117 protein-coding genes, 1 tRNA gene, 3 pseudogenes and 6 riboswitches are annotated in these 115,343 nt (G+C 37.6%); of the genes and pseudogenes, 31 read left to right on the top strand and 90 right to left on the bottom strand.

Annotated features, from left to right (window positions below; genetic code table 11):
• Window positions 1–89 precede the first annotated feature (89 nt).
• A riboswitch (Lysine riboswitch) is annotated at window positions 90–269 on the top strand.
• A gap of 114 nt (window positions 270–383) precedes the next feature.
• Together dapA and J2R98_RS08640 are read left to right on the top strand one after the other, a co-directional pair.
• Complete coding sequence (gene dapA, locus J2R98_RS08645; protein WP_307068057.1) at window positions 384–1,274, top strand: 4-hydroxy-tetrahydrodipicolinate synthase; 891 nt, start codon at window positions 384–386, stop codon at window positions 1,272–1,274.
• 147 nt (window positions 1,275–1,421) lie between these two features.
• Window positions 1,422–4,622, top strand: a complete 3,201-nt coding sequence (locus J2R98_RS08640) for a DEAD/DEAH box helicase (protein WP_307068056.1) — start codon at window positions 1,422–1,424, stop codon at window positions 4,620–4,622.
• A 38-nt stretch (window positions 4,623–4,660) separates the two neighbouring features.
• Here J2R98_RS08640 and J2R98_RS08635 read toward each other — a convergent pair whose 3' ends face one another.
• The 9 genes from J2R98_RS08635 to tenA all read right to left on the bottom strand — a co-directional run bounded on the left by J2R98_RS08635 (window position 4,661) and on the right by tenA (window position 12,087).
• Window positions 4,661–5,854 (bottom strand): YncE family protein, encoded by a 1,194-nt coding sequence (locus J2R98_RS08635; RefSeq protein ID WP_307068054.1) that lies wholly within the window; start codon window positions 5,852–5,854, stop codon window positions 4,661–4,663.
• A gap of 294 nt (window positions 5,855–6,148) precedes the next feature.
• Window positions 6,149–6,802: a thiamine phosphate synthase gene (gene thiE / locus J2R98_RS08630; protein ID WP_307068052.1), complete on the bottom strand. Its 654-nt coding sequence runs from the start codon at window positions 6,800–6,802 to the stop codon at window positions 6,149–6,151.
• The gene (gene thiD, locus J2R98_RS08625; protein WP_307068051.1) at window positions 6,799–7,605 is read right to left on the bottom strand and encodes a bifunctional hydroxymethylpyrimidine kinase/phosphomethylpyrimidine kinase; all 807 of its coding nucleotides are present in this window, start codon (window positions 7,603–7,605) and stop codon (window positions 6,799–6,801) included. The genes thiE and thiD overlap by 4 nt, the downstream gene beginning before the upstream one ends.
• Window positions 7,606–7,620: 15 nt before the next feature.
• Window positions 7,621–8,640: a thiazole biosynthesis adenylyltransferase ThiF gene (locus J2R98_RS08620; RefSeq protein WP_307068049.1), complete on the bottom strand. Its 1,020-nt coding sequence runs from the start codon at window positions 8,638–8,640 to the stop codon at window positions 7,621–7,623.
• A gap of 17 nt (window positions 8,641–8,657) precedes the next feature.
• A complete protein-coding gene (gene thiS / locus J2R98_RS08615) occupies window positions 8,658–8,861 on the bottom strand; it encodes a sulfur carrier protein ThiS (protein WP_307068047.1) in 204 nt (67 codons plus the stop codon).
• Window positions 8,845–9,459 carry a thiamine phosphate synthase gene (locus J2R98_RS08610; protein ID WP_307068046.1) on the bottom strand — a complete coding sequence of 205 codons (615 nt, stop codon included), beginning with the start codon at window positions 9,457–9,459 and terminating at the stop codon, window positions 8,845–8,847. Before J2R98_RS08610 ends, thiS begins: the two co-directional genes overlap by 17 nt.
• A complete protein-coding gene (gene thiH, locus J2R98_RS08605; protein ID WP_307068044.1) occupies window positions 9,460–10,563 on the bottom strand; it encodes a 2-iminoacetate synthase ThiH in 1,104 nt (367 codons plus the stop codon). It abuts the gene before it with no gap.
• Between the two features lie 16 nt (window positions 10,564–10,579).
• Window positions 10,580–11,350, bottom strand: coding sequence for a thiazole synthase (locus J2R98_RS08600; RefSeq protein ID WP_307068042.1), 771 nt, complete (start codon window positions 11,348–11,350; stop codon window positions 10,580–10,582).
• Window positions 11,351–11,403: 53 nt separating this feature from the next.
• On the bottom strand, window positions 11,404–12,087 hold the full coding sequence (gene tenA, locus J2R98_RS08595; RefSeq protein WP_307068040.1) for a thiaminase II: 684 nt from the start codon (window positions 12,085–12,087) through the stop codon (window positions 11,404–11,406).
• A 142-nt stretch (window positions 12,088–12,229) separates the two neighbouring features.
• Window positions 12,230–12,332: riboswitch (TPP riboswitch) on the bottom strand.
• 114 nt (window positions 12,333–12,446) lie between these two features.
• On the opposite strand from tenA, the gene J2R98_RS08590 reads away from it, so the two are divergent.
• A complete protein-coding gene (locus tag J2R98_RS08590) occupies window positions 12,447–12,887 on the top strand; it encodes an NUDIX hydrolase (protein ID WP_307068038.1) in 441 nt (146 codons plus the stop codon).
• An 11-nt stretch (window positions 12,888–12,898) separates the two neighbouring features.
• Window positions 12,899–13,336, top strand: coding sequence for a DUF4181 domain-containing protein (locus tag J2R98_RS08585; RefSeq protein WP_307068036.1), 438 nt, complete (start codon window positions 12,899–12,901; stop codon window positions 13,334–13,336).
• 42 nt (window positions 13,337–13,378) lie between these two features.
• Here the strand turns inward: J2R98_RS08585 and J2R98_RS08580 are convergent, their stop codons facing one another.
• Window positions 13,379–14,836 (bottom strand): protein adenylyltransferase SelO, encoded by a 1,458-nt coding sequence (locus tag J2R98_RS08580; protein WP_307068034.1) that lies wholly within the window; start codon window positions 14,834–14,836, stop codon window positions 13,379–13,381.
• Between the two features lie 308 nt (window positions 14,837–15,144).
• On the opposite strand from J2R98_RS08580, the gene sda reads away from it, so the two are divergent.
• Window positions 15,145–15,291: a sporulation histidine kinase inhibitor Sda gene (sda, locus tag J2R98_RS08575; RefSeq protein ID WP_307068032.1), complete on the top strand. Its 147-nt coding sequence runs from the start codon at window positions 15,145–15,147 to the stop codon at window positions 15,289–15,291.
• Window positions 15,292–15,461: 170 nt separating this feature from the next.
• Here sda and J2R98_RS08570 read toward each other — a convergent pair whose 3' ends face one another.
• From J2R98_RS08570 to J2R98_RS08540, 7 genes are all read right to left on the bottom strand, one after another.
• The gene (locus tag J2R98_RS08570) at window positions 15,462–16,079 is read right to left on the bottom strand and encodes a hypothetical protein (protein ID WP_307068030.1); all 618 of its coding nucleotides are present in this window, start codon (window positions 16,077–16,079) and stop codon (window positions 15,462–15,464) included.
• A 337-nt stretch (window positions 16,080–16,416) separates the two neighbouring features.
• Window positions 16,417–16,860 carry an 8-oxo-dGTP diphosphatase gene (locus J2R98_RS08565; protein WP_307068028.1) on the bottom strand — a complete coding sequence of 148 codons (444 nt, stop codon included), beginning with the start codon at window positions 16,858–16,860 and terminating at the stop codon, window positions 16,417–16,419.
• Between the two features lie 65 nt (window positions 16,861–16,925).
• Window positions 16,926–17,447: a tubby C-terminal domain-like protein gene (locus J2R98_RS08560; protein WP_307068027.1), complete on the bottom strand. Its 522-nt coding sequence runs from the start codon at window positions 17,445–17,447 to the stop codon at window positions 16,926–16,928.
• Window positions 17,448–17,462: 15 nt separating this feature from the next.
• Window positions 17,463–18,557 carry an ABC transporter permease gene (locus J2R98_RS08555; RefSeq protein ID WP_307068024.1) on the bottom strand — a complete coding sequence of 365 codons (1,095 nt, stop codon included), beginning with the start codon at window positions 18,555–18,557 and terminating at the stop codon, window positions 17,463–17,465.
• A gap of 4 nt (window positions 18,558–18,561) precedes the next feature.
• The gene (locus tag J2R98_RS08550; RefSeq protein ID WP_307068022.1) at window positions 18,562–19,266 is read right to left on the bottom strand and encodes an ABC transporter ATP-binding protein; all 705 of its coding nucleotides are present in this window, start codon (window positions 19,264–19,266) and stop codon (window positions 18,562–18,564) included.
• A 312-nt stretch (window positions 19,267–19,578) separates the two neighbouring features.
• A complete protein-coding gene (locus tag J2R98_RS08545) occupies window positions 19,579–20,040 on the bottom strand; it encodes an acyl-CoA thioesterase (RefSeq protein ID WP_307068236.1) in 462 nt (153 codons plus the stop codon).
• A 119-nt stretch (window positions 20,041–20,159) separates the two neighbouring features.
• Window positions 20,160–20,335: riboswitch (cobalamin riboswitch) on the bottom strand.
• 188 nt (window positions 20,336–20,523) lie between these two features.
• Window positions 20,524–20,916, bottom strand: a complete 393-nt coding sequence (locus tag J2R98_RS08540) for an S-Ena type endospore appendage (protein WP_307068020.1) — start codon at window positions 20,914–20,916, stop codon at window positions 20,524–20,526.
• Window positions 20,917–21,117: 201 nt separating this feature from the next.
• On the opposite strand from J2R98_RS08540, the gene J2R98_RS14520 reads away from it, so the two are divergent.
• A complete protein-coding gene (locus J2R98_RS14520) occupies window positions 21,118–21,564 on the top strand; it encodes a CotY/CotZ family spore coat protein (RefSeq protein ID WP_370871954.1) in 447 nt (148 codons plus the stop codon).
• 229 nt (window positions 21,565–21,793) lie between these two features.
• Here the strand turns inward: J2R98_RS14520 and J2R98_RS08535 are convergent, their stop codons facing one another.
• Window positions 21,794–22,231: a small multi-drug export protein gene (locus J2R98_RS08535; RefSeq protein WP_307068018.1), complete on the bottom strand. Its 438-nt coding sequence runs from the start codon at window positions 22,229–22,231 to the stop codon at window positions 21,794–21,796.
• A gap of 108 nt (window positions 22,232–22,339) precedes the next feature.
• On the opposite strand from J2R98_RS08535, the gene J2R98_RS08530 reads away from it, so the two are divergent.
• Window positions 22,340–22,930: a TetR/AcrR family transcriptional regulator gene (locus J2R98_RS08530; RefSeq protein ID WP_307068015.1), complete on the top strand. Its 591-nt coding sequence runs from the start codon at window positions 22,340–22,342 to the stop codon at window positions 22,928–22,930.
• 33 nt (window positions 22,931–22,963) lie between these two features.
• Here J2R98_RS08530 and J2R98_RS08525 read toward each other — a convergent pair whose 3' ends face one another.
• The 8 genes from J2R98_RS08525 to J2R98_RS08490 all read right to left on the bottom strand — a co-directional run bounded on the left by J2R98_RS08525 (window position 22,964) and on the right by J2R98_RS08490 (window position 27,812).
• Window positions 22,964–23,590 (bottom strand): class I SAM-dependent methyltransferase, encoded by a 627-nt coding sequence (locus J2R98_RS08525; protein ID WP_307068013.1) that lies wholly within the window; start codon window positions 23,588–23,590, stop codon window positions 22,964–22,966.
• A gap of 27 nt (window positions 23,591–23,617) precedes the next feature.
• Window positions 23,618–23,950, bottom strand: coding sequence for a DUF3147 family protein (locus J2R98_RS08520; protein WP_307068011.1), 333 nt, complete (start codon window positions 23,948–23,950; stop codon window positions 23,618–23,620).
• Window positions 23,938–24,363, bottom strand: coding sequence for a MarR family winged helix-turn-helix transcriptional regulator (locus tag J2R98_RS08515; protein WP_307068009.1), 426 nt, complete (start codon window positions 24,361–24,363; stop codon window positions 23,938–23,940). Before J2R98_RS08515 ends, J2R98_RS08520 begins: the two co-directional genes overlap by 13 nt.
• A 231-nt stretch (window positions 24,364–24,594) precedes the next feature.
• Complete coding sequence (locus tag J2R98_RS08510; RefSeq protein WP_307068000.1) at window positions 24,595–25,122, bottom strand: isochorismatase family protein; 528 nt, start codon at window positions 25,120–25,122, stop codon at window positions 24,595–24,597.
• Between the two features lies 1 nt (window position 25,123).
• Window positions 25,124–26,353: an MFS transporter gene (locus tag J2R98_RS08505; protein WP_307067999.1), complete on the bottom strand. Its 1,230-nt coding sequence runs from the start codon at window positions 26,351–26,353 to the stop codon at window positions 25,124–25,126.
• A gap of 16 nt (window positions 26,354–26,369) precedes the next feature.
• Entirely contained in the window at window positions 26,370–26,900 is a 531-nt protein-coding gene (locus J2R98_RS08500; protein WP_307067998.1) for a GNAT family N-acetyltransferase, read from the bottom strand.
• A gap of 21 nt (window positions 26,901–26,921) precedes the next feature.
• Window positions 26,922–27,278 (bottom strand): NUDIX hydrolase, encoded by a 357-nt coding sequence (locus tag J2R98_RS08495; protein ID WP_307067995.1) that lies wholly within the window; start codon window positions 27,276–27,278, stop codon window positions 26,922–26,924.
• Between the two features lie 129 nt (window positions 27,279–27,407).
• Window positions 27,408–27,812: a VOC family protein gene (locus tag J2R98_RS08490; protein ID WP_307067993.1), complete on the bottom strand. Its 405-nt coding sequence runs from the start codon at window positions 27,810–27,812 to the stop codon at window positions 27,408–27,410.
• Between the two features lie 227 nt (window positions 27,813–28,039).
• On the opposite strand from J2R98_RS08490, the gene J2R98_RS08485 reads away from it, so the two are divergent.
• Entirely contained in the window at window positions 28,040–28,408 is a 369-nt protein-coding gene (locus J2R98_RS08485; protein ID WP_307067992.1) for a DUF4181 domain-containing protein, read from the top strand.
• A 38-nt stretch (window positions 28,409–28,446) separates the two neighbouring features.
• Entirely contained in the window at window positions 28,447–29,271 is an 825-nt protein-coding gene (locus J2R98_RS08480) for a CPBP family intramembrane glutamic endopeptidase (RefSeq protein WP_307067990.1), read from the top strand.
• 55 nt (window positions 29,272–29,326) lie between these two features.
• On the opposite strand, the gene J2R98_RS08475 is transcribed toward J2R98_RS08480, so the two are convergent.
• From J2R98_RS08475 to J2R98_RS08450, 6 genes and pseudogenes are all read right to left on the bottom strand, one after another.
• The gene (locus J2R98_RS08475; protein ID WP_307067988.1) at window positions 29,327–30,073 is read right to left on the bottom strand and encodes a class I SAM-dependent methyltransferase; all 747 of its coding nucleotides are present in this window, start codon (window positions 30,071–30,073) and stop codon (window positions 29,327–29,329) included.
• Window positions 30,074–30,148: 75 nt separating this feature from the next.
• Window positions 30,149–30,457, bottom strand: coding sequence for a hypothetical protein (locus J2R98_RS08470; protein ID WP_307067986.1), 309 nt, complete (start codon window positions 30,455–30,457; stop codon window positions 30,149–30,151).
• Between the two features lie 79 nt (window positions 30,458–30,536).
• Window positions 30,537–31,247, bottom strand: coding sequence for a GNAT family N-acetyltransferase (locus J2R98_RS08465; protein ID WP_307067985.1), 711 nt, complete (start codon window positions 31,245–31,247; stop codon window positions 30,537–30,539).
• A 103-nt stretch (window positions 31,248–31,350) separates the two neighbouring features.
• Window positions 31,351–31,965 (bottom strand): annotated as a pseudogene (gene wrbA, locus J2R98_RS08460) (NAD(P)H:quinone oxidoreductase).
• Between the two features lie 232 nt (window positions 31,966–32,197).
• Window positions 32,198–32,947 (bottom strand): SDR family NAD(P)-dependent oxidoreductase, encoded by a 750-nt coding sequence (locus J2R98_RS08455; protein ID WP_307067983.1) that lies wholly within the window; start codon window positions 32,945–32,947, stop codon window positions 32,198–32,200.
• Between the two features lie 120 nt (window positions 32,948–33,067).
• Window positions 33,068–34,066: a tRNA dihydrouridine synthase gene (locus J2R98_RS08450; protein ID WP_307067981.1), complete on the bottom strand. Its 999-nt coding sequence runs from the start codon at window positions 34,064–34,066 to the stop codon at window positions 33,068–33,070.
• 269 nt (window positions 34,067–34,335) lie between these two features.
• On the opposite strand from J2R98_RS08450, the gene J2R98_RS08445 reads away from it, so the two are divergent.
• The 5 genes from J2R98_RS08445 (at window position 34,336) to J2R98_RS08425 (ending at window position 38,262) form a co-directional block, all read left to right on the top strand.
• Window positions 34,336–34,620 carry a GyrI-like domain-containing protein gene (locus J2R98_RS08445; protein ID WP_307067979.1) on the top strand — a complete coding sequence of 95 codons (285 nt, stop codon included), beginning with the start codon at window positions 34,336–34,338 and terminating at the stop codon, window positions 34,618–34,620.
• A gap of 83 nt (window positions 34,621–34,703) precedes the next feature.
• Entirely contained in the window at window positions 34,704–35,108 is a 405-nt protein-coding gene (locus tag J2R98_RS08440) for a VOC family protein (RefSeq protein ID WP_307067977.1), read from the top strand.
• 708 nt (window positions 35,109–35,816) lie between these two features.
• Window positions 35,817–36,704 carry a transporter substrate-binding domain-containing protein gene (locus J2R98_RS08435; RefSeq protein ID WP_307067975.1) on the top strand — a complete coding sequence of 296 codons (888 nt, stop codon included), beginning with the start codon at window positions 35,817–35,819 and terminating at the stop codon, window positions 36,702–36,704.
• A gap of 98 nt (window positions 36,705–36,802) precedes the next feature.
• Window positions 36,803–37,504 carry an amino acid ABC transporter permease gene (locus J2R98_RS08430; protein WP_307067974.1) on the top strand — a complete coding sequence of 234 codons (702 nt, stop codon included), beginning with the start codon at window positions 36,803–36,805 and terminating at the stop codon, window positions 37,502–37,504.
• A 17-nt stretch (window positions 37,505–37,521) separates the two neighbouring features.
• A complete protein-coding gene (locus J2R98_RS08425) occupies window positions 37,522–38,262 on the top strand; it encodes an amino acid ABC transporter ATP-binding protein (protein ID WP_307067972.1) in 741 nt (246 codons plus the stop codon).
• A 163-nt stretch (window positions 38,263–38,425) separates the two neighbouring features.
• On the opposite strand, the pseudogene J2R98_RS14515 reads toward J2R98_RS08425, so the two are convergent.
• The 9 genes and pseudogenes from J2R98_RS14515 to J2R98_RS08385 all read right to left on the bottom strand — a co-directional run.
• Window positions 38,426–38,586, bottom strand: a pseudogene (locus tag J2R98_RS14515) (IS256 family transposase); the annotation flags it as partial.
• 137 nt (window positions 38,587–38,723) lie between these two features.
• Window positions 38,724–40,100, bottom strand: coding sequence for a 23S rRNA (uracil(1939)-C(5))-methyltransferase RlmD (gene rlmD, locus J2R98_RS08420; RefSeq protein WP_307067969.1), 1,377 nt, complete (start codon window positions 40,098–40,100; stop codon window positions 38,724–38,726).
• 417 nt (window positions 40,101–40,517) lie between these two features.
• Window positions 40,518–41,405 carry a diacylglycerol kinase gene (locus J2R98_RS08415; protein ID WP_307067967.1) on the bottom strand — a complete coding sequence of 296 codons (888 nt, stop codon included), beginning with the start codon at window positions 41,403–41,405 and terminating at the stop codon, window positions 40,518–40,520.
• Window positions 41,406–41,476: 71 nt separating this feature from the next.
• Complete coding sequence (locus J2R98_RS08410; RefSeq protein WP_307067965.1) at window positions 41,477–41,845, bottom strand: VOC family protein; 369 nt, start codon at window positions 41,843–41,845, stop codon at window positions 41,477–41,479.
• 32 nt (window positions 41,846–41,877) lie between these two features.
• A complete protein-coding gene (gene gatB, locus J2R98_RS08405; protein ID WP_307067964.1) occupies window positions 41,878–43,308 on the bottom strand; it encodes an Asp-tRNA(Asn)/Glu-tRNA(Gln) amidotransferase subunit GatB in 1,431 nt (476 codons plus the stop codon).
• Entirely contained in the window at window positions 43,308–44,783 is a 1,476-nt protein-coding gene (gene gatA / locus J2R98_RS08400; protein ID WP_307067962.1) for an Asp-tRNA(Asn)/Glu-tRNA(Gln) amidotransferase subunit GatA, read from the bottom strand. Before gatA ends, gatB begins: the two co-directional genes overlap by 1 nt.
• Before the next feature lie 15 nt (window positions 44,784–44,798).
• Window positions 44,799–45,092 (bottom strand): Asp-tRNA(Asn)/Glu-tRNA(Gln) amidotransferase subunit GatC, encoded by a 294-nt coding sequence (gene gatC, locus J2R98_RS08395; RefSeq protein WP_017185509.1) that lies wholly within the window; start codon window positions 45,090–45,092, stop codon window positions 44,799–44,801.
• Window positions 45,093–45,613: 521 nt separating this feature from the next.
• Entirely contained in the window at window positions 45,614–46,957 is a 1,344-nt protein-coding gene (locus tag J2R98_RS08390) for a TldD/PmbA family protein (protein ID WP_307067960.1), read from the bottom strand.
• Window position 46,958: 1 nt separating this feature from the next.
• Window positions 46,959–48,350 (bottom strand): TldD/PmbA family protein, encoded by a 1,392-nt coding sequence (locus tag J2R98_RS08385; protein ID WP_307067958.1) that lies wholly within the window; start codon window positions 48,348–48,350, stop codon window positions 46,959–46,961.
• A 196-nt stretch (window positions 48,351–48,546) separates the two neighbouring features.
• Here J2R98_RS08385 and pepF point away from each other — a divergent pair, with 196 nt between their 5' ends.
• Window positions 48,547–50,358, top strand: coding sequence for an oligoendopeptidase F (gene pepF / locus J2R98_RS08380; protein WP_307067957.1), 1,812 nt, complete (start codon window positions 48,547–48,549; stop codon window positions 50,356–50,358).
• Window positions 50,359–50,433: 75 nt separating this feature from the next.
• On the opposite strand, the gene J2R98_RS08375 is transcribed toward pepF, so the two are convergent.
• The gene (locus tag J2R98_RS08375; protein ID WP_307067955.1) at window positions 50,434–50,736 is read right to left on the bottom strand and encodes a hypothetical protein; all 303 of its coding nucleotides are present in this window, start codon (window positions 50,734–50,736) and stop codon (window positions 50,434–50,436) included.
• 26 nt (window positions 50,737–50,762) lie between these two features.
• Entirely contained in the window at window positions 50,763–51,113 is a 351-nt protein-coding gene (locus J2R98_RS08370) for a hypothetical protein (protein WP_307067953.1), read from the bottom strand.
• Between the two features lie 530 nt (window positions 51,114–51,643).
• On the opposite strand from J2R98_RS08370, the gene J2R98_RS08365 reads away from it, so the two are divergent.
• Window positions 51,644–52,525 carry a helix-turn-helix domain-containing protein gene (locus J2R98_RS08365; RefSeq protein ID WP_307067951.1) on the top strand — a complete coding sequence of 294 codons (882 nt, stop codon included), beginning with the start codon at window positions 51,644–51,646 and terminating at the stop codon, window positions 52,523–52,525.
• A gap of 122 nt (window positions 52,526–52,647) precedes the next feature.
• Here J2R98_RS08365 and J2R98_RS08360 read toward each other — a convergent pair whose 3' ends face one another.
• Entirely contained in the window at window positions 52,648–53,523 is an 876-nt protein-coding gene (locus tag J2R98_RS08360; protein ID WP_307067950.1) for a helix-turn-helix domain-containing protein, read from the bottom strand.
• Between the two features lie 87 nt (window positions 53,524–53,610).
• Here J2R98_RS08360 and J2R98_RS08355 point away from each other — a divergent pair, with 87 nt between their 5' ends.
• A complete protein-coding gene (locus J2R98_RS08355; RefSeq protein ID WP_307067947.1) occupies window positions 53,611–54,975 on the top strand; it encodes an amidohydrolase family protein in 1,365 nt (454 codons plus the stop codon).
• A gap of 38 nt (window positions 54,976–55,013) precedes the next feature.
• Here the strand turns inward: J2R98_RS08355 and J2R98_RS08350 are convergent.
• Window positions 55,014–55,403: pseudogene (locus tag J2R98_RS08350) on the bottom strand (RDD family protein); the annotation flags it as partial.
• Window positions 55,404–55,452: 49 nt separating this feature from the next.
• Window positions 55,453–56,391 carry a TraB/GumN family protein gene (locus J2R98_RS08345; RefSeq protein WP_307067945.1) on the bottom strand — a complete coding sequence of 313 codons (939 nt, stop codon included), beginning with the start codon at window positions 56,389–56,391 and terminating at the stop codon, window positions 55,453–55,455.
• A 99-nt stretch (window positions 56,392–56,490) separates the two neighbouring features.
• Here J2R98_RS08345 and J2R98_RS08340 point away from each other — a divergent pair, with 99 nt between their 5' ends.
• The gene (locus tag J2R98_RS08340) at window positions 56,491–57,159 is read left to right on the top strand and encodes a Dph6-related ATP pyrophosphatase (protein ID WP_307067943.1); all 669 of its coding nucleotides are present in this window, start codon (window positions 56,491–56,493) and stop codon (window positions 57,157–57,159) included.
• A gap of 124 nt (window positions 57,160–57,283) precedes the next feature.
• Here J2R98_RS08340 and J2R98_RS08335 read toward each other — a convergent pair whose 3' ends face one another.
• Together J2R98_RS08335 and J2R98_RS08330 are read right to left on the bottom strand one after the other, a co-directional pair.
• Window positions 57,284–58,396 (bottom strand): NAD(P)/FAD-dependent oxidoreductase, encoded by a 1,113-nt coding sequence (locus J2R98_RS08335; protein ID WP_307067942.1) that lies wholly within the window; start codon window positions 58,394–58,396, stop codon window positions 57,284–57,286.
• Between the two features lie 15 nt (window positions 58,397–58,411).
• Window positions 58,412–58,864 carry a DUF2269 family protein gene (locus J2R98_RS08330; protein ID WP_307067940.1) on the bottom strand — a complete coding sequence of 151 codons (453 nt, stop codon included), beginning with the start codon at window positions 58,862–58,864 and terminating at the stop codon, window positions 58,412–58,414.
• A gap of 98 nt (window positions 58,865–58,962) precedes the next feature.
• Here J2R98_RS08330 and J2R98_RS08325 point away from each other — a divergent pair, with 98 nt between their 5' ends.
• Window positions 58,963–59,322, top strand: a complete 360-nt coding sequence (locus tag J2R98_RS08325; RefSeq protein WP_307067938.1) for an SLAP domain-containing protein — start codon at window positions 58,963–58,965, stop codon at window positions 59,320–59,322.
• Between the two features lie 252 nt (window positions 59,323–59,574).
• Here J2R98_RS08325 and pruA read toward each other — a convergent pair whose 3' ends face one another.
• From pruA to pcrB, 5 genes are all read right to left on the bottom strand, one after another.
• Window positions 59,575–61,122 (bottom strand): L-glutamate gamma-semialdehyde dehydrogenase, encoded by a 1,548-nt coding sequence (gene pruA, locus J2R98_RS08320; RefSeq protein ID WP_307067935.1) that lies wholly within the window; start codon window positions 61,120–61,122, stop codon window positions 59,575–59,577.
• A gap of 148 nt (window positions 61,123–61,270) precedes the next feature.
• On the bottom strand, window positions 61,271–62,524 hold the full coding sequence (locus J2R98_RS08315) for a CamS family sex pheromone protein (RefSeq protein ID WP_307067933.1): 1,254 nt from the start codon (window positions 62,522–62,524) through the stop codon (window positions 61,271–61,273).
• Between the two features lie 12 nt (window positions 62,525–62,536).
• Entirely contained in the window at window positions 62,537–64,537 is a 2,001-nt protein-coding gene (ligA, locus tag J2R98_RS08310; protein ID WP_307067930.1) for an NAD-dependent DNA ligase LigA, read from the bottom strand.
• A gap of 16 nt (window positions 64,538–64,553) precedes the next feature.
• A complete protein-coding gene (gene pcrA, locus J2R98_RS08305) occupies window positions 64,554–66,788 on the bottom strand; it encodes a DNA helicase PcrA (RefSeq protein WP_307067928.1) in 2,235 nt (744 codons plus the stop codon).
• A 15-nt stretch (window positions 66,789–66,803) separates the two neighbouring features.
• Complete coding sequence (pcrB, locus tag J2R98_RS08300) at window positions 66,804–67,496, bottom strand: heptaprenylglyceryl phosphate synthase (RefSeq protein ID WP_307068234.1); 693 nt, start codon at window positions 67,494–67,496, stop codon at window positions 66,804–66,806.
• 405 nt (window positions 67,497–67,901) lie between these two features.
• Between pcrB and J2R98_RS08295 the strand changes: the two genes are divergently transcribed.
• Window positions 67,902–69,284, top strand: coding sequence for a glycine--tRNA ligase (locus J2R98_RS08295; RefSeq protein ID WP_307067926.1), 1,383 nt, complete (start codon window positions 67,902–67,904; stop codon window positions 69,282–69,284).
• A 47-nt stretch (window positions 69,285–69,331) separates the two neighbouring features.
• Here the strand turns inward: J2R98_RS08295 and mgtE are convergent, their stop codons facing one another.
• The gene (mgtE, locus tag J2R98_RS08290; RefSeq protein ID WP_307067923.1) at window positions 69,332–70,699 is read right to left on the bottom strand and encodes a magnesium transporter; all 1,368 of its coding nucleotides are present in this window, start codon (window positions 70,697–70,699) and stop codon (window positions 69,332–69,334) included.
• 255 nt (window positions 70,700–70,954) lie between these two features.
• Window positions 70,955–71,121: riboswitch (M-box (ykoK) riboswitch) on the bottom strand.
• Window positions 71,122–71,274: 153 nt separating this feature from the next.
• Between mgtE and J2R98_RS08285 the strand changes: the two genes are divergently transcribed.
• Together J2R98_RS08285 and crcB are read left to right on the top strand one after the other, a co-directional pair.
• The gene (locus J2R98_RS08285; protein ID WP_307067921.1) at window positions 71,275–71,667 is read left to right on the top strand and encodes a fluoride efflux transporter FluC; all 393 of its coding nucleotides are present in this window, start codon (window positions 71,275–71,277) and stop codon (window positions 71,665–71,667) included.
• Window positions 71,664–72,044, top strand: coding sequence for a fluoride efflux transporter CrcB (gene crcB / locus J2R98_RS08280; protein WP_307067919.1), 381 nt, complete (start codon window positions 71,664–71,666; stop codon window positions 72,042–72,044). Before J2R98_RS08285 ends, crcB begins: the two co-directional genes overlap by 4 nt.
• Before the next feature lie 412 nt (window positions 72,045–72,456).
• Here crcB and J2R98_RS08275 read toward each other — a convergent pair whose 3' ends face one another.
• From J2R98_RS08275 to J2R98_RS08265, 3 genes are read right to left on the bottom strand one after another with little or no spacing between them, the layout of a single operon-like run.
• On the bottom strand, window positions 72,457–72,765 hold the full coding sequence (locus J2R98_RS08275; RefSeq protein ID WP_307067917.1) for a YerC/YecD family TrpR-related protein: 309 nt from the start codon (window positions 72,763–72,765) through the stop codon (window positions 72,457–72,459).
• Between the two features lie 17 nt (window positions 72,766–72,782).
• Window positions 72,783–73,847, bottom strand: a complete 1,065-nt coding sequence (locus J2R98_RS08270) for a DUF3048 domain-containing protein (RefSeq protein WP_307067915.1) — start codon at window positions 73,845–73,847, stop codon at window positions 72,783–72,785.
• A gap of 36 nt (window positions 73,848–73,883) precedes the next feature.
• Window positions 73,884–75,632, bottom strand: coding sequence for an adenine deaminase C-terminal domain-containing protein (locus J2R98_RS08265; protein ID WP_307067913.1), 1,749 nt, complete (start codon window positions 75,630–75,632; stop codon window positions 73,884–73,886).
• An 81-nt stretch (window positions 75,633–75,713) separates the two neighbouring features.
• On the opposite strand from J2R98_RS08265, the gene J2R98_RS08260 reads away from it, so the two are divergent.
• Window positions 75,714–76,085, top strand: a complete 372-nt coding sequence (locus J2R98_RS08260; RefSeq protein WP_307067911.1) for a YgaP family membrane protein — start codon at window positions 75,714–75,716, stop codon at window positions 76,083–76,085.
• A 337-nt stretch (window positions 76,086–76,422) separates the two neighbouring features.
• Here the strand turns inward: J2R98_RS08260 and J2R98_RS08255 are convergent, their stop codons facing one another.
• Window positions 76,423–76,611 carry an NETI motif-containing protein gene (locus tag J2R98_RS08255; RefSeq protein ID WP_307067909.1) on the bottom strand — a complete coding sequence of 63 codons (189 nt, stop codon included), beginning with the start codon at window positions 76,609–76,611 and terminating at the stop codon, window positions 76,423–76,425.
• Window positions 76,583–77,149, bottom strand: a complete 567-nt coding sequence (locus tag J2R98_RS08250; RefSeq protein WP_307067907.1) for a DUF2179 domain-containing protein — start codon at window positions 77,147–77,149, stop codon at window positions 76,583–76,585. The genes J2R98_RS08255 and J2R98_RS08250 overlap by 29 nt, the downstream gene beginning before the upstream one ends.
• A gap of 90 nt (window positions 77,150–77,239) precedes the next feature.
• On the opposite strand from J2R98_RS08250, the gene J2R98_RS08245 reads away from it, so the two are divergent.
• Window positions 77,240–77,680 (top strand): Hsp20/alpha crystallin family protein, encoded by a 441-nt coding sequence (locus J2R98_RS08245; protein ID WP_307067906.1) that lies wholly within the window; start codon window positions 77,240–77,242, stop codon window positions 77,678–77,680.
• A 1-nt stretch (window position 77,681) separates the two neighbouring features.
• On the opposite strand, the gene J2R98_RS08240 is transcribed toward J2R98_RS08245, so the two are convergent.
• The 11 genes from J2R98_RS08240 to betA all read right to left on the bottom strand — a co-directional run bounded on the left by J2R98_RS08240 (window position 77,682) and on the right by betA (window position 92,192).
• Entirely contained in the window at window positions 77,682–79,019 is a 1,338-nt protein-coding gene (locus tag J2R98_RS08240) for an NCS2 family permease (protein ID WP_146816870.1), read from the bottom strand.
• A 145-nt stretch (window positions 79,020–79,164) separates the two neighbouring features.
• A riboswitch (purine riboswitch) is annotated at window positions 79,165–79,267 on the bottom strand.
• 44 nt (window positions 79,268–79,311) lie between these two features.
• Entirely contained in the window at window positions 79,312–81,558 is a 2,247-nt protein-coding gene (locus J2R98_RS08235) for a transglutaminase TgpA family protein (RefSeq protein ID WP_307067903.1), read from the bottom strand.
• Complete coding sequence (locus J2R98_RS08230) at window positions 81,558–82,823, bottom strand: DUF58 domain-containing protein (protein WP_307067900.1); 1,266 nt, start codon at window positions 82,821–82,823, stop codon at window positions 81,558–81,560. Before J2R98_RS08230 ends, J2R98_RS08235 begins: the two co-directional genes overlap by 1 nt.
• Window positions 82,824–83,783 carry an AAA family ATPase gene (locus tag J2R98_RS08225; RefSeq protein ID WP_307068232.1) on the bottom strand — a complete coding sequence of 320 codons (960 nt, stop codon included), beginning with the start codon at window positions 83,781–83,783 and terminating at the stop codon, window positions 82,824–82,826.
• A gap of 119 nt (window positions 83,784–83,902) precedes the next feature.
• Complete coding sequence (locus J2R98_RS08220) at window positions 83,903–84,040, bottom strand: hypothetical protein (protein ID WP_307067898.1); 138 nt, start codon at window positions 84,038–84,040, stop codon at window positions 83,903–83,905.
• 130 nt (window positions 84,041–84,170) lie between these two features.
• Window positions 84,171–84,362, bottom strand: coding sequence for a DUF378 domain-containing protein (locus tag J2R98_RS08215; protein WP_307067896.1), 192 nt, complete (start codon window positions 84,360–84,362; stop codon window positions 84,171–84,173).
• A 168-nt stretch (window positions 84,363–84,530) separates the two neighbouring features.
• On the bottom strand, window positions 84,531–86,003 hold the full coding sequence (gene rlmD / locus J2R98_RS08210) for a 23S rRNA (uracil(1939)-C(5))-methyltransferase RlmD (protein WP_307067894.1): 1,473 nt from the start codon (window positions 86,001–86,003) through the stop codon (window positions 84,531–84,533).
• A gap of 77 nt (window positions 86,004–86,080) precedes the next feature.
• On the bottom strand, window positions 86,081–87,604 hold the full coding sequence (locus J2R98_RS08205) for a SulP family inorganic anion transporter (RefSeq protein ID WP_307067892.1): 1,524 nt from the start codon (window positions 87,602–87,604) through the stop codon (window positions 86,081–86,083).
• A gap of 19 nt (window positions 87,605–87,623) precedes the next feature.
• Window positions 87,624–88,211 (bottom strand): xanthine phosphoribosyltransferase, encoded by a 588-nt coding sequence (locus J2R98_RS08200; protein WP_307067890.1) that lies wholly within the window; start codon window positions 88,209–88,211, stop codon window positions 87,624–87,626.
• Between the two features lie 164 nt (window positions 88,212–88,375).
• Window positions 88,376–88,477, bottom strand: a riboswitch (purine riboswitch).
• Between the two features lie 457 nt (window positions 88,478–88,934).
• A complete protein-coding gene (gene betB, locus J2R98_RS08195; RefSeq protein ID WP_307067889.1) occupies window positions 88,935–90,407 on the bottom strand; it encodes a betaine-aldehyde dehydrogenase in 1,473 nt (490 codons plus the stop codon).
• A 99-nt stretch (window positions 90,408–90,506) separates the two neighbouring features.
• Entirely contained in the window at window positions 90,507–92,192 is a 1,686-nt protein-coding gene (gene betA / locus J2R98_RS08190; RefSeq protein WP_307067888.1) for a choline dehydrogenase, read from the bottom strand.
• A 599-nt stretch (window positions 92,193–92,791) separates the two neighbouring features.
• Between betA and recQ the strand changes: the two genes are divergently transcribed.
• Complete coding sequence (gene recQ, locus J2R98_RS08185; RefSeq protein ID WP_307067887.1) at window positions 92,792–94,945, top strand: DNA helicase RecQ; 2,154 nt, start codon at window positions 92,792–92,794, stop codon at window positions 94,943–94,945.
• A gap of 219 nt (window positions 94,946–95,164) precedes the next feature.
• On the opposite strand, the gene J2R98_RS08180 is transcribed toward recQ, so the two are convergent.
• Both J2R98_RS08180 and J2R98_RS08175 read right to left on the bottom strand, forming a co-directional pair.
• Window positions 95,165–95,749 carry a CBO0543 family protein gene (locus tag J2R98_RS08180; RefSeq protein WP_307067885.1) on the bottom strand — a complete coding sequence of 195 codons (585 nt, stop codon included), beginning with the start codon at window positions 95,747–95,749 and terminating at the stop codon, window positions 95,165–95,167.
• A gap of 814 nt (window positions 95,750–96,563) precedes the next feature.
• Complete coding sequence (locus J2R98_RS08175; protein ID WP_307067884.1) at window positions 96,564–96,818, bottom strand: hypothetical protein; 255 nt, start codon at window positions 96,816–96,818, stop codon at window positions 96,564–96,566.
• Between the two features lie 118 nt (window positions 96,819–96,936).
• On the opposite strand from J2R98_RS08175, the gene J2R98_RS08170 reads away from it, so the two are divergent.
• Window positions 96,937–97,116 (top strand): hypothetical protein, encoded by a 180-nt coding sequence (locus J2R98_RS08170; RefSeq protein ID WP_307067882.1) that lies wholly within the window; start codon window positions 96,937–96,939, stop codon window positions 97,114–97,116.
• 60 nt (window positions 97,117–97,176) lie between these two features.
• Here the strand turns inward: J2R98_RS08170 and J2R98_RS08165 are convergent, their stop codons facing one another.
• The 3 genes from J2R98_RS08165 to J2R98_RS08155 form a co-directional block, all read right to left on the bottom strand.
• Complete coding sequence (locus J2R98_RS08165) at window positions 97,177–97,560, bottom strand: hypothetical protein (protein WP_307067880.1); 384 nt, start codon at window positions 97,558–97,560, stop codon at window positions 97,177–97,179.
• Between the two features lie 148 nt (window positions 97,561–97,708).
• Window positions 97,709–98,086, bottom strand: coding sequence for a hypothetical protein (locus tag J2R98_RS08160; protein ID WP_307067879.1), 378 nt, complete (start codon window positions 98,084–98,086; stop codon window positions 97,709–97,711).
• Between the two features lie 276 nt (window positions 98,087–98,362).
• Entirely contained in the window at window positions 98,363–98,791 is a 429-nt protein-coding gene (locus tag J2R98_RS08155; RefSeq protein ID WP_307067878.1) for a hypothetical protein, read from the bottom strand.
• Window positions 98,792–98,928: 137 nt separating this feature from the next.
• Here J2R98_RS08155 and J2R98_RS08150 point away from each other — a divergent pair, with 137 nt between their 5' ends.
• Entirely contained in the window at window positions 98,929–99,156 is a 228-nt protein-coding gene (locus J2R98_RS08150; protein WP_307067876.1) for a hypothetical protein, read from the top strand.
• A 27-nt stretch (window positions 99,157–99,183) separates the two neighbouring features.
• Here J2R98_RS08150 and J2R98_RS08145 read toward each other — a convergent pair whose 3' ends face one another.
• The 6 genes from J2R98_RS08145 to groES form a co-directional block, all read right to left on the bottom strand.
• Window positions 99,184–99,555, bottom strand: coding sequence for a DUF3221 domain-containing protein (locus J2R98_RS08145; protein WP_307067874.1), 372 nt, complete (start codon window positions 99,553–99,555; stop codon window positions 99,184–99,186).
• A gap of 173 nt (window positions 99,556–99,728) precedes the next feature.
• Window positions 99,729–99,974, bottom strand: coding sequence for a hypothetical protein (locus J2R98_RS08140; protein WP_307067872.1), 246 nt, complete (start codon window positions 99,972–99,974; stop codon window positions 99,729–99,731).
• A gap of 59 nt (window positions 99,975–100,033) precedes the next feature.
• A complete protein-coding gene (locus J2R98_RS08135; protein WP_307067869.1) occupies window positions 100,034–100,564 on the bottom strand; it encodes a DinB family protein in 531 nt (176 codons plus the stop codon).
• Between the two features lie 164 nt (window positions 100,565–100,728).
• Window positions 100,729–100,902, bottom strand: a complete 174-nt coding sequence (locus J2R98_RS08130; RefSeq protein WP_307067867.1) for a hypothetical protein — start codon at window positions 100,900–100,902, stop codon at window positions 100,729–100,731.
• Between the two features lie 449 nt (window positions 100,903–101,351).
• A complete protein-coding gene (gene groL, locus J2R98_RS08125) occupies window positions 101,352–102,983 on the bottom strand; it encodes a chaperonin GroEL (RefSeq protein ID WP_307067865.1) in 1,632 nt (543 codons plus the stop codon).
• Window positions 102,984–103,028: 45 nt separating this feature from the next.
• Window positions 103,029–103,313 (bottom strand): co-chaperone GroES, encoded by a 285-nt coding sequence (gene groES, locus J2R98_RS08120; RefSeq protein WP_307067864.1) that lies wholly within the window; start codon window positions 103,311–103,313, stop codon window positions 103,029–103,031.
• 207 nt (window positions 103,314–103,520) lie between these two features.
• Here groES and J2R98_RS08115 point away from each other — a divergent pair, with 207 nt between their 5' ends.
• The 3 genes from J2R98_RS08115 to J2R98_RS08105 all read left to right on the top strand — a co-directional run bounded on the left by J2R98_RS08115 (window position 103,521) and on the right by J2R98_RS08105 (window position 106,032).
• Window positions 103,521–104,231 carry a CPBP family intramembrane glutamic endopeptidase gene (locus J2R98_RS08115; RefSeq protein WP_307067861.1) on the top strand — a complete coding sequence of 237 codons (711 nt, stop codon included), beginning with the start codon at window positions 103,521–103,523 and terminating at the stop codon, window positions 104,229–104,231.
• A gap of 3 nt (window positions 104,232–104,234) precedes the next feature.
• The gene (locus J2R98_RS08110; RefSeq protein ID WP_146816927.1) at window positions 104,235–104,435 is read left to right on the top strand and encodes a YdiK family protein; all 201 of its coding nucleotides are present in this window, start codon (window positions 104,235–104,237) and stop codon (window positions 104,433–104,435) included.
• A 220-nt stretch (window positions 104,436–104,655) separates the two neighbouring features.
• On the top strand, window positions 104,656–106,032 hold the full coding sequence (locus tag J2R98_RS08105; RefSeq protein WP_307067858.1) for an alanine/glycine:cation symporter family protein: 1,377 nt from the start codon (window positions 104,656–104,658) through the stop codon (window positions 106,030–106,032).
• A 399-nt stretch (window positions 106,033–106,431) separates the two neighbouring features.
• Here the strand turns inward: J2R98_RS08105 and J2R98_RS08100 are convergent, their stop codons facing one another.
• From J2R98_RS08100 to J2R98_RS08090, 3 genes are all read right to left on the bottom strand, one after another.
• Window positions 106,432–107,094 (bottom strand): SOS response-associated peptidase, encoded by a 663-nt coding sequence (locus J2R98_RS08100; RefSeq protein WP_307067855.1) that lies wholly within the window; start codon window positions 107,092–107,094, stop codon window positions 106,432–106,434.
• Between the two features lie 6 nt (window positions 107,095–107,100).
• Window positions 107,101–108,501: an MDR family MFS transporter gene (locus J2R98_RS08095; protein ID WP_307067853.1), complete on the bottom strand. Its 1,401-nt coding sequence runs from the start codon at window positions 108,499–108,501 to the stop codon at window positions 107,101–107,103.
• Between the two features lie 100 nt (window positions 108,502–108,601).
• On the bottom strand, window positions 108,602–109,222 hold the full coding sequence (locus tag J2R98_RS08090) for a redox-sensing transcriptional repressor Rex (RefSeq protein ID WP_307067851.1): 621 nt from the start codon (window positions 109,220–109,222) through the stop codon (window positions 108,602–108,604).
• Between the two features lie 100 nt (window positions 109,223–109,322).
• On the opposite strand from J2R98_RS08090, the gene J2R98_RS08085 reads away from it, so the two are divergent.
• A complete protein-coding gene (locus J2R98_RS08085) occupies window positions 109,323–111,272 on the top strand; it encodes an ABC-F family ATP-binding cassette domain-containing protein (protein ID WP_307067847.1) in 1,950 nt (649 codons plus the stop codon).
• Between the two features lie 223 nt (window positions 111,273–111,495).
• Here the strand turns inward: J2R98_RS08085 and tsaD are convergent, their stop codons facing one another.
• The 6 genes from tsaD to J2R98_RS08055 form a co-directional block, all read right to left on the bottom strand.
• Window positions 111,496–112,506 carry a tRNA (adenosine(37)-N6)-threonylcarbamoyltransferase complex transferase subunit TsaD gene (tsaD, locus tag J2R98_RS08080; RefSeq protein ID WP_307067844.1) on the bottom strand — a complete coding sequence of 337 codons (1,011 nt, stop codon included), beginning with the start codon at window positions 112,504–112,506 and terminating at the stop codon, window positions 111,496–111,498.
• Window positions 112,503–112,982 (bottom strand): ribosomal protein S18-alanine N-acetyltransferase, encoded by a 480-nt coding sequence (rimI, locus tag J2R98_RS08075; protein ID WP_307067842.1) that lies wholly within the window; start codon window positions 112,980–112,982, stop codon window positions 112,503–112,505. The genes tsaD and rimI overlap by 4 nt, the downstream gene beginning before the upstream one ends.
• Window positions 112,955–113,650 carry a tRNA (adenosine(37)-N6)-threonylcarbamoyltransferase complex dimerization subunit type 1 TsaB gene (tsaB, locus tag J2R98_RS08070; RefSeq protein ID WP_307067840.1) on the bottom strand — a complete coding sequence of 232 codons (696 nt, stop codon included), beginning with the start codon at window positions 113,648–113,650 and terminating at the stop codon, window positions 112,955–112,957. The genes rimI and tsaB overlap by 28 nt, the downstream gene beginning before the upstream one ends.
• The gene (gene tsaE / locus J2R98_RS08065; RefSeq protein WP_307067838.1) at window positions 113,650–114,096 is read right to left on the bottom strand and encodes a tRNA (adenosine(37)-N6)-threonylcarbamoyltransferase complex ATPase subunit type 1 TsaE; all 447 of its coding nucleotides are present in this window, start codon (window positions 114,094–114,096) and stop codon (window positions 113,650–113,652) included. The genes tsaB and tsaE overlap by 1 nt, the downstream gene beginning before the upstream one ends.
• Window positions 114,097–114,115: 19 nt before the next feature.
• The gene (gene thiL, locus J2R98_RS08060) at window positions 114,116–115,078 is read right to left on the bottom strand and encodes a thiamine-phosphate kinase (protein WP_307067836.1); all 963 of its coding nucleotides are present in this window, start codon (window positions 115,076–115,078) and stop codon (window positions 114,116–114,118) included.
• Between the two features lie 170 nt (window positions 115,079–115,248).
• Window positions 115,249–115,325, bottom strand: a tRNA-Asp gene (locus J2R98_RS08055).
• Window positions 115,326–115,343 lie beyond the last annotated feature (18 nt).

The raw sequence follows: 115,343 nt of genomic DNA, 5'->3' as shown, positions 1-115,343 counted from the left end.
ATTTTCTTGGTTTTTGCTTGTATTTTCAAACCTACTTTGGTACATTGTAAGTAACTAAATAAAACCTTTCTTATTTTAAAACTTTTTAAAGTAAGGATAGAGGAGCAAAAACCATGAGTACATATGTGGAAGAGAGTGAGCTCTTTTGAAGCATATGAAAAGGGGAATTTGCCGAAGCTTTAACGATTCTCACAATCGTGAAGCTGGTTCTGATATTTAAAAGATGCAGAGCTGTCATATAGGAGACTATATGGAGGGCTATCTATGACTTAGGACTACATGATGTTCTTAAGCAACAACGAGCCCTCTCGTTGTTGCTTTTTTGGTCCTCCACACCTAGAGGTGAACGATTTACAAATTTTATTGAAAAGGGTGTGTGTATCATGAATTTTGGTCAAGTAATTACAGCAATGGTAACGCCATTCGATCAAAATGGTAATGTCGATTACGATGCAACAAGAAGTTTGATCAACTATTTAATCCAAAACGGATCAGATGGTTTAGTTGTTGCAGGGACAACAGGTGAATCGCCTACACTAACACATGAAGAAAAATTACATTTATTCCGTCTAACAGTTGATGAAGTTAACGGGCGTGTCCCAGTTATTGCAGGTACTGGCTCTAATAACACTAGAGCATCAATCGAACTTTCTAAAGAAGCAGAATCAATCGGTGTTGATGCGGCTATGTTAGTAACACCATATTACAACAAACCATCCCAAGAAGGTATGTACCAACACTTCAGTACAATCGCAAATAGCATTAACTTACCAGTAATGCTTTACAATATTCCAGGCCGTAGTGCTGTTGGCATGTCACCAGATACGATTATTCGTCTATCACAAATCGAAAACATTGTGTCAGTAAAAGAAGCAAGCGGTGACTTAGACCAAGTGACTGCAATTATTAACAACACTGCCCCTGAATTCACTTTATACACAGGTGAAGACAGTCAAACATTACCGACAGTTGCAGTAGGTGGTACAGGTGTTGTATCAGTATCAGCGCATGTGATTGGCAATGAGATGCAACAAATGTTAAATGCACTACACAACGGTGATGTTGCATTTGCTTCTAGAATGCATGGTTATATCGTACCGTTTATGAATGCAATGTTCTCAGCACCAAGCCCAACACCCGTCAAAGAAGCATTGAACCAAATCGGTGTATTAGTTGGCGGTGTTCGTTTACCACTCATTCCTCTAAACGATACAGAACGAGCTTCACTAACACAATTAATTAACGAGTATAGAAGCCAAGAAGACGTAGGCTAGGAAAACTTTTTAAAAGAACAAGTGATGTGATCGCTTGTTCTTTTTTATTTTGTCTGTTATGAGAAACAGTTATAAAGTCAATACTACTAATGTTATGATAGAAATGAATACATAATAGTAAGATCAATAGAATTGAGGTATAGTTTGATGTTAACGGACCGTTGGATAAAAGACTTATTTTCTACCACAGTCTATCAGAGAGGATTAGTCTATTATAATCTAGGAAAAGTTGTTCATATGCAATATAATGAGGATCTTGATCAATACCAAGCGAGAGTTCTTGGAAGTGAGCTTTATAATGTAAAAGTGAAAGTTGACTCTTCGCAAGTTTCCTATTCTTGTGACTGCCCTGCTCACAGTCAATATAATCAATGTAAACATTCTGTTGCTGTTTTACTTAAAATTTCAAATCAATTAGAAGCAGAAATCACACATTATGACGACATTCATAGCCGTCTTAAACGATACAATAGTTTTCAAGAACAACGTGATTATTCAACTGAAATGATTCAGTTACTTTCAAATCATCTTCAAGGAAACTCAACTAATAAAGAAACATTGCAAGTCGAATTCATTTTAAAACCATATGACCCGTTGTTACACGATCAAATGTTGTCAATAGAAATGAAGTTAGGGGTTGGAAGGACCTATGTCGTCAAAAGCTTGAAAAAGTTTTTAGAAAGTGTAGATGAGCAAAAAGAACACTATTTCACACCTAACTTTAGCTATGACCCAGAAATTCATCAGTTTACTGAAGAAGACCAGCAAGCTGTGAATTTATTACTCGAAATGTACCGTAACGATGTATTTTATGATAATAGGTGGCAAACACCACCAAGTTCTAAAGCTATGACTATTCCGCCTGTAATCGCCCAACAATTACTACGAGCACTTGCGGACTGTCATTGTCAGCTAGAATATAATAACGAATATTACGGTAAGATCAATTGGGTTGAAAATGGTGCACCATTCCAATTTTCATTAAACCAAAATGAAGAGCAATACGAATTAACTTTAGATGACTTTCATGATGCTCAATACTTCAAAGATTATGGGATCATTCGTGAAAACGAAACCTTCTTCAAGCTTAATAACAAACAAATGAACATTATGAACGACTTGTATAAGCTTTTATACAGAAGTAAGCAAGCATCAGTTCCAATAAAAAAACAACAAGCCGATTCGTTCATCTCACATGTCATCCCTAACTTAGAAGAACTCGGTCATGTACAAATGTCTCAAGAAGTGCAGCAATCAATCATTAACCCTCCTCTTCAAGCGACGATGCATTTAGACCTTGATGAAGATCGGTTAACGGCTAACGTTCGCTACAATTATGATGATATCGTCATTGATCCAATGCAACCGGATCATATACAAAAGGAAAATCATGATCACATTTTAGTCCGTGATGTCGTTGAAGAAAATAAAATTATGAGTTTAATTGAATATGCATCTTTTAAGTTCAACGGCCAAGAGCTTTATTTAGATGATGAAGAAGAAGTTTTTACGTTTTTATATGATGTTCTTCCTCAACTAGATGAGTCCATAGCAATTTATTCAACTCAACCTGTTAGAAACCTATTACGTGAGGACATCGAGTATCCAACTGTGAATGTTGAATATGACTCTAACGAAAACTTTTTAGAAGTCGATTTTGACCTTGGTGACATTGACCAGAGTGAAATTAGTCAGATCATCCAATCTGTCGTTGAGAAGAAGCGTTTTTACCGCTTACCGAACGGATCTTACGTGCCACTTCAGGACGATTCTTTTGCCGAAATGTCACACATGTTAAAAGAGCTTCGATTAAACACACAAGACATTAACGAAGGAACAATACAGCTTCCGGCCTATCGTGGACTACAAATCGATGAGATCTCTCAAGGATTAAAACGAAAGTATAACGAAGCATTTGAAAAGCTCATTCAAGACATTAAAAACCCTGAAAACTTTGAAGCTACTATTCCATTATCACTAAATGCCGACATGCGTGAATATCAAAAAGTCGGATTCCAATGGCTGAAATCGCTGAGCCGTTATCAATTTGGTGGCATTTTAGCCGATGACATGGGATTAGGTAAGACGCTACAAGCAATCGCTTTTCTTCAGTCTGAGAAGGAAGAAAATGCTACTGTTCAACCAGCGATCATTGTTGCTCCTGCTTCTTTAGTTTATAACTGGCAAGCTGAATTTGAGAAGTTTGCCCCAACTATGAACATTAAAGTCGTTCACGGTTCAGTCGGAGAGCGTGAAACCGTATTAAAACATGTCGATCAATACGACGTGATTATTACGTCATATCCTTTAATTCGACAGGACATCGAGCACTATCAATCGATGCAGTTTTCAACGCTAATTTTAGATGAAGCACAAGCGATTAAAAACAGCTTAACGAAACAAGCTAAAGCTGTAAGAGCTATTCGAGCTAGAAAACGCTTCGCACTAAGTGGGACACCAATTGAGAATTCACTCGATGAGCTTTGGTCGATATTTGACGTTATTTTACCAGGCTTCTTCCCAGCGAAAAAAGAATTCCGTAACTTATCTGAAGAACAAATTTCAAGAATGAGCCGTCCGTTCATTTTAAGAAGAATTAAAGAAGATGTATTAACCGAATTACCCGATAAGATCGAAACAGTCCAACATTCAGAACTGACAACGAAACAGAAACAACTTTACCTCGGTTACTTAGAGAAAATTCAAGGTGCAGCAGCTAACGCTTTATCAACAGAAGGGTTTCAAAAGAACCGGATGAAAATACTTGCCGGGTTAACTCGACTGCGCCAGCTTTGCTGTCACCCTTTACTGTTCATTGAAGATTATGACGGAGAATCTGGTAAACTTAATCAATTACTCGAAATGGTCGAAACGGCACGTGAAAGTGGCAAGAGGATATTAATCTTCTCACAATTTTCGAGCATGCTTAAGATTATTCACAACAAGTTATTCGAATCAAATCAGGACGCTTTTTATTTAGACGGACAAACACCTTCCAAAGATCGCGTTGAAATGGTTGAACGATTCAATGAAGGCGAGAAAGACATTTTCCTCATTTCGTTAAAAGCTGGGGGAACTGGTCTCAACTTAACTGGTGCAGACACCGTCATCTTATATGACTTATGGTGGAACCCTGCAGTCGAAGAACAAGCAGCAGGACGAGCACACCGTATGGGACAACAAAACGTCGTCCAAGTATTCCGTCTCATTACGAGAGGAACAATTGAGGAGAAAATCCACTCCTTACAACAACGTAAACGTGAGTTAATCGAAAATATTATACAACCAGGCGAAACGACATTCCAAAGCCTTAGCGAACAGGATATTCGTGAACTATTAAATGTCTAACAAAAACTCCTCAGCATTAACCGCTGAGGAGTTTTATTTTAGTCTAATACTCTTAAATCAATACCGTGAGGGTCACCACTTAACTCGATTAAACCAACTTTTTCTTTACTTTCAACATCAATAATCGCAACACCTGGTGTATCTCCTGCCATATCATGCGTTCCTGTTGCTGGTTCAGGACCACGTAACGAAATATAAGCATACTTACCATCTGGACTGAAAACGAGTAGATCTGGGGCGTCTCCTACAAAGTCAACCATTTCAATAACTTCAAATGTTTCAGGATCGATAATTGAAGCATCATCAGTAACACGATTAAGCATCCATAAATACTCGCCATCTGGAGTAAATCTAACACCATGGGCATCAATCCCACCTGTTTCCCCTGTATAGATCAACTCATCTGTTTCCGTATCGAACACATAATACTCAGCTAACTCAGTTGAACCGGAGTTAGCAAACATATGCTTTCCATCTGGAGATAGGATTGTTCCACAACCATGTGCACCAATATCTGATTTTCCAAAGGCTTTCACAACCTCGAACTCTTCAACGTCCATAATAAACAACCCGCCACCACCTAATGTGACATAGGCTTTACTACTATCTTCTGTATACTCTAAACAAATTGGACGATGATTCGGGAACTCTTCTTCATCTTGTAGCAAATCTACTTCAGTTAGTTCAAGATGACGCCCAACAACATATTCTCCATTGTCATGATCAATTAAAATTTCCGACATCGATTCACCTGGTGTATTCGCTACAAGTACACGGCTTCCATCAGGTGTTGGTACTGCAGCGTGCGCCCCTTCATCCGTTTCAAGAGTCGCTACCACTTCACGAACTTCTCCTCTAATTACAGATACCGTACCAGACCCCATATTAGCTGAATACCCATAATCACCGTCTTCATCAAATACAAGCATGTGTGGTTTCTCGCCAACGTCACCAAAGTCGATCATATCGATAATCTCGTGAGTAACGCCATCAATAATATGAATTTCATTCGTCCCTTGATCAGCAATCCATACTTCATATTGCGGACGCTCTTCATTTTCTGTCGTTGCCTCTTCTTGTTCTTCTTCCTCCGACTTTGATTCCTCTACATCTTCAACTTCTTCTGTAACTTCTTCGTCGACTTCTTCAGGTTCTTGCTCATCACTTTGACATGCAGCAACAGTCATTAACATAATTAAAACTAAACCAAACCAAATCTTGTAACCTTTCAACGTTCAATCACCTTCCATCCCTTAATAACTTACCTGTTTACTTGGTATTATTCCCTTTACACATTGTATGTAAGACCGAAAATAAGTTTCCTACAAAATGAATATACTTTTTTCATTCATTGATTTTTTCCGCCGATAAAGTTGGCCGAGCGCTGATAAATTTTTCTGAACGCTGATAAGTCCGGCCTGAGCGCTGATAAACTCTGCTTGAACGCTGATAAATAATCGTGAGCGCTGATAAATTCTAGTGAACGCCAAAAAACATAGCTTCAGAAGCGTACTAAAAAAGAGCAATCACGATCGATTGCTCTTCTCTACTATTCTTTTTGTCGATTCATCAACTGATTCCGCTTTTGTAATGTCCGAGATCACTGCTACCCCATCTGCACCTGCCTCAATAACTTGTGACGCGTTATCGTGTTTAATCCCGCCAATTCCGACGACCGGTATGTCAGGCAATTGTTCTCTAATCTCCTTAATGACGACAGGTCCTCTTACTTCCTCGATATCGTCTTTCGTTGTCGTATTGAACATAGGCCCTACACCGATATAGTCTACGCCTATTCGATGAGCCTCTAATGCTTCTTCAACATTGTGAGTTGAAACCCCAAATAATTGATGACTCTTAAGGGAATCTTTGATTTTTTTCATATCCCCGTCTTCTTGGCCGATATGTAATCCGTCTGCGTCTAACTCTATTGCGAGTCCAAGGTCATCATTAACAATAAATGGAACGCCATGTCGATAACAAACTTCTTTAAGTTGAAGACCTAATTCGATCTTTTCTTCCCCTGTCTTAGAACCTTCTCCTTTTTCTCGAAATTGAAAGAACGTCACACCGCCTTGAATTGCCTTTTCTAAAGTCTCAACAGGATCATACTTACAATTTTGACTACCCATAACAAGGTATAATGATAATTGTTGCTTTAAATTGTTTTGTTTAATCATACTTTCGCTCTCCTACTTTGAAATGCCCAATGATTCGTTGGTCCATGACCAGATCCAATGTGTAAGTCATCTTCAATCGCAACTTGAATAAATTCCCTTGCAACGCGAATGGCATCTAAACTATCAGCACCTTTTGCAAGTTCAGCGGCAATGGCAGCTGCAAATGTACACCCTGTACCGTGAGTGTTTTCTGTATACTGTCGGTCATTTATTAATTGTGTAAAAGTCTCACCATCATATATAAGGTCGATCACTTCCTTTTCCTCACCATGACCACCTTTAATGATAATATTTTGTGCACCTAAGTGGTATAAACGTTTAGCCGCTTCTTTTCGGTCGTCCATAGAATTTAATGTTAGACCTGTAATTGCTTCAGCTTCAGGGATGTTTGGTGTTACAACAGTTGCGACTGGTATTAAATGCTTTTTCATCGCATCGATTGCTTCATCTTGTAACAATTTTGCGCCACCCTTTGCAATCATAACAGGATCAATCACAACATTATTCATTTCATATTGTTGAATTTTTTTCGCTACAGCTTCAATAATCTCTGCACTAAATAACATCCCCGTTTTTAAAGCATCAGGCTTTAAATCTGCTCCAATTGAATCTAGTTGTTCTTCCACTTGGCTTACCGTTAGAGGATAAACGCCTTGTACGCCAAACGTGTTTTGTGCTGTAACAGCTGTTAGGACTGACATACCATATGCTTTTAATTCTTGAAACGTTTTTAAATCTGCTTGAATTCCTGCTCCGCCACCAGAGTCAGAACCAGCGATTGTTAATGCTTTTGCTACCGTCACACCTATTCCTCCCTACTAACCTAATAATTGATGATAAATCTTTTTCGCTTCTACAATATCTTTCATTCCGTGAATGAGTACGCGTCCATCTTTGAAAAAGACAACACGTCTATCTTCAGATTGATACGAGACTAAAAATGGGTTTTGCTCAATAGCTCCACCTTGATTTTCTAACTGTGTTACTAAAGCGTTTAAATCACGATTGACCTTTTTAGGTGGTCGAATTTGTACCGTGTTACGCCCGCACAAGACTGCTGTTTTCGTCTGGTTTTCATATGATAAATATGGATAAGTTTGAGAAGTACCACAAGATGGGCAACCTTCCTTTTTCAAACGGCTAACATCAATGGCTGACTGTTCATTTTTCCATAAATCAAATGAAACGAGTTTACGACGAACTGCTTCAAAATCTTCGACTAAAATTTTCATAGCTTCAGCTGATTGATAAGCGACGACCATTTGAACTGCTGGTGCAATGACGCCAACGGTATCACATGTCGCACCACCGAGCGGGATCGTTTCAAGTAAACAATTCAAACAAGGTGTTTCACCAGGTAAAATCGTAAAACTTAGCCCATAACTACTAACACACCCACCGTAAATCCATGGAATGCGGTGTTTTTGGGCGACATCATTAATTAAAAAACGAATGTCAAAGTTATCAGTCGCATCAATGATTAAATCAACATTAGAAACAAGTTGATCGATTTCTTCTACAGTGACGTCCATGATTTTCCCGTCCACTTCAACGTCAGGATTAATTTCTCGTAACCTTTTTTGAGCGGCAACCGACTTAGGTATTCTGTCATTAGCATCATGTTCGGTATATAACTGTTGTCTTTGTAAATTACTTACCTCTACGTAATCACGATCCACAATCGTTATTCGACCGACACCTGCGCGGGTTAAAATTTCAGCATTACCTGTTCCTAAAGCTCCTGCACCGACAATTAGGACGTGCTTTTTCTGCAAGTTTTGTTGCCCTTCTTCCCCGATCCCGTCAAATAATATTTGTCTTGAGTAACGTTCCTGCATCTGATGGCCTCCTTTAATCAACCACCGCCAACGAAGTGAACGAGCTCCACTCGATCACCATCTTGTACTGTTATTTCTTCGTGTTGACTTGAATCAACAATGTTAGCGTTTAGTTCAACGATGATTTTTTTATTAGCTAGTTCAAAATGATTAAGCAAGTCAGAAACAGTCTGGATATCATTCGATAATTCACGCTGCTCCCCATTAACATGAATAACCATGACGAACACCTCCTAGATAATGCTTTGCTTCTTCTATTGGTTTCTCTGAGTCTATTAAACCTGACATGACAGCAACACCACTAGCACCATGAGCCATCACACTTTCCACTCGTTCAGGTGTTATTCCACCAATGGCAATGACAGGGGTACTAATAGACTCAGTCAACCTTTCTAATTGTTTTAAACCACGCGGGGCTAGGCCTGGTTTAGAATTCGTCTTAAAAATATGTCCAAAAATGACGTAGTCTACCCCATCACGAACCGCCTGTTGAGCTTCCTCAATGGAATGGACTGATCGACCAATTAATAGATTAGGGTGTTTTGTTCGGACAGAAGAGACATCTTCACTATGATCCGTTAATTGAACACCTTTAACGCCCGCTTGAACGGCCAACGCGACACGTTCATTCATGACAAGTTGATCTTTCGAAATGCCTTTTTTAACTAACTCATCAATCCACTTAACGAGTTCATCATCTGTTCGATGTTTTTCTCTAATATGAATATAGTTGACGTAAGGTGATACCACTTGTGCAACACTTACAAATTGCTCTAAAGACTGTTTACCATTTGAAATTAAATGGATCCCTTCAGTCATTTAAATCAACTGCCAATCTTTCATAACCGGTTGATAGCCATGGCTTAACAACATTTGTTTAACTTCATCAACTGAGCGTTCATCAGAGATTTCAAACTGACTTTGTGTGTTATCAGGTTCACTGTAACCACCGACGACAGTTGATGATGCTGCTGACATTTTCGTCGGACCAAGCGGTAAAATTTGCTCACGAAACTCTGGGCGCTCTCTTGTCGAAACCGTAATGCCTGAATGTGGCTGAAAAATACGGTAAGCTAGCATCGCTTGAACTAAATTTTGATCGGTTACTTCTACTCTAGGTTGGAAGCTACCGGCATTCGGCTGAATTCTCGGAAAGGCTACTCCAACTTCAACGTCTAAATACTTCTGCTGTAAATATTGCGCATGTAACCCAGTAATATAGCTTTCACGACGCCAATCATTTAACCCTAATAGTGCTGCGATTGAAACAGCTCGCATACCTGCTTCACAACCACGCTCCGGTGTGTCCAAGCGATACTTAAAGAAACGTTTCGGCCCTTTGGTGTGTAACTCACGGTATATTTCCTCATCATAAACTTCTTGATAAACCGTTAAATTATCTACTCCACTCTCAACAATCTCTTCGTACTGTTCTGTATCCATCGGCTGAATTTCTAACCCGACTGATGAAAAGTATTTCTTCAGCACTTTCATGCACTGTTTAAGATATTTCACAGACGAATGCATCATCGACTCACCAGAAAGTATGATAATATGTTCAACACCCATATCTGCTATGACTTTCGCTTCTTCTTCAAGCTCCGTCATCGTTAAAATTCGACGTGGGAAATCATTGTCGACACTGAAGCTACAATACTTACACGTATTAACACAGTAATCTGAAACATAAAGTGGCAAGAAAATTTGCATCGTGTTGCCAAAGTGTTGAACCGTTAGTTGATGTGCTTTTTGAGCCATTTCTTCTAAATAAGGTTCAGCTTTCGGTGACAACAAAGCAAAGTAATCCTCTTCATTAATTCGGCCTTTTTGTAGCGCTCTTTCAACATCTTGGTGGGTGACATTTTCCATCATGTCTTCTAAAGGAAGTTGATTGACCTTCTCTAATACGTTATAAAAACTCACGTTAAATCATCCTTTTTTATGAGTGTAGAAATCCTGTAAGCGGAGAAGAAGCATTCGCTTTCGTTGATGATGCTCCTAATCCAGAAATATATGCCGAGCGACCTGCTTGAATAGCTAAGTCAAACGCTCTCGCCATCTCGACTGGATCTTTTGCTGTTGCAATCGCTGTATTAACTAAGACAGCATCAGCCCCCATTTCCATTGCTTCTGCTGCTTCAGAAGGACGACCAATTCCAGCATCGACAACAATAGGTACATTAATTTCATCAACCATAATTTGAATCATTTCTTTCATTCGAATGCCACGATTTGATCCAATTGGTGAACCTAATGGCATAACTGTAGCAGCCCCAGCTTCTTCTAGTCGTTTAGCTGCCATTAAGTCAGGACTCATGTACGGAAGCACAACAAAACCTTCTTCAACTAATGCTTTTGTTGCTTTAATCGTCTCTTCATTATCAGGAAGCAAATATTTACTGTCTGAGATGACTTCGATTTTAATCCAATCACCCATTCCAGCCGCTTTTGCTAAATGAGCAATTCGAATCGCTTCTTCAGCTGAGCGAGCACCTGAAGTGTTTGGCATTAACGTCATATAGTCAGGAATATCGTTTAAGATATATTGATCTGACCCGCTTAAATCAACTCGACGTACCGCTACTGTAACGACCTCTGAACGCGATTGTTGTAATGCCTCTTTCATTTTGCTATGATCAGCAAACTTCCCTGTCCCAACAAACAACCGACTATTTAATTCTTTACCTGCAATGACTAATGAATCTTGCATCATACATTCCTCCATTCGTTAATACATCTTATTAAGCTAGGGCTACTAGAATCCTAAGATTTTAGTTTTTCAGCTTCTGCTGGCCATTTTTCTAAGTTGTATGCCATTTCCCAAAAGGCTAATTCGTAGTGGCAACTAATCGTGAAGTGTTCTTTCATACGTTCTCGATCCGCTTCTGTCACTTGTTCAGCAATGTCATCAAGACGATTAATTTGTTCTTCGACTAACTCTTTAAACCATTCGCCACCGTAAGCATTAATCCACTCTTGATAAATCGGCTCATCCGGTTGATAGTTTTTAAGTTTTTCACCAATCTCTTGATAAATCCAATAACAAGGTAAAATGGCCGCGATCACATCACCTAAATGACCTTGATAAGATGTGCGATATAAATGAGATGTGTAAGCATATGCCGTTGGTGCTGGCTTGAAGTTCGCTTGTTCTTCTTCAGTAATATTTAGTCTTTCTGAAAAATTACGATGAAGTTCTGACTCCGCTTCATAAGTCCCTTGAGCGTGTGCTGCCATACGACTCGTTGTGTAAAAGTCATCTGCTTTTGTTCCGCCAAGTGATTGAATTCTAGCAAAGTGCGATAAGTAATAAGCATCTTGCATGACATAATAACGGAAACATTCAATCGGTAACGTCCCCTCACCAATCCCTTTAATAAAAGGATGATTAAAGTTAGCCTCCCAAATGTAATCCGTCTCTTTCCTTAGTACTTCTGAAAATTTCATACCAATCCCTCCAAGATCGTTTTATATTTAAATTTGGAAAACGTCGAATGTGTCATTTTCCAAATAAAAAACCACTTTCTTATACCAGACATAAGAAAGTGGTTGACTTGGAGAAATATGGATAAGATTTATAATCCAAAAAATCCGAGCAACTACACTTCCCTACGCTGGTACCAACCAGATCAGGTTCAAAGGGTCGGAATTACTCCTCTCAGCCACTATAAATGGCACCCCTAGCTTTGTTACTTTATAAATATTTTCTTGTTAAATTCATATTAACAAATTTCTGACATTATGTTAACCATTTTTTAACACTATGCTACTATTAATCTATAACTATCGTTAAAGGAGCTTTTAAAGTGAGCCAAACTAGTAACCATGAGGCGGACCAGTCAGTCGTCGTCCTTCTCCGTCATGACAATGATTTTATTTTGATTAATCAATTCCGACAGCCAATCAACTCATATATCATTCAGTTACCAGGCGGCGGAGTTGAACAAGGGGAACAATTAGAAGATGCAGCTAGAAGAGAGTTGCTCGAAGAAACTGGGTACGAATGCGGGGAACTTGATTACCTAGGTAAGATACACGCTGCTCCATGGATCGAAAATGAAATGACACATATCTATTATTCTGAAGAAATTTTAGGTCGAGTTGCTCAACAACTTGAATCACACGAGACGATTGAAGTCATAACCATGCCTGTTGAGCAATGTATACGACAAATTAAAGGTTCAAAAATAACCGATCCAGAGGTGTGTTATGCTGTCCTGCAATTGAAACTTCAAGAACGTATATAAGGAAGAACATTGTGACCATTATAACCTGGCTTATGGTTTTTGCCATTGTGTTAAGCATCATCATAATTTTAGAAGGGACAAATATTTTATTAAGAAAAGCATTTAACGTAGATAAAGTAAAGACTGGTTTTCTTAAACCATATAAAATAAATGACCAGCATATAAAGATTAATTTAATTGTTAGATTTGGTGGTGGTTTCTTAGCTTTAATCACCTTTTTTTATGTTAGTAGCCAACAACCTAATCCACCGTTTTACATTTTGATCGCTGTTATTGTATTTTGGTCAGTTTTGGAGTATTTAGTTAACGCATTTTTTGAGTGGAAATATTCTTCGACACCACGACGCGCATTTGTTAGTCTGGGTAATAGTTTTGTCCTTACAATGGGAGTCGTAATCGTTATATACTTTGATTTACTTGGACTACTTGAACTATATTTAAATACATAAAGGTTAGGAGGAAAACTCCTAACCTTTTTTAAGATACTAGACTCATGTCCCACAAAATGTCCTGTAATCATCATCAGACTCTGGCGGCAATTTGGTATATTCTTCTTGATCTGGCGTATAAGCGTAAGGCTTAGAAAGAACACGTAGAAGACTTTCCATCACCGTTAAATCACCATCATTTTCTGCAGCTTCTAGTGCTTCTTCAACACGGTGGTTTCGCGGAATGACTGATGGGTTAGATTGCTTCATCAATTCCTTCGACTGTTCTTCTGATTCATCTTGTCGACTTAAGCGTTCTTGCCACTTTTGATACCAATTATTAAACCCTTCTGATCCGAAAAGATCGATTCCTTCAAACTTTCCAAGCGTTAATGAACGAAACGTGTTCGTGAAATCCGCCTCATGATCTTTCATTAACGTTAACAACTCATCGATTAATGTTTCATCATCTTCTTCAGTGTTAAATAGACCTAACTTTGAACGCATGCCTTCCATCCAGTGCTCTTTATAAAGTTCGATAAACTGGTAAACAGTCTTCTCTGCAACTTCAACCATCGATTCAGGATCATCACTCATAATAGGAAGTAAACTCTCTGCTAACCTCGCCAAGTTCCACATCGCAATCCGTGGCTGGTTACCATATTTATACCGACCTTGCTCATCAATTGAACTAAATACTGTCTCAAGGTCATAAGCATTCATAAAAGCACATGGACCATAATCAATCGTTTCACCACTAATCGTCATATTATCGGTATTCATGACACCGTGGATAAAGCCGACTAGTTGCCAATCGCTTATAACTTTTGCTTGCCTTTTCACAACTTCTTCTAATAAGAACAAATAGCGATTCTCAGCATTTTCATAGCCTGTAAAATGCCGTTCTAACGCATAATCAGCTAATTCTTTTAGATCCTCTTCTTTCCCCCACTGACGCGCATATTGGAATGTCCCAACCCGAAGATGACTTTCTGATACGCGCGTTAAAATAGCCCCAGGATATACGGTTTCACGATGAACTGGTTCACCTGTTACCACGACTGCAAGACTACGGTTAGATGCAATTCCTAGTGCATGTAACGCTTCACTCATAATATACTCTCTTAACATCGGCCCTAAAGCTGCTCGACCGTCACCTCTTCTCGAATAAGGCGTTGGCCCAGAACCTTTTAACTGAATATCATATCGCTTACCGTCAGGAGCTACTTGTTCACCTAACAAATGGGCACGACCATCACCTAACATTGTAAAATGACCAAACTGGTGACCCGCATATGCTTGTGCAATCGGCTTGGACCCATCAGGAATTTTATTCCCAGAAAAGGTTGCAACACCTTCTTCTGACTGCAGAGCTCGAGGATCAAGGCCTAATGACTTTGCTAAACCACCATTTAGAAACACTAATTGAGGAGATTCTACTGGGGTTGGTTCAGCTTCACTGTAAAATATATTTGGTAGCTCAGTGTAGCTATTCTCTAAGTTCCATCCAATGTTTGTCATCGTATCCCTACTTTTTCTTTTAATTACTTCCATATAAACACAATGTTACTTTTATTGTCTACTCGAGTAAATTGATTATGTATGAAGGTCGTTATAAAGAACACCTTGACTAATTAATGTCGAGTTTTGACCCTTTATCTTTACAAAGTGTTAACAATTATAAAAAATAATAAAAAAATTGGGCAAAACACTAGAAATTTTATATACATTGTGTATACTAGGATTTGTGGAAAAAAATTCATAATAAAGATTTAAGCATTACATATATGTATATGTTTTGTGTAGTAAAGAGCTAGGGGGAGAAACCATTGGCTAACTTAGATGATTCAACGTTAATTACGGCTTATCATGAAGCGGTTGAGATTAACTTATCTAAAGATTTTATTAACCTACTAGAAAAAGAAATTGCATTCAGGGGCTTTAACCTCGAAGATATAAATCCGAATCAGCACTAACCGCAAGAAACTTGGCAACGAGCCAAGTTTCTTTTTTTAATAATTGGAGGTTGGGTTACACTAGGCTCCCTCTTCAAAGTGTAGGATGGATTGCAGAGTAAGGCGAGATTGGAAATGACCTTCACTTTTGTTCGTAGATTCAAAACTCAACCCTTAATCGCCAACTGAACTTATGGATTATGCGCACCACGAACTAAGGCTATTAAATACCATTCTTCATCTATTTTCTCAAAAACGAAACGGAGCGCTTGCTGTTTCCCATCATGCTCCATTAAATCCTTTGGCTCATGATAATACTCAACATAATAAGCTTCTGGGTATTCTTCATTTATAGTATTAATTTGAGTATCGTTGGTATAGGCTGAATCATTAAATGTTATCTGACCATACGTCACCTCATATTTAGAGCTATTTAAATCGGCTCTTGTTTTAATAACATTCTCAATAAAACCGTTCGGCGTATCTTTATACTCGGTATCATTCTGCGCCCAGTACCAACTATATTGTTCTTCAGTATTACCAAAATCTTTTACAATCTCTTTGTCAAAATGCAGGTCATCATCAAACCCGACATTAGAATAGGGTGAATAAACTAATCCTTTTTCTTGATGTAAGTATTCAGAAACTTTCTCCCAATTCAAATTCAATAGATTATTAAATACATCTTCTGATTTGTTTAATAATTCTGCTTCTATTTCTTCAATTGTCTGTTCTTCTTCATGCGCATCATTTGTACAACCAACAAGTAAAGCTACAACTAAAAGTAGCATCAAATATTTCTTCACCATCTAACTCACCTCTTTATTTTTTCCTACTATTCCATTATATAACACCACAAATTAACGTGAAAGAGGATTGTAGATGATGAAAATTACTCAAAAGGTGTAAAGCGCGGATTTTGAGTACTAAATCATATTGAGTTATAAACTGGCTACTTTATTGAAACAAATGATCACTCATTAATGTTTCATCACTCCAACTAGCGGGTAAATAATAAATATAATTATTCAAAAGCTGTATTCCCCTTTTTCCCTTTAAAGAAAGCGAGAGGTTTAAATGCCTCTCGCTTTCTCTGTCTTAACCGTTGGTATGAGAGTAGCCCTAACTTTCTAGGTTTCTACACATCTACAATAACTCCATCTCAAAATCTTCATTATAGAAAAACTCGCTTAACTGTTCAGACTCAAACACTTCGAACATGCTTTCAAAATCACTAGCTAGCTCATAATCCTTTAGCTCGTCCTTTTTGATCCAAAATACTTCCCCTTCATGAGAAGAAGTTAATTCACCTGCATATTGATCCGTTTTATAAAAGAAGACAATATAACGATCAGCATTTTTAGGCTTAAACTGTTTTACACCACAAAGAACAGGAGATTTAACCGTCAAACCAGTCTCTTCATAAACTTCGCGAATGACCGAATCGGCAAATGATTCTCCTCTTTCGATGTGTCCACCTGGAAATGTCAGTCCTGGCCAATTTTTATTAATGCGGTTTTGAACTAATATGTAATCACCATCATACACCATACACATGTTTGTTAGCACAACACTTTCACTCTTCCCCATCAATACTTCACCACTTCTCTACTAATTTTATAATTAAAATTCAATTTCATCTTATCATAGTTTGTCTACTTAACACCTAACTCAAAAGTATGGAGTAAACAAATTAAAATTGATGTCTCAATTTCTCCACCTACCACTTTTATATAGTTGCTTCTCGGTGGAAGGAGTTGGTCATAACTCATTTCTACGATGACACTCTCATTTTCATAAACTAGCGTTCTATTATTAAAAGCTTCTTTTGAAATTAAGTAATTATTCCCGTTTAAAGAAAACTCTAGTTGTTTATTCGTTACATTCAAATTGTTCACAACTGTAGCGATCAACTCTTGTTCCTCAAGATTAAAGTTTACATGGAATTTCTTTTTAAAAGACCATGGCTCTGTCGCAGTTAAAAGTTTTTGACCGTTAGAATCTTTCAGTTTCACACTAACAGCACCACGTGGGTTACGAGCTGACAATAAAGCATCAATCCAATTTTTATTATATCGTTGTAAAATATAGAGAACGTTATGCCCCTGATCATACACTGGAATTTCTTTTCTTGACCCTAAATTAAACGGAATTTCATAATAATAGTGTGGATTCAAAATACTGCACTCCAATTACAACCAAATTTTAGCCGTTAATACTAGCGTTACAAGTACAATTGCTGGAAACGTCATCCACTTTTTAAACCGTTTTCTCACAAAAATCGTCTTGGAATGCGAATACGGCACAACAGTGAAAAAGTCGCTTGCAACTAATTGGCTATAAACGCTATTAAACCAAGAATTGATGAAAGCTCTAAAACTAATATATATAATAGCGACAAACCAATAAGATGGGACCATTATAATGACAAGCAATGTAACTAGTATGATTTGTAAATAAGCTCCTATATACTTATGATGTCTTATAACAGATTTAATTAGCATTTCTAAAAGTACATTTTCTTCTGTCCTCTTCTTAAATAGTCTCCTAGACCTTAACCTGACCCACTTCATCGGTTTAGTTCTCATACCCACTTCCACATCATTCGACATATGAAAGATTAAGTTGATCAATCTATTTTTTAAGTCATTTTCACTTTCTATATCCTTAAGCAAGTGGCGTCTATAATCCATTTTCATAAACAAGTAACCTGTTATGAAGATAAGGACTACACCAACTACTGCATAAACTGACGATGAAGTATAAGTTAAAGTTACTCCAGCTAAAACTAAAACAATGAAAGACAAAAGAATACTAACTACAAAATGATTAAACCTTTTTCTTATAAACAATACAGTTGTTTTATACCCGATTAGGAATAGTATTAGTAAAATAAAGTCCATTACATTAAGTTCATAAATGACGAGAAGGATTGGTAAAAACAAAAGTATCACCATGGAAATATGTATAATAGACTTTACGACTGATAACCCAAAACTATATAGGCGCATACGCTTCATGAGATCAGGTCGCTGTAACAAAAACAATAAATCCGCTTCATACAGATACGTTCTAATACTACCGCTAGAGCAAAACAGCAACAGCAAAAGACTTACACCGTAAAAAGGAATAGCCTCATTCCAATATTGATTCGGGTTTATCCAAATATCTAACATAAAAATCGCTACTAAAGGTAAAACGAGATAAACAATTATCGTCCAGTCAATGACAGTCCGAACAACCTTCAACTGTCTTTGAAAGTCTTGCAGCAACCTTTTTCTAACCAACTGATTAGCCACCATCAGTGTCACGCTCAGTTAATAGATTAAAACAATCAAATAAAGAACCACCGACAAGTTGACTTTCTTTCTGAACAGCTCGTAATTCACCTTGGACTAGTATTTTACCGTTAGATAACAAAACAAACTCATCACAGATTTTTTCAGCTGTGTCTAAAGCATGAGTACACAATAAAACACCTGCGCCTCTTTCCTTTTCATGTTTAATTAGTTGTAAAAATATATTAATAGCTTGTGGATCTAAACCCATAAATGGCTCATCAATAATATACAAACTAGGCTTTCTTAAAAAGGCTAACACGATCATTGCCTTTTGTTGCATTCCTTTTGAGAAAGAATCAGGCAAATCATGCACAACGCTCGACAACTTTAACTTCTCTAATAACCCTTCAGCATCAGAAAAGAAGACTTCTTCATCAACTGATAAAGTTGAATATAGAAACTCAATATGTTCCCATAATGTTAACCCTTCATAAAAAATAGGTCTCTCCGGTATGTATGAGTATTCCTTATAATCGATTTCACCTTCAAAAACTGGCATAACCCCAATAATCGACTTAATAATTGAACTTTTCCCAGCTCCATTTGGACCAATTAAACCTACTAAACGGCCATCAGGTATGGTAAATTGGATGTCATTTAACACGACTTGGCTGTTAATATACTTGGCCTCTTTTATATCTACTGTTAATAGCATATAACCACCACTTTCACCGTACTCCTCACTATATTTTAACACAATTTTCCATAAATTTTACTACTAAATTTTTTAAGTGGAAAGTTATGGTATGATGGACTTAGGTTCTAGACGGAGGGGATTAACTATGAAAAGTTATTTAAAAGAGCCTTTCTTGAAGTACTGTGTGGTTGTGACATTAATTACTTTAATCATGGTATTTGGATACTTTTCTGCGCATTTTATGTTAAGCCTAATCTACTAAAAAAACTGGTATGTATATTAACTCATACCAGTTTTTTAGTATTTTAACCTAATCGATCAGCATCTCTTTCACCTTAATGCTGACCGATTTTTTCGGTGTTCTTTCCGAGCAAGTGCGGTGTCATACAACCTTTGTTCTTCTTCTGTTTCAGGAATAACTCCTGGCACTTTAGTAGGCTTACCATTTTGATCAACAGCAACCATCGTTAGAAATGACTCAGTCGTTAGCTCTTTATGCCTCCGTAACAAATCATCAGCATAAACTTTCACATACACTTCCATCGATGTACGTCCAGTCCTGGTAACAAAAGCTTCTAACGTTAATGCATCGCCTACTTTGGCAGATGATAAAAAATCTACCGAATCAATCGACGCCGTCACAACAGCGGCATTTGAATGTTTCATAGCCGTCAATGCTGCTATTTCATCGATAAATGCTAATACTTTCCCACCGAAAATTGTGTCTAAATGATTCGTATCTGGTGGTAATACGAGCTTTGTTTGTTTCATCTTCGAATAACTTACAGGCATCGGTTCCAATAGTTAACCTCCTAAATTAATATACTTTGATTGAGGACTAACCTTAATCATGGAACCACACCATAATGGTTGTCTTTCATGACGTAACACCCTCCTATTTCCCGTAGGAATTCATGTTCTTCCTTATGGCAGGTCTCCTGGCTCAGATTCATCAACATATAGCCCTTCCCATTCATTGAACAGTGGATCATCTATATGTCTCCTCATCACAGTGGCGGGACCGCGTTGGACTTACACCAACCTTCCCTTTTCAGCTTTTTCAAGCACCATAAGGCACATTAATTTTTATTGAATTTAGGTATTTCCTATCAACACTATCTCCTAATTGTTACTTATTGTCAATTACAAAATATCAATAATCTCGAAATACGAGACACAAAGGTGCACAAAAATTGTGTGGAACTGGATGAACACAAAAGACCTTGGCATAGCCAAGGTCTTTCTAACTTATCAATTAAAACATTGAACGCTAGATTAGTGTATTGCAAAGCTAGTATTGATACAAAGTTCCCCTGTGATCGTGGTACCATCAAACCCACCACGGTCTACACGTATCTTATCAAACCCACCTAGTGTAAAAGCTAAACAACTACCTAAGAAAACATTTTGAGATTGAACAACAGTACCACCGCGTAAAAATTCAACTCTAATTCGATTTGGTACTGTGTCTGCAGAACTGCCTCCTGGATTACTAGCATGACAGTACTTTATTTTTCCAGATACTATAGGACAAATACCGGAAGTAGTGTAAATAGTTTGAGATGAGATAGATTGTCCGCCAACAATTTCCCACTCACATGTAACACATTCAGTCTTGTGCTTTTTCTCACAACAAGGCTTTCCATGATCTTTTTTACAACTAATCACATTTTTCACTCCTATTAATTAAAATTTAGATAGAAAAAATCTATCTAATCTATTAAATGCATTTAAACCTTAATGTGATTGAGCTCAAACATATTTTTTAAAGAAATATACATTTAATAGATTTTCAAACTCACGCACAGACTAATTGGCATAAGCTCACATATATTATGAAAAGAAAACAATAGAAAAGGAGCGTTTTAAATGGAATGTCTATCAAAAAAGAATAAGAATTGTGTATGCAAAATTCTTAGGAAAATCGATAAGGTTCAAAATATAGAAGGAGATTGTCTTTTTGGATGTAATAGAAGCGCACAACTATTATCAAATAATACTCATGATCAAACAAAGGATACTATACCTTTCATTCTTATATGCAAAGGGAACTGTGAACCTTTTGAAACCCTAGGTGATGGTTTTTGTACCGTTTTTTTCAGAGTAATTAAAATAGATGAACATTGTTGTGCTACGTTAGAATTACTAGAACCCGAGAAATGTTTTAAATGTTGTGATAAATTCCCCAAATTAAGAAGGTCAGGTCAGTGTTTAACTATTGACCTAGATTGTTTCTGTGGGGTTCAATGTTTAGAGCCTATTGATGGAAGTACTCCTGAGTGGAAATGTGATGCAAAACCGTGTGATAAGTGTTAGGCAAAACAAAACTCGCACTTTCTAGACACGAAAAGTACGAGTTTTACGCTCTACTAATGTTTTTTATAAATTCAGTATTGTTAACAATCCCACCATCATTTATGGATACAATTGATCCACCATTTCCAATCCTAAAGGGACTGCAGGGCTAACCCTACTGAGCTAAGTCCCTTTCACCGTTTATTTGTGGCCACAACAACACAAAAAAACTAACGGTCGTTAGGTTTAATTAACTAAAAAAAGTATTAATCCCTAACTCGGTTAATACGCCTAAAATAACACCATATAACCCAATACTAATAGCCGATGACACGATGAGCTTGCCCTTTTCCATTCCGACAAACTTACCGATTACGGCAACAGCCCATGCTCCAACGACCGGTGTCGCAATTAGTATAAACGTAAAGCCATTCTTACTAATACGGTGACTGAACTTAGATTGTGAAAGCTTAATAAAGTATTTATTTATCTTTTTAATCTTTGATAATTGATCATAAAATAACACAATTATAGGGATGGCTAAAAAGTTGCCAAAACTTGACCAAAGAATCGCTGATACCACATCTAACCCCATCGCCATTGCTGCTGGAATTGCAAGATATATCTCCAAAAAAGGAAAGAACCCCATAAACCACGCCGCCAAACTTAACCAAATGTATTCTAGCATCTTTATCTTTCCTCCTTATCATGTTAAGATTAAAATAACCTAACGAACGATAGGTTGTCTGTATAATAATTTTAGCACACCTATTAATATAAGAAAAGGGTGACAAACATGAGTAAAAAAGAACAAATAATTAAAGAGAGCATTCGATTGTTTTCTGAATATGGCTATGAAGCAACTTCCATGACAAAGATTGCCGAGAAAGTCGATATTAAAAAGCCGTCATTGTATGCGCATTTTAAAAACAAAGAAGCCATTTTCTATAATGCGGTTGAACAAGTCACTGAAGAATACGTGGACTTTATTCTAACGACAATTCAAAAATCGAGACATCTATCCTCAAAGGAGACACTTTATAATGTATTACATCAATCTTATACAAATGAATATTTACTCGACTTTTTAGGGGAATTCTTTTATCGATTTGTATTATTCACACCTTATGAAGTTGCAGATCAAATTAAACCACTGATCAAAAAAAGTGAAGAACAACTCGAATCAGCATTAATTAAAATCATTGAAGAGGGACAAGCAAACCGAGAAATCGATCCAGCACTTTCTAGTCACGTTGTTCTAAGACATTACCTTTTTATTTTCAATAACTTAGATGTTGATGTTCGTTACTATTCACTTAGAGGTATTGAATTAGAACAATATTTAAATGATATTTGGAGTGTTTTCTGGCGCGGGGTTAAAAATTAAACTCGACTGTCAAAATCACAGTCGAGTTTAGAATTATTTTGTGATGATAAATACACCACCACAATGTGATATTTGCTTGTATTCGACATTATATTCATCTGCAATAGATGGTACTAGTTTCTCATACACAAAATAAAATTCATCTTCATCCCAATAATCCTTATTGTCTTCATAACACACCTCAAGTGCTGCATGTGTCATAAATGAAATATCTCCAATTAACACTTTACCGTTTTCTTTCAAAATGGATCCTAACTGCTTAATAAACAATACTTTATCTTCATCCGATAAATGGTGTAACGTATAGGTGCTTACAATAAAGTCATATTTGTTCTCCATAACTTCAGGCGGTAGTCCATTCGATATATCCCAATCTATTAAATTAGCATCTGGCATTTTTTCCTCAGCAATTTCAATCATTTTCGATGAAAAATCGATGCCGTCTACATGATAGCCATGATCGTAAAGCTTGCCCGCTAAAACACCCGTACCTAAACCAATATCTAGCACTTTAGCTTCTCTTTGACTCATCACTTCATTATAAATCGTGTTTAATATTTCCTTATAACCGGCAAATGGATAAGCATTATTTTCTTCACTAATTTGAACTGTTTTGTCATAATCATTTGCCCATAAATCAAAACCTTGTTTGTTTAACATCTAAGTTCTCCTTCATTTTCAATTTTGTCATGAACCAAACAAAATATCTTGAATGTATAACACTACAAGCCAAGACACTAATCCCAAACCAATAGAAATACTTAAAGACATTGAGTACTTTAAAGATAAAGCAACTAACAATAAAAGTACTGCTGTTGCAGGAAACCCCCATAATACTCCAAGCGCAAAGTTACTTAAATTTGTGATTTTCTCTCCTTGAACACTTAACCAAAACAAGCTTAATAAGCTCACTAATGGTAACGCTGCTATAATCCCACCATACTTAGGAAAGTACCTTGCTACTTCAGTTACAGCGCCAATGATTATGGCTGATACCATGACTTTTGTTAAGAAAAACACTTTACTACTTCCTCTCTGAGTAAAGAAAACGCTTGTTCAACCTGTGTTTTTTCCTCAACAGAAAGGTTTTCTAAAACTTTGTTTAACTTTAACTCATCTAAGTGTGTATGTTTATGAAGTTCTAACTCTCCATTATCAGTTAACGAAATAACAACTCTTCGTTCATCGTATGAACTCCGTTTTTTAATCACTAATCCTTTACTAGCTAATCTTTTTATATGTTCAGAAGCAGTATTATGAGTGACACCTAGTAACTCTGCCAAATCACTAACCGAGCAGTTACCTCTCTTATTAATATGTTGTAATAGCCTAATCGCTTGGTGTGATAAGTTTTCTAAATGTGTATAGTGCAGCAAATAATAAATGTCGGTCCAATTCTTATTTATTTCTTTTGCAATACTTTCATTTTCCATAGTTTACCTCCTAACAATTATATCTTATATTACGATATAATCGTCAGTCAAGATGTTTATTCAAAAATAGAATGCAACAATTACCTTGTTGCATTCTAGAACTTATAATTAACGTAATTTCACTAATAAATTCAACGCTTGTTTTGTAGAAATTAGTAACTCCTCGTTATTTTTCTGTACTCTCAACTCATAAATCTTTTTTGACTTATCATTTGTCACTTCAACGTCCCTCTATCTCTCAAGTTCTTCAAATTCTTCGTAATCCAACACTTCTATCACATTTGTCCAATGCAAAGCTGTACCAACAAAATCTCTAATATCTAGACCAGGCATTTCATATTCTTCTTCTAAATTAACTGTCCCTGTCGCATCTTCAATAAAACTTACTTTGTAGCCTCTGTCGAATGCAGCAATTGCTGTAAACATGCAACAAAATTCTGTGTTAAAGCCAGTAACATATAAATGATCTATATTTAACTTATCAAGAACTTCACTAAGCTTTGTATTGTAAAATGAACTAGGCGTCTTTTTCTCAATTACATAATCAGCATAATCGCTTAATGAATCATGTAGATCTGAACCTGATGAGCCTTTATAAAGTGGACTATCCTCCATATCATCCACTTGTTTCATAAAGATTACTGGAAGACTTTCCGCTTTAAAAGCCTGGATAACCTTTTCAATCAGAGATACTTCCTCCGAAAAGTCTTTAAAATTAACAATTCCATTTTGCGCATCAATTACTAATAGTGCTTTCATTTTATACACCTTCCTTATCTTCTTTGTAACAATCTTTATAGTTCGGTTTAAATATAAATAAACTGTAAACTACTGCAGAAATAAACATTAATGAAGCAAGACTTACAATAGTGACCCTTAATGAGATAACATCCCCTAAAAAACCAACCAACATAATAAGCGAAATTTGAGCGATGCTTTGAATGAGTTGAATAATGCTCGTAACTCTTCCCATCAATTCGACTGGAACATTGTTTTGATAAAAAGTCGTGATTCCTGCATTTAAAAAGACAAGGAAAAAGCCTAGTACAATAAACCCTGCAGTAATTGACAGAAATGACCACGAAAAAGCATAAACTAGATAACCAATAGATGACATAATCACACCGACAGCAATCATATACCTTAAAGAAAAATGCTTTGAAAATATTGATAGAACCACTCCACCAGTGACTGACCCTATACCAGTAATACTAATTAACAAACTATACTCGAATTCGGACAAACCAATAACTTGTTGGGTGAACACAACTTCCTGTGAATCCATCGCGAATGTAGCAACCATAATTAAAATAAAAGTAATATAAATAAATGATATATATTTATTTTCACTAAAGAACTTTAGTACAAGTGAAAAATCCTCTTTAATTTGGTGAATCGTCAATTTAGGGATCGATGATTTTTCACGTTCGTCTAAATCAGGTAATATAATTAAAATTAAAGCAGCTATAATAAATAAAAAACCGTTAACCCAAAGTGTAGCGTTAACACTCGTTAATAAAATAAGTGAACCACCTATGGAAGGACCAATGATAAAGGCGGATGATGATGTGAAAGATCGAATGGCGTTAAATCTTTTCCGCATGTCAATGGGAACAAGCATTGTTGTGTATGTCATAGAAGAAGGTCCAAAGAAGGCTCTTGCAATACTTAGAAATACTAATAATATGTATATTGCTACAACATTAGGTGCTAATGGTATAAACATAATAAGTAAACCACGGGCTATGTATGTCTGAATCATAATCTTTCTTTTACTTCGATAATCAATGTAACTGCCTGTCCAAAATTTCGTTAAAATGTTCGTTAATGGACCTATAATCCAAAGTAACGCAACCGCTGTAGCCGATCCAGTCATTTGATACACAATAATATTGATCGCCACAAGATAGATAAAATCTCCAACATTAGCAAGTCCTAATGAGGATAGTAGAACGATAGGATTTTTCCACTGTTGTAATCTATGACTCATCGTTCTACCCTCCATTCTAGTTATTAAACTCGTCCTTTAATAAACCCATATGGATCACGTCATACCATTTGCCGTTCCGATACAAAGCTTCCCTGGCACGCCCCTCTTCCTTAAATCCTAGTTTTTGATAAAGCTGTATGGCCGCTTCATTAAAATCAAAAACTTTTAATGAAACTCTATGTAAGTTTAGTTCCATAAACGCGTAATTTAACAATAGGGTTAATGCTTCTTTCGCATACCCTTTACCCCAATATTGTTTGTTCCCCAAATCAATAATACATTCGGCGTTTCTATTTTTATAATCCATGTTAATTAAAGATGTAATACCTATTGGAGTTTCACCATTTCTTTCTACAATGATATAGCTTTTGGAAGTGTTAGAATTTACGAGTACATTTTCTACGAAACTTCTTGTATCTTCATATGAATAAACATCTAGTGAAGGGTTAGTTGAATACATGACATCTACATCATTTCGCCATGACTGGTAAAGCTCTGTGTCTCCCAGTTCAACTTTTCTTAAATATATTCTGTTTGATGAGAACATTGTGTACCTCCTCCCTAAGATTCAATCGTGCACAACAATATGTTTCGAACTAGAATTTAAATCTTTCAATTCTTCTTTTAAAAAGCTAGGTTCTATAGTGTAGTCATTCAGTTGATCTAATGGGATCCATTTGTAAATCAAAACTTTGTTCCCTTCATGTCCAAAAAACAATTCTTGTTGAGGTAACTCCTCCTTATCAATCCCTTGAACTTTAAAGTAGAACCCAATTTCATGATAGCTAGATTCTCTGTAAGTGAAGAAGTTTTCGGCTGAACATAGTAACTTTTCAACTTGTACATCGACACCTATTTCCTCTTTAAACTCTCGACCAACAGCCTTGGAAGCCTCTTCAGTCACCTTTACTCTACCACCTGGCAAAGCCTAAAAGTCATCTTCCTTGTCTTTATGTAAAAGTACACAGTCATTATGAATTAACACACCAGCCACACGGTAGTTGAAAATTCCTGCTTCTGTTCTAAAAACTGCATCCATACAAAACCTCCTAAATTAATCATAAGATCTATTCATTAAGACAACTCGCCAACCATCTGGATCCTCAATCGTGACTCCTTTTTCTTTCCAATACTCATTTTCTGGCTCCACTTCTTCATAACCCATTCCGTTAAGACGATTTACAACTTTATTAATCTCTTCTTCATCTGTAATATAGAAAACTAACAAATTATCTTTAGTAGGCGCTGGACAAGGGCTCCCGTCAACATGACGTGTAAATTCTAAATGGCAATTTACATCTGGCAACCCTAAAATAATACCTTCATAACCACTGTTACCTTTAAATCGTTCAATTTCTGTTAAACCAAGACCATTTTTATAAAAGTCTATGACATCGTCAAATTGATCAGTTGGTCTAGCGATTCTAACTTGCGCAGCATTAAAGTCATTAAACTTCAAACCTATTAGCTCCCTTCAGCCTTTGTTCATTTTATACCGCTAACTTTCTCCAACACTATTTTAACAATATTCAAACATTTATTCTTAAAAACTAGAAAACTTTTAGTGATACAATTGACCTAATATTTCTAAAAAAGTAAAATCTAAAGAAATACTGTGGTTTATTACATACATTAAAGCGACTGTTCATAATTTACATTTAGCAAAGTCAGTAAGGAGGAATAAAAATGAATATGATTGCATTGCTGACTGCAATACTAGTCTTCACTATTGGCCACTACACGGATCGATGGTTAAGAAACAAACACGAAATAAAGGACACATTTTTTGGCGTCTTAAATTGGTTTAACAAAATACATATAGCGATTGATATTGGGATTTTCGTTATTTTTGCTTTCTTCATACTTCAAACGACGTACCCGAACAGCTTTTTCTTGGCTCTTGCAATGTTGTTTGCGTTATTAACAGGAAGGTTGTTAATGCATTATTACTATGCTAAAAGTTCAAAGGAATGGATGCTCATACTTAACCAACTGGGTATGATCATCGTACTGTTTGGGATATCATTACTTTTCACTTTAGTACTTGAAATTTAAAATAGTGACACAGTTTACAATTAGGGGGATTGTTATCTTTGAACCATGTTTTTCATGATGCCAAAACGAGATGGATTATTTTGTGGAGTGTTTTAACGTTTATAGGTTTAACTATATTTCTAAGTCTCATTAGAGTTCCACTAGAATACAGCACGTTAATTACTTCATTCGTCGCGTTGTACCTTATTCCACTATTGTGGTTTAAGACGAAGTTGCAGGATGAAGGATACCAACTTAATGACTTATTTAGAAAATCTGAAAGCAAGCTTTCAGCGAAAAGTTTTTCAAGTGCGATTGTCTTTATGACGTTGTATAGTTTGGGTGCGATCACGATTGTCATAGCGATTGTGTGGCACTTCCTATCAGAGAACGCTCGGTCATTTATTTTAGAAATTAATGAAATTGAACCTGGTTTTATGATTTTACTTTTAAACCTAGTGATGATCATCGTCATTGCACCAATTTTTGAAGAGATTATATTCAGAGGGTTTTTATTTGGTAGAATGAGCTATAAGTTTGGTGTAACGAAAGGTGTCATCATTTCTTCGGTGTTATTCGGATTACTACATGGACCAAACTTCATCGGCGCAACGTTAACAGGTATTGTGTTGTGTCTCATATTTATTAAAACGGGGAGTTTAATTATACCGGTCATCTTACATATGATTTATAACATTTTTGCTCAAGCAACAGAAATGATTCAAATAAATCTAGGGTACGGGGTACACTTACTCGAGGAACTAAGCTTTATGACTCTAGTTATTATTGGTGTAATTCTACTAACAATAGGCCTTGCTTGGTTCATTTACTTCTCAAGGAATAATTGGCGCTATGTGAAAGCAAACCAGTTCCCAATTGATTAATAAAAAAGCAGTTAGACAGCATAATAGCTGTTTAACTGCTTTTTAGTTTAAGAGATTATGCTTTTACAACTTTAATTCGATAGGACAAACAGTCTTCTAAAGATGCTTTCGGATTATACTTCAACTCATCCCAATCCATCGCACCACCAGGGAACCAATCAACAATCTTCAGCCCTGCCTGATGGCACAACCTTTCGATCTCATTAGGTTTATAACACGCTAGTGATTGTGTGTATGTGTCGTGGGGTGCGCCTTCTTCCCACCACGTGTCGACCATTCTTTGATTTTCTTGTTCATAGTCGTACTCACGCAAAACACTTTTGGACGGATCAATATACATCGTTTGCCCAGCTGCCTTTTTCCAATAAGTTGGGTTGTATATATCGATTAATCCAACGCCATTAGCCTTAAGCCACTGATTAATTCGCTTTAATAAATAAAGTTGCTCGTCATCTCCATCGACTCCAAAACCGTCGATATACAATAGGGCATCAAACGATTCATCCAAATCCACATCATAAAAGCTGTCGCAAATAGATGTGACACCCTCAGGTTCGTTTTGCTTTGCGTAATCAACTAATTCAGGAACTAACTCAACAGTGGTCACATCTTTTCCGAAAGAAGCCACTGCTTTTGCGAGATGACCATTACCAGCTCCAATTTCTATAACCGACTGAAACGGCTGACCAATTTGTTCTTCAATCTCTTTAGCCAACTCTAAATAGTGATCGCTGTACTCATGTAGTTCCGCAAACATCTCAAATTGACGTTTGTAAAAAGGCTTTACCCATTTTGATTCCATATGATTACCTCCTGTAATTTGATTTAAATTACAGGACAAATTAAAAATTCAAAACACCCATCGTACTCCCTCACTTTACAACTTTCTAAAAATATAAACATTGAGAACAAATAAACCTATTATAAGGATTCTAATCATCAACTGCTCTCCTAAAATTAAAAGTAATGCTAACAATATAAGAGCGATCGCTATTTCTAGTAGGTTTAAGAAGATTGAATTGTCTTCATTAACTTGATTAGAGACTGTTACTAAAGTAATTGAAATAAAAATTATGGCTAAAAGAACAACTGTGTTTATTTCGATTGCTATACTTAGAAAAGCTACCGTAATTAGTATTAAAATACCTAGAGTTAAATAGATATTCGGTTTTTTAACGATTGTCATTCGGACGACCCCATTCAAATTCTTACATTTCAGTCTATCGTACAAGAAACATAAGGTGATGGCAATATTTCACAAATAATTAAATGGTAAACTGGAAAGATACAACCTTGTACTCTTCCTCACATCCATTAGCCTTCATTATATTTCTCATCGGTTCATTCTCTTCCTCTGTAACTCCAAGGTACGACTTAGCATGAAAATCATGACGCAATCTCTCAAGACTAATCGCATGAAGAATCTTTCCATACCCTTTGCCTAAAAATCTCGAATGAACTCCCATCCAAAAGATTCTACCTTCATGATCTGTATTAGGCTCAATGTGAGGAAGTACAATCCCGACAGGCTGTTCATCTTCTACGTAAACGGTAAACATTTGGTCCGCCTGGTTAGGTAATTCTTGCTTCATCCCCTCTAAAAACTTTTCAGCTCTGTAATAATTAACACCCATTACTTCTGATAAAAAGTTAATTGACTTAGAATCATCTACTGACCAAATATCAGACTCATAACGAGGAAATGCGAACGGCTCTAAAGGCTTTGTATAAACTACTCTTTTACCATGAACCTTCATCATTTTATTTATTTTAGGGATATGATCAAACATTTCTGTTCGACATTCAAATAAGATATGATCATATGGCGTTTGATCTAGTTCTTTGCATAGGTTATAAACTAACATGTCAGCTTCTTTAGCTTGTTCAATATTGACATCAAACTTTTCTAATATAATCGTTCTTTGATTAATAAGTACTTGGACATTCAATGATTCAAGGTCTTTTAAAACTTCCACAGTAAACTTCCTCCTAAATAAAAAAACACGCATTTGTTTACGTTAATTGTAATCACAAATGCGTGCTTTATAAACACTAGTTTATTAGATTAGGATTTTAACCTTATGATTGGTTTCCGTTTTTCACTGATTCTGCAATGTTAACCGTACGTTTCGCTTGATGCTTAACAGCGTCTTCTACATCTTCAACCATGTTACCTTCCTGGTCGACTGTAACGCTCGTTCCGTATGGGTTTCCTCCTGCTCCAAAAATAACAGGATCTGAATAACCTGGTGCAGCAATAATCGCGCCCCAGTGCATCATCGACGTATAAAGTGATAATAATGTTGCTTCTTGACCACCATGTGGGTTTTGTGCAGAGCTCATACCACTTACGACTTTATTGACGGTTTTACCACTTGCCCATAGGCCACCTTGCGTATCTAAGAACTGCTTCATTTGTGCTGGCAGGTTACCAAAACGTGTTGGTACGCTGAAGATAATCGCATCTGCTCACTCAATGTCATCTGAAGTAGCTACTGGTACATCTTTCGTAGCTTCAACAGTTGCTTTCCATGCTTCATTCTCATCAATTACTGATTGTGGTGCTAATTCTTCAACCTTTAATACTTTAACGTCAGCACCTGATTCTTTTGCGCCTTCTGCAGCCCATTTAGCCATTTCATAATTTGTTCCACTCATACTATAAAAGATTACTGCTAACTTAACATTTGACATATTATGACTCTCCTTTGTTCTCCCAAAAACTTTATCTAATAACCCCATAACGACACCAACTTTCATTATTTTTCATAAAAATAAATGAAACCCCCTCCACTAATTAAAGGATTAATATTAACCCTATAGTGAGTATCTTACATTTAATTTATCTTGAATTCAAGATAAATTCTCATAATAAAAAAAGCTCGGGTTAGTTAAACAAAACCGAGCTTCAATGATCCAATTTCTATTATTTCGTACTTGTAAATCCACCGTCTATTCTAATGACATCTCCATTAATATATGGTGCGTCTGATGTAAGCAAGAACGTAACGAGTTCAGCCACTTCTTCAGGTGTTCCTAAGCGCTTTTGTGGAATACCTTGTTCTGCGCTTTCTTTCATTTCTGGATTATCTTCAAAGTACTTTTTAACCATTGGTGTTTCTGTAGGACCTGGGGCAACGGCATTCACGCGTAAGCCATCTTTCGCATATTCAGCGACCATGCTTTTCGTCATGCCGACAATACCATGTTTTGTCGCTGAGTAAGTGACAACTGTACTTTGACCGATGACTCCTGCACTTGATGATGTATTAACGATCGAACCTCCACCGTTTTTCACCATGACTTCAGCCACATAATGCATACCATACAAGGCACCGAGCATATTAATCTCAACAATTTTATTCATTTCATCAACATCTGTTTCTAAAAAAAGTTTTCCACTACCGGAAATTCCAGCGTTATTGAAGAAATAATCAATTGTTCCATACTTCTCAACAGCTTGGTCAACATAATTTTTCACTTCGTCAGCTTTTGACACATCCGCTTTTACAAAAAATGCATCTGCACCTGCTTGTTTAACGAGTTCAACAGTTTCTTGACTACCTTCCTCGTCGATATCGACCACAACTATATTAATCCCTTTTTCCGCCATCTGTTTGGCTGTTACTTGACCTAAACCACTTCCACCACCAGTAATGACTGCTACTTTACTCATTTGAATACCTCCTTAATAATTCCATCCATCATAAGTATTCCTTTTTTCACTGTCATTAATCAGGTGTGATGAGATAAATAAAAAAAGAGGAAACAGAATTCTGTCTCCTCTCATCATCTTTTAAGAGATAATAAACTTTTTATCTCCCGCTATTTCATTATTCTCTTCAAACTCATCAAGTAAAGCACGAACTTCATCGGTAGAGTTCGTATCCATTAACTTGTTGCGTAGCTCTGCTGATCCGCGGAATCCACGTACATATATTTTGAAAAAGCGGCGCAGTGGCTTGAACAATCTCGGTTCAAGTTCCTCTGAATATTGATCATGAAGGTCGAGCTGCAACCTTAAAAGATCAAGCAATTCTTCACTTGTATGCTCTTTTTTCTCTTTTTCAAACGCAAACGGATTGTGGAAAACGCCACGCCCGATCATAACACCGTCTACACCGTATTTTTCAACCAGTTCAAGACCTTTTTGGCGATCTGGAATATCACCATTGATCGTCAATAACGTATGAGGAGCGACTTCATCACGAAGCTTCTTAATCTCCGGGATGAGCTCCCAATGAGCATCAACGTTACTCATTTCCTTTTTCGTACGTAAATGGATAGAAAGATTGACAATGTCTTGTTCAAGAACATGTTTCAACCAATCGCGCCATTCCTCTACTTCTGTATACCCAAGTCTCGTTTTCACACTTACAGGTAAGCCGCCAGCCTTAGCTGCTTGAATAATGTCCGCTGCAACATCCGGACGGCGAATTAACCCACAGCCTTTTCCTTTTGGTGCCACATTCGGAGCTGGACAACCCATATTAATATCTATACCTTTGAAGCCTAATTCAGCCATACCAATACTCATTTCTCGGAAGTACTCAGGCTTATCTCCCCAAATATGAGCGACAATTGGCTGTTCATCTTCAGTGAAAGTTAGACGACCACGCAAACTATCTCGCCCTTCTGGGTGACAGTAGCTCTCTGTATTCGCAAACTCCGTAAAGAACACATCAGGTCTAGCCGCTTCACTTATTACATGACGGAATACAACATCCGTCACAGCTTCCATTGGTGCAAGTACGAAAAACGGTCGTGGTAACTCATGCCAAAAATTCTCTTTCATCTCAATTCGACCCCTTTCCTACAGATTTTTCTTATCTATTATTGAAACGTTAAGGTCTTCCTAACGATCGAGTAGTTTTTCAACCATTATATACTTTAATGGGTACAAGAGAAAAGTGCAAGGTAAATCGACTAAGAATAGTTTGTTCCTAGTTCACCCTTAAAGAACAGCTCGTAGTAGAGCTTATTTTACAGGAGAAAGTGCAAAAGAAGGATATAAGTTTTATTTGTAGAAACTGTTAATTAATCGTGAAAGGAGAGTGAACCAAAGTGTCAGAAAATAAGGCGATTAAAGAAATTGATGGGTTAAAGTTGGTAGGTTTTCGAGTTTTATGTTCCGGTGACCAATATATAATAACAGTACCTCCTCAAAGATATGCTGTTATGAGACACAAAGGGGCTAATTATAAGATTAGGGATACCTATAATGATTTACATATGTGGATTGAGGACAACAAATATATAAGGCTCAAAAATAAATGGCACTTAGAAAGATTTTATAGTTGGCATGATATTGAAAATGTAGACATAGAGTTATTAAACACTATTAAGTAATAACACTCCTACCAGCATTAGATAACGAGAAGTGACAATAATTGTTGGATCCCTTATGTTGATGTTGGGTAGCTTTAAAGAGAATGAAATGGAAGATTACAAACGATGACTTAGAAAGTTTTGGAGGTGTTTTTGTGAAATCCCCTATTTTAGATCAAATTGGTACAGTTTTTATCCCAGTTAGTAATATTACACAAGCACGAGACTGGTATTGTGACATATTAGGATTACCAACAGACGGTGAAATACAATTTGGCCATTTGTATGTAATACCTATGGACGGTACTGGAATTGTATTAGACAGTAAGATCTACTCTAAAGAAAATGTTTTAAAAGTTCCAGCATTTCATTTTAATACCAATGATATCGAACAAGCTTTTAGTTATATGGAAAGTAAAAAAGTTAATTTAACAACTGAAATTCAACATAATCATTTTTTTAATTTTAAAGATCCTGACGGTAATCATCTAATGATTTGTAAGTGTTAACTACTTATAATTAGCATTCTTCATATTTTGAGAAGTGGGATTCTTTTATCAAATAACTAAGGCGATATAGATAACAAAAAGGTGTGAACAACAATTCTCACTCCAAACCAACCAATTTACCGAAGAATTGCATACAGTGAAAAAGATTCTAAATCAATTAGAACCAATTCTAGACGTTACAAGTGAGCTTATAAACTTCTTTGTAAAGATTATCAAGGTTAAGGAAGAAGGAATCCCTGTCATCACATACAGGTTCTCCCTCTTCTCCACCACCGCCACACTTTCAATACGTGTTATCATTTACACTTGATACATTTTTGCTGTAGTTTGAATTTCGCGAGAAGGTGGCCTCGACTATCGAAGCATACTCGAACGGGTAATTACTCCAGCTACAGTTTCTAACCATTTAGATATATAATTAATCGATTTAAGAAGTTTTGGTTGCTACTATTCGTTACCCTTTGCTCCGTACCGTCTGTTTGACTTACTTCATACCTTAATGCATATCCCCTTAACAGTTAATCACATGCTAATGGCGCTTAAAATTCTCAAGACTTGGAAAAGAAAGGGGGAAGTGCCCTCTTTTTAAACAATTTTAGAAATACTCGTTCATTATTTTGTTGCTTAAATTCAATGTTGGTGATAAAATTTAAATTGTTAAATCTGACAAAACAACTATGAATTATAGGGATTAGGAGGATGGAGAATTTGAAAAAGTTTTTATCGGTTTTATTTATATCAACAATCGTATTGCTTGCAGCTTGTGGTACTGCAGATGAAGACGCATCACAAGGTGATACGTCAGAGGAAGAAGAAACTGGGGAATCTGCCAATGGAGAAGATACGTTGTGGCAAGATGTTCAAGAAGCCGGCAAACTTGTCGTAGGGACATCAGGAACATATGCACCAGTCACTTATCACGATGAAGATAACGAACTAACTGGTTTTGACGTTGAAATGATGCGTGAAATAGGGGAACGTTTAGGAGTGGAAGTCGAATTTAGTACGATGGATTTCGATGGGATCCTTCCTGCGTTAAGGAATGGACAGATTGATATTGCTTCTAATGATTTTGCAATCACTGAAGAACGTGAAGAAATTTTCACTTTTACAGAACCTTATAAGTTTTCGTATGGGTCGGTTATTGTTCGTTCAGACGATATGGGGCATTTCGAATCAGCCTATGATTTAGAAGGAGTTCCAGTTGCACTTGGTTCTTTAACAAGTAACTATGCGATCTTCGCAGAAAACATTGGTGCCGATGGGACCGCTTATGACGGTGGTGTCGATGCTATTTTAAGAGATATTATTAATGAAAATCAAGATGCCTACTTAAATGATGTACTTGTCCTGCATCGAACATTAGAAGGTTTCGATGATGACAGTCTAGCAGTTGCTGAACAAGTAAAGTTTCACGCAACTGAAAGTGCATTCCCAATGCTGAAAGGAAATAATTCACTGAAGGAAGTCATTGATGAAGTTCTGCAAGACATGAAAGAAGATGGCACGATTGCAGAGTTATCACAAGAGTTTTTCGGAGCAGATGCATCTGAGCCTGTCGATCAAGATGAGGTAGTTAGTTTAGAAGGAAACTAAGGTTAGTAAGAGGTACAAGGTTCTCCTTGTATCTCTTTTTATACATATGATTCATATGTTTAGATTGATATCAATGTTGGAAAGAAAGGAGGATTATGATGATTGAATGGTTCAAAAATATTCAATGGGAGCATCTTTATGATCCACAATTAGCATGGGATTCTCTCCCATTTTTATTAGATGCTGCAAAAATCACAATTTTTATAGCATTAATTAGTATGTTTTTTGCGCTTATATTAGGATTGTTTTTAGCTATGGCAAGAATGTCAAATTTTTGGTTTTTGAGGTGGCCAGCACGTATTTATATTTCATTTATGCGTGGAACTCCGCTACTTGTTTTTTTATTTATTTTATATTACGGCCTGCCAGTAATTGGTATTCAATTTGATAGTCCAATCACAGCAGGAATTGTTGGAATTAGTTTAAACTTTGCCGCTTACAATGCCGAGGTGATTCGCTCCGCATTAATGTCTGTTTCAAGAGGGCAATGGGAATCTGCAGCAGCATTACAGATGGGGTACTGGCAAACGATGCGAAGAATCATTATTCCTCAGGCAACTAGAATTGCTTTACCTCCAACCTTTAATATTTTTCTCGATGTTGTCAAAGGTACATCTTTAGCATCGGTCATTACGGTTCATGAACTGTTGTACGGGGCACATCTCATTGCTGGAAGAACGTATGAAAGTATGACGATGTACATAACCGCAGCCCTTATTTATTGGGTCATCTGTATTATTATTGGTCACTTTCAAGAACGATTAGAAAAACGCTATAACCGATATTTAAATAAAACTTAGAAAAGGGGCTGTTTGTCATGATTTATGTGAAACATTTAAAAAAATCTTTCGGTGAGAATACTGTCCTCGAGTCGATTGATTTTAGTGTTCAAAAAGGGGAAGTTGTATGTTTAATTGGCGCTTCGGGTTCCGGGAAAACGACATTACTCCGTTGTTTAAACCTATTAGAACTACCTAATTATGGTTCCATTACTATTGGGGATCAAGCGGTAAATTTCAGTGGAAAGAAACTCGAAAAAAAAGAACTGAAAGAGTTACGTAAATACTCTGGGATGGTCTTTCAAGGATTTCATTTATTTCCGCATAAAACGGTCATTGAAAATATTATTGAAGCACCATTAATCGTGCAAAGAAGGAAAAGAGATTCTTTAGTTATAGAAGGTGAAAAACTTTTAAAAAAAGTAGGGATGTTTGAACATAAAGATAAGTATCCTGACTCATTATCGGGAGGACAACAACAGCGTGCAGCTATTGCCCGATCTTTAATGATGAATCCTGAGGTCCTATTATTTGATGAACCGACATCAGCGTTAGATCCTCAATTGGTTCGAGAAGTACTTCGAGTGATAGAGGCATTAGCTAAAGAAGGCCAAACGATGGTGATCGTCACTCATGAAATGAATTTTGCAAAAAGAGTGGCCGACAAAGTATTTTTTATGGATGAAGGGTATATTGTAGAAAGCGGGAATGCAAAGGATGTGCTTGAGACACCGAAGAAGCAAAGAACGAAGGAGTTTTTGCAGTTATTAAGTGAATAATTGGGGAAAACGGGATTTTGACCGTCCATATACTTAGAATCGAATGTCCGTGTTATCATCTGTTATACGGAAAAAAACGAAGGTCAATGGTTTCGATCGTGATCCGAGTTCTTATATTATATTTCCTCCAATTGTTAACCTTTGGTGCTCGTTTTCAAGATCTTTATGAACGAGGTAACTGGTTAATCACCATCGACCAGTTTTGAATATGGCGACCTCTCGATTTTTCTTCTAATACTTCAATGCTTAAATACAGCGCTTTAAAGAGGGCATTCTCCTTTGGGGGAATGTTCCTTTTTTAGTTACCTTTCTAAAGCTAGAGTGTTTTACAAAACTTGATCAATACCATAACAAACTCTTGTAGATAAAAACAAGGGAAACCCCTGTTATAAAAGGATTTCCCATTTTTCTTCATACGCTCTTACAAAACTTTATTCTTCTTACAAGACTTTATTCTGGGGCTACACTTTTAAAACTAACTGCGCCACACTCTCAATATGGTTACTTTGCGGAAACATATCGACTGGTTGAATTTCTTTCGTTTCAAAGCCACCTTCAGATAAGATTTTCAAGTCGCGTGCTAAAGTTGATGGATTGCATGAAACGTAAACGATTCGTTCTGGTTGCATGTCGATCATCGCTTGGAGTAGTTCTTCGTCACAACCTTTACGTGGTGGATCAACGACGATGACATCAGGGTTTAATCCTTGAGCTTTCCACCAAGGCATGACTTTTTCCGCTTCACCTACGAAAAACTCAGCGTTATTAATATGGTTTCGCTTTGCATTGGCTTTTGCATCATCAACTGCTTGTGGTACGACTTCAACGCCGTAAACTTTTTTAGCGTGCTTTGCTAAGAACAATGAAATACTGCCAATCCCACAATAAGCATCAATGACGGTTTCTTTCCCTGAAAGTTGGGCGTATTTTAACGCTTGATCATATAGTTTTTCTGTCTGTTCTGGGTTTACTTGATAAAATGAATGAGCTGATATGGCGAACTCTAAGTCATGAATTTTATCAATAATCACATCTTCGCCCCAAAGCGTTTTAGACTCTTGGCCCATAATAACGTTTGTTTGTTTTGGGTTAACGTTATGAATGACACCCTTAATATTCGAATCAAGTTCCTTAATCTTTTCAATGAGCTCTTGTTTGTGTGGCAAGTCTTTCGTTTTTGTCACGATGACGACCATCACTTCATTCGTGTGATACCCCGTTCTTAATACTAAGTGACGGATCACGCCTTCATGTGTTTCTTCGTTGTATGGTTCAATTTCTAATTCATCGATAATGGCACGCATTTCGCGGACAATTTTGTCATTTGATTCACTTTGAACAGGGCACGTATCCATATCGATGATGTTATGTGTTCGTTTTTGATAGAAGCCTGTAATCACTTTGCCGTGACGTTTACCGACAGGAATTTGGACTTTATTTCTGTATGCCCACGGTTCATCCATCCCAATCGTTGGGTGGACTGGTACGTCTGGCATTTGCGCGATTTTCTTCATGACGTCTTGTACTTGCTTTTGTTTCATCGTTAGTTGACGTTCATATGTCATATGTTGGATTTGGCAGCCACCGCATTTATAAAATACGTCACATGGTGGTTCGATGCGGTCTGGACTTTCTTCGTATAGCTCAATTAGCTTCCCAAAAGCAAGGTTCTTTTTTACTTTGATGATCTTAACTTTCGCTTGCTCGCCTGGTAATGCGTATTGAACAAATACAGGGTAGCCGTCAATTTTGCCTACTCCATCACCTTCATGTGTCAGGTCGCTAAACGTTAAATCAATAAATTGATTTTTCTTTACTGGTGCGTTTGCTTTTCCCATGTTTCATCCGTCCTTATGTTAGTCTTTTAACATTATAGCTAAAAGGGTTGTTAGATTAAAGCAATTACTATTTATAACAGAAAAAAAGGAGCCCTTATTAAGGCTAAGTAGTTCCGATACTGTGGAGAAACATTACAATTAACACATCAAACAGCATATCAATTGGTATGCTGTTTTTCTTTGGTATAGCAACATTTATTAATAAATAACAGCCTAAATATCATTACGCCAATGGCTATTGTCACTGTGCGAATTGTGGTGCGATTTTCTATGTTAATTCGACTTGAAATTTAAGAAAAACGTTGTCATATCAATGAAAAATAGAGTGCTAAAACCATTGTGATTTTGCACTCTATTTCCCCTGTTATTTTATATTTTCTCCACCAAAACGGAACTACTTATATTAAGGCCCCTTCATTAATCTTTCGGTAATAAAAACTCAATATGCTGATACAAGTTTTCAAATGTGCCAGGTAGTTTTCCACCATATTCACCGTCTAAGTTAACTTGGACATCTTCTTCGGCTTCGACTGTTACTTTTTTCGCATGTGTGTAAATGATGTTGTCATCATGAATGTGGTTACCTTTTAATGCTTTATTAGCTAACATAACGAATTCTGCTATATTAGTAGACTTTAAGATTAATAAGTCAAAGTATCCATCATTCAACTCAGCGTTTGGAGCTAACTTTTCAAATCCACCTATTGAGTTCGTATTAGCAACTAAAAAGAGCATCATATCACCTTCAAACACTTCCCCGTCATACTCAATACGAGCATGTGTTGGGCGAATGGAAGGTAACATCTCGACCCCTTTTAAATAATAAGCCAATTGTCCGAGTGCTGTTTTCAGTTTACTTGGCACTTCATAAGTGAGTTCTGTAATTTTGCCGCCACCAGCAATGTTCATAAAGTGATGACCATTAACTTTCCCGATATCAAGCTTTTTCGCCTGTCCATCAATGATAATATCCATTGCTTGTTCAACATCACGCGGAACTTTAAGTGCACGGGCAAAATCATTCGTTGTCCCCATCGGAATAATGCCGAGTTTTGGGCGGTAAGGTTGTTTTGCCATACCATCAACGACTTCATTAACTGTGCCGTCACCGCCAGCGGCAATAATTAAATCAAACTGTCGTTCACATGCTAAAGCGGCTGCATCAGCTGCACAGCCTTCCCCGGTTGTCGCATGAGCGGATGCTTCATAGCCCGCTTGTTCTAAACGTATTAACACGTCAGGAAGCGCCTTTTTCATCGCTTCCCGACCTGATGTTGGGTTATATATGATTCGAGCTTTTTTCATATTCTCACCTTCGTTCGTATTCTGTTATCTTTACTATACTCCGAAAGCTTCGAAAATGGAAGTATTTGCATTTACACCCACTCTAAAATTTCTAGACGGTTACCAAATGGGTCTTTCGTATAAATACGGTTCGCACCAGGTAGTTTGTCGTCTTGTTCATATTCAACGTTAAACTCATCGAACCTTGCCATTAAGCCTTCTAAATTGGCAACTTCTAAAGCTGGATGAGCTTTTTCCGCTGGGGAAAATGGTTCTTCAACGCCGATATGAAGTTGATGATCACCAAGTTCAAACCAAACGCCACCGCGCTTCTTTAAGTCTTCTGGTTTTTCAAGTTCAGGTAATCCAAGAACTTCTCCAAAGAAATGTCTTGCTTCATCTTCTGTATGTCTAGGTGCTGCTAATTGTACATGGTCTAACCTTTTTACCGTAAAAGTCATTAGCGTTTCTCCTCTCACCTATTTAAAATGAATTATCTTTTGTCTATTTCTTCAACCAAAATCTTGTTAACCATTGGTGGGTTGGCTTGACCTTTTGTCTTCTTCATGACTTGACCAACCAAGAAGCCAAGTGCCCGGTCTTTACCATTTTTATAGTCGACGATTGATTGTTCGTTTTCATCGAGAATTTCAGTAATAATGCCACGTAATTGACCTTCGTCTGAAATTTGAACAAGTCCCTTTTCTTTAACAATCGTCTCAGGGTCGCCACCATTCTTCACAAGTTCTGTGACGACTTTCTTCGCTAATTTAGAAGATAGTGTACCTTCTTCAATTAGCTTAACCATTTTCGCTAAAGCTTCTGGTGTAATCGGTAAATCTTGCAGCTCTATTTGCTGTTTATTCATGTAAGCTGAGATGTCACCCATTAACCAGTTCGTCGCTTGTTTAGCATCTGCGCCTTGGTCGATTGTTGCTTCAAAGAAATCAGACATTTCCTTCGTGTTCGTTAAAACTCCTGCGTCATATTCATCTAAACCTAGTTCATTAACATAACGAGTACGGCGTGAGTCTGGCAGTTCTGGAATGGACTGACGGACTTTTTCCTTCCAGTCCTCGTCAATGTGAAGCTTTACTAAGTCTGGTTCAGGGAAGTAACGATAATCGTCTGAACCTTCTTTGACACGCATTAGAATCGTTTCTTTTGTCTTCTCGTCATAACGACGTGTTTCTTGTAAAATCTCGCCACCTTGACGAAGTACTTTCTCTTGGCGTACTTGCTCAAACTCAAGACCTTTTTGGACAAAGTTGAATGAGTTTAAGTTTTTAAGTTCTGTTTTTACACCAAATTCGTCTTGACCATATGGACGAAGTGAAATGTTAGCGTCACAACGAAGTGACCCTTCTTGCATTTTCACATCAGAAACGCCTGTAAATTGGATAATGTTACGTAGCTTTTCTAAGTATGCGTAAGCTTCTTCAGGTGTACGAATATCTGGCTCTGATACGATCTCAACTAATGGTGTGCCTTGACGGTTGTAGTCAACTAATGAATAGCCGTCATCACCGTGTGTTAGCTTACCTGCATCTTCTTCTAAGTGAAGGTGTGTAATACCAATTCGTTTTGTTTCGCCATTTACTTCAATATCGATCCAGCCGTTTTCACCAATTGGTTGGTCGAATTGTGAGATTTGGTATGCTTTTGGGTTATCTGGATAGAAATAGTTTTTACGGTCGAACTTCGTGTCTGTTGCGATCTCACAATTTAATGCCATCGCGGCACGCATCGCATAGTTAACCGCTTCTTCGTTTAAAACCGGTAATACACCAGGGTAGCCAAGGTCGATTGGGTTAACGTTACTGTTTGGTTCATCACCGAACGCATTGGGACTTGGGCTGAAAATTTTAGATTCTGTTTTTAACTCAACGTGGACTTCTAATCCGATAATCGTTTCGAAATTCATTACTTGGCACCTCCTAGTTGCGGTTTTTGTTTATGATGGTCAGTTGCTTGTTCATATGCATGAGCTACTCGGTAAACCGTGCTTTCATCAAAGTGCTTACCGATGATTTGTAGACCGATTGGCAAGTTGTTCTCTGAGTGGAAACCACATGGAACTGAAATTCCTGGAACACCTGCTAAGTTTACTGGAATGGTCATAATGTCGTTTGCGTACATCGTTAATGGGTCATCGATTTGATCACCAATTTTGAACGCCGTTGTCGGAGCTGTTGGTCCAAGAACAACATCATACTCTTCAAAAATTTGATCAAAGTCTTGTTTAATTAACGTACGAACTTGTTGTGCTTTTTTATAATAAGCATCGTAGTAACCTGAGCTTAAAGCGAATGTTCCTAACATAATACGGCGTTTAACTTCTTCGCCAAAACCTTCACTACGAGACTTTTTAAACATGTCCATCATGTCCTCTGTGTTTTCAGCACGCTTACCGTAACGTACACCATCGAAGCGTGCTAAGTTAGCCGATGCTTCTGATGATGCGATCATGTAATAAGCTGCAACGGCATATTTTGAGTGGGGTAATGAAACTTCATCCCATTCAGCACCTTGTTCTTCTAATACTTTTAATGCTTGGCGTACACTCGTTTGAACTTCTTCATCGACACCTTCACCGAAGTATTCTTTCGGTACAGCGATCTTAAGACCTTTTACATCACCAGTTAAAGCGTCTCTATACTTTGGCACATCAACATTGGCACTTGTTGAATCCATTTCGTCTTGACCAGCAATCACTTCTAAAATACGTGCATTATCCTCAACCGTTCGAGTTAGTGGCCCGATCTGGTCTAAAGATGACGCGAAGGCAACTAATCCGAAACGTGAAATACGTCCATATGTAGGCTTCATGCCAACAACGCCACAGTATGAAGCTGGTTGACGTACCGAACCACCTGTATCAGATCCTAAAGCAAATGGAACTTGCCCTGCAGCAACAGCCGCTGCTGAACCACCACTTGAGCCACCTGGTACGAAGTCTGTGTTCCAAGGATTGCGTGTCACTTTCATGCTAGAGTTCTCTGTTGATGAACCCATTGCAAATTCATCCATGTTTAACTTTCCAATATTAAGAGCTTTTGCGCTGTTTAACTTTTGCATGACCGTTGCATCGTATAGCGGGTCATCTAAGTTAGATAAAATTTGGCTAGAACAAGTCGTACGTAGCCCTTTCGTCACGATGTTATCTTTAATTCCAATAGGCATACCGAAAAGTGGGAATTGATTTTCGTCAATTCCTTTTTCATCTAATGCTTTGGCTTGGCTTAAAGCTTCTTCTTCGTTCAATGTAACAAATGCTTGAATGTCGTCATCTGTTTCTTTAATGCGATCATACGCTGCTTGTACGATCTCAGTTACTGTTATGTCTTTATTGTTTAACTTCTCTTGCAGTTCTTTAATCGATAAATCTAAAACTGACATCTGCTTTTTCCCTCCTTATGAATCTAAGATGGACGGTACACGGAATTGGCCGTCTTTTTGATCTGGTGCGTTCTTTAATGCGTCTTCTTTTGAAATCCATTCTTTCGGCTCATCTTTACGCACAATGTTTTTCATCTCTAATACGTGTGTTGTCGGTTCAACATTTGACGTATCTAGTTCGTTTAGTAGTTCTGAGAAATCAATGATGGCACTTAGCTGTTCACTATACTTCTCAGCTTCTTGTTCTGTAATTGACAACCTTGCTAAATTAGCAACGTGTTTCACTTGGTCTTTTGAAATCTTTGACATCACTTACACCTCCGTACGTTATACACTTCACAATACTATTCATCATAGCAAATTTTCCTTTACAATGACAATAATTGCACTACTGTTATTTTACCATTAATCACCCGGGAAATATCAGTTAATTTGTTAGTTTGTGTCGAGGTTTTTGTTTTTGGTGTGGTGGATCGGTTTAATGGTTAGTTATTGGTAGTAATACATTAGTTTGTTTGACTACTTTATAAGCTCTCATGGGATTTTTTGGGGAGCGCACGTGAAAATTTTGCGTTTGTGAAATTTATTTGGCGCTCGCGATATTTTATCAGCGCTCGCTAACTTTTATCAGCGCTCGGCCATACTTTATCAGCGCTCAACAATTTTTATCAGCGTTCGCACCAAACTTATCGGCGTTCACAAAACTTTATCAGCGCCCACTCTAATTTATCAGCGTTCGCACGAACTGAGCGCTCAACGTAAAAAGAAGGCCCACTTTAGTGAGCCTTCCTCTTCCAGTCTTGCCAAATGTGGCAACGGATAACCGCTATTTATTCAAATGTAACGGATAATCCTTTTAACAGTAATGATGGTGCGCCAACGTTTGACGGGCCGAATTCAAGATCGCTTCCAACTTCGTTTACTTCATTTAATAACTCAAAGAAATTTCCGGCAATGGTCATTAAGTTTGTCGGTCCCTGAATCTTGCCGTCTTTAACGTAATAACCGTTTGCAGCTAAGGAGAAGTCACCTGAGATCGCATTGACACCTGAGTGTAAACCTTGTAAATTCGTCACGACTATACCTTCATCCAAGCCTTGAACTAGCTCATCATATGATTGACTACCAGGCTCAATATAAAAGTTAGATGGAGCGACATTAACTGTACCTTTATAAGATACTTTTGATGCATGGCCTGTCGTCTTAACGCCATCTTTTTTAGCTGTTTTTCGGTTGTGTAGTAGCGTTGTAAGTGTTCCATTCTCTACTACATTTAATTTTTCAGTTGCAACACCTTCAGCATCGAACGTACGGCTTCCCATTCGGTTTTTCATGAAAGGATCGTCAACTAGATTAATATTATCTCCTGCAATTTTGCTTCCGACTTTTTCTTTTAATTTAGACATCCCTTGTTGTGCTGTTTCAGCGGAGAATGTCGTCACAAAAGTGTCGAGTAAACTTCTAGCAGCATCTTGTCTTAAAATAACCGGATAAAATTTATCATCAGTTTCTAACGGATTTAAGTAAGACACAGCTTCTTGAACGGCTTTTTGAGCCGACTCTTTTGCGTTAACTTTACCCCAGTCACTCACCACTTCTATGTGAACACCGGATTTCGTCACATCATTTTCCTCAACAATGACGATCACCATATACACGAGATAGTTTTGATCATCTTCCAACGCCAGGCCTTTACTATTGTACATAGCTTTTTGAACATCAACTGATTGCATAGTAAAGAAATTCGTTGCAACGACACGTTCGTCAGCAGCGTATATTTCTTTGTCTAATTCCTTCATAAAATTAATCTTTTCTTCATTTGTAACAGATTTTAGCGCTTCTGAAGAGAAACTAATGTCTTTATAGTTCGAATCACCTTCATATATTTCTTCAACATCTTCAGATTCTAAAACACTCGCATTTTCTAGTGCATTTTCTATTAAAAATTCAATTGAAGATTCATCGAGCTTTTCAGTGTAGGCATATCCCATTTGGTCTGCGTACACACCACGGAAAGAAACGCCTGTTACTTCTGCTGTTGTGAATTGATCAACTTCACCCTTATCAATAGCACAAACAAAACGATCGCTTTTTTCGTAATAAAGTTCCATATCTTTAAAGCCTTTTTCAGATCCTTTTTGAAATAGTTCATCTTTAAATTCTAAAACGTTCATCTTAAGCATCCTCCTTTCGGCCGCCAACAGTTATTTCGCTTACCCTTAATGTTGGTTGACCTACGTTTACCGGAATACTACCACTTAGAGAACCGCACATACCTGCTCCATGACCTAAATTATTTCCAACCATATCAACAGTTTGTAACGTTTTAGGACCATTACCGATCAACGTTGCTCCGCGAACTGGTTTATCGATTTTACCATTTTTCACTAAGTAAGCCTCGTTAATCGCAAAGTTGTAATCACCAGTTGCTGGGTTAACAGAACCGCCACCCATGTAGCGAGCGTAAATTCCGTGTTCCGTATTGGCAATAATCTCTTCTGGTGTAGACTCACCTGGTGCAATGTAAGTGTTTGTCATACGTGATGTCGGAGCATAACGGTATGATTCACGACGCCCTGAACCAGTTGGCTCAGTATCCATAATGCGTCCGTTCAATTGGTCGACTAAGTAACCTTTTAAAATACCATTTTCAATTAAGACATTTTTCTGAGGCTTGTTACCTTCATCGTCCACATTGATTGAGCCCCATTCATTCGGAATCGTACCATCATCGATATAAGTTACAATATCAGGTGCTACTTGTTCACCCACTTTGTTTGCGAATGCTGATTTGCCTTTAGCAACAGAAGTCGCTTCTAAACCATGACCACAAGCTTCATGGAAAATAACGCCACCAAACTCGTTATCAATAATGACTGGGAACTTACCACTTGGGCATGGGTCTGCACCTAAATTTGTAACCGCAATGCGTGCTGCTTCTTTGGCGTAATGATTTAAATCAAGGTTTTCAAAGAACTCAAAGCCTTGTACAGCACCTGGTCCGTAAAAACCTGTTTCCATATCGTGTTCATTTGATGCAATTGCGGCAATCGACATGCGACTATGAACGCGCTTATCTTCAACAAATTTGCCATCAGAGTTAGCGATCAATACATTTTGTTCTTCATCTAATAAGTTAACTCTTACTTGTGAAATGCTATTATGATAGTTATTTGCAATGTCTGCCGCATTTTTCATCACGTTCACTTTACGAGCTTTCTCAACTGATTGTGGTAGTTGGTTAATCTCATGAATCACTGGTGCTTGTTCATGTTGAAACGGTTGGACATTTACTTTTCCATTGCCGTTTATTGCTTGTGCTGCCTGTCGTGCTGACTTTAGTAAACCTTCGCGTGAGAAGTCTGTCGTATATGTATAAGCACTGTGAAAGCCATTATACACACGAATACCAACACCGAAGTCGCGCCCTGATAAACTTTTATCAATACGTCCACCTTGTAACAGCAGGTTATCTTTAAACGTATCTTCAACGAAAACTTCTGCAAAATCGCCACCTGTTGTTAACGATTCATGAATGACATCTTGAACTAATGCATGATTTAACATGTAACTCCCCCTTTTTACTTAATCTTACATAACTTCATTCCGGTGTGAACCGTAACGAAATTGTAAATTCTCTCAGCCTCAGGACTGAAAAAGAAAAATGATTATTAATTTTCTGATTTATGTGACATGTTGTAGTTTTTATTTTATACTAATACTTAGATTTCCGAAATAGATTTTGAGGAGGTTTTTGAAAATTATGGCACAACGTTTACAAAGACAAGACGTTCCTGTCGACCAGACATGGAAGTTAGAAGATTTATTTGAATCAAATAAACAGTGGGAACAAGCATTAAATGATTTAGAGCAGCTCACTCCTGAAGTGACGCAGTACAAAGGCCGTTTACATGAAGGTTCTGACGTTTTATTAGCTTGCTTAAATGCACAAGCAGAGGTACAAAAGAAGGCAATTGTGGTCGGGACTTATGCGAACTTACGCTCATCAGAAGATGGAACTAACCCTGAGAACCAAGCTAACTCTGGTAAAGTGTCTTCTGTTTTCGCAAAAGTCCAAGCTGAAATGGCCTTTTTCGATTCAGAAGTGTTAGCTCTTCCAGAAGGCACAATTGAGCAATACTTAGAAGAAAATGAAGAGTTACAAGTTTATAAGAAGACATTAAACGATTTATTAGAGCGCAAACCTTACACATTAGCACCAGAAACAGAAGAAGTGCTAGCATCTTTAGGTGAAGTTCATTCAGCACCATACATGATCTATCAGCGTAGTAAATCATCTGATATGGAATTTGAATCATTTACGACTAGTGATGGAACTGAATACGCTAACTCGTTTGCATTATTTGAAGATGAGCATGAACTTTCATCAAACACAGAAGTTCGACGTAAAGCGTATGATTCTTTTGTCAAAACGTTAAAACAATACGAAAACACTTATGCTGCGACATACGCGACACAAGTTAAGAAAGAAGTCGCTCTTTCACATGCACGTGGTTATGATTCGGTTACACAAATGTTACTTCAACCACAAAAAGTGACAGAAGAAATGTACCATAATCAATTAGATGTCATTCAAAAAGAACTAGCTCCACATATGCGACGTTTCGCTAAGCTTAAACAACAAGTATACGGATTAGATAAACTGCAGTTCGTTGACCTTAAAGCGCCATTAGATCCTGAGTTCGACCCTGAATCTTCTTATGAAGATGTGTCTCAAACGATATTAGACTCTTTACAAGTCATGGGGCCTGAATATACAGCCATTATGGAAAAAGCGTTAAAAGAACGTTGGGTTGATTACGCTGATAACATTGGTAAGTCGACAGGGGCATTCTGTGCGAGCCCTTACGGTGTTCACCCATACATCTTATTAACGTATACAGGTAAAATGCGTGGTGCATTTATTTTAGCTCATGAGCTAGGTCACGCGGGTCACTTACATTTAGCTAATCAGCATCAACACATTTTTAATACTAGACCGTCAACATACTTCATTGAAGCACCATCAACAATGAATGAAATGCTACTAGCTGACCATTTACTTGAAACGACGGACGATCCACGCATGCGTCGTTGGGTCATTTTACAACTGTTAGGCTCTTACTATCACAATTTCGTAACGCACTTACTAGAAGGTGAGTATCAACGTCGTGTGTACGAATTAGCTGAACAAGGGGTACCTTTAACAGCAAACACATTAAAACAACAAAAAGGCGAAACGTTACGTAACTTCTGGGGCGATGTCGTTGAAATTGATGAAGGTGCAGAATTAACATGGATGCGCCAGCCTCACTATTACATGGGCTTATATCCATATACGTATTCAGCTGGCTTAACAGCTTCAACAGCTGTATCACAGCTGTTCAAAGAAGAAGGCCAACCAGCCATTGATCGTTGGTTAGAAGTATTAAAGATGGGTGGTACGAAAACACCACAAGAACTAATGAAATATGCTGGTGTTGATATGACAACGCCGGATCCGATTAAAAAAGCCGTTTCCTATGTCGGTTCATTAGTCGATGAATTAGAGAAAAGCTACGAATTAGTAGATTAATAGTAATGGAAAAGGCAAGTGCTTATAAGCACTTGCCTTCCATCTATAGGGAGTATGATAGGGAGTATACGCAAATTAACAACTTCTCTTATAATCGATCATGTGTTGTTCAGCTTCGTTTAAATCGTTTTTATGCACGAGTAGACGAACCGTCGTTCCAAGTTCTGAACTACCATGAATAATTACACCTGGTCTAGAGCTAACATTTTGCAATCGGCACCTTACACCTTGGTTATGCAAAAATTGATAGCGATTATTGATTTCATTCGGTCGATTTCCAACTGCTTCGTATAACGTATCGTACTTTCGCGAAACTCTTAACCTAATCACAATGACAGTTAAAGATAATGCGATTAGCACAATAAGTGGATTGATCATGTCATCACCCTTATTTCAATCGGCTGTTAATTCAAATATCGCCTTACTTCTGTAAGGTCACTCGTTTGCAAGACAACTCCTTCATGACCGAATAATAGGTAAGTTGGATACTCATCAATATCAAAAACCTTAGTATAACTTTTATTTTGGTCATCCCATACATAAGAGGTTGTCATAACACGTTTTAAATCCATCTGTTCGAATTCAGATACAACGCTATTATTAATTTTACTAATTTGATGTTCGTCACTTACAACAATCATTAAATTATACTCGAACATAGGAGTCGATGGTTTATGTTCCTGAACTAGTTTCTCTTCATCGTAATGATCACATCCACTGAAGACTAAAACTAGTAAAATTAATAATAGTTTCATATCGCACCTCCACTCTCGGTTTTCTTGATGTTAAAAAAATGGGGGACATCCTCCTTAATGCCGAGTTAAGGAGGATGCGGCTGAGGTGAAACCATTACAAGAGCGTGATCTTGTATTCTCTTTTAAAAAATCATTCGTTCATCAATAAAGTGATTGCCCTTAATCTATTAGATGATTATAGGGTACAGGGACTTAAATTATGAGCCATACTGGGTTCAGTATGTATGACTCAACAAATTAGTGTAAACCAGGTAAATCTAATACAGTAACTGGTTCACTATCTTCTACTGCTGTTTCAGTTGGGGTAAGACCGAAAATAGCACCTAGAAGAATAGTTAGGACTAATAACTTTTTCATCGTTTCTACACCTCCCTCAATCAATCTATGTACATTATCTACGTTGACAAGAGATTTGTAAAAACGCTTAAAAGATGACTATAATAGGTTTGAAGAGTTCTATACATAATATTCACTCATTTGCATGCTTTTTTAAAAAAAATATGCGTTTTTGCATAAAAAGGGAGAGAACCATGAATTTATCACTAGGAGAAAAAATTAAAGATCTGCGGAAACGACTAGATGTTTCACAAGCAGGCCTTGCCAATGGAGTTTGTTCACAATCTGAACTTAGTAGAATAGAACGCGATCAACATCAGCCATCGTATATGACCTTGAAAGGGATTGCTGATAAATTGGGTGTTTACATTACTTATTTTTTATCGGATTCAGACAGCGAACGCGAAGACTACCTAAATGAAGTTTGGTCGCAACTTGAAAAAGCTAGAAGAAACCGTGACTATGAAACAATAGAAGACATTGTAAAAACCGAGATGAAAAACCCACTGTTTAAATCTCAACCAGAACATCGGTCTCTAATGTGGCACCGCTCTATGGCTGAATACTATCTCCACAATGATTTCGATGCAGCTGTTAACACCTTAAAAGACTGTTTAACATTATCTTCTTTCGACAGGTTTTCTGCCGAGATAAATATTCAAATTTTAAATAGTTTAGGGATTATGTATCGTGATGAAGGCTTGTTGAATGAATCAAAAGACTACCATGAACAAGCTTATGATTTAATAAACCAATTTACTAACCTTAAAGATAAAAGAATTACTGCAAAAGTTAGATATAATCTTGCAAAGGTGTATAGTGATTTGCATGAAGTTAATAAATCCTTAGAAGTTTGTTATCAAGGTTTATCATACTGTCGTGAGTATGAAGACTTATTTACATTTGCAGAATTTCATTACCAAATTGGTCGTAACTTATTAATGCAAGGAAAAACCGAAAAAGGTATAGACTACTGGAAAAAAGCGAAATTTTTATTTGAACTAGAAGGCAAGGATAACCTTTCCAAGATCATTGAGCACGACATCCAAACCTTTCAAGAACACGAATCTGTTTAAAAGCAACGGGTTAAACACCCGTTGCTTTTTATATACAATCAATAAGTATCATAACACTATTCCGACTAAAAGTTTAGTATTATTTTAAAATTAAGACTTTTAAACTGAAACTAAACTACTACTTACCGGCACTTTAACATTAAGCTTAAATAACGCTCGGCATCTTTTGCTAAATGTGGAGCTTGTAAGTCTTTAAACACTTCTATTGCCCGGTTCACCATTTCCAAGCCATCATCTCGATTACCTTTCTTCACTTCATACATTCCTTTTAACTGCATAATGTTCGTTTTTAATAATAGATCTGTTTCTAAACAATTCCCCTCTACCGTTTCAAAGAAGTATTGAATGGATTGTTCGTTCACTAGTTTTTTAGGTTGGTTTACTGGACCTATTAAGTACACAATCGTATTCAGCAAAATATTGTTCACTGTTTCCCTTACTTTCGGCAAACCTTGTTTACTTTTCTTATAAGCTGTTTTAGAAAGTGTTTCAATCATCTTCTCATCTAGTACAAGAATTGTTTTACTGTATAGTCGTAGTTCGTACAGTGTCCAAACTTCAACATTAAATAAATAATCAATTAATTCTTTTAGACCATCTCGTTCGTCATCAATCATTTTATCCCTAATTATATTTTCATAGATTTTTAATAAGACAGCCTGACATCGATATGGCTTCACTTTGTACTTCTCCCATAACGCCATTTGTTCTTCATACAATTTTTGTAGACTTTTTAGATCTCTTTTTAAGTAAAGTTCATGAGCTTGATTGAAAAAAGCTTCAAACTCAGAAGGTTGATTGTTGTTATGAAAATACAGAAATTCCTCGAAAGTCACTCTCAAACGGTCTAATAAAGCGTGTATGTGCTGGATTGAAATCTCAGATTCGCCTCTTTCAAATTTCGATAAAAACGAAACAGAAACAATACCTTCTGATACTTCCTTCAGTGTATACCCTTTATTTTCCCTTAAATCGCAAAACGTTTGGCCGTAGTTCATATTTTTTCACTCCTAATTCCACTATATGAAAATTATAACATCCCTCTCTTTTATTATATTTACACTAAATAAAAAGGGGGAATGCGTATGACTCAACATTACGTTATTCGAGGGGCACAAGTTTTAGACTTTGATATTGATGATTTTAACTATCAAGACATTGAGATTAAAGAAGGGAAAATCGAAACAATTGTAGAGCCAGGAAAGTCTGTTAGCGGCGCAAAAAATGTTGATTTCCAAGGACATTATATAATACCAGGTTTAATTGATATGCATGTTCATATTAAAGAAGGGTATGCTCCGTATTTTGTTGCTGCTGGTGTGACGACTGTTCGTAATACTGGGGGGAATGTACATGAATTAGACACTCTAATTCGAGCCAGAAAAGACTCTCCTACACCTCATGTTTATTCTACTGATCGAATTATTGACGGTACTCCTGGCTTATGGGGTGACACAAGTCCTTGGAATCTTAATGTTACAAAGGAAGAAGAAGTGACACGTGAGATTGAAAGGCAAGCAAAGGCAGGAGCTAAATTTATTAAAGTATACGGTAGACTGCCTAGGCATTTAATAGCACACGCTGTGAACGAAGCTAAGAAATTCAACCTCGACGTTAGTTGTGACTTGGTTCACTCTAATGATGTAGATGCCCTTACAGCAGCAAAACTAGGTGTCAAATGGTTCGAGCATGCTTCTGGGATTCTTCAATCCATTTATCCGAAATGGTCGATGAATGCTGAACAATCACGCTGGGACTCTATTCCTTTTGATCAACCTGATGAAGAAGCTATTCGTTACATTTGTGAAAAACTACTAAACTATGACGTCATTTTATGCCCGACTATGATTCTCTTTGACCAAATGAAAGACTATCCGAACTATTGGAAACCTGAACACTCTTTAATCAGAGCCATAGAAAGTCACTCAAGCCTATTAAATCAATGGCAAGCAATTAGTCAACATGAAGCTGCCCTTCAACCTTTAGGCATTCAAAGCAAAATGAATCAGAGAATTGCAAAGATGTATGCGGACTTGGGCGGAAAAATCGTGGCAGGGACAGACACACCTGCAGGCATTTACACGTGGCCTGGATTAGCTTTGCATCGTGAATTAGAATTATTTGTGGAAAATGGCTTTTCTCCTCTTCAAGCATTGCGCGCTGCAACGATTGAAGCTTCTGAATCAATTGGATTAAGTCATATTGGGGCGATTCAACCAAACAAACAAGCAGACCTTGTTATATTAAATGCAAATCCACTAGATAATATTAAGCATACAAAAGACATCCATTATGTCATTAAAGGCGAGCATATGTATTCACAACAGGAGATTATAAACGAGATTCCCGATGAGGAAGAAGTTTTAACAAATCTCAAAACGTTCCTTAGTCGTTTCAACGAAGAGGTCAACGGAGATTGGTACGAGACCATGATCAAGGAATTCGACTAAAAGTTTGTGCACACTCCTATATGGAATGTGCTCCATTATTATGGTTTACCGACATAAGTTCCACCAATTAAGTCGTGTATTGCCCTTTTATCTTCTCTAAATATGACCATAAAAACACTAACAATTAAAGAGACACCAAGAGTTACAATCCCTACTAAATGAAAACCAACCACTTCTCGTAACAAAGTGTTTGATAACGTGACGTCATCGCCATCTGTTCTTTTTAGTTTTATTTTGCATATGCGTTTTCCAATCACATACCCAGACCAAAGGACGGGTGTGATAACTAAGTACAATATATAAATAACTTCCCATGTAGCACCATTTCTCCAATCAATCGAGAAGTTACCCGTCATCATGAAAAATATAAGCGCAATGGAAAACGTTAAAATATTTAAATCTAATATACGAGCAATTAACCTTTCTAGAAAACTAGAATATTTATGTCTCGAACTGTAACACGCCTTTCAGTAAATTTTATCTACGTTCGATCTCATATCCTTTTTCCTCAAGTAATTCAAGAATATTGCCAGGTCCGAAGAAGTGGGCAAAACCAGCCGCAACCATGATTGTGTCTGCTTCATGATTGTGAACGACTTCATCAATCTTCTTCGCCATTAGTATATCACGATTGAATAGTATCTCTTCAATATAAGTTTCTTCTATTTCTTTTGACTCTGCGTCTTCGCTAACTTTGCGATCAGTATTGGTAAGGGACTCTTCTCCAGTACGCCAAGCTGTGATTACAGATTCCAAGTATTCCTCGATATCTTCTTGCGAATAGTTTAGTGTCTGTTCTAGGAAGTAAATTTGATAATCCATGTCCCGATCACGCACAGCTTTTAAACTTGTCTCGTAATCTTCTAAAGCCATGCCTTCAGCTTGATCCAAAACACGATTATAAATGTAGCCTTCTACTCCATCTTCATACGTATAATCAGAATACCCTTCTAATAATAAAAACTCATACATCTGCTCTACAGCCCAAGGCTTCATTGAATTTAAAGCGAAAAAAGGGATGTTAAGATTTGTTTCAATTTCTCTAACTACATCCATATTTTCGTCGTTTAAATAGTCCGATAACTGCTCACCACTCGGTAAATATCTATAATTTCTTCTTATCTCTTCATATTCAGATTGTATTTCATAATTCGACTCATTATATTCACTTAAAAGTAAATCCACTTCATTTAAAGCATCTTCAATCTCATCACGCATCGGATACATATCTTCATGACCTGCATGCACTGTTCCTAAGAAGTAAATCGTTTTATCATTATGCTCAGCTTCCCAAAAGAAGGCTTCACTTTTTTCAGGAATTTCAACATCATCGACAGTTAATTTTTCATCACAACCGATTAAAACTAGTGCTATTAAACTTAAAATGGTTAGTTTCAGCAATATTTTATAGGACACGACTCTCCCCTACCTTTTCAAAATTACAGTACTATTTTAACATAATTTACTATTATTTAACTGAAATGATAGTATTATAGTTAGCTAGGAGGTTTGAAAATGAAACGTGTAGCAGTATCCCATAGTGGTGGTAAGGATTCTATGTTGGCGTTGCATCGCATTATGCAGCGAGATGATGTTATTGTTGATTGTCTAATAACGACAGTTAACGAAGCATACAACCGTACAAGTGTGCACGGCAATCGTGAGGAACTTTTAGAAATGCAATCGGAAGCTTTGAATCTTCCGTTACAGAAAATCTATTTACCTGAATCACCATCTAATGAACAGTACAACGAAGCGATGATTAATGCTTTAAAAGAAGCTGAAGCTGATGGCGTTACCCACATTGTATATGGTGATATCAATTTAGCTGATGTGAAAGCTTTTCGAGAGCAACAATTAGGAGGTATAGACTTAGAAGCTATTTTTCCGTTATGGCAAGAGCCAACTAATGAGTTGATCGAGGAATTTTTACAGTTAGGATATCAGACATTGATTACGACAATTGATCCGTCGCGCGTTCCGGATAAGTTTTTAGGAGCGTATCTAGACCGTGAAACAATAAGTGAGTTGCCTAATCATGTTGATGTTTGCGGGGAAAACGGTGAATTCCACACTTTTGTTGTCGATGGTCCTCTGTTTAAAGAGTCGCTTCCAATTAAGCTTGGTGACGACGTGGTAGAAGGAGATTTTTATACTTACCGAGATGTCATTCGTGGCACGTAATTCGGCGTTCGCCGGAATATGAGGTCTGTTCGCCGAAATATTACAGCCGTTCGCCGGAATATTTTGATTTTCGCCGGAATATCGAAATAATCGCCGAATTCCAACATTCGGCGATTTCCCTCTTCTATTTTATTGCCTCACCTACATCATATTGACTTAGATCTAATTCTACTTCTTCTCCAGTTGCCAAGTCAGCTAGCACTGAGCCTAAATACGGGCCAGCCGTTAACCCCGTTGCACCTAAGCCGTTTGCTACTAATAACCCATCATAATTAGGCATTGGCCCAATGATTGGCAAGAACCCTGGTGTATATGGTCTAAAGCCGACTCGTGTTTCTAAAATCGATGCATCATCTAACCCTGGAGCTACGGTTAATGCTTTGTCTAAAATCTCACGTATGCCACCAGCCGTTGCGCGGTAGTCAAAGCCCGCATAGTCGGTTCGAGTTGCGCCTAAAACAACGCGACCACCAGAAAAGGTTAATAAATAAGCATTACTTGGCGGCATCACAACTGGCCAGTCTGCTGTATCTTCCCCCATCAGATCTAAATGAATAATTTGTGCTCGCTGTGTTATTACGTCATAGTCAACCCCAATTGGTTCGACTAACTGTTTTGACCATGCACCCGCTGTATCAATTACTTGTGTTGCTTCAATATAGTCGCCTTGAATTTTTACTCCGCTTACTTGTCCATCTTTTGCTACTAATTGAGCATCACCTTCAATGATAGTAGCGCCATATTTTTTAGCTGCTGAAATTAATGCATCACGGATCGCGCGCCCATCGACTCGTGCTCCACCACTTACGTAAACTGACCCGTATTCTTCTGAAAGTGGTGGAAACATCGCTTTCGTTTCTTCAGGTGAAAGTAGCTTGATTTCGCCAATCTCAGGTGCATCTTCTCGACGTTTTTCAGCACGCTCAACCATTTTTTCTAACTTATCTTGATCCGTATGTAAACTAATCGTGCCGACCCGTTTATACCCTGTATTCGATTCACCATCATTTTCTAATGCCTCGACTAATTCAGGATAATAACGCGCTCCATTTTTCACTAGTTGATACCATGCTTTATTTCTTCGTTGTGATAGCCAAGGGCATACGATCCCTGCAGCTGCATCAGTTGCTTGTCCTTGATCATTCCGGTCGATTAACGTCACTTGTTCACCTTTTTTTGCGAGATGATAAGCCGTTGATGCTCCTAATATACCTCCACCGACGATTACATAACTCATGTTGTCACTCCTTTCTTAAAATGGCTTCGTAATCATTAAAATAATAATCGTGATAAAAATCGTATTTTCCATATATTCGATCCGGTAAAGTCTTTGTGCTAATGGATAATATTTTTCTGGTATCTCTTCACCAGTATGTTCGTTTAATAACGATTTAATCGGTTTTGAATTTCGTTTCAATACTGTTGGTCCCATTGCTAGGGCAAATAAAAATAATACTAAACTAATTATGTACCAACCTTGTTCAAATAAAGCTGTGTTAATAAACCCCATCCACAGTCCTGTAACTAAAAGTAACGTTCCGCCCGCCATGACAAAGTAATGTAATTGTCGTTTTACTTTATAGCCATGTTTTAATTCCGTTAAGTTCGTCGCTGATTTCGTAACACGCGTCAAAATAAAACCTGGTCCCAACCCTATAATGGCTGAAATAATATGAATGAATACCAATATCTCGTATAAAGACAATGACGCCCACCTCCACTTCTTTTATAACGTGAACCGCTTTAGTAAACAGTGACAGACTACCTTTTTACTCGTACAATGATATAAGAGGAGTGAACAAGATGCAAAAACTTATTTATGAGCACAATTGGGAAAACAATTTAGCTGAAAAAGATCGAAAATACATCGAGGAAGTTTTCGAAAAGCTGTCATTTGATCGTTCGATGAAAGTTCGTTTCACATACGTATGGCAAGCTGTAAACCATCGCAGTGATTTACTCGTAACAGCCATTGTTCATAACTTAAGTGATGAAGAGGTTACCTTTAATAAAACATTGGTCGAATATGTAGGAGTAGCAAAAGATCAATTTTCACTTCCTATCACTTTTAATGCACATACTTCAATGCCGTGGACGTTTATTTTCACATCATATAAAAGTGCTGAAGAAGTAAGTGAATTAGTTGCTCCGGAGCTTAATTAGTGTCGAATGGAAGACTATTAATGTCGGATGAAACACTTTTATTGTCGGATGAAGCACACTTAATGTCGGACAAACTAACCTTAGTGCCGGACGAACACGCCTTATTGTCGGATGAAGCACACTTAATGCCGGACGACGCACTCTTAATGTCGAACAAAGCTGCTTTATTGTCGGACAAAACACTCACAATCGTTGAACACACCCCCAAATACACAGAAAATCCCCTCAAGCTATTGAGGGGATTTTCTCAAATTAAAGCATTTCAGATACTGTCTTACCTTGTAAGAAGTTGTAAAGGTAGTCAGGTCCACCTGCTTTTGAGTCTGTACCAGACATGTCGAAGCCACCGAATGGGTGGTAACCAACGATTGCTGATGTACAACCACGGTTAAAGTATAAGTTACCTACGTGGAAGTCTTCACGAGCAATTTCTAAGTGGTTACGGTTATTTGAGATCACCGCTCCAGTTAGACCGTAATCTGTATTGTTTGCAATGTCGATTGCTTCATTAAAGTCTTTTGCCTTCGTAATACCTACGATTGGACCGAAGATTTCTTCTTGTTGCATGCGAGAGTTTGGATCTAAGTCAGCGAAGACAGTTGGATTAATGTAATATCCATTTGTATCATCGCCATCGCCACCAATCATAAGGCGACCCTCTTCTTTACCAACATCCATGTAGCTCATAATTTTGTCATAAGCACTCTGATCGATTACTGCGCCCATGTAATAGTTCTTCTTAGACGTGTCACCAATGTCTAGACCTTTTGTGATTTCAACAACTCGGTCAAGAACATCGTCATAAACGTCTTGGTGAATAACAGCACGTGAGCCAGAAGAACATTTCTGACCTGAGAAATCAAAGGCAGATTGAACGATCGCTTGTGAAGCTAACTCTAAATCTGCTTCATTATCAACAACGATTGTATCTTTACCACCCATTTCAGCTACAACACGCTTTAACCACTTTTGGCCTTCTTGCACTTTAGCTGCTTTTTCAAAAATGTTAACACCTACTTCACGTGAACCTGTGAAGCTCACAAAACGCGTTCTCGGGTGTTCTACTAAGTAGTCACCAACTTCACTTCCGCTACCAGGGATGTAGTTAATAACACCTGATGGCATACCCGCTTCTTCCATCACTTCCATAAACTTATAAGCGATTACAGGAGAGTTAGATGCAGGCTTTAATAATACTGTGTTACCCGTTACCATTGGTGATACTGCTGTACCACACATAATTGCGAATAGTAAGTTCCATGGTGAGATAACAAGTCCAACACCTAATGGAATATAACTAAAGCGGTTATTTTCAATTGGACGGCTATTAATTTCTTTACCTTCAGCAATTTCTAACATTTGACGTCCATAGTACTCAAGGAAGTCGATCCCTTCAGCAACGTCACCGTCAGCTTCCTTCCATGCCTTACCTGATTCTTTAATCGCCCAAGCGTTAAACTCATGCTTACGACGACGAACAATTGCAGCCGCACGGAATAGAATGTCTGCACGCATTTCTGGTGTTGATTTGCGCCACCATTCAAATGTTTCGTCAGCTGTCTTCATTGCTTTTTCTGCTAACTCTTTATTTGCTTTAGAAACAGTACCAACTACTTCATTTTTGTTGTTCGGGTTAATTGAAGTAATTTTGTCATCTGTATAAATACGTTCCCCACCGATAATTAACGGGTAGTCTTGTCCAAGCTCTTGCTCAACTTGGTGAAGTGCTGCTTCTAATTCTTTAGCGTTTTCTTCTACTGTGAAATCTGTAAATGGTTCATGACGATACGGTTGTACCATAATAAAGCCTCCTCTTTACGATTTTACGCTAGTTATAGCGCTTCCATAATACATTTTAAACGAACATGCGAACCTAATCAAATATAAATCCTGTTTTATCCAACAAAAACGTACTGTACATCTTTTCATACAGCACGTTTAAAACCTTTTATTGAAAAATATGATGAGTCACTTCTTCTTCTCCAGCTCGTCTAAATAGAACCGCTTCTACTTGTGAAGGAGACTCAACTTTTACTTCAACATCAAAAAATGGAGGTAAATGCTCGACCATTAATGAACTAATATGTTGTGTAAAACCTACAATTTCATGTTTTCCGTTAAACTCAATTGGGATCTCTACATTTAAAGTACGTAGCTCATCATCTTTATAGAAACCTCTTCCTACTACGCCAGTGTAATTAGGAAAGAAATCGGCTACACCACGTCTAAAGTCAGCCAACATTTCTGAGTCATCATAATAATCTTCTTCACCTTCACTAGATGGGAACAGTACGTTATTTTCATTCAACCCTTCCCATTCTAATACACCAGGGTTTAGTCCTTCTTCTTCATCAATCGTTAAATTGTTTAGATTAACAACCGTTTGTTGCACAAAATTGCCAGGAACGATAGCATTACGATCATTCTCTCGGTAAAGAGCAATTAATATTGGAATATCATCAAACTCTTCTAAGCCTAATTGATCGATATGAACTAATATATCGGCTGCAACTTCTTCACCGACACTAAGCATTTCATCCATATCAATTGGAACCCCATATGTCGGACCGTAGTTGACACTGAATGCATACTCTGACTTTAGAGCAATTCCGATTGCAACGCCACCTAATTCGACACGATCTTCTCCTTCACGTACTAAAAAGTTTTGTTCAAGAATATGAGAGAATACACGTGGATTTTCTTCTTGGTAATCTTCTAATTCTTCTGTAATCTGATCCTCCATATCTTCTAATTCGTCTAGATCTTCACCAGTCGCATCCTCTTGTTCTTCAAGCACATCCTCGAGTTCTTCTTCTAAGTCTTCTGGACGAGGTGGGTTTAAACCATCAATTATGCGAAAGACGTCACTTCGTTCAAGGTGTTGCCCTTCTTGGAATAAATACTCTTCTGGGTCAAAGACTTCTTTTGTCAGTCGCGTTAGGCCTTGTTCAAATTCATCAATATCATAGCGATTGGCCACTTGGTTTGTAATAGTACCTCGTGCAGCACCCATTTGATATGGTAAAATCATACGGTATTCATTTGTATCCAAACTGTCTGGAGACACGATAAAACGTTGCTCTTCTTCTGGCTGTTGTTCTTCATCTGTCTCTTGTACAATTTCATCATCTGTATCAAACGTTGGCGCACATGCTGTTAACGTAATCAAGAAAAATACAGATAAGCCTAGCAGTTTTTTCATCATTTCCACTCCCTAAGACTCAAACGATTGGATCATTTGAGCTTCATCCCATATTTCTACATTCAAGTCCTTAGCTTTATCTAGCTTAGAACCAGCATCTTCACCAGCTATTAGTAAGTCAGTCTTTTGACTAACACTACCTGTCACTTTTCCACCGAGTGTTTCAATTTTCGCCTTTGCTTCATTACGCGACATATCATTAAACTTCCCTGTTAAAACGATCGTTTTATCATAAAAAATAGATCCTTCATCGACTTCTACAACTTCACCTAAATATTCCATATTCAAGCCTAATTGTTTCAGTTCTTCAATTAATCGTTCAACTTGTTCTTGCTGGAAGTAAGCAACAATCGATTGAGCCATTTTGTCACCAATTTCAGGTACAGCCTCGACTTCTTCTTTGGAAGCTTTCATTAATTGATCCATCGTCTTAAAGTGAGAAGCTAACGTGTCAGCTGCTTTACTGCCAACAAAACGAATACCTAAACCGAATAACAACCGTTCTAATGAGTTTTCTTTCGATGTTTCAATCGCACTTAATAAGTTGTCGACTGATTTTTGTCCCATTCTTTCAAGCGGAAGCAAATCATCTGGTGTAAGCTTATAAAGATCAGCGATTGTTTTAATTAACTCATGATCAAACAACTGCTCAATGACTTTCTCACCTAGCCCATCAATGTTCATCGCATTACGTGAAACAAAATGAATTAACGCTTCTTTTAATTGGGCTGGGCAGTTTGGGTTGACGCAACGATACGCCACTTCACCGTCAACTTTTTCAATAGGCTCATTACATTCAGGACAAGTCTTTGGCATTCTAAACGGTTGCTCATCCCCTTTACGTTCATCTGTTACGACACGAACGACTTCAGGAATAATGTCACCCGCTTTCTTAATGATCACTGTATCATTAATGCGAATATCTTTATCAATAATTAAGTCTTCATTGTGTAAAGAGGCGCGTTGAACTGTTGTACCAGCCACTTGAACGGGCTCCAAAATAGCAGTCGGTGTAACCGCACCAGTACGCCCTATACTTAATTCAATGTCATATAGCTTCGTTACAGCCTCTTCAGCTGGGAACTTATACGCAATCGCCCAACGTGGACTTTTGGCTGTGAATCCTAGTTCTTGTTGTAAATCGATTGAATCGACTTTAATAACGATCCCATCGATCTCATAATCTAATTCACTTCGTTTAATGGTCCAGTCTTCTGTATATTGAATAACGTCTTCGATCGTATCAAACACTTTCGTCTCTTGGTTCGTTTTAAATCCTAGCTTTTTCATATATTGTAATTGTTCACTATGAGAAGAAGTTGTCGCGCCTTCCCATTCCCCAACACTATATAAGAAAATATCCAAATTACGTTTGGCTGCAATTTTCGGGTCTAACTGACGTAATGAGCCTGCTGCCGCGTTACGTGGGTTCGCAAACGGTTCTTCCCCTGCCTGTTGACGCTGTTCATTCATATTAAGAAACGATTTCTGAGGCATAAATGCTTCGCCACGCACTTCAATCGTTTCTTCTTCACGAATTCTCAAAGGAATACTTTTAATTGTCCTTAAGTTCTGTGTAATATCTTCACCTGTTTTACCGTCTCCACGTGTTGCGCCTTGAACGAATTGGCCGTTTTCATAACGAAGAGAGACAGCTAGTCCGTCAATTTTCAACTCACAAACGTAACGAACATTATTCCCAACACGTTCTTTAATCCGTCTGTCAAAATCCCTTAAGTCTTGTTCATTAAAGGCATTACCCAAGCTTAACATTGGGACGCGGTGATCAATTTTATGAAACTGATCAAGTGGCTCGCCACCAACACGTTGACTTGGGGAATCGCTTGATAGAAATTCTGGATATTCTTCTTCTAGTTTTATAAGTTTGTGTAATTGTTGGTCATAGTAAGCATCAGAGACAGTCGGCTCATCTAAAACGTGATACTCATAGTTGTATTGGTTTATTTCTTCTTTTAAGGCTTCTATTGATTGTCTTGCTTCCTCACGATTCATAGAAACGCCACTCCTCTTATATTTTTTCAACAGGGGCAAATTGTGCTAACAGACGCTTAATGCCTACAGGTGATGGAAACGCAATATCGACTTCCATGTCATCACCGCTACCTTCAACTTTTACAATCGTTCCTTCGCCCCACTTTTTATGCTTCACTTTGTCACCGATTTGGAAAAGTTGTGGTGATGAAGGCTTTTGCTTAATCGTAGTCGCTTTACGCTTAGGTTGAGCCGTTGGCGTCTGTGAAGCCGACTCCAATTGACTAATCGCCTCTTCAAATGACTCATGCGATGACATCCCTTGTGAAAAGTCACCTTCTCGTTGTAATAGATCACTTGGTACTTCATCGATAAAACGACTCTTCTCATGAAATTGCGTGCGACCAAAGATCGTGCGCATTGAAGCGTATGTTAAATATAGCTGTCTTTCAGCACGTGTAATACCTACATACGCCAAGCGACGTTCTTCTTCCATTTCTTCTTCGTCAAAAAGTGAACGACTATGTGGGAACATATTCTCTTCTAATCCGATTAAAAAGACGACAGGAAACTCTAATCCTTTTGCTGCGTGTAACGTCATAAGCGTCACTTTATCTGTCGATTCATCATCTGTGTCATCTAAGTCGGACACTAACGCTAAGTCAGTTAAAAAGGCAATTAAGCTCGTGTCTTCACTCGCTTCTTCAAACTGCTTCGTTACGGTTTTGAACTCTTCTAAGTTTTCCTGACGACCTTGCGATTCTAATGACTTGTCTTGTCTTAACATCTCTTCATAACCAGATTTCTCTAACACTTCATCAACTAAGTCTGTCACACTAAAAAACTCTTGCTGTTTTTGAAAGTTTTCAATCATGTGCCTAAAAGTCTGTAATTGCTGGGCCGCTTTTTTGCTAACTCCGATTAGTGCAATATCTTGAACCGCCTCAAATAGTGATAAATCATGCATTTCAGCATGTAATTGCAACTTCTCAATTGACGTCTTACCAATTCCACGCTTCGGAACATTAACCACTCGCATAAAACTAATGTCATCATTAGGATTTGCAATAAGTCTTAAATAGGCTAACAAGTCTTTAATTTCTTTACGATCATAGAACTTAGTCCCGCCAATAATTTGATATGGAACACTAGATTTTACGAAAACGTCCTCCATCGCACGAGACTGAGCATTCGTACGGTAAAGAATGGCGATATCTTCGTAATTAAACTCGCCTTCACTAACAACCTCTTGAATTTGATCTATGACATAACGCGCTTCTTGACGTTCATCACGCGCTTCAAATAGGCGGATCGTGCTGCCATCTTCATTGTCTGTCCAAAGTTCTTTCGGTTTACGTGAAATATTATTTTCAATGACATCATTTGCCGCTTGGAGAATCGTTTTTGTTGAACGATAGTTTTGTTCTAAAAGGATCGTTTTGGCATCGGGATAATCATTTTCGAATGATAAAATGTTATAAATGTCTGCACCACGCCATTTATAGATTGACTGGTCTGAGTCACCAACAACACATAAGTTGTTAAAACGTTCAGCTAACTTTTGCACGAGTTTATACTGTGCCTTGTTCGTATCTTGGTACTCATCAACGTGAATGTATTGAAATCGATTTTGATAAAAACGCAACACTTCAGGTACACGGTCAAATAGGAAAAACGTCTCCATAATTAAACTATCAAAATCTAAAGCACCATTTTTTCTTAAAAGTGTTTCATAAGTATCATAAATTGAAGCAATCTTCTCCTCATGATAATTATTCGCCTGTTGCTTCATCACTTTAGGTGTGATGAGCTGATTTTTCGCTTGGCTAATCGCAAATTGAATAGAACGAGGATCAAATTGTTTAGGGTCTAAATCTTGGATTCTTAACGCTTCTTTAATCGCCGTCTTTTGATCTGTCGCATCATAGATTGCAAAGTTACGATTAATACCAATTCGGTCGCCATCACGGCGTAAAATACGTACACAAAGTGAGTGGAACGTTGACATAATAATGTCTTTCGCTTCATCTCCAACCAGTTTCTCAACACGTTCTTTCATTTCTCGAGCTGCTTTATTCGTAAATGTAATGGCTAAAACATTATAGGGTTGTACCCCTTTTTCAGCTAAAAGGTATGCAATTCGATGTGTTAAAACACGCGTCTTACCACTACCAGCACCAGCCATAACAAGCAAGGGGCCTTCTGTATGCTTCACTGCTTCTTTCTGTTCGGTATTCATTGAATTTAATATTTCTTTCATCGTCATGCCCATGACTATACCACCTTTTTACTTTTCTACCTTTTTGACAGCGTGAACGGTTCTTAATGCCGCTTTTAGATCTTCATATATGACATCGCCTACAACGACAACGTCAGCATAAACTGCCATTTCACTTGCTTGTTCTTTCGATCTGATCCCGCCACCGTAAATTAATGTCGTGTTATTTAACTCATCACTTACTTGTTTGACTAATTCAGGATCACCATATGTACCACTATATTCTAAATACATAAAAGGTAAATGCATCAAATGTTCGATTAACTGTGCATAAGCGACAACATCTTCTGTTGTCACTTCTTTTGAATTCGTATATTGATAGGCTTTTGACTCAGGGTTTAACATGACATACCCTTCCATCAATAGCTCTTCCCATTCAATTAATTCCCCAAATTCTTTAATCGCCTCATGATGTAAATCAATCATCCACTTCTTATCTTGAGTATTTAATACTGTCGGGATGAAATAAAAATCAAAGCCTGGAGTAACGGAAGGAATATTGGATACTTCTAATACACACGGAACAGAATAACGTCGCACACGTGCTAATAAGTTAAGGACATCATCTAATGTAACACCATCTGTCCCACCGATCATCACTGCATCAGTATCCGATTCACATAATGACTCTAAAGCTTCGTCATCAATCGATTTATTAGGATCAAGCTTAAATATATGTCGCCACTTTTGATATTCTTCAATCACGTTGATTCCTCCATCGTTTGTTCCTAACCTTACCTATTATATCAAAAATCAACCCTAACTTTCATTGAACATCGTATTAAATCTCGTAAAACTCATAGTGAAAGTTGAGAAACGTTTTTGGGTATGCTAATATAAGTTAGACAAAATCATAATGGTTTATTTACTGTGAAGGATTAATAGTAGCTATGCCCTCTACTTACTCAAGCGATTCAGGGATGGTGTGAGCCTGAAGTAAGGTATCAGTGAAACGGCAGTCTGGAGTAGATTGATTGAAAGTGGTCGTGCATTTAGCACTTCAATCAGGGTGGAACCGCGGGAATAACACTCTCGTCCCTGAGCTAAACAATTAGCTCAGAGGCGGGAGTTTTTTGTTTATATAAAATGTCAATAGGAGGTACTAACATGGCACAAGAGATGGAACATATTGTTAACCATTGTAAACACAGAGGGTTTATTTTCCAAGGGTCTGAAATCTACGGCGGCCTAGCCAACACTTGGGATTACGGCCCATTAGGTGTTGAATTAAAGAAAAATTTAAAAGATGCTTGGTGGAAAAAATTCGTCCAAGAATCACCTTATAACGTCGGTTTAGACGCAGCGATTCTAATGAATCCTAAAACGTGGGAAGCAAGTGGACACTTAGGTAACTTTAACGACCCGATGATCGATTGTAAAGATTGTAAATCGCGCCATCGTGCGGACCACATTATCGAGGACCATTTCGAAGCAAAAGGTGAAGAACGCGTCGTTGACGGCTTGCCTTTTGAAGAATTAGAAAAGATTATTAACGAAGAAGGCATTACGTGCCCTACATGTGGTTCAGCTAATTTCACTGAAATTCGTCAATTTAACTTAATGTTTAAGACGTATCAAGGTGTAACAGAAGATTCTTCTGATGAGATTTACATGCGTCCTGAAACAGCACAAGGGATTTTCGTCAATTTTAAAAATGTTCAACGTACGATGCGTAAAAAGCTTCCATTCGGTATTGCACAAATTGGTAAAAGCTTCAGAAATGAAATTACACCTGGTAACTTCATTTTCCGTACACGTGAATTCGAGCAAATGGAGATGGAGTTTTTCTGTAAACCTGGTGAAGAGAAAGAATGGTTTACTTACTGGTTAGACTTCTGTCATAACTGGTTAACTAACTTAGGACTTGATGAAGATAAAGTCCGTCGTCGTGAACACGATGAAGATGAGTTATCACACTACAGTAATGCGACAACTGACTTAGAGTACCAATTCCCATTTGGTTGGGGCGAGCTATGGGGCATTGCATCTCGTACTGATTACGACTTAAAACAACACGCTGAACATTCAGGTGAAGATATGGAGTATATCGATCAACAAACAAATGAGCGTTACATTCCGTATGTGATTGAGCCATCATTAGGTGCTGACCGCTTAGCGTTATCATTTTTAACCAATGCTTATGAAGAAGAAGAGCTAGAAGATGGCTCTACGCGTACTGTCATGCATTTTCACCCAGCAGTAGCGCCATATAAAGCAGCAATCTTCCCATTATCCAAGAAGCTATCTGAAGAAGCTCAAGAAGTGTTTCAAGACTTGGCGAAGGACTTTATGGTTGATTACGATGAGAGCGGCTCCATTGGTAAACGTTATCGCCGCCATGACGAAATCGGAACACCTTATTGCATTACGTATGACTTCGATTCAAAAGAAGATGAACAAGTGACTGTTCGTAACCGCGACACGATGGAACAATCACGCATGCCAATTTCAGAACTAAAAACTTTCTTACAAGAAAAAGTGAGTTATTAAACAAAAGTTCCCTAGCCTCTATTGAGACTAGGGAACTTCTTTATATATTACATTAAATAATGAATCATTGATGTCGCAATCGTGAAGTAAATGAGTAAGCCCATAATATCGTTTAACGTTGTAATAAATGGACCTGATGCAACAGCAGGGTCAATCTTTAACTTGTCGATTAATAACGGAATAACAGAACCAGTTAATGTCGAAATACTAAGCGTGATTAGAATAGATGAGCCAACAACACCAGCTAGTGCTAAATTTTGATCATAAAAAATGATAATTAAGATCGCTAATGTAACCGCACTACCTAAACCAATCATAACTCCTGTGAAAAATTCACGTCTCAACACACGCCACACATTACGTTTATCAAACGTACCAATTGCTAAGTTACGAACCATAACGGCAAGTGACTGTGTACCTGTATTACCAGCTGAGTCCATAATTAATGGAATAAATGCAGCTAAAATAACAATAGCTTCTAACGTTTCCTCGAACTGTCCAATTACTTCAGCTGTAATTAGACCTAAAAACATTAACATAATAATCCATGGTGCACGCTTCTTGGCTGCATCCCATGCAGTAACGTCAGTACCTGTAGCACCTCTTACCGCTGAAATTTCTCCAAAGTCTTCTGTCGCCTCTTCTTCAATAACATCAATAATATCATCGACCGTAATAATACCAACTAATTTGTTATCATCTGTAATAACTGGAACTGCTAAAAAGTCATACTTCTGAATTAATCGTGCAACTTCTTCTTGGTCTTGATTAACCTTAACTGAAACGACGCGAGTGCTCATCACATCTTCAATTTTAATATTTGGTTCATTCGTAATTAAATCTCTTAACGAGACAACACCTACTAAAGAGCCTTCTGTATCGACGACATAAATGTAATAAATCGTTTCAGCTTCAGGTGCTTCATCACGAAGGCGTGACATGACACTTTGTACAGTATCAGTCGTTTTAATCGAAATATATTCAGTAGCCATTAGAGCACCAGCTGTTTCCTCCTGGTACTCCATGACCTTTTTAACGCGCCTAACTGCCACTTGATCCATTTCTCCTAAAGCAGCATTAACTTCTTCTTCATTTAATTCGGTTAAATAATCAGCAACGTCATCTGATGCCATCTCATTTAACGTGGCAATCCATTTACTGCGATCCATTTCATCCATGACATTCTTCTGTTCGTCGATTTCTAACCCTTGAAAAATATCTGCTAACTGCTCAGGTGTAAGAACAGAATACACTTTTTGGCGTAAACTTTTATCATCTAACTTTTGAAACCAGTCCACCTGGTCCTGAATATGAAGTGATTGTAATGAATCTTGAAATAAATCCAATTTGTTTTCTTCTAAATAATCTTTTAATTGCTGGAATAAGCTACTCTTATTCACACGACGCATCATCATTGTAGAGACCTCCTTTTATTAGCCCCTAACCATTAAAGTGATAGGGGGTGAATATAATTTGTTAATTAAATAGTCTATAAAGTTAAAACTCGATTCGGGATCCATATCCCCCATCACCTCCTGATGCATCTCGTTAGGTTTAGGGTCCATAATTAATTTTATTTTCCCTATTTTAGCTAAAAATAAAGCTCTCTTTCCTCAAACATGGAGAAAAGAGAGCTCTCTATTGAAAAAGTCAATGATTAATAAATCCGACCTTCTCCTCCAATCGTTTGAGCTTTAGCACTGAACGGCATAGGACTAAGTCCAGCTACGTTAAAAACCACCTTAAGTCGATGGTTCTTGTTGACCCATTGGCGTCTTTGGACGTTTTTGGGCAGTAGCGTATCTCCGAACAGGAGCCTCACCTAACGAGGATTATCAAATTTTCCTTTTATAGAATACATCATATGTTTTCCCTGGTCAACTGGTGTTTAAACTTTTTTTAATTTATGACTCAATAGACTTTATTCTTGTTCTGTGCTATCTTTACGGTAAATTAACGCTATTGTTTGAATAGATTTGAGGGTTCAACATTGAAAACACATTTCATTAGTGTCATTGCCGTTGCAATAGGTGGCGCACTTGGAGCAGTTCTCCGCTTCAGTGTTGATTTACCACTTTATGACACTTATTTTCCGATCAACACGATTATTGTTAACTTAATCGGCAGTTTAATACTCGGAGTGCTTACAGCGGTCTATGTCATTAAAAATACACGTGAATGGATTAAAGCTGGTTTAGGTGTTGGCTTTTGTGGTGGGTTTACGACGATGTCTGCACTTGCAAATGATGCCGTTGTGCTCATTACGAACGGTGATGTCCTTCTGTTTTCGCTATACTTAATTATTTCAGTTATTGGCGGTATTGGGTTAGCTGTTTTAGGATATGTTTCAATAATGAAATGGAAAGCAGGTGACTCATCATGAGTATCACTTTAGTTGCAATAGGAGGAGCTATTGGAGCCGTCTTAAGATACTTACTAGGTCTTTTCATCATGAGCAAACGTCATAAAGAGGGTCTTCCTATAGCCATGTTAATCGTAAACATATTAGGAGCATTCGGGCTAGGTATTTTCATCGGGATTTATAATCCTGGACCTGAACCGCTGCAAAATTCATTATACGTGTTATTTAGCATTGGGGTTTTTGGTGCATTTACAACGTTTTCGACATTTAGTGTTGAAGCAATGCAACTTATTCAAAGACGCCAGTTTAAGTTTTTTTGGACTTATGTACTAGTTAGTGTATTGGGTTCAATTATTCTTTTTGGTTTAAGCTTCGCTGTTACAGTGCAATTATTATAAAAATAAAAGGGGCTAGGACAAAACTAATTACAAAACCCGAACGAAATCATAATTTGACTTCGTTCGGGTTTATCTTTTATCATCGCTCCATCAAAATGCTTCGCTTTCACCCGCAGGGCACAAGTGCAACATCTGCTCAAACTCCCTAAGGTCGTTTGTTGCAGTGTTTTCTTTGCCGGGGCGGCTGGTGAGCCAAGCTACTACTTCGAGAAACCTCCTTGTGCTTTGCACCGAGGAAGCCCTCTTCGAAGATTAGCTAGAAGACGCAGGTGCATCCGCGGGGTCTCACCCTGGCCTTTGCTCCCACAGGAGTCTCCGCATTTTGATTCCGCTAAGTAATTGCTCAACTAACATAAAAAATAAAAGTTCGTGTTTCTACAACACTTCATACCTTTTGTTCAAGCCCTTCCTTTTACTGTCCGTTCTTCTTTTCTTCATGAACTCGGTCTAGGACTAATTCATACGCATCGTTACCATAATTTAGACAACGTTTGACGCGTGAGATTGTTGCAGTAGATGCGCTTGTCTCTTCTTCAATCTTCTGATACGTATGCCCTTCACGAAGCATGCGCGCAACATCTAAACGTTGAGCCAATGCTTGTACTTCATTTACAGTCGCTACATCGTCAAAAAATCGATAACACTCTTCTACGTCTTTTAACTGTAAGATCGCTTCAAATAATTGATCTAACTCTCTACCTCTTAATTTATCAATTTGCATTTGCGATTACCTCCTCATTACTCATATGTAACTGCTTCTAATAACCCAGGTGAGCTTGGAATGATGTTAATCCATGTTTGACCTGGTACAAGTTCAACTTCTTCCCCATCTATAGTTGGTACCATAATATCATTAACTGTTTGCCATTCAATTTCCTTAATAGTACCTTGTTGCAGCAAGTAACCATTACCACCTGATTCAATGTCAATATCTCGTCTGCCAACATCATCGATTACACGGTGATCTGTTTCATAAATTAACACATTATCCAAAACAACAGGCTCATTTGTATCTAAATCAACAGATTGCTCTCCATCACTATACCGTAAATACCCATCTTCTGCTTCATCAAATTGATAAGATACTCGAGTATTGCTTGAATAGCTAATTTCGACTTGTTCAGCTGTTTCGCCATCAATCTCTTCTACATCAAGTAATGACATGAAATTCAATGAATCATGCTCTTGCTCAACAGTAATATTATTACGCGTCGCCACTTCATAGGCATTCTCTAGCATAACATAAGAATCGTGTGGTGCGCTTCTATGATTTGCACGTTTAAATAAAAATTGATCATTATCATAATAAGCACCATTTAAATTCGTTACCCAACCAGCTCTTAAGTCTTCTTCAATAAAATTGGCTGCGCCATGATATACATAAATAGCACCATGGTTCTTCGCCGATTCTATATAATAAGAACGAGCACTTCTGACAGGACCAACCTTCTCAGGAATGTGACTATGATATAAGGCCAACAACCTTGTAATATTGCCCTCAGCTAAAAATTCATAAACGATATCAGCATGAATTAACCCTGTTTGAGGCCTTGCCGCAGGGTGGTTATTCACCTGTACAGCTAATGTGCGCCTGTCGAATTCTTGTTCGGCTTCCTCACCAGTTAGTGGGAAAGTAAATTCAGGATCAACATATTCATCTTCAACTTCTTCTTCAACCTCTTCTTGCTCTTCGATGTCATTTTCTTCAGGTGTTTCTTCTTGTTCTAAACTTTCGTCTTCCCCATTACATGCTGCTAACACTAGTAAAAGCGCTATGCCCAGCACAAACAACCTTTTGTTCATCCTCAACACCCTTTATTGTTTATATATACTAACATTTTAACGCATAACTGAAGGAAAAAGTATCTCTTTTTTCTTAACATCCATAAGTCCTTTAGGTGTTATGCGGATATATGGCAGGTGAGTCGATGATAAAAATAACAATGTGTAAATGGGATCATTATATTGATACCCATTGGCAATAAGCAATTGTTTCAACTCTTTTTCCTTGATTATGAGCTCATCCATTTGTAAGTCCGTCATGACTCCTTGTAACGGAAGAGGGAGTTCAAAAATAACTTCTTCATCCTTCACAACAACGATCGCTCCACCTAACTCCTTCATGCGTTCAAAGGCAATACTCATATCACGCTTGTCTTTACCGACTAAAACGATATCCCCTGTATTTGAATAAGAACTCACTAAACCTCCAATTTCCGTCGTAAACCCTTTTAAGAAGGAAGAAATGCGCCAATCTCCATCACGATCAACTAACATGACATAAGCTATATCGTGAGTCGTAGGAAGCTTTTGTGTCTGTGACTCTGACTTAACTGGATATGGCTTCATAATGACATCATTTAACATATCCATACCTAAAGGAGAGGAGAATAGTAAATCGTCTGTCCTTAAATTCCAGTCTATATTTAACTGCCCTAAGCCATAGTTTTCCCACTGAATATCAGGATTACGGTCTTTAAAGGCATACCCTTCAAAGTTAATCCACTCACCTTTTGCCAAGACTTTTATTGGAGTTGGTTGATCTTTTGCTTCTAGGAAGTTGATATGTGCCACACGTCCAGGTGCAATGCTTCCTAATCGATCACTCAATGAAAAATATTGAGCGGCATTTATTGTAGCCATCGCATAAGCTTCTTCTAACGGGACTCCTGACTCCATTGCGATTTCAATACAGCGGTCAATTACACCTTGTTCATAAAAAGATGGTGTTGAACCGTCTGTTGTGAAAAATAAATAATTATAAAAAGCCCCTTCATATTCCTTTAACGCTTCAAGCATCTTAGGTAAGTCCGGTCTAATCGATGAATAACGTAAACCAGCATAATAACCAAGCTTCACTCGGCTATAGACTTCCTCAGCAGAAATGGACTCATGGTCACCATCAGTACCAAGCAATTTCATTTTCGTCAGTGTTTTTTCTGATGCTCCAGGAAAATGTCCTTCAACTACTTTTCTCATACGTTTTGTTTCTTGCATCCAATATAAGCCACGTTCATCTTCACGCAAAATCTCTGGCCAATTAGTTAGCTCCCCACCTTGAATGACCGCTTCATGATCTAACCATTCAAGAACATCATCATCTTCTAAAAAGCCCTCTTCATCACGTAATTCAGATTGCGAATCAAAGCGTGCCCACCAGAACATGGACACCGGTAAATTCTGCATATCATCCAATAAAGAAAACGCTTTCTTTTTATTCAATAATAATAACAACATTAAGTTGTCGTTGACTAATGTTGTTGTCCCTCTTTTCGATGCATATTCAGCTAGTGAGTGGGGATTATATAACTGAAATGGATGAGCATGCGCTTCAATATATCCAGGAACTAAATATTGACCCGAACAGTCTACAACTTCTGTTTGTTTTGAGATGTGATTTGGGAGCTGATCACCAACATAAACAATACGGTCTTCATAAATCCAAATGTGGCCTTCTAACCACTTCTTTAAGTACACGTTTAAGTAAGTGGCATTTTTTAATATGAGTGTTGGTGCTAGTTCTCCATCAACTACGGCAGTATGTTCTCTTAGCTGTTTATTTCGCCATCTATACAAATGTTCTTTCATGTCTCATGCCTCCATTTATAAACGAACTATATCCACTTATGTAAAATTTTAATACATTAAATCTCTGAAGGGAAGGGTAAAATGGGAAAACAAAACATCGGTACAATAAACGCCATGGTTAGAATTACTTTAGGTTTATTTTTTATCACTTACGGGGCAGTTAGAGTGACGAAGCGCCCTTGGAGTCAACGTTATTGGGTGATCATATTAGCATCAGCTATGAAGATCGCTGAAGGAATAGTAAAATACTGTCCTGTAACTGATATGGTTAAGCAACAAGTCGAAACGAAATTTCCATTCAGTTTATTAACGAGTTCGAACTCAAATTCTAACTCAAGCTCAAATGCAGATTCGACAACGGATGACAGCTCAGAGCACGATCATTCAAACAACTCAACGACAGATAAGGCTGAAGCTATAGAGAAGGCTGCTGAAAACATTAACCCGTCGTAAATAATTCTAGAGCTGGGACTAAATTGGATAAAAACCCGAACGAAATCAGAATTTGACTTCGTTCGGGTTTATCTTTTATCACCGCTAAATCAAAATGCTTCGCTTTCCGCGGGCACGGCTAGAGCCTCCTCGGCCCAAAGAACGGGGCCTGTGGGGTCTCGAGACTCGTGCTGTTCCCGTGACGACCCGGACGGTCTAATGTCGGCGTTGGTCACAGGACGTGACCGCTTTTAGCCGACCAGGAGTCTACGCATTTTGATTCCGCTATTTAATGCTTAACTAAGATAGATTTATCAAATGTTCGTTTTTTACAACACTTTAGCCTTTTCATGACATTTTAGCTAGTCATTTTAACTGCTTCAAAGACTATGTCTTGTTGAATTGGTTCGGGATCTTCATTTTCACCTTGTTCTTGGAAGACTGGTTTTTCTATTCTTTTAATAGGTGTAAAACCGTCTTCTTTCATTTGATCTAAACAGGCATCTATTGATTTGAAATCACTCACTCTGTATTTTTTCTTCTTCACGCTTTAATCGACTCCCTTTCACTTTCTTAACCCAGAATCCGCCATGAATTTGTCTCGGTTCATATGCGACAATAAATGCTTTAGGGTCTATATCTTTAATCACTTCATACAACATAAGCTCATATTTCCTTGGTGTTAAGACTTGAACGGCTAATCGATCACCTTCCATACCGTAAGCATACCAACTTGTTACACCATAACCTTTTTCACGAAGCGTTTCTGTAAATGGAATACTTGGGTCTGATGAAATCACATTAACTGTAATATAACCGACAGCAAGCTTTTCTTCTACTTTCATACCACTTATAACACCTAAACCGAAACCTAATGCGTAAGCAATTAAATTTTGGACGTTTTCTAAGTTATCTAACACGAGTCCTAAACCTAACGTATAGGCAGTTATTTCAAAAACACCAACTGTTGCTGCTATGTATTTTTGACCTTTTAACGTGAAAATCATACGCACTGTCAGTAACGATACATAAACAATGTTAACACTAAAAATAATCAACAACATGATTAAACCTGACTCTAACATTTCAAGACCCCCTTCTGTTTGCTCTAGATGAGACAAACACTAACGATATTGAATGTGCATATATTTATAGGTGAAAGAAGGTGTTTAGTTATGAACCCATTTAGTCAATTTAACCATATGCACGATTGGAAAGATCAAATGGAACGGTTTTTCGGCGATTCTTTTTGGGACGAATTTGAGAGCACATTAAAACCGAACTTCCCTCCAGTTAATATTCTGCGCAAAGATTACGAAATCCTTTGCGTTTTCAATATTCCCGGAATTGATCATCTTAAACGAATTGATTGTCAGGTTAAAGATTATTCTCTTCTAATAAAAGGACAGATTAACATAAATGTCAAAGGATACGAAATGATTCAAGAAGAATTAATACAAGGGAGCTTTGAACGTGTCATTGAGCTCCCTTGCAAGGTTAGGAAAGATAAGATTAGTGCCCGCTATGAACACGGGCTTGTTTGGGTGAAGTTATATAAAGATGTCCATCAAGATGAACATGGTCGGTCCATTAACATCCAACAAGGTAAAAAGTAATTTACTCAGGGATGAAAATAAAATATAAAATAAATATGACAAATAGAACGTACATGACTGGGTGAATTTCTTTTCCTCGTCCTTTTACAATCATCGTAATTGGATAGAAAATGAAACCAACAGCAATTCCTGTAGCGATACTATACGTTAAAGGCATTGCCAGTAACGTGAAGAAAGCTGGCACTGCAATTTCAAACTTATCCCACTCAACATGACGTAAGTTCGCTGCCATTAATATACCAACAATAATTAAAGCTGGTGCTGTCACTTCTGCTGTTACAACTCCAAGTAAAGGAGAGAAGAAGAGCGCTAATAAGAATAATGCCGCCGTTACAACAGAGGCAAAACCTGTTCTTGCACCCGCACTGACACCTGTCGTTGATTCAATATAAGACGTCGTTGTAGACGTACCTAAAATAGAACCAGCTACCGTTGCAGATGAATCAGAGAATAAAGCTTTGTTCGCTCTAGGTAACTTGCCGTCTTTCATAAATCCACCTTGCGTAGCGACGGCTACTAAAGTACCACCTGTATCAAAAAAGTCAACGAATAAAAATGTCATGATGACGATTAACATCTGTATTGTAAAAATCTCACCAAAGTTTTCAAAAGCTGCACCAAACGTTGGCTCTAAACTTGGTACTGTGCTAACTACATCACTCGCTCCAGTTGGTGGGTCAATCAATCCTACAAGCATACCTGCTACAGCAGTCGCGATCATACCATAGAACACGCCGCCTTTAAGCCCTAACGTTAGTAAGATAACGGTCGCCACAACACCAAAGATCGCTAGTAGTGTATACGGGTTTGTTAAGTCACCCAAAGCTAAGTAAGTGTCAGGATCAGATTCAATAATGCCAACGTTCGTTAAACCAATAAATGCAATAAATAAACCAATACCTGCACCGACTGCAAGTTTTAAATTATTTGGAATAGCATTAATAACTTTTTCTCTAACACCAGTTAAAGTTAAGATCATAAAGATGACACCTGAAGCTAAAACACCAGCTAAAGCTGTTTCCCATGGGATTCCCCATGTTAAAACCACTGTATAAGCAAAAAATGCGTTTAATCCCATACCAGGGGCTAATGCGATTGGGTACTTTGCAACAAGACCCATAATTAACGTACCTACTGCAGCTGCTAAAGCCGTCGCCACAAAGACCGCTTCAGGATCCATTCTTGTCACGCCTGCTGGCAATTCCTCAATATCTAGTAAAGCTAAAACAGCAGGATTTACGAATAAAATATAAGCCATCGCTAAGAATGTCGTAACACCACCCATAATTTCGCGACGGTAATTCGTCCCCAGCTCTTCAAACTGAAAATACTTCTTCATCGTTTGTCCTCCCCCATTGTTGAAACACTAAAAAACACCCTTGGCCGAAACCAAGAGTGCTACGAGGACATTTTGCAATCAATTGTGTCATAAACTACCCGAATTACAGTCTACTAAACCTTAAATCGGTAATCTACTACACATATCTATTATTGCCGTCACTCGTAGTCAGACCATTTACGGTAGTCCGGTAGAAACTCTTGGGCCATATCCCCAACATTATACGAAGTGTTTCTTATTATTTTTTATGATATAGCTTAACTTTACAAACGATTAGTCGTTTCGTCAATACTTATTTCGACAAAATTTGTTTCGTTAACTTTCTCCAAGTTTGATAGAATTGATCTGATTCTTGGTTTAGATCTTCTTCACGATATACGAAACGCTCATAGTACTGTGTCAACTCTGTCATTTGCCTGTCACCTAACATACGGTCAACGTTATAAGCATACTCACGAAGTGTTTCACCGCTTTGGAATTGATATCCTTCTCTTTCTAGCAATTTCAAGATGAATTGATACGATTTCGTAATTGTTTTAGCAGAAGGCTTTCTTTTTAACTTTTGCTCTTTCCAGCTGGCTGTGATTCTCGAACGATACATATAGGTTAACCAGATTGTTAATAACGTCCCAATTGTTATAGCTAATAAATGTAGCCAATTAAAGTTACCGTCTTGACCTATTGCACCAACTGTTTCATCTTCTTCACTTTCATTTCCTTCGTCTAATAAATCGTCCATATCAGACTGATCTTCATTTTCAGGAGCTTCTAACGGATCATCTTCGTTACGATCTTCATCTAAGATGTCGTCAATCGATTCCCCTGTTGAGAAGTTCGCCTGGTTTTCAAAACCAATTGTCGGCTCAAAAGGCACCCATCCAACTTCAGGGAAGTAAACTTCTACCCAAGAGTGAGCATTATTATTTTGTACTTCAAAAACGTTAGACCCCTCACCTGGAAAGACGTCTTGTTGAAACGCACGTTCACCGCCGGTAAAACCTTTCGCCCACCTTGCAGGAATATCTAAACTTCTTAACATAACGACCATAGATGTTGAATAGTTATCGCAATAACCACGCTGAGTATCAAATAAAAACTGATCAACATAGTCTTCATCATCACCAGGAATCGAAACATCTGATGTCGCATATTCAAACCCACTATCTTCAAAGTAACTCTCAATTGCCCGAGCATAATCATAGCGGTTTTCATCAACATCAGATACAATCTCTTCCGCTAAATTTGATACTCTCTCTGGCAGATCGTCCGGTAACTGCAAATATCTTTCTGGCATTTCATCTGATTCTTCATGTTCAACTGGCACTTCTCTCATTGCGTTTCTTGGAAAATCCGGTCGCCCAGCTTCTAAATAATAACCTTCGTCAACTAAATTCTGTTCCTCGTTGATTATGGATGCAAGCTCACCAGTCGTATGATTATAGTAAAAACTAGCACCATCAACTGTAGTTCCAACGGTCTCTGTACCATATAGATAAGGGATTTTATTTAAATGGCCAGGATCAATAAATTGTAGTTCCGCTTCTGTCTCATTACGTTCTACACTTTCGCCATAATCTGAAATATGTGGGAAGTGACCACTTTCATTTGTCGTTGGTGTACCTTCATCTGAACGAACCCATCCATGTCCAGTATATTGATCTTTCGTTTCAACTTTCCAATACCTTGGAGATGTAGCTGTAGCAAAGAACACAGTCGTATCATCCATAATAAAGCCGCCACCGAGACGGTCATCATGTTCACCATAGCCAACACGGTTAACTCCTGCACCACTACCATCACCTGAACCGAAACCATTTTGTCCAGCTGCTTGAATAAACGATACTGGATCAGGCCATTGTGGTTCAAACTTAGGTGCCGCAAATCCGACAGCCGCACTAATAAAAACAACGACTGCCATCGGTGCAATCCATTTAGCCATCTTACGACCACTTGGCACTTTGATATCCTCTTGATCAACAATTCGATTCATATTAGCCAATATTAAAATTAATACACTAATGACGAAGACTCTTACAATCGCAACGTATCCATCGTATAGGGTAAATGTATCTAGTGCTGTTACATAGACAAACGTTAATAGAACAAAAGAAAAAGGTCGTTTAACGACGACAAACCAATAGTAAAGTAAATAACTCATCATCCATAATAAAATTAAAAACAATACTGTTCGAAAAACAGGCGTCAGTTCGATCCAACTTTGACCCAGTAATGCTTGAGAGCTTGTTTGCAGATCAACTAAAAGCTCCCCTAACCAAGCTAATGAGAAAAATGACGGTTCATAAAATATATAATTTAATAAGAACATCAATCCTGTTAGCTTTAAAACTGGAGCAACCCACATAGGTAATTGAATTAACGAAATGACAAAACAGAACACAATATAAATAATAAATAAATGTGTTCCACCAGTGTCTGTTACTTGCCCTAGCGGTAAAACCCACTCCATTAGCAACAGCATACTTCCAATATATAATGCGATTCCTGTCCATTTACTTGTACTCATATCCTTTAAACGCATCAGGCGTTCACCTCAATATGCCTTCTTGCTAATCGGTCTTCATTTAGCCATGTCACTTTTACACCCGAATAATGTAACTGATCCATTCCAACTCTTTCTTCATGGCTAATTAATTGTTTACTTCTTATGAAAATAATGTGTACATCAACTTGTTGTTGTTTAAGCTGTATAATCGTCTTATTAATCGCTGGTGATAACTCATGCGTTACTACCACTAAATAACGATCTTTTGATAGTTGCCACGCTTCACGTTTCAATTGTTGTGGAAAATGATCACCTTGAACGAGTTGAATCTGACTTAACAAACGTGTTAATTTTTCTAATGATTGTTTTCCATGTGATAACACAACTTCTTCTCGTGCGTGACCTAATGCAATAACTGATACGTTACCATGGTCTTCATACGAGTGGTTAGCAACAGCATGGGTTACTTCTACAGCCGCTTCAAACGCTAGCCATAGATTAAAATCCTGAGAACTACCATTTAAAATAATCGATAAGTCTTTATGCTTCTCTTCTTCAAACTCTTTTGTTACGAGCTCTTGTTTCCTCGCTGTTGTTTTCCAATCGATCCAAGATAACTGATCACCCGGTGCATAATCTCGCACACCTGATACGAGATTTGTATGGTTAGCTGTAATCGTATAAGCCGACTGTTGCCCTTCTTCAAAGGTAGACCTGTCAAGCTCCAACTGTAACGACACTTCACCTGGTTCAACTAACACCGCCGTTTCGACATCGTAAGTTCTCTCTTTTTTCACTAATCCCATCACATCGCCCGTTAATAGCTTAACTTGACCAAATTCGTGACGCCCTCTTGGAATCGATTCTAAGTTATACTGATAACTCATTTTTCTTCGGAGAAACGGGAAGACGATCGTTTTACTATTTTGTCTACTTTTTAGTTTATTAGGATTAGATAAAAAACGGTATTTATGATGCCTCGTATCATGCCAAGTAAGCATTTCAGGGACACCATCTTCTACAACCAAGTAAAAAATGGGCAAAGGTAATACTCGTTTAATATTAACCGTTACGTTCAACGTTTGCCCTGCTTGTAAGTAATGTTTACTAACTTGACGCTCGACTTTGACAAACTTCAAAGGATAGAAAATCATCATTATAGAATAAGCTAGAATAGGTAGGAAGCTAAAAAATAAAAACCAACTAACAAACCCACCTTGAAACATACCGTAAACAAACAATGTAATAGTCAATGCTAAAACTAGAATGAGCTTTAATACAAATTTCAACGAATTAGCCATTTACGATCCTCTCTCAATTGGAATCATCGTCTTTTTAATTAAGTCTTCTAATATTTGTTTATCTGTTTTACCTTCAAACTTTGCTTCAGAAGTTAATAATAAACGGTGCGACAATACATGTGGTGCCATATATTTCACATCATCTGGTACTGTGTAATCACGACCATGAATATAAGCATAAGCTTGAGCTGCTTTCATTAAAGCAATTGATGCACGTGGGCTAGCTCCTAACTGAATGAGTGGGTTTTTACGCGTGTTTGAAACAATTTCAACGATATACTTTTTAATGGAGTCACTTACATGAACATCGCGAACTTCATTTTGCTTCTCTAAAAGTTCCTCTCTTGTCATAACTGGCGTTAACGTATCAATTGGATGCACATTCGAAGTACGGTCTAGCATCGTAATCTCTTCTTGCTTAAGGGGATATCCCATTTTTAATTTTAGTAAGAAACGGTCCAGTTGTGCTTCTGGTAACGGATAAGTCCCTTCATATTCAATTGGATTCTGTGTAGCCAATACAAAAAAAGGATCGTTCAATCTCATCGTCACACCATCAACCGTAATGTGCTTCTCTTCCATACTTTCTAAAAGAGCTGACTGTGTCTTTGGCGACGTACGGTTAATTTCATCAGCAAGCACAATATTCCCCATAATCGGCCCAGGCTGAAATTCGAATTTCATTTCCTTTTGATTATAAATCGAAACACCTGTTACATCAGACGGTAATAAGTCAGGTGTAAATTGAATTCTACTAAACTGTAAATCAACAGATTTCGCTAATGCTCGAACTAGCATTGTTTTACCAACACCAGGAACATCCTCTAACAAAACATGCCCCTGCGCAAGTAGTGCGACAATTGTTAGTTCAATCGCTTCACGTTTACCAACCATAACTTTTTCGATATTTTCTACTAACTCATTAATTTTAGTTTGTTGTTTGGCCATTTGCTGGTTCATCAACTACACAACCTCCTAAATTGTCATAACATTTCGCTAATTTTATCTTACTATAAAATGATTGTTGAATGTGAAACAATTTATACATTTTATAGCAATTTTTCTAGAATTCTAGGAAACTATTTTGGCTTTTCGACATTATAACCTAGCTTCTTCATATTTTCACGGTAATTACGACACTGCTCTTTGAAACACTTTGGTTCAAAGTCCTTAGGCAGTTGATCTTTAAACTTCTCATAACAAAAACAACGATCCATGTTCCATCACCCACTTTTTGTCAACTTAACTATTATCGTAACATGGAACGCAAAAGTGTATGTAGAATGATTTGATTGAAATTACTCTAAAAAAATACACCGACCAGCATACGCTGACCGGTGTTTTAAACTATTCTGCATCGACTCGGTTAAAGAAAGTGAACGAGTATAAAGCAGCAATACCAACAATGACGTATATGATTCGTGAAAGAACTGAGTCCATTCCACCAAATATAGCTCCCACTAGGTCCCAACCGAATAGTCCAAAGATAAGCCAGTTCAATCCACCTATAATCAATAAAGCTAAAGCAGTTTTGTTCATTTCCATACCACCTTTCTTGTTGACAGTCATTTGTTGAATAACCTAAAAATACCTTGTATACGGTATTGTTTAACAAAAACCTAAAAATCATACATTAAATGCTGTTTGAGACAAAAAAAAGAAACCTTATTTTATTCATAAGGTCTCTTTTTTTATAACTTATAAACACTATTTCCTCACTAACTTCGCAACTGACTCGACATGATGCGTTTGAGGAAACATATCAACAGGTTGAATTTCTTCAACTGTATAACCGTTCTTCACTAAATACTTCATATCACGTGCTTGTGTTTCTGGGTTACACGATACATAGACAACACGCTTCGGCTTAAGCTTTACAACACTTGATAAGAAGGCTTCGTCACTTCCATTACGTGGTGGGTCTAAAATGACGACATCGGCTTTATCACCGTGATTAGCCATTTGTACCATGAATTCACCAGCATCGCCTTGATAAAACCTAGCATTATTTACACCGTTACGTTTTGAATTACGAATCGCATCACGAACGGCATCTTTGTTTAACTCAACACCGATTACTTTTCCAGCTTTTTGACTAGCGATTAGGCCAATTGTGCCGATTCCACAGTAAGCATCAATAACGGTCTCTTTACCAGTCAATTCAGCCATTTCAACTGCTCTTCCGTACAACTTTTCAGTTTGAGCGGGGTTAATTTGATAAAAGGACTTCGGTGAGATCTCAAATTTCATCCCGCATAATGTGTCAGTGATCGTTCCTTTTCCGTATAAAACTTTTTCCTGATCACCGAGCACCATACTCGTATCTTTGTCGTTAATATTTAGAAGGATTGTTGAAATTTCAGGGTGTTCTTTTGTTAACGCTTTGACGAAATTGTTCTTCCCTTTAAAAATCGGCGAAGCAGCGACTAACACGACCATAATCTCTCCACTTGCTTTACCGACTTTAATGAGGACGTGTCTTAAAAAGCCTTGTCCTGAATCTTCATTATATGGAATCATTTTGAACGACTTCATCATGCCTTTAATCGTATGAACGATTTGATCTGCTTTTGGGTCATGAATGATACATCGATCCATATCGATAATACGATGTGTATTTTGCGCATAAAGACCACCGATAATTTGGCGGTTTCTCGTCAGGCCAAATGTCATGTGATTTTTATTACGATAATCCCAAGGGTGATCCATCGTCATGATTGGTTCTGGCTTCACGAAAGGCTTCATTAAGTGATCGACCGTATTTTGTTTTAACTGATCTTGTGCTGAACTGTTCATATGCTGAAGCTGACAACCACCGCAATCATAATAATACGGACATGGCGGCTTTGCCCGGTCTTTAGACGGTTTTAAAACACGTTTCAACTTTGTGTTATAGTACTTCCCTTTTTTCGTGATCGCAATTTCTGCTGTTTCACCAGGTAACAGGTAAGGTACTTTTAATTGCTTTCCTTCCCAATCGACAAGACCCTTACCATCATTGGAAAAGCCGTTACATGTCAGTTCAGCTGTCACTGCTTTTTTGCCTTGATTAGGTGAATTCCCTTGATTACCTTGTGGTTTCGCCTGATGTTTTTGAGCAGCGTGGTTCTTTTTCTTACCATGTTGCTTTTGCTCTTTATTTGATTTTTTGAATGATGCATTATTTTTACGTTTTGACATAAGCACTACCTAACTTTTCTTATCTTTGACACCTCATTATATACTACCCTAAACCGATAGTAAAATAAGAAGTTAGTTTAGGAAGCTGCTTGTTGTTTAACTGATTCGTGTTGTACAACTTTAATTGTACTATTCGCTTCTTTATAAGCTAAATAGATAAAGAATACAGATATAATTAAATACGCCATTGCATAGTCTGGAGCTGCATTGATTGCCAACTCAGGTGCGTGCATAAATCCGACAAATGATAAACCTGCTGCAATGATTGAGAAAATGCTCGCTTTAATGAATTGTCGGTCGATGACAAACACGGTAATCGCACCTAAAATAACCGCTGTAAACATCGCCCCTTGGCCAAGTGGGACAATTCCTTCAGAAATCTCGGCAACTGTTGCACCGGCATCTGCATTAAAGCGTGTCATGACGTAGTTTGCGAAATACGGAAGCATAGCGATCGTAACAGCTGGGAAGTATTTCGTTTTATTCGATTGAAATGCTGTTCCAACCATTGAAAGCCCGACAAATACTAAAATAGGCGCAATGGCAGCTAAAGGAATAATCGCAGATAAAGCGGCAATTACACCTGTAACAGCTGCAACACCGAACACGATCGCGTTTAAAATACTATAACCACGCCCAGCTCCCATTTCTTTTGAGCCTACTGAGACAATATAAACTGTCGTTGGGAACAAGCCACCAAATAGTGAACCAAGCATAGTTCCAGCTCCGTCCACAGCTTGACATTCACGGACATCATACCCATCACCAGCAGCATCCATCGCATCGACATTGTTCATCGTTTCGATCGAGTTATATAACGTAATCGGTAGAATGACAGCTAATAAGCCGACTAAAGCCGTAAACAAATAGCTCATACCGTCAATTGCAGCTAAACTTGGAATAAGTGGGTAAAATCCAACATTATTAAGTCCTTCGGCAATTTGTCCTGTTGATTGATAACCTAAAGTAAAAGCCAATACAGTTCCAATTACGATCGCAAATAATGTCGGCGGAATGTTAAATGGCATTGCGATTTTGCCAATAACACCGACAATAATGATGACAAGTGCGACAAGACCAACTACTGGAATCGAAAACGTATTAAATAACATCTCACCAGCAACAAAAGTAAGTGCTACACCAGCAAGCGCACCTAATAAGGCAGCTCGTGGAATTTGCGCGCGTATCCAATTACCTGCGACACTCGCTACCACTTGAATTAAACCACTAATAAACGCTGCTGCTACAGCAATTTGCCAAGCAAGTTGATAATTGTCCGTTAACGTATAGGCAGGGACTAACACCCCAAATAAAAACACAAACATTACAGGCGTACTAATTCCGTAAGATAAGGCTGTAACATCCGTCCGCCCTTCTTTTTGAGCTAGCCGTTTTGCCATGTAAGCATAATAAAGATTTCCGACGATGACAGCAACCGCTGCACCAGGAATCACTTGACCAAATACAATACTCGTTGGAAAACCCAACCCTAACATTGTCACCGCGATAATAACAAAGTTGGCTAGGTTGTTTTGAAACAAGGCGAAAAATGCATCTGTATCTTCTTTTTTAAACAATGGATAATTTACTGTTTGATTCATGATTAATGCTCCTCACCGTTTATTTTGTCACTAGTTCTTCTAAAAACGTCACTTCTGAACCTTTCAACGACTGAATTCGCGCTAACGACTCAACTCTATATCCCTTTTCTTCAAGCTTCTCCCGGCCTTCTTGAAAGCTCTTTTCAATGACAATGCCAACACCAGCAACAGATGCGCCTGCTTGTTTGACTACATCGACCAACCCTAGTGCCGCATTTCCTTGTGCTAAAAAGTCATCGATTATTAATACGTTGTCACCCGAAGATAAATAGTCTTTCGAAACCGTAATGTTATTCATCTCTTGCTTCGTGTACGAATAGACACCACTTGAGTAAATGTTGTCTGTCACTGTTAGCGATTTTTTCTTACGAGCGAAGACGAGTGGAACGTCTAATTCACTTGCAGCCATAAAACTTGGCGCAATACCAGAAGATTCAATCGTTAGCACCTTAGTAATCTTGCTATCTTGAAATCTACTAACAAACTCTTTTCCAATGTTTATCATTAAATTTGTATCTATTTGATGGTTTAAAAATTGATCGACTTTTAATACATCATCAGATAATACTGAACCTCTTTCTAAAATCGCTTGTTGTAATTGCTTCATTTTTGTTCCTCCTTTGTTCGTCTTAAAAAACTTCCGCAAAACAAAAAAAGCCGAATGCCCTCAACCACTTTGACTAAAGTGATTTCAGACATTCGACTTAGCTATTAAAAATTAAGTACGAAAATAACCAGGAATTTAATACGCCTAAATTAGGCATAAGATCCCCGAGTCTCGAAACCACTTGTAGTCAAGTTATTTACGGTAACTTGGTAGAGACTTGTGGACCTTATTTCCACTATTATACAAGTAGGCATATATTTAATTGTTCGGTTATTAAGAAGATTGTATTATAAAAATCTATTCATTTGAACCCCTAACATTAAAAAAACGAACAAAAGAATTTTTTGGAAGTTAGTTTATTGAACAGTTCGTTGTTGTTATTGTGATTCGCTTTCGGTGGATGCTTGCCGCGGGCACGGCTTCAGCTAACTGGGGAAAGAAAAACACTTTCCCCAGTGGATCTTCAGCTCGTGCTGTTCCCGCAGGCGTCACCACCTTCGCTCATCACAATACAACAACTTAGTGGAAAAATTGCTATTAAAGTCTTCCCCTAATGTCTTCACCCAAGCAAAGCTATCTCAATTAAGTTAGGGATTGGAATAAATGTAAGAAAGTCGAACAACTCACAGAACATATTAGAGTTTCGTTTGTAAAGCTAATTAGAAGTTCAAAAAACCGCCAACATGTTCAAACTGGTGAACATATTAGCGGTTTTTTTATATATTAGAACCAATTTAACGGTTCAGGTTTTACATTTTGTAAGATGTGTTTCGTTTCAGTATACTCTTCGATTCCTAGCTTACCTAATTCGCGGCCGATGCCTGACTGTTTATATCCACCCCATGGTGCGTGTGGGAAGTAAACGTTGAATTCGTTAATCCAAACTGTACCCATGCGCATTTTTGCCGCACAACGTTCAGCTTTGGCGATATCGTTTGTAAACACGCCACCAGCAAGGCCATAGATTGAGTCATTCGCTAGATTAACTGCTTCTTCTTCACGCGTGAATTTCTCGACAGTAATAATTGGACCGAATGCTTCATCTTGAACGATGTCCATATCCGTTGTACAATCCGTAAAAATCGTTGGAAGGTAGAAGAAACCGTCTTGTAGTTCTGGGTCTTCTGGGCGCTTACCACCAACAGCTAAAGTAGCACCTTCTTCGATTCCTCTTTCAACATACTTTTCTACTTTTTCAAGGTGTTCAGCAGAAATAAGTGGTCCCATTTGTGTATCGTCATCAAAACCACTGCCGATCTTAAACTGCTTCACACGTTCTACTAATGCATTTACTAAATCATCATGAATGCTTTCTTCAACGATTAATCTCGTACCAGCTGAACAAATTTGTCCTGCGTGGAAAAATACACCGTTTAATGCCTGGTCAACTGCTAATTCAAAATCTGCATCAGCGAAAATAACGTTCGGGTTTTTACCGCCTAATTCAAGAGCAAGATTCTTCATGTTAGAACTTGCTGCTTGCATAATTTTCTTTCCAGTAGCAATTCCACCTGTGAATGAAATAAGATCAACGTCAACACTGCTTGAAAGTTCATTACCTACAGTAGCACCTGAACCAAGCACTAAGTTAGCAACACCAGCAGGAACACCGGCTTCTTCCATTAATTCAAATGTTTTCAGTGTTGTTAGTGGTGTAATTTCACTCGGCTTCATTACTAACGTATTACCTGTTACAAGTGCTGGCGCTAACTTCCAAGAAGCTTGTAGCAATGGGTAATTCCATGGCGTAATTTGTCCACATACACCAACTGGTTCATGAACGACTTTACTAATTGAATTCGGCATTGGTGATTCGATCATTTCGCCGCCGTTTTTATCACCAATGTCTGCATAGTAATGGAAAACACCAGCAATATCGTCCATGTCCCCGCGACTCTCTTCTACTGTTTTACCAGTGTCTAATGATTCTAGACGTGCTAACTCTTCACGATCTCGTTCAATAAAGTTCGCAATTTTACGAACGATTTGACTACGTTCAATTGCAGGAAGTGTTGCCCATTCGCCGTGATCAAATGCTTCACGCGCTGCAGCAATCGCTTCTTTAGCATCTGCATCATCACCTTCAGGAACAGTTGCAACGACTTCTTGATTGTATGGATTAATAATGTCACGCGTTTGACCTGACTTAGCGTCTACCCATTGACCATTAATGTATTGTTTCAGTTTTAAATTCAAAACGATCAACTCCAATTTATTAATTTTATTGATAGCTATAAGAGGCGCTGCCAATGCCCCTTTTACTCAAGCATTTCAACAGCGCCTATTAAATTTAAGTTAACTCTCTCTTGCACCCGCATCTACTGGGTCAACTTTATGACGGTAATAATCTAAATGAAGTGGCTCTAATGGCTTTTTACCACGGATTAAGTCCGCTGCTTTTTCTGCAAGCATTAAGACAGGTGCGTGGATATTACCATTTGTAATGTGTGGCATAGCTGATGCGTCAACGACACGCACGTTATCTAAACCATGAACTTTCATAGATTCAGGATCTACTACAGCCATTGGGTCTGATTTAGGTCCCATTTTCGCTGTACAAGATGGGTGAAGTGCTGTTTCAGCATCTTTCTTAACCCAGTCTAAAATTTCTTCGTCTGTTTGTACATCAGGCCCTGGAGAAATTTCACCTGAGTTATACTTCGCCATTGCTGGTTGTGACATAATTTTACGAGTGACACGTAATGCTTCTATCCATTCTTGGCGATCGCGTTCTGTTGATAAATAGTTGTACACCATGCTTGGGTACTCTTTAGGATCATTTGATTTAATTTTAAGTGAACCGCGAACATCTGAATACATCGGACCAACGTGTACTTGGAAACCGTGTTTCGTTTCGGCTTTTTGCCCATCATAACGAACCGCAAGCGGTAAGAAGTGGAACATTAAGTTTGGATAATCGACTTCATCGTTAGAACGGACGAAACCTCCACCTTCAAAATGGTTCGTAGCAGCTGCACCTTTGCGCGCTAATAACCACTGCAAGCCAATCCATGGCATCTTTAATTTACTTAAGTTTGGTTGTTCTGAAACTGGTTCTGGACAAGCATATTGAATATACGCTTCTAAATGGTCTTGTAAGTTTTCACCGACACCAGGTAAATCAACGACCGGTTCAACACCTACTGATTTTAAATGTTTCGCATCGCCAATTCCTGAAAGTTGAAGTAGTTGCGGTGTATTAATCGCACCACCTGCTAAGACAACTTCACCAGCTTCAACTTGGTGTTTTCTACCATTACGTTGATACGTTAATCCTTTTGCACGACGACCATCAAAATCGATGTTTGATACAAAAGCACGTGTTTTAATTGTTAAGTTTTTACGATTTTTAATCGGGTGTAAGTAGGCACGTGCTGCTGACATACGACGACCATTTTCTAAGTGCTTATCGAATGGACCGAACCCTTCTTGACGATAACCGTTAACATCAGGTGTGCGAGAATAACCCGCTTCAACAGCTGAGTTGAAAAACGCTTGGAATAGTGGGTTTTTCGCTGGTCCGCGCTCTAAAGTGAACGGACCATCCGTACCACGGTATGGATCACCTTTATCCGCTGCTGCGGTATTTTCTAAACGTTTGAAATATGGAAGACAATGCGCATAATCCCAAGATTCCATACCAGGCTCTGAACCCCAACGCTCATAGTCCATTGGGTTACCACGTTGATAAATCATACCATTAATAGAGCTTGAACCACCAAGCACTTTACCACGAGCATGCTTAATACGGCGTCCATCCATATAAGGTTCTGGATCAGACTCATACATCCAATCATATAATTTCTTACCAGCTGGGAATGGTAGAGCTGCTGGCATTTGAATTAATAAATCCCATGCAAAGTCTTTACGTCCCGCTTCTAGTACGAGAACACTTTTACTGCTATCTTCACTTAGACGGTTGGCTACAACTGAACCAGCACTTCCGCCTCCTACAACTACGTAATCATATCTTTCTGCCATATGAAAAACCTCCTTGAATATCTTTAACTTAAAGCAAGGATGAAAAGTAATATATAAATGGGGGTATAAATAACACTAAATAAATGAATCATCCATTGCGTTAACTTTATTAAATTTTTTCTTAACGAATTTAACAACTTAAATATAACACACGACTAAAAAGCTGTAAACTGTGAAGTAGCTAGATTGTTAAATTTCTTATTGTTACGTCTCTGTTAGAGTCCGTTGTTGTTATTGTGGTTCGCTCTCGGTGGACGCTTTCACCCTCAGGGCACAAGTGCAACATCTGCTCAAACTTCCCTAAGGTCGTTTGTCGCAGTGTTTTCTTTGCATGGGCACGGCTTAATTTCCCGCGAAGACCAGGATGGTCAAGTGTCGGCGTTGGTCACAGGACGTGACCGCTTTTAGCCGACCAGGAGTCGCCACCTTCGCTCACCACAATACAACAACTCAGAGCTCAAACCTCTATGTCAAATATTCACTAAGATTTACAAACGTTAATAATATAATTAACTACTAAACGACATAAATAAATAGTGCAAAATGTTATAATAGACTTAATTGAACTTGCTTATAACGAACCTAAAAGGGGGGTCAACTTGATTAACCAAGCAGTCCATACACTCAACCGCTACTATGGATTCTCTTCTTTTCGTCCCGGACAAGAAGAGGCCATTCAATCGATCTTAAACGAAAACAACACGTTAGCGATCATGCCAACAGGTGGAGGAAAATCGTTATGTTACCAGATTCCTAGCCTTGTTCTAGATGGAACAGCGATCATTATTTCCCCGCTTATTTCACTAATGAACGATCAAGTTGAGGCATTGAACGCAACCGACATTTCAGCAACCTATATTAACAGTTCACTCGATGGATCTGAACAACAACATCGACTGAATGAAATGATAAACGGCAATTATAAAATGGTTTATGTCTCACCAGAGCGTTTTGAAACACCTCACTTTTTAAATATGCTAGAGAAGGTTGACCTTTCCTTAATCGCGTTTGATGAGGCGCACTGTATTTCTCAATGGGGACATGACTTCCGACCGAGTTACCGTTCTGTTGTTCCGTACATAAAACAACTTTCACAACAGCCACCGACCATTGCTTTAACAGCGACAGCTACGCAACAAGTCATTCATGATATTAAAAAACTGTTAAACATTGATTCAGAGCATACTGTTGTAACAGGATTTGCCCGTGAGAACTTGAAATTTAAAGTCATTAAAGGCGTTAACCCAAATGATTATTTGAACGATTTTATTAGTACACATTTAAATGATTCAGGCATTATATACACCGCAACACGGAAAACGACTGATCAAATCTATGAAACTTTAAAGGAAAAGGGCATTGAAGCAGCACGATATCATGCCGGTATGTCGAAAGAACAACGCCATGAAGCACAAGCAGCCTTCATATCAGATGATGTCCAAGTCATGGTCGCAACGAATGCATTCGGTATGGGTATTGATAAATCAAACGTCCGGTACGTCATTCACTATGCCCTTCCGAAAAACATTGAATCATACTACCAAGAAGCAGGTCGTGCTGGACGTGATGGTGTGGAAAGTGAATGTCATTTACTCTTTTCACCAAGAGACATTCAGTTACAAAAATTCCTCATAGAACAGTCAGACCTTGAAGAAGAACAGAAAAAAGATGAGTACCAAAAGTTGCAAGACATGATTGCTTATTGTCATACGACCCACTGTTTGCAAGGTTATATTTTGGACTATTTCGGGGATCGTCAAGACTTTGATCATTGTGGCAAATGTTCAAACTGTCTTGATGATGGTCATAAAGAAGATATGACGAAAGAAGCTCAAATGATTTTATCGTGTGTGAAACGAATGAACGAAAAATTTGGGATTACACTAACGGCAAAAGTTCTTAAAGGGTCAAAAAGCCAAAAAGTTACCGACTTTAGGCTCAATCAACTTTCGACATATGGTTTATTAAGCCACTATACTGAAAAAGAGATCACAAATTTAATTAATTACTTAGTCGCTGATCAATATTTGCAAATAACCGATGCACAGTTCCCTGTATTAAAACTTACAGCCAATGCCATTCCTGTTCTTAAAAATGAGGAAAAAGTGTGGATGAAAGTTCCAGAGCAAAAGAAAGCTGTTCAAGCGGGCTACTCTGAAGAACTCTTCCAAACGTTAAGAGAATTAAGGAAAGAAATCGCTGATGAGCAAAACTTACCGCCATACATGGTTTTTTCTGATGCAACGTTAAAAGAATTGGCACGCCATGTACCCGCTACCCAACCTGAAATGCTACAAGTAAAAGGAATTGGCGAAAAGAAATACGAACAATATGGAGAGCCATTTTTAACTAAACTAAAATCATTTCGAGAAGAGAACGAAGATGCAATCATGACCAATCGAACGGTTGAGCCCGCTCAGCCGAAGATCAAAAAAGAAAAGAAAGACAATGATAAACCGAGTTATTTAGATTCTTATGAGCTATTTACAGAAGGCAAAGACGTTGATGAGATTGTTGAGGAACGATCACTTGCGAAAAGCACGATTACCAGTCACTTATTCAAAGCGTACGAAGAAGGACATGCACTAGATTTAGAGCGTTTCTTTACAAGTGAGGCGGAACAACAGATTTTAACAGTGATTGATGAATTGAATTTAGAAGAGTTTCGCTATAAACCCATTAAAGATGCACTACCCGATGACATCACCTATACGATGATTAAAGCTGTATGTTTGAAGCATGAGCTTATATAAAGATAAAACGCCTGAAAGTGACAGAGGACTAACCTGTCGCTTTCAGGTATTTTTTACTTGCTCAACAAAAACCAAATTCAATGTTTTTTCCCTTTTAGTATTTGTCTCCTTGTCGTATTAACTAGAATATCATGATCGAGACTTCCAAAACCTATAGTCTTCGAAAGTTAGCCGTTTGAATCCCTTTTGACAGTTCAATTTTAAAGAATATTGTAGTTATTATTCTTCCACATTATCCTGTTTTCCTTTTTTTCTCAACCATAAAAAAACATTAGTAATTAGTTTAGAGAAAATGAAAAATGCTAAATAGAACAAAAATAAATGAAAGTAATTGATGCCGTTATACATATGGAAAAAGTGAAAGTTCACCATAATTGGTTTGAGTATAAAAGCCAATAACGCTGATAGTAAAACAGAATATAAATAGATACTCTTGTTTTGGTTTAGAGTCCATTGGTATAACAACATAAAACTAACAGGAACCAAGGAGGCATCTAAGGCAAACCCCGGGATAAAGGGAAATACTTGATACGGATATTCCCATAACGCTAAATCAGTTCCTATAAAATTTACATAAGTAAACCAAATATGATAATTAAGTCCAAAAAAACCTAATAGGAGTGCTTTATTTTTATCAATAAAAATAAATAAGATAATAAGAGGTAATATTAAAAACAGCATAATAATCCAAAATTGCCATGTTCCCAAACTCGAAAATGACTCCCAATATTCTAATTGGTATTGACTTAGATTTTCTTGCTTCGACCTAATGCTATTTAAGAAATCATACTGTGTTTTTTTCAAAGCATATTCCGCCCCTAAGCAATATTATTTTCTAAGATTATAGTACCCATATTTCCTTTCATTACTCTAGGTCTTTTAGGTCCAATCATAAAATAACTGATCGCGCAAGAAACCCGTAACTCTAGCCCCCAATAGTTTAAGAAAAGAACCTCCTAAAAATGTGGCTTCCTTTCTCTTGGCACAACTATAGATATTGTTTAAATGTGACTGTAATCAATGTCTTCTACACTTATATATCATGACTAATGCAAAAGTTGATAAATTCTTCCATCAACGTCTGGTAACTCCTTATGTTCTCTTGGGTTGTCTTCTTGAATCGTCTGTCACCCCAAGAGTCTTGAAAAGCCAATTTTAACAATATAAAAAAGACTACCTCCTTGTAATTAGGAAGTAGTCTATTCTTTAGAAAAAATCATTTACACGACTAGTTCACAAAATGGGTGAGAAATAGCATTAACTATTTCTCAAGATGAAAGCTTAAAGCCCTACATCATGCCCGGCATAAGTTCAATAGCTGTAACATCTTCAATTATAATTTATAGTTATTACGTCTTTGCGTTAGCAAAATGTTAGAATTTTGTTAGCGCATATTTCAGTTTTGATGACTCGACCTATTACTGTTTTCTTCGTGTAACAACATTCCCCCACCCTCAGCTATTATACTTCGCCTCGGTCTAATGGAATTGTATTTCATCCTATATGCCCATTAAAATAGAGGTTCAAAAGTAAATAGATTCCACACAGAGTTAAACCTATAACGCCCATCCATAAATTATTTTCTCTTTCTGAATCATAATTTACTAACCCTATACAATTAATAACAATTCCTAGTATCCGGTATAATTCCTATTTCAAAGAAGAATATAGATAAAAACCCTAAGATAAGACCTGTAGTTAAATAACCATTATATTTTCGGTAATTTTGAGTACTACCTACATCTACTTCATTTTTTTCATTAGGGTTGTTTCTCAACACCTTAGATGTAGTAATGCCCAAGCCGTTACCCACATCTACCTTTATAATTCGGTTTTTATCATCAATTACACTATAAATCCCACCATCATACATTTCCTCTACCTTTAACAAATTACTGTTATGTTTAAAGTTCAAATGACTGTCAATTTCATCTACATCCTTTCTTGGTATAGATGAAATTGACAATGTATTACCATAATTTGAGTGTTGATTGTTAGTTACAGACGCGCAGTTCCCTGTATTAAAACTTACAGCCAATGCCATTCCTGTTCTAAAAAATGAGGAAAAAGTGTGGATGAAAGTTCCAGAACAAAAGAAAGTTGTTCAAGAGGATTACTCTGAGGAACTTTTCCAGGTGTTAAGAGAATTAAGGAAAGAGATTGCTGACTGAAAGTAACAGAGGACTAAACTTTCGCTTTCAGGCGTTTTATTACTCATGTTACCGTTTCCCTTAATTATTGCTTGCAATCCTCTTAACATCTTCTATATCTGGAGTAATCATTAAAAAATCTTCACTGTCATACATGATATACATCGGGGTATCAAGCGTATCAAAATAAGTGACGTGGTCTACATGATTTCGGTCATTAAATTTCACCACTCTAATGTTTGTATAATCTAAAAGCTCTCTATTTCCTTCTCTTAACTCGTGCATGTCTTCATCATTAACTGCACTTTCTGCATCTTCCACAAACACCACGACTGAATACACATTTTCGTTATGAGGTCTGTAATGTTCAATATAGCCTTCCAAAAAATCCTGTTGAGGTTCGCTCGCACACCCTAATACAGTTAATGGAATGGCGATTATAATTAAAATAATTTTAAAATACATAATACCACGTCCTATTACTAATTCTAACTATTCCATTGATTCTATAATACTAATTAACTCATCATCACTTAAATCTTCCTCTACTAATACTGATAGCATATAAGTCAGATCATCTTCATACCATAACACAGCTGTCGATTTTCCATTGTTAATTATTTTCAGATACAATTTTCTTAATTTCTCTAATATCGCTCGAAAATAAAATTGTATCATTAACTCCACCAACAACTATAAATGTAGGAGTTTTCAAACCTTTTGGAGAGCCATCAAATTTACTAATGTACTCTTCGCTTAGTATACCAATACTATTTATCTTATTTGATTCTAGCTTGTTTTCAACTTTATTTAGGTATTCTTCTTCACTAATTATTGTGTTTGAAAATTTATTTTCAATATATTCTTCAAAATCTTCAATATAAATAAACACATTATATTGAGTTGAAACTACCGGTCTATTTCTCTCTAAAAAATAATTAAAGAAATCTGTTTCTTCTTTTGATTCAGGGGCACAACCAGAACCAATCAATAATAATAAAATAAGTAAAATGAATTTAAAGATTGAAAAACACCCCAATCCAGTTTAATTTTATCTATTAACAGTCGGCATAATTATTTTTAGTTATAAAATGCACCCCTTTGGAATGGCGAATATAATGAAAATAACTTTAAAATACATAATACCACGTCCTTTATTAGTTCTAACCTATTCCATTCCTCTTAAATCTATTAAAATATGATGCTCCAACCACACTATAACAAAACAAATTATAGATTTTTTGAGTACCATTAAAATCATCGAAGCTTACTCAATAAATTCCAACGTTATCGTTTCTTCTACCTTAGTGTTTTGATCTCCTTCTCGCCATTTAAAATCAACGATCATATCATGACCTTGATCGTTTAACGTCCAAAAACTATAATTTCTGAAGTTAGTTTCTACTGATTCCATACTTGATAGTCGATCTTCCTCTTTACCAATCCTCACTCTTTCTCCTAACGCGTATGTATGAATAACGACCGATCGAATCTCATCTTCTTCTCCTTCATATGTGTAGACTGCATCAGCTTCCTCGTAAACATCTCCTGACCCAGGAGAAAAGACGCCCGTAATTTCAACTGACCAGTTTTCTGATTCACCTTTAAACGTAAACTCATGTTCTTCTGGTTCATGGTTACATGCTGATAATGCTAATGTGGTAATGAGTAATAAAATTAAAAGGTTAACTTTCATGTTTAGCCCACCCTTTCTATAAAACCATATTCTACATACCAGTATTTTTTCCTTTTTTGAACTTCAATCTGTAGGTGTTAAAATAGACATACTATTAATTTGGAAAACTACTGTCGGGTAATGAGAGGGATGAAAACATGTGGAAATTTTTATATGGCATATTAATTATATCGGTATTTTCTCTTGCTATATTTGAATTCATTACAGAATCCAAACTTGTCCCAAGTGGAATTGTATCCCTAACATTAGCGGTCTTAGTGGCGGGTTATGGTGTCGGTTTCATTAAGGAAAACCATCGTTTCTATGGTTATTCATTTATCTTTTTAGCTCTATTATTCTTGACAACAGGACTTATCCAAATTTAGCTACTAATGGCGCTTTCAATTTTCTTATTAAGGATTTGAAATAGTTTCAATCATATCTGCCACTCGTTGTGGTGGATTAGACTCTTCTTGATTTCCATTCCAAGAGACTTCTACTTGTTGGCCGATGCTGAGTTCATCAAATTTTTCATCATTCACAGAGTAATAAGCTCCATCTTCATCTTGAGCCAAACTTATGAGTTCCCCTTCAGATTTATCTTGAATTTCCTCTTCTTCAACATTTGATACTAACAAAAATTGAAGTGTGCCATCATGCCGTTCTCTTTTATCTGCTATTGTACCCTCGTGCACTTTTTGAACGTTTTCTTCAACATTTTGATTCGACTGTCCGCAGGCGGTTAGGAGAACAATTATAACCATTAATACAACCATTTTTTTCATCTGAAATCACTCCTCAAAAAGATGCTATTACAATTTATTAAGTAGAAAGGTTGAAGCGTCTTTTATCATAGTGCTAGACCTTATTAAAGATAAGAGCATCCAAATAAGCAATGAGTAAATTACTTATTATCTATATATCTAATTAAGCCGATAACTATGACTACAGGTATTATTTAGGTTAATTGTCCGTACTCAATGGTAATGGTAGTCAATTTGTCTGTAGCAACGAGGAACAATACCAAAGCTCCTAATATTAAAATAACAACTATACTTTTATTCATCTTAGATAGGGTTACTAAAAATGCAGACGTTAAAAATAAAACAGAGATGATTGAAAAAACCATAAAATCTTTTGTAAACCCGAAAATAAAGATACCTAAAATGTTTAAAATAGAAAGGTATATTATAAAGCTTCTCATCTAATAACCCTCCTTTAACTGCATGTTAATTTTTATTCTCTTAAATATTCGTTTACCTATTAATTTTCACACAAATCCTCACCATACCACTTCCTAAGCTGATTAATATGAGCCTGATGATAACGGTTATGGTCAGCAATATGCCAAAGACCCCAACGAATAGTTGCTTGATTCTCATTATTACGACCAAAGGTGACAACTCTATCTAAATCAGGGTCGGTTAATTGTTCACATGTATCTTTCACCATAGTTAATACACTTTCATATTCACACATAAGTGATTCCAAGGACATATCCTTCACTTTTGGAAGCCTATTATTCACATCTAACATGGGACCATATTGCTTTTCTAGAGAAGTTGGAAGTGGCTGCTCTTTTATTCTAAAAATCCAATTAAAATCAACATACATAATATGATTTATTAACTGAGCTGTACTATTAAAATTGCTATCAGGCCCTTTGTATTCTAATTCGTCTTGCGACATGCCATCAGTAATAAGTTGCAGGCGCTGGTGATTTTCTCTCACCGCGGAATATAATATTCCTACAGTTGATGACATACTTGCATCACCTTTTAAATCATAAAGCATACTAGAATCTCCTAATTGATCAATCATTTACTAATAACATATATTAGCCAGGTAATTGCAAAATACCCTTATAAAAACTGATGCATTCTACATATTTTTCAACAAATAATATAAGACCAAATTCTCTGAATTTCATATAATCACTCTGTTATCATTCAAAAATTTTATATATTAATAGGTTCAATGATATATGCTTGATTATTTCCGCCAAGAATTTTTCCATCAATTGTCATTTCACATGTTATTTCATACTCTTCTTCGTCTGCAAGCGTATTTGTTGGAAACACTAAAAGTGATAATTCTATAAAAAATACCAATGTTCTTATTATATTTTTCAAGTTCGCCTCTCCATATAAGCCTCATTATTTAAATACACAATACCATAAAAACCAATAAAAATGAATATTTTGTTAATTTTTGACGACGAATATCTGAGCGTACATGAGTGATTATTTTAAATAGTCAAGGTCACTGTGTTCATCAGTCAAAAACAGAGGTAACTTAGCACATCTAGCAAACTATTATAATATATTCAAATAGAAAAATTGTAATTAGCATGCGATCAAGCTGGTGTTGGATTAGAATTAATTATGCACCGACTTGGTCATGACGATGAAAAAACAACCAAAAATGTTTATTTGCATGTTACTGGCGACATGAAAAAAGAGGCACCCATTAAGTTCTGTAAACTAATGGATGACCTCAAATAGAATTTGTTACTCATATGTTACTTTTATAGTTATATCTAAGCGATGAATGTTGATACATCGAGGGTTATAACTTCAAATTACATCATGCCCGGCATACCGCCGCCCATTGCTCCCATGTCAGGTGCTCCACCTTCGTTTTCGTCTGGGTGATCTGCAACTACCGCTTCAGTTGTTAGGAACATTGCTGCAACGGATGCTGCGTTTTGTAGTGCTGAACGAGTAACTTTTGTTGGGTCAACGATGCCGTGATCTACCATGTTTACCCACTCGCCAGTTGCTGCGTTGAATCCAGTGCCTACTTCTTCACCTTTTAGACGTTCAACGATGATTGAACCTTCAAGGCCTGCGTTGTGTGCGATCTGGCGTACTGGTTCTTCCATTGCGCGAAGTACGATGCTTGCACCAGTTGCTTCGTCGCCTTCTAATTGTAGTTCAGCTACTTTGCTGTAGATGTTCACTAGTGCTGTACCACCACCAGCAACAATACCTTCTTCAACAGCTGCGCGTGTTGAGTTTAATGCGTCCTCGATGCGTAGCTTTTTCTCTTTCATTTCTGTTTCTGTAGCTGCACCAACTTTGATGACTGCTACACCACCAGCTAATTTCGCTAGGCGCTCTTGTAATTTTTCTTTATCGAAGTCAGAAGTTGATTCTTCTAACTGTGCACGTAGTTGGTTCACACGACCTGATAGCTTTTCTGGGTCGCCTGCTCCTTCTACTACTGTTGTGTTTTCTTTCGTTACAACAACTTTAGATGCACGACCTAATTGGTCAATTGTAGCGCTCTTAAGGTCTAAGCCTAAGTCTTCAGTGATCACTTCTGCACCAGTTAATGTCGCAATATCTTCTAGCATTGCTTTACGACGATCACCGAAACCAGGAGCCTTAACTGCTACTGCATTGAACGTTCCGCGAAGCTTATTCACAACTAATGTTGCAAGTGCTTCACCTTCAACATCATCAGCAATAATTAGTACAGGCTTGCTTTGTTGTACAACTTGTTCTAAAACAGGAAGAACTTCTTGAATGTTAGAAATCTTCTTATCTGTAATTAGGATGTAAGGGTCTTCTAATTCTGCTTCCATCTTGTCTTGGTCAGTGACCATGTATGGAGAAGCGTAACCACGGTCAAATTGCATACCTTCAACAACTTCTAACTCAGTGTTGAAGCCTTTAGATTCTTCGATTGTAATAACACCGTCGTTACCAACGCGCTCCATTGCTTCAGCGATTAAAGAACCAACTTCTTCATCAGCTGAAGAGATTGAAGCAACTTGAGAGATTGATTCTCTTCCTTCGATTGGGTTTGAGATTGTACGTAGTTCTTCAGTTGCTACTTCTGTCGCTTTTTCAATACCGCGACGGATTCCTACTGGGTTTGCACCTGAAGTGACGTTCTTAAGACCTTCACGAATCATTGCTTGTGCTAGCACTGTTGCTGTTGTCGTACCGTCACCAGCAATTTCGTTCGTCTTAGAAGCAACTTCTGATACTAATTGTGCACCCATATTTTCAAAATGATCTTCTAGTTCGATTTCTTTTGCGATTGTTACACCATCGTTTGTAATAAGTGGTGAACCGAACTTCTTATCTAGAACAACGTTACGTCCTTTAGGTCCAAGTGTTACTTTTACTGCGTCTGCTAGAGCATCAACACCTCTTAGCATAGAACGGCGTGCGTCTTCACTAAATTTGATCTCTTTAGCCATGATCAATACCCTCCTCGAATGTTTTAATCTCTAATAACAAAATTATTACTGTACAACTGCTAAAATATCATTTTCGCGTAATACTAAGTATTCTTTACCATCTTTCTCAACTTCTGTTCCAGCGAACTTAGAGTAAACGACTGTGTCGCCTTCACTTACTTCTAAAGCCACTTTATCACCGTTTTCTGTTACTCGGCCTGAGCCAACAGCAATGACTTTACCTTCTTGTGGCTTTTCCTTTGCAGAATCAGGAAGTACGATTCCGCTTGATGTTTTTTCTTCTTGTTCTACAACTTCTACAATGACGCGATCTCCTAGTGGTTTTAACATGATCAAAACCTCCTCTGATTTATATGTTGAAGATGATTATTAGCACTTAACATTGGCGAGTGCTAATTCCAATTATTATGATAATGAATCACGAAATTTTTTGCAAGTGAAAACCACAAAATTTTTGTTTCCTCTATTTATTTAGTATAGAATAGCTTTTAGATACTACAATGGTTATAGCAGACATATTAGAAAGGGACGATTATAGTGCCGAGAAGATATTGGGGAATATTAATTGTTTACATTATTGCACAACTACTACCAGGGATTATTTTAGTTAATATCCATTATCCAGAAAATCCACCGATTGATGACATGGTTTATTGGACTTTAGCTAGTATGGCCATTGCCACACTATGGATTTTATATCTATTAAGAAAAGATATGGCAGAAGTCAACATGCGTAGTGGACCGACAACTGGAGAAATTATAAAATGGTCTATTATTGGTGTGTTTTTAGCTTATGCCGTTCAAATTGTTGCTAACATGATTAATATTTATGTGTTAGGTATTGAAGAAGGATCAGAAAACACACAAAGTATCATGCAGATTATTGATACAAACATTTGGTTTATTTTATTACCGATTGTTTTTGCGCCTGTATTAGAGGAGATTATTTTCCGTAAAATTATTTTCGGTGAACTATATAAACGCACGAACTTTATTATTGCCGGTATTATTTCGGCTTTAATTTTCGCTGCGGTTCATATGGACTTTACGTACATTTTGACTTATACTGCTATGGGGTTTGCTTTTGCTTACCTTTATGTCAAGACTAAACGTATTATTGTGCCGATTATCGCACACATGGCGATGAACGCGATTGTTGTATTAATTCAAATGAATGTAGATATTGATGAATTAGAAAGACAACTAGAAGAATTTGAGAACGCAATGATGATTTTCTTTGGAGGATAAGGTATGAAACTTTCACCACTGTTTTTAGCATGGGTTTATCTCATAATGGGAGCTTTATTCGTATACATTGGTATACAATACGCGGATGAGACCGTTTGGAACTTCGCAACGATTATTTTCGCACTGATTGCGACGATTGATTTTGTCGTTGCCTTTAGATTGTTCGGAGTCCATAGCGCGATGAAAAACAAAAAGGATCAATAATTATTGAACCCGTAACGGATGATGTTGCGGGTTTTTTATTGTTAAAACTTTTTACTAAATAATCTATTTTTATCTAGCATATCAAATAGTTAAGCTGAATAATCATTAAACAAGCCTCCACTTTTTAAATATCTCAATTTTCTGAAATAATCTTGTTTTATCTACAAATTTCCATTATTATTAACAAAGGGAGGACAAACTTTTACAAGGGAGGAATACGATGCAAGAGACTGTGATTGAATGGTTAGGGGCTATAGGTGATATAGTCTGGGGACCATGGTTATTAATTTTACTAGTTGGTACTGGTATATTCTTAACAATCAGGTTAAGCTTTTTGCAATTCAAAACACTACCTTACGCATTAAAACTATCATTTAGTCCCAAAAGACAAGACAAAAAATCTGAAGGGGACATTTCCCACTTCCAAGCATTGACGACCGCATTAGCGGCGACTATTGGTACTGGTAACATCGCTGGTGTTGCAACAGCCGTTGTACTTGGTGGTCCGGGTGCTGTCTTTTGGATGTGGATCTCAGCACTATTCGGTATGGCTACCAAATATGCCGAGGCGATTCTAGCCGTTAAATACCGTGTTAAAGAGCCTAGCGGTAAAATGGCTGGTGGACCGATGTACTATATCGAAAAAGGTCTTAAAATGAAATGGTTAGCTGTATTATTTGCAATCTTCGGTGCTATTGCTGCTTTCGGTATTGGTAACATGGTACAGTCTAACTCTGTTTCAGATGTGTTAGATGATACATTTAGTGTACCTGTAGTCGCTACAGGTGTTGTACTTGCTGTGCTAGCTGGTTTAGTTATCCTTGGTGGTATTAAGAGTATTGGTAAAGTTACAGCTTATATCGTACCGTTTATGGCATTATTCTATGTCATCGGTGGATTAGTCATCTTATTTACAAACCTAGAGATGGCTGGTCAAGCGATCGCATTTATCTTTACGGATGCATTTACAGGTGAAGCCGTTGCAGGTGGTGCAATCGGTGCTGTAATTCGTTGGGGTGTTGCTCGAGGCGTATTCTCAAACGAAGCTGGTTTAGGTTCTGCTCCTATTGCAGCAGCTGCAGCTCGAACAGATTACCCTGGTCGTCAAGCGTTAGTGTCCATGACACAGGTGTTTATTGATACAATCGTCGTTTGTACAATTACAGGTGTAACGATCGTAATGGCTGACATGTACTTAGCTGGCGAAGAAGGTGCAAGCTTAACATCACAATCATTTGAATTCTTCTTAGGACCAACTGGTTCACTCATAGTATCAATTGGTCTAGTATTTTTTGCTTTCTCTACGATCCTAGGTTGGTCATACTACGGAGAAAAATGTTTCGGTTACTTAACGAAACACCGTGGTTTAACAGGATACAGAGTAGTGTTTATTCTATTCATCTTCGTAGGTGCAATTGTTCAATTAGATGTTGTATGGTCATTCGCTGATGTTATGAACGGCTTAATGGCTGTACCTAACTTAATTGGCTTACTCCTACTATCAGGTGTAGTTGTTAATGAGACGCGGAAATTTATTAAAGTTAGAAAAGAGGAAGAAGAAGCAGAAAAGGCCGGTTCTCCACCGACTGAGTCTTAATGCTTTACCTCATATAAAAAGGTGACTCCGGATTTATTCCGGAGTCACCTTTTTTGTTGGATTTGGTTGGTGGTTGGGAATTTTGGCGTTCATGAGATTAATTTGGCGTTCAGGCTATACTTTTTGGCGTTCGTGGAATTAATTTGGCGTCGAGCTGTACTTTTTGGCGTTCACGAAAATTTATTGGCGCTCGGGCTCTACTTTTTGGCGCTCGCGATAATTTATTGGCGCTCGAAAATTTTATCGGCGTTCACAATATTTTATCAGCGCTCGGATCCAGTTTATTGGCGTTCAAAATATTTTATCAGCGCTCACGAAATTTTATCAGCGCTCACGAAATTTTATCAGCGCTCGGGACTAGTTTATCAGCGTTCGGCCGAATTTATCAGCGCTCAGCCATCACTCCACTTTCTCAATACAAGTCTCATCATTATTCCTCGGACTGTTCACATACGTGCTTACTTCATAGTAATCAAGCGGGATATCTGATACATCGTTCACCCATTCTTTCATTTCACTTGGTTCTTTTGCTTCGAAATCAATCCAATCTTGTTCATACTCTCTTGGCAAAATGACTGGCATACGGTGATGGATTGGTTCGATTGTTTCGTTTGCTTCTTTCGTTAAAATCGTACAAGTGACCATTTCCTTGCCTTCAGCACTTTTCCACCTGTCCCACAGTCCCGCAAAGGCAAAATAGTCATGATTTGGTGGGTAAATTCGAACTGGTTGTTTCTTCCCATCAACTTTCACCCACTCGTAAAAACTATCTGCTAAAATTAAGCAACGCCGCTTCGTCATTAACCTTTTAAAACTCGGCTTTTCATCGGCTGTTTCTAATCTTGCGTTAATTATTTTAGAACGCATACTTTCATCTTTTGCCCACGATGGAATCAGTCCCCAGCTCATCTTACCTAATCTATTACCAGAGCCATCATGCACAACTGATAACACGTCTTGAGTTGGGGCGATATTATAACTCGGCTTCCAATCAACATGGTCCACATTAAAATGTTCTTTTAAGAAACGCTCTCCTACTGTTAACGTAAATCGACCACACACTATTGATCACCCCTCTTCGTCTTCAACACCCTTCATCTTAAGTGCTGCAGGAATGGCTAATGCAATAATGACAGCAGCTACAATAAAGGCTTCATTAATCGCTTGTAATGTCGCTTCTTGAACGGTATATTCATCAAGCAAAATCATGTGTCCTCTTCTTAACTCATAATAAACTGAGAAAAAGACGATTCCTAATGAAGATGCGAACTGTCTAATTAAATTATTCATCGCTGAACCTTGAGCCACTAAATGTTCAGGAATTTTGTTCATTCCAGCTGTTGTTGCTGGCATGTTACCAAAACCTAAGCCTGCACCGTGCACAATGTAGATTACAACAATCACCCAAAAAGCAGTCGTTAGCTCGATAAATCCAAAAGCTAAGCTCGCCCCTGAAAGAATAGCCAATCCAGTTGGAATGACAACTCTCGGCCCTTTTTTATCGAGTAACTTGCCACCAATGTTCATAAACAAGCCACTCATTAACGCACTCGGTAAAAAGATTAAGCCTGTTGCGACCATACCAAGCTCAAACGCCTCTTGGATCATATACGGAATTAAGAATAGTCCTGAGAACAACCCGATTGACGCAGCTGATGTTACGATAATCGAATATCGATACGTTTTTATTTTAAACACACGTAAGTCTAGCAATGGCTGATCTTTTCTTAATTCGTATTTTACAAAAACGATAATTAAAATAATGCCGACAACTAATAAAAGCGCATTGTTCAAACTTACTAAAGCCTGTAACTCTCGTCCTTGACCTAACACGTAAAGGACTGAGCCCACTCCAAGTGTAACCATTATAAAACCAATGTAATCAAAACGAATACTTGGGTTTGATGGTGTTGGCTTTAAATATTTTATTGAGAAAAATAGACTGAGTAAGGCGAAAGGTAAATTGACTAAGAATAAGAAAATCCAATTAAAGCTTTCTGCAATGACACCGCCAATTGTTGGACCAATAGCAGGCGCAATCATAACTGAAATACCATATGTTCCAACGGCGAAACCACGTTCATTTTTTGGGAAGGCATTAAATATTAACGCCATGGCATTTGGCATCATGAGTCCTCCAGCAATACCTTGAATAGCACGTGCAATAATAATCATGCTTAACGTTTGTGACATAGCGCCAAGGATCGATGCGAAGGTAAATAACAGTACCCCGATTATGTAGATTGTTTTCTTCCCGAACCGATCACCTAAGTAACCGGTTAACGGCATTGTCATTCCCATTGCAATCATGAAGATTGTTAAAATCCAGCTTACTCCTACGGCATCTGAATCGAATATGTGCATAAATTCCGGTAACACCGGGTTTAACATACTATTGTTTAAAATAACGGTAAACGTTCCGAATAAGACCGCTAATACGACTAACCATTTATTTGGTAGATTGCTCATGAATTCTTTCTCCCTTAATTAATTCGTCTCACGAACTATTGTACTCCTTTTAAACAATAATTGAAAGACAATAAATAAAAACGAGAGGGGGATGCCCTCTCTAATTTTTTAAGAAATAAATTAAAGACTGAAGTTCGACTGATAAATCGATATGATGAACTCTAACTGAATCAGGAACTGATAACCTCGCTGGTGTAAAGTTTAAAATCCCTTCAACACCTGCATTGACTAATCGTTCAGTCATTTCATCAGCCGCGTGCATCGGTACAGTTAAAATCGCAACTGTAATCCCAGTACGTTTCAATTCTTTCTCTAAGTCATCGACACTATAGATTCGAACTCCACCGATTGTCGTGTCTACCTTATCATTCGTGTCGAATGCAATTTCAATTTTCGTATTGTTGTTTTTAATAAAGTTATAATTTAATAATGCTGTCCCTAAATTCCCCACTCCAACTAACGCTACACGTGAGATTTCATCTTGATCTAACGTCTTTCTAAAGAAATAGATTAGGTGCTGAATATCGTAACCGTAACCTTTTCGGCCTAACTCGCCAAAATATGAAAAGTCCTTGCGAATCGTTGCTGAGTCAACTTTTAACGCTTCACTCAGTTCTTTTGACGAAACGCGTTGTTTCCCTTGTTGGTGCAAATTATTTAAATGTCTATAATATAGTGGTAATCGTTTGGCTGTAGCTTGAGGTATTTTATTTTCTTCCATCGTTTAAGGTTCTCCTTTTTTAAATTCCATTTTAAAACGTGGAACATTGCTTTATGATAGAACTATAAGATAAACTAGTTCACATTGAGGTGAATAAACTATGATCGTAATGCAATTAAAAGATATCGGTAAATATTTTGGTGCTGACCTTATTTTATCGAAAATTAACATAGAAGTACATCACCAAGACCGAATTGCGATTGTCGGGCGAAATGGTGCTGGGAAATCAACAATCTTGCAAATTATGGCTGGTCAATTAAAGCACGATGAAGGTGACGTTTTTAAACCGAAAGATGTCACCGTTGGCTATTTAGATCAACATACAGGATTAGATTCTGATAAATCGATTTGGAATGAAATGCTAGAAGTATATCAAGATGTCATTAACTTAGAAAAAGAGTTGCGCGAACTTGAAGCGCAAATGGCTAATCCTGATGCTTTCCAAAAAGAAACAGAATACGAACAACTTCTAACAACGTATGATCAAAAACAAAACCACTTTCAATCGATCGGCGGTTTTCAATACGAAGCTGAAATCCATTCTGTCTTACAAGGGTTAAACTTTGGTGGCTTTGATCTCAATACACCTATTGCTGATTTAAGTGGTGGTCAGAAGACGCGTTTAGCATTAGGTAAATTGCTATTAGCGAAGCCTAACATCTTAATCTTAGATGAGCCGACGAACCACTTAGATATTAAAACGCTCAATTGGTTAGAAGGCTATCTCAACCATTACGACGGGGCGGTTGTCATCGTTTCACACGACCGTTACTTTTTAGACCAAACTGCTAATATCGTCTATGAAGTCGCTTTTCAATCTTCAAAAAAATATCACGGGAATTATAGTTACTTCTTAGAAAAGCGAGCAGAAGATTACGAGCTCCAAAAGAAACAGTATGAAAAACAACAAAGTGAAATTAAACGTATGGAAGATTTCGTCCAACGTAATATTGCGCGTGATTCAACGAGTAATCGTGCTAAGTCAAAGCGAAAACAGTTAGAAAAGATAGAACGAATTGATCACCCTGATCTAGATGATGCTTCAGCTAAATTTTCATTCGACATTAAACGAAAAAGTGGTAACGATGTGTTGAAGGTTGAAAATTTTCAAGCGAAGTATGGTGCTTTGGACGAGCCGATTTTCAAAAATGTGACGTTCAGAGTTAACCGTGGTGACCGAATTGCGATTGTCGGACCTAACGGGGTTGGGAAAACAACTTTACTCAAAGCGATTTTAAATCGTATGGAATTCGTTGAAGGCGACATTCAAGTTGGCACGAATGTTGAATTCGGTTATTATGACCAAGAGCAATCCACACTCAATCCATCAAAGACAGCCTTAAATGAACTATGGGATGATTACCCGCTCATGCCTGAAAAGGATGTTCGTACGATTTTAGGTAACTTCCTTTTTACAGGAGATGATGTGTTAAAAACAATCGGCATGTTAAGTGGTGGTGAGAAAGCGCGAATTCTACTTGCAAAACTGATGCTTAAAAAAGCAAACGTCCTCATTATGGACGAGCCGACAAACCACCTTGATTTAGATAGTAAAGAGGTTTTAGAAGCTGCATTAGCTGACTTCCCTGGAACAATTTTGTTCGTCTCACACGACCGTTATTTCATTAATCGGATTGCGTCACAAGTGATGGAAATGAGACAAGATGAAATTAGAATTTTCCTTGGTGACTATGACTATTATATTGAAAAAATCCAAGAAGAAGCAGAACTTAAAGCAATGGAAGAAGCAAAACAGCAAGTTGTAGAAGAGAGCACGAACAAAAAACAATTTGAAGAAGATAAACAAGTTAAGCGCGAGATCCGTAGAGTCGAACGTCGGATCAGCCAAGTCGAAGAAGACATTCAAAAACATGAACAAATTATCGAAGAACAAGAAGCTAAAATGGAAGACCCTGAATTAACAGGTGATTACTCAAGACTGCAGGAAATCAATAATACAATAAAATCAAGCCAAGATTCATTAGAACAACTCATGGAAGAATGGGAAACGTTACAAGAAGAGCTTGAGTCGTTTAAGGCTGGTTCTTAAGCTAAGAAGCACTTGGAGTTCATTCCGAGTGCTTTTATGTGTATAAATATGGTTTATCCACTACAAAAGTGCCCAACACACCAAGTTTTGCACAGACTTATTAACAAAGTCCACAAGGTTAACTACTTTTGTCCACAATATTTATACACAAGTTCACATACCGTCACACTTAAATTTATAAAAAATTACCCACAACTTTGTGTATAAGCTGTGGGTAATCATATTACATCATTAATCCTGGATTAGCATTTAAGTTAAGCGAAGCATAATTTTGTCTATGATATTCAACTGATGCTGCAGCTCCGATCATTGCTGCATTATCTGTACATAAATATAAAGGTGGAATCGCTAATTCTACATCAGTATCTGCAAAACGCTGATCCATCCTCGCCCTTAACGTCTTATTCGCAGAAACACCACCAGCAACAATTAACTGTTTAACACCGTAGTCCATCGCTGCCTCATATGTTTTATCAACTAGCACATCAATGACACTCTCTTGGAAAGATGTTGCGACATTTTCAACGTCTATCTCTTCACCTTTTTGTCTTAAATGATGCAACTTGTTAATAACTGCTGTTTTTAGACCACTGAAACTAAAATCATATGAACCTTCTTCTAAGTATGATCGAGGAAAATTATATGTATCTTTTCCTTCTTGTGCTAAACGATCAATTTGTGGACCACCTGGATAAGGTAAACTTAAAGCTTTAGCCACTTTGTCATACGCTTCTCCTGCTGCATCATCTCGTGTTTCACCGATAATCTCATACTCACCGTGTTCTTCCATATAAATGAGTTCAGTGTGGCCTCCTGATACGACTAAGGACATCAATGGAAACTCAAACTCTTGTTCCAACCGATTGGCATATATATGACCTGCAATATGATGAACACCGATGACTGGTTTTCCGTGTGCATAAGCAAGTGCCTTGGCCGCGTTAACGCCAACAAGTAAAGCACCAACAAGTCCTGGCCCTTCTGTTACAGCAACAGCATCTATATCCTCCATCGTCACATCAGCTTCTGTTAAAGCTTGTTCCATGACGACTGTAATTTGTTCGATATGATGTCTTGATGCCACCTCTGGTACTACACCGCCAAACTTTTGGTGGATGTCCATTTGGGTAGCTACAACATTTGAAAGGAGTTTTGTTCCACCTTGCACGACTGCAGCTGCTGTTTCATCACAACTTGTCTCAATTGCTAAGATTAATTCATTTTTATCTTTCATGACATTTTCACCCACATTACATAAGCATCTTCTTGGTCTGGATAGTAGTTTTCACGCCTGTTGACAATCTCTAGTCCAAATTTTTCGTACATTTTTTGTGCCACTTTATTTGATACACGGACTTCTAACGTTAATTCCTCAACATCGAATCGTTTCGTCATTTTCATAACCTGCTCAAATAATTTCTCACCGTACTTATGGCCTCGTTCTTCTGGTAAAACTGCAATATTAGTTATTTGTGCTGATTCCATAACAATCCAAACACCACAATAAGCGATCACTCGCTCATCTTTTTCTAAAACTAAATAATGTGAAAAACGATTTTTAAAGAGATCAAATTCAAAGTCTTCTCGCTTCCATGGGGCTTGAAAAGAAGCTAACTCAACATTCATAACATCATCTAAATCTGTTAACTCCATTTTACGAATTAATGTTTTATTCATCTCTTCTACCTTTTTTGATTTTGCTCTAACCATTTCGCTTCGGCCTCCACCATTCGATGATATTGAGGTTTTAACGCATGAACAGGTGTCGGTTCACGTTCTAACGCTAAATGTGCTAACATGCTAGCTCTCGGTAAATTCATAGAATGTTGAATAATATTTGCTTGTGCTCCTAGTTTCTCTTTTATTAAGTCATCAAACTGGTGATTCGTTGAGCTAATAAAATGGACTGTCTCATCTATGTTTTGTAGCTGTTCTAACCAAGACTCCATAGATGTATTGAGATCATCTTTCACCTTTGTCATTTGCCCGTTTTGAACTTGATATAGTCCCGTGAAGACATTACCCCTTCTAGCATCGAAAAATGGGCATACATAACCATTATGATAAGATAAATTAGCTGCTAACATTTCTAAACTAGATATTGCGACAACGGGTAGATTTAATGCCCATGCCATCGTCTTCGCAGTCGTCATCCCTATTCTTAGACCCGTATAAGACCCAGGTCCTTCTGAAACAGCTATTAAATTTAAATCTTTCGGCGTTAAATTTGCCTGGTTAAATATATAATCAACAGCGGGCATCAGTTGAATTGAATGATTGCGTTTTACATTTACCGTCAACTCAGCAGCTAATTGATTGTCTTTCAATATGGCAACACTCATCGGTTGATTTGAAGTATCGATCGCTAACACATTCATTATTTGATCTCCTTGCATAATTCATTAAAATGATTGGTATGAGGAGTTAAAGTTACTTCACGTTGATCCTCATCAATCTTTTCTATATTAATTTGTAACCGTTCTTCCGGTAAAAATTCCGATATAAATTGTGACCATTCTATTACGGTCACACCTTCTGCATTAAAGTAGTCATCAAAACCGATATCTTCTTCACTATCTTCTAATCGATAAACATCCATGTGATAGAGTGGCATACGGCCTTTATACTCTTTAACGATTGTAAAAGTTGGGCTATTAACCGTTCGCTTTACTGCTAAACCTTCAGCTAAACCTTTAGCAAAAGTTGTTTTGCCAGCACCTAAATCACCGTCTAACGTTACGACATCATTAGGTAGTAACTTTTCTCCTATTTGTTTAGCTAAACGTTGCGTTTCAGTTTCATTTATTGTTTTGAACTTGTACATATAAATCACCTATTAATTATTATGAATGCTCATACCCTTTACGTTCTAAAATAGTTGTTTGGTCGCTTTCAATTAAATTGACCTTTGGATTTGAAGAAGAGCTTGTTACACTTCCAATTGATTTAATCGGTACATTCAACTTTTGAGATAACTGTTCTAATTGTTTCCATTCTTGTACAGAACAAGTCCCTACTAATTCAAAATCCTCACCAGCAGATAAGACGAGCTGTTTTAGAAATGTTGAATTAAGCTTTGTCATATCTTGGTGAACAGGCAAAGATTCATAATTGATTTCTATATTTACTAATGATGCCTCTGCAATTTCATTTAACTCAGTCGAAATCCCATCACTTATATCATTTAAACAGATCCTATTTAGAGATTGTGAAGCTTGTAAGAAAGCTTGCCTTGGTACAGGACGTTTATGACGGTTAATGAAGTAATTATCCTTTGACTTAGGATCATCATTTAATAAATGAAGCCCATAACCTGATTCTCCTAAGTTACCAGTAACAAATACGACATCTCCTGATTCTGCTTGGAACCTTAATCTTTTTTTATTAGGCAAGACCGATCCAAAAGCCGTGATCGAAATCATTAACTTACTGGAAGAAGTCGTGTCACCGCCAATTAAATCCATATTATAAACTTTCGCTAACTCGTTCATACCGTCATATAACGATTGAATGTCATTATGATTATAATCACTTGGTACTCCAATTGTTATTAAGTAATATAATGGTTCACTCCCCATAGCAATTAAATCACTCACATTGGCAGCTAGAACACGGTGGCCAATATCTGATAAGTCCATATAATTAAAAGAAAAATGAACATCTTCAATCATTGCATCAGCTACAACGACAAGCTCATGCCCACTAGGTGGCTTAATAACAGCACCATCATCACCAATCCCTGTTACTACTGAACTTCGTCGATAAAAAGACGGTGTGATTTGCTTGATAAGATCTGTTTCCTTCATGATAATACCTCTCCATGACTTCAGTATAACTGTATCATAGCAAAGATGGTTGCTTAAGGGAAATAATCATCTCTTAAAACTTCCTATGTAAAAAAGTAAAAAATCGCTCTATAAATGTAAAAAAACCTTGTGAATTCTATTCACAAGGTACTGAATGGTCTGAAATAATATGGCGGTCCGGACGGGACTCGAACCCGCGACCTCCTGCGTGACAGGCAGGCATTCTAACCAACTGAACTACCGGACCTTTTGGTTGCGGGGGCAG

The organism is Alkalibacillus filiformis, assembly GCF_030814115.1.
GTDB classification, from domain to species: domain Bacteria; phylum Bacillota; class Bacilli; order Bacillales; family Alkalibacillaceae; genus Alkalibacillus; species Alkalibacillus filiformis.
The sequence above is the reverse complement of the archived record's forward strand: the minus strand, read 5'-3'. Positions and strand labels throughout refer to the sequence as shown.

Excerpts from the sequence above, each read along its gene's own strand:
- dapA (WP_307068057.1), top strand. The coding sequence starts at position 384 with ATGAATTTTGGTCAAGTAATTACAGCAATGGTAACGCCATTCGATCAA.
- J2R98_RS08640 (WP_307068056.1), top strand. The coding sequence starts at position 1,422 with ATGTTAACGGACCGTTGGATAAAAGACTTATTTTCTACCACAGTCTAT.
- thiE (WP_307068052.1), bottom strand. The coding sequence starts at position 6,802 with ATGATTAAACAAAACAATTTAAAGCAACAATTATCATTATACCTTGTT.
- J2R98_RS08620 (WP_307068049.1), bottom strand. The coding sequence starts at position 8,640 with ATGCAGGAACGTTACTCAAGACAAATATTATTTGACGGGATCGGGGAA.
- thiS (WP_307068047.1), bottom strand. The coding sequence starts at position 8,861 with ATGGTTATTCATGTTAATGGGGAGCAGCGTGAATTATCGAATGATATC.
- J2R98_RS08610 (WP_307068046.1), bottom strand. The coding sequence starts at position 9,459 with ATGACTGAAGGGATCCATTTAATTTCAAATGGTAAACAGTCTTTAGAG.
- J2R98_RS08600 (WP_307068042.1), bottom strand. The coding sequence starts at position 11,350 with ATGCAAGATTCATTAGTCATTGCAGGTAAAGAATTAAATAGTCGGTTG.
- tenA (WP_307068040.1), bottom strand. The coding sequence starts at position 12,087 with ATGAAATTTTCAGAAGTACTAAGGAAAGAGACGGATTACATTTGGGAG.
- J2R98_RS08580 (WP_307068034.1), bottom strand. The coding sequence starts at position 14,836 with ATGACAAACATTGGATGGAACTTAGAGAATAGCTACACTGAGCTACCA.
- J2R98_RS08570 (WP_307068030.1), bottom strand. The coding sequence starts at position 16,079 with ATGGTGAAGAAATATTTGATGCTACTTTTAGTTGTAGCTTTACTTGTT.
- J2R98_RS08565 (WP_307068028.1), bottom strand. The coding sequence starts at position 16,860 with ATGGGGAAGAGTGAAAGTGTTGTGCTAACAAACATGTGTATGGTGTAT.
- J2R98_RS08550 (WP_307068022.1), bottom strand. The coding sequence starts at position 19,266 with ATGCTATTAACAGTAGATATAAAAGAGGCCAAGTATATTAACAGCCAA.
- J2R98_RS08545 (WP_307068236.1), bottom strand. The coding sequence starts at position 20,040 with ATGCCTGTAAGTTATTCGAAGATGAAACAAACAAAGCTCGTATTACCA.
- J2R98_RS14520 (WP_370871954.1), top strand. The coding sequence starts at position 21,118 with ATGGAATGTCTATCAAAAAAGAATAAGAATTGTGTATGCAAAATTCTT.
- J2R98_RS08535 (WP_307068018.1), bottom strand. The coding sequence starts at position 22,231 with ATGCTAGAATACATTTGGTTAAGTTTGGCGGCGTGGTTTATGGGGTTC.
- J2R98_RS08530 (WP_307068015.1), top strand. The coding sequence starts at position 22,340 with ATGAGTAAAAAAGAACAAATAATTAAAGAGAGCATTCGATTGTTTTCT.
- J2R98_RS08525 (WP_307068013.1), bottom strand. The coding sequence starts at position 23,590 with ATGTTAAACAAACAAGGTTTTGATTTATGGGCAAATGATTATGACAAA.
- J2R98_RS08515 (WP_307068009.1), bottom strand. The coding sequence starts at position 24,363 with ATGGAAAATGAAAGTATTGCAAAAGAAATAAATAAGAATTGGACCGAC.
- J2R98_RS08510 (WP_307068000.1), bottom strand. The coding sequence starts at position 25,122 with ATGAAAGCACTATTAGTAATTGATGCGCAAAATGGAATTGTTAATTTT.
- J2R98_RS08505 (WP_307067999.1), bottom strand. The coding sequence starts at position 26,353 with ATGAGTCATAGATTACAACAGTGGAAAAATCCTATCGTTCTACTATCC.
- J2R98_RS08500 (WP_307067998.1), bottom strand. The coding sequence starts at position 26,900 with ATGTTCTCATCAAACAGAATATATTTAAGAAAAGTTGAACTGGGAGAC.
- J2R98_RS08485 (WP_307067992.1), top strand. The coding sequence starts at position 28,040 with ATGAATATGATTGCATTGCTGACTGCAATACTAGTCTTCACTATTGGC.
- J2R98_RS08475 (WP_307067988.1), bottom strand. The coding sequence starts at position 30,073 with ATGGAATCAAAATGGGTAAAGCCTTTTTACAAACGTCAATTTGAGATG.
- J2R98_RS08470 (WP_307067986.1), bottom strand. The coding sequence starts at position 30,457 with ATGACAATCGTTAAAAAACCGAATATCTATTTAACTCTAGGTATTTTA.
- J2R98_RS08455 (WP_307067983.1), bottom strand. The coding sequence starts at position 32,947 with ATGAGTAAAGTAGCAGTCATTACTGGTGGTGGAAGTGGTTTAGGTCAA.
- J2R98_RS08450 (WP_307067981.1), bottom strand. The coding sequence starts at position 34,066 with ATGAAAGAGAATTTTTGGCATGAGTTACCACGACCGTTTTTCGTACTT.
- J2R98_RS08440 (WP_307067977.1), top strand. The coding sequence starts at position 34,704 with ATGAAATGGAAGATTACAAACGATGACTTAGAAAGTTTTGGAGGTGTT.
- J2R98_RS08430 (WP_307067974.1), top strand. The coding sequence starts at position 36,803 with ATGATTGAATGGTTCAAAAATATTCAATGGGAGCATCTTTATGATCCA.
- J2R98_RS08425 (WP_307067972.1), top strand. The coding sequence starts at position 37,522 with ATGATTTATGTGAAACATTTAAAAAAATCTTTCGGTGAGAATACTGTC.
- rlmD (WP_307067969.1), bottom strand. The coding sequence starts at position 40,100 with ATGGGAAAAGCAAACGCACCAGTAAAGAAAAATCAATTTATTGATTTA.
- J2R98_RS08415 (WP_307067967.1), bottom strand. The coding sequence starts at position 41,405 with ATGAAAAAAGCTCGAATCATATATAACCCAACATCAGGTCGGGAAGCG.
- J2R98_RS08410 (WP_307067965.1), bottom strand. The coding sequence starts at position 41,845 with ATGACTTTTACGGTAAAAAGGTTAGACCATGTACAATTAGCAGCACCT.
- gatB (WP_307067964.1), bottom strand. The coding sequence starts at position 43,308 with ATGAATTTCGAAACGATTATCGGATTAGAAGTCCACGTTGAGTTAAAA.
- gatA (WP_307067962.1), bottom strand. The coding sequence starts at position 44,783 with ATGTCAGTTTTAGATTTATCGATTAAAGAACTGCAAGAGAAGTTAAAC.
- gatC (WP_017185509.1), bottom strand. The coding sequence starts at position 45,092 with ATGTCAAAGATTTCAAAAGACCAAGTGAAACACGTTGCTAATTTAGCA.
- J2R98_RS08390 (WP_307067960.1), bottom strand. The coding sequence starts at position 46,957 with ATGAACGTTTTAGAATTTAAAGATGAACTATTTCAAAAAGGATCTGAA.
- J2R98_RS08385 (WP_307067958.1), bottom strand. The coding sequence starts at position 48,350 with ATGTTAAATCATGCATTAGTTCAAGATGTCATTCATGAATCGTTAACA.
- pepF (WP_307067957.1), top strand. The coding sequence starts at position 48,547 with ATGGCACAACGTTTACAAAGACAAGACGTTCCTGTCGACCAGACATGG.
- J2R98_RS08375 (WP_307067955.1), bottom strand. The coding sequence starts at position 50,736 with ATGATCAATCCACTTATTGTGCTAATCGCATTATCTTTAACTGTCATT.
- J2R98_RS08370 (WP_307067953.1), bottom strand. The coding sequence starts at position 51,113 with ATGAAACTATTATTAATTTTACTAGTTTTAGTCTTCAGTGGATGTGAT.
- J2R98_RS08365 (WP_307067951.1), top strand. The coding sequence starts at position 51,644 with ATGAATTTATCACTAGGAGAAAAAATTAAAGATCTGCGGAAACGACTA.
- J2R98_RS08360 (WP_307067950.1), bottom strand. The coding sequence starts at position 53,523 with ATGAACTACGGCCAAACGTTTTGCGATTTAAGGGAAAATAAAGGGTAT.
- J2R98_RS08355 (WP_307067947.1), top strand. The coding sequence starts at position 53,611 with ATGACTCAACATTACGTTATTCGAGGGGCACAAGTTTTAGACTTTGAT.
- J2R98_RS08340 (WP_307067943.1), top strand. The coding sequence starts at position 56,491 with ATGAAACGTGTAGCAGTATCCCATAGTGGTGGTAAGGATTCTATGTTG.
- J2R98_RS08335 (WP_307067942.1), bottom strand. The coding sequence starts at position 58,396 with ATGAGTTATGTAATCGTCGGTGGAGGTATATTAGGAGCATCAACGGCT.
- J2R98_RS08325 (WP_307067938.1), top strand. The coding sequence starts at position 58,963 with ATGCAAAAACTTATTTATGAGCACAATTGGGAAAACAATTTAGCTGAA.
- pruA (WP_307067935.1), bottom strand. The coding sequence starts at position 61,122 with ATGGTACAACCGTATCGTCATGAACCATTTACAGATTTCACAGTAGAA.
- J2R98_RS08315 (WP_307067933.1), bottom strand. The coding sequence starts at position 62,524 with ATGAAAAAACTGCTAGGCTTATCTGTATTTTTCTTGATTACGTTAACA.
- ligA (WP_307067930.1), bottom strand. The coding sequence starts at position 64,537 with ATGAATCGTGAGGAAGCAAGACAATCAATAGAAGCCTTAAAAGAAGAA.
- pcrA (WP_307067928.1), bottom strand. The coding sequence starts at position 66,788 with ATGGGCATGACGATGAAAGAAATATTAAATTCAATGAATACCGAACAG.
- J2R98_RS08295 (WP_307067926.1), top strand. The coding sequence starts at position 67,902 with ATGGCACAAGAGATGGAACATATTGTTAACCATTGTAAACACAGAGGG.
- mgtE (WP_307067923.1), bottom strand. The coding sequence starts at position 70,699 with ATGATGATGCGTCGTGTGAATAAGAGTAGCTTATTCCAGCAATTAAAA.
- crcB (WP_307067919.1), top strand. The coding sequence starts at position 71,664 with ATGAGTATCACTTTAGTTGCAATAGGAGGAGCTATTGGAGCCGTCTTA.
- J2R98_RS08275 (WP_307067917.1), bottom strand. The coding sequence starts at position 72,765 with ATGCAAATTGATAAATTAAGAGGTAGAGAGTTAGATCAATTATTTGAA.
- J2R98_RS08270 (WP_307067915.1), bottom strand. The coding sequence starts at position 73,847 with ATGAACAAAAGGTTGTTTGTGCTGGGCATAGCGCTTTTACTAGTGTTA.
- J2R98_RS08265 (WP_307067913.1), bottom strand. The coding sequence starts at position 75,632 with ATGAAAGAACATTTGTATAGATGGCGAAATAAACAGCTAAGAGAACAT.
- J2R98_RS08260 (WP_307067911.1), top strand. The coding sequence starts at position 75,714 with ATGGGAAAACAAAACATCGGTACAATAAACGCCATGGTTAGAATTACT.
- J2R98_RS08250 (WP_307067907.1), bottom strand. The coding sequence starts at position 77,149 with ATGTTAGAGTCAGGTTTAATCATGTTGTTGATTATTTTTAGTGTTAAC.
- J2R98_RS08245 (WP_307067906.1), top strand. The coding sequence starts at position 77,240 with ATGAACCCATTTAGTCAATTTAACCATATGCACGATTGGAAAGATCAA.
- J2R98_RS08240 (WP_146816870.1), bottom strand. The coding sequence starts at position 79,019 with ATGAAGAAGTATTTTCAGTTTGAAGAGCTGGGGACGAATTACCGTCGC.
- J2R98_RS08235 (WP_307067903.1), bottom strand. The coding sequence starts at position 81,558 with ATGCGTTTAAAGGATATGAGTACAAGTAAATGGACAGGAATCGCATTA.
- J2R98_RS08230 (WP_307067900.1), bottom strand. The coding sequence starts at position 82,823 with ATGGCTAATTCGTTGAAATTTGTATTAAAGCTCATTCTAGTTTTAGCA.
- J2R98_RS08225 (WP_307068232.1), bottom strand. The coding sequence starts at position 83,783 with ATGAACCAGCAAATGGCCAAACAACAAACTAAAATTAATGAGTTAGTA.
- J2R98_RS08220 (WP_307067898.1), bottom strand. The coding sequence starts at position 84,040 with ATGGATCGTTGTTTTTGTTATGAGAAGTTTAAAGATCAACTGCCTAAG.
- J2R98_RS08215 (WP_307067896.1), bottom strand. The coding sequence starts at position 84,362 with ATGAACAAAACTGCTTTAGCTTTATTGATTATAGGTGGATTGAACTGG.
- rlmD (WP_307067894.1), bottom strand. The coding sequence starts at position 86,003 with ATGTCAAAACGTAAAAATAATGCATCATTCAAAAAATCAAATAAAGAG.
- J2R98_RS08205 (WP_307067892.1), bottom strand. The coding sequence starts at position 87,604 with ATGAATCAAACAGTAAATTATCCATTGTTTAAAAAAGAAGATACAGAT.
- J2R98_RS08200 (WP_307067890.1), bottom strand. The coding sequence starts at position 88,211 with ATGAAGCAATTACAACAAGCGATTTTAGAAAGAGGTTCAGTATTATCT.
- betA (WP_307067888.1), bottom strand. The coding sequence starts at position 92,192 with ATGGCAGAAAGATATGATTACGTAGTTGTAGGAGGCGGAAGTGCTGGT.
- J2R98_RS08175 (WP_307067884.1), bottom strand. The coding sequence starts at position 96,818 with ATGTATGATGGTGGGATTTATAGTGTAATTGATGATAAAAACCGAATT.
- J2R98_RS08165 (WP_307067880.1), bottom strand. The coding sequence starts at position 97,560 with ATGTATTTTAAAATTATTTTAATTATAATCGCCATTCCATTAACTGTA.
- J2R98_RS08155 (WP_307067878.1), bottom strand. The coding sequence starts at position 98,791 with ATGAAAGTTAACCTTTTAATTTTATTACTCATTACCACATTAGCATTA.
- J2R98_RS08150 (WP_307067876.1), top strand. The coding sequence starts at position 98,929 with ATGTGGAAATTTTTATATGGCATATTAATTATATCGGTATTTTCTCTT.
- J2R98_RS08145 (WP_307067874.1), bottom strand. The coding sequence starts at position 99,555 with ATGAAAAAAATGGTTGTATTAATGGTTATAATTGTTCTCCTAACCGCC.
- J2R98_RS08140 (WP_307067872.1), bottom strand. The coding sequence starts at position 99,974 with ATGAGAAGCTTTATAATATACCTTTCTATTTTAAACATTTTAGGTATC.
- J2R98_RS08135 (WP_307067869.1), bottom strand. The coding sequence starts at position 100,564 with ATGCTTTATGATTTAAAAGGTGATGCAAGTATGTCATCAACTGTAGGA.
- groL (WP_307067865.1), bottom strand. The coding sequence starts at position 102,983 with ATGGCTAAAGAGATCAAATTTAGTGAAGACGCACGCCGTTCTATGCTA.
- groES (WP_307067864.1), bottom strand. The coding sequence starts at position 103,313 with ATGTTAAAACCACTAGGAGATCGCGTCATTGTAGAAGTTGTAGAACAA.
- J2R98_RS08110 (WP_146816927.1), top strand. The coding sequence starts at position 104,235 with ATGAAACTTTCACCACTGTTTTTAGCATGGGTTTATCTCATAATGGGA.
- J2R98_RS08105 (WP_307067858.1), top strand. The coding sequence starts at position 104,656 with ATGCAAGAGACTGTGATTGAATGGTTAGGGGCTATAGGTGATATAGTC.
- J2R98_RS08095 (WP_307067853.1), bottom strand. The coding sequence starts at position 108,501 with ATGAGCAATCTACCAAATAAATGGTTAGTCGTATTAGCGGTCTTATTC.
- J2R98_RS08090 (WP_307067851.1), bottom strand. The coding sequence starts at position 109,222 with ATGGAAGAAAATAAAATACCTCAAGCTACAGCCAAACGATTACCACTA.
- J2R98_RS08085 (WP_307067847.1), top strand. The coding sequence starts at position 109,323 with ATGATCGTAATGCAATTAAAAGATATCGGTAAATATTTTGGTGCTGAC.
- tsaD (WP_307067844.1), bottom strand. The coding sequence starts at position 112,506 with ATGAAAGATAAAAATGAATTAATCTTAGCAATTGAGACAAGTTGTGAT.
- rimI (WP_307067842.1), bottom strand. The coding sequence starts at position 112,982 with ATGGTTAGAGCAAAATCAAAAAAGGTAGAAGAGATGAATAAAACATTA.
- tsaB (WP_307067840.1), bottom strand. The coding sequence starts at position 113,650 with ATGAATGTGTTAGCGATCGATACTTCAAATCAACCGATGAGTGTTGCC.
- tsaE (WP_307067838.1), bottom strand. The coding sequence starts at position 114,096 with ATGTACAAGTTCAAAACAATAAATGAAACTGAAACGCAACGTTTAGCT.
- thiL (WP_307067836.1), bottom strand. The coding sequence starts at position 115,078 with ATGAAGGAAACAGATCTTATCAAGCAAATCACACCGTCTTTTTATCGA.